64 protein-coding genes (1 of these 64 running past the window's edge) are annotated in these 85,303 nt (G+C 41.2%); 28 read left to right on the top strand and 36 right to left on the bottom strand.

The annotated features are described in order from the left end of the window. Window positions 1–474 precede the first annotated feature (474 nt). The 3 genes from BEGALDRAFT_RS10325 to BEGALDRAFT_RS10315 all read left to right on the top strand — a co-directional run bounded on the left by BEGALDRAFT_RS10325 (window position 475) and on the right by BEGALDRAFT_RS10315 (window position 6,138). Complete coding sequence (locus BEGALDRAFT_RS10325; RefSeq protein ID WP_002686210.1) at window positions 475–3,609, top strand: efflux RND transporter permease subunit; 3,135 nt, start codon at window positions 475–477, stop codon at window positions 3,607–3,609. A gap of 43 nt (window positions 3,610–3,652) precedes the next feature. Then, window positions 3,653–4,750, top strand: a complete 1,098-nt coding sequence (locus tag BEGALDRAFT_RS10320) for an efflux RND transporter periplasmic adaptor subunit (RefSeq protein WP_002686209.1) — start codon at window positions 3,653–3,655, stop codon at window positions 4,748–4,750. Window positions 4,751–5,010: 260 nt separating this feature from the next. Beyond that, the gene (locus BEGALDRAFT_RS10315) at window positions 5,011–6,138 is read left to right on the top strand and encodes an FIST signal transduction protein (RefSeq protein WP_002686208.1); all 1,128 of its coding nucleotides are present in this window, start codon (window positions 5,011–5,013) and stop codon (window positions 6,136–6,138) included. A gap of 187 nt (window positions 6,139–6,325) precedes the next feature. Here the strand turns inward: BEGALDRAFT_RS10315 and BEGALDRAFT_RS10310 are convergent, their stop codons facing one another. Genes BEGALDRAFT_RS10310 through BEGALDRAFT_RS10295 form a run of 4 tightly spaced genes read right to left on the bottom strand, consistent with a single transcriptional unit; the run spans window position 6,326 to window position 9,841 of the window. Then, window positions 6,326–8,158 (bottom strand): peptidoglycan D,D-transpeptidase FtsI family protein, encoded by a 1,833-nt coding sequence (locus tag BEGALDRAFT_RS10310; protein ID WP_232281982.1) that lies wholly within the window; start codon window positions 8,156–8,158, stop codon window positions 6,326–6,328. A 2-nt stretch (window positions 8,159–8,160) separates the two neighbouring features. Further along, window positions 8,161–8,454 (bottom strand): cell division protein FtsL, encoded by a 294-nt coding sequence (gene ftsL, locus BEGALDRAFT_RS10305; RefSeq protein WP_002686206.1) that lies wholly within the window; start codon window positions 8,452–8,454, stop codon window positions 8,161–8,163. Between the two features lie 33 nt (window positions 8,455–8,487). Further along, window positions 8,488–9,264: an exodeoxyribonuclease III gene (gene xth, locus BEGALDRAFT_RS10300; RefSeq protein ID WP_002686205.1), complete on the bottom strand. Its 777-nt coding sequence runs from the start codon at window positions 9,262–9,264 to the stop codon at window positions 8,488–8,490. A 4-nt stretch (window positions 9,265–9,268) separates the two neighbouring features. Next, window positions 9,269–9,841: a DNA-3-methyladenine glycosylase I gene (locus BEGALDRAFT_RS10295; RefSeq protein ID WP_002686204.1), complete on the bottom strand. Its 573-nt coding sequence runs from the start codon at window positions 9,839–9,841 to the stop codon at window positions 9,269–9,271. A 232-nt stretch (window positions 9,842–10,073) separates the two neighbouring features. Here BEGALDRAFT_RS10295 and BEGALDRAFT_RS10290 point away from each other — a divergent pair, with 232 nt between their 5' ends. From BEGALDRAFT_RS10290 to BEGALDRAFT_RS10280, 3 genes are read left to right on the top strand one after another with little or no spacing between them, the layout of a single operon-like run. Further along, window positions 10,074–10,859 carry an energy transducer TonB gene (locus BEGALDRAFT_RS10290; RefSeq protein WP_002686203.1) on the top strand — a complete coding sequence of 262 codons (786 nt, stop codon included), beginning with the start codon at window positions 10,074–10,076 and terminating at the stop codon, window positions 10,857–10,859. Between the two features lie 5 nt (window positions 10,860–10,864). Further along, entirely contained in the window at window positions 10,865–11,614 is a 750-nt protein-coding gene (locus BEGALDRAFT_RS10285; protein WP_002686202.1) for a MotA/TolQ/ExbB proton channel family protein, read from the top strand. Continuing rightward, complete coding sequence (locus BEGALDRAFT_RS10280) at window positions 11,615–12,058, top strand: ExbD/TolR family protein (protein WP_002686201.1); 444 nt, start codon at window positions 11,615–11,617, stop codon at window positions 12,056–12,058. A gap of 141 nt (window positions 12,059–12,199) precedes the next feature. Here the strand turns inward: BEGALDRAFT_RS10280 and era are convergent, their stop codons facing one another. From era to pgeF, 8 genes are all read right to left on the bottom strand, one after another. Beyond that, window positions 12,200–13,099 carry a GTPase Era gene (gene era, locus BEGALDRAFT_RS10275; RefSeq protein ID WP_002686200.1) on the bottom strand — a complete coding sequence of 300 codons (900 nt, stop codon included), beginning with the start codon at window positions 13,097–13,099 and terminating at the stop codon, window positions 12,200–12,202. Further along, window positions 13,089–13,766, bottom strand: a complete 678-nt coding sequence (gene rnc / locus BEGALDRAFT_RS10270; RefSeq protein WP_002686199.1) for a ribonuclease III — start codon at window positions 13,764–13,766, stop codon at window positions 13,089–13,091. The genes era and rnc overlap by 11 nt, the downstream gene beginning before the upstream one ends. Then, window positions 13,763–14,140, bottom strand: a complete 378-nt coding sequence (locus BEGALDRAFT_RS10265) for a DUF4845 domain-containing protein (RefSeq protein ID WP_002686198.1) — start codon at window positions 14,138–14,140, stop codon at window positions 13,763–13,765. The genes rnc and BEGALDRAFT_RS10265 overlap by 4 nt, the downstream gene beginning before the upstream one ends. Window positions 14,141–14,211: 71 nt before the next feature. Continuing rightward, window positions 14,212–15,084, bottom strand: a complete 873-nt coding sequence (gene lepB, locus BEGALDRAFT_RS10260; RefSeq protein WP_002686197.1) for a signal peptidase I — start codon at window positions 15,082–15,084, stop codon at window positions 14,212–14,214. Continuing rightward, entirely contained in the window at window positions 15,085–16,878 is a 1,794-nt protein-coding gene (gene lepA, locus BEGALDRAFT_RS10255; protein WP_002686196.1) for a translation elongation factor 4, read from the bottom strand. A gap of 237 nt (window positions 16,879–17,115) precedes the next feature. Then, a complete protein-coding gene (locus BEGALDRAFT_RS10250) occupies window positions 17,116–17,370 on the bottom strand; it encodes a glutaredoxin family protein (protein ID WP_002686195.1) in 255 nt (84 codons plus the stop codon). A gap of 309 nt (window positions 17,371–17,679) precedes the next feature. Then, window positions 17,680–18,879, bottom strand: coding sequence for a formate-dependent phosphoribosylglycinamide formyltransferase (gene purT, locus BEGALDRAFT_RS10245; RefSeq protein WP_002686194.1), 1,200 nt, complete (start codon window positions 18,877–18,879; stop codon window positions 17,680–17,682). Window positions 18,880–19,240: 361 nt separating this feature from the next. After that, window positions 19,241–19,978, bottom strand: a complete 738-nt coding sequence (gene pgeF / locus BEGALDRAFT_RS10240) for a peptidoglycan editing factor PgeF (RefSeq protein ID WP_002686193.1) — start codon at window positions 19,976–19,978, stop codon at window positions 19,241–19,243. A 124-nt stretch (window positions 19,979–20,102) separates the two neighbouring features. On the opposite strand from pgeF, the gene dnaE reads away from it, so the two are divergent. The 3 genes from dnaE to BEGALDRAFT_RS10225 all read left to right on the top strand — a co-directional run bounded on the left by dnaE (window position 20,103) and on the right by BEGALDRAFT_RS10225 (window position 26,346). Next, on the top strand, window positions 20,103–24,323 hold the full coding sequence (gene dnaE, locus BEGALDRAFT_RS18245) for a DNA polymerase III subunit alpha (protein WP_002686192.1): 4,221 nt from the start codon (window positions 20,103–20,105) through the stop codon (window positions 24,321–24,323). Between the two features lie 202 nt (window positions 24,324–24,525). Continuing rightward, entirely contained in the window at window positions 24,526–25,233 is a 708-nt protein-coding gene (locus BEGALDRAFT_RS10230; RefSeq protein WP_002686191.1) for a Bax inhibitor-1/YccA family protein, read from the top strand. A 171-nt stretch (window positions 25,234–25,404) separates the two neighbouring features. Next, window positions 25,405–26,346: a tetratricopeptide repeat protein gene (locus BEGALDRAFT_RS10225; RefSeq protein ID WP_002686190.1), complete on the top strand. Its 942-nt coding sequence runs from the start codon at window positions 25,405–25,407 to the stop codon at window positions 26,344–26,346. 137 nt (window positions 26,347–26,483) lie between these two features. Here BEGALDRAFT_RS10225 and BEGALDRAFT_RS10220 read toward each other — a convergent pair whose 3' ends face one another. Then, a complete protein-coding gene (locus tag BEGALDRAFT_RS10220; RefSeq protein WP_002686189.1) occupies window positions 26,484–29,780 on the bottom strand; it encodes a COR domain-containing protein in 3,297 nt (1,098 codons plus the stop codon). 237 nt (window positions 29,781–30,017) lie between these two features. On the opposite strand from BEGALDRAFT_RS10220, the gene trhP reads away from it, so the two are divergent. Beyond that, complete coding sequence (trhP, locus tag BEGALDRAFT_RS10215) at window positions 30,018–31,391, top strand: prephenate-dependent tRNA uridine(34) hydroxylase TrhP (RefSeq protein WP_002686188.1); 1,374 nt, start codon at window positions 30,018–30,020, stop codon at window positions 31,389–31,391. 267 nt (window positions 31,392–31,658) lie between these two features. On the opposite strand, the gene BEGALDRAFT_RS10210 is transcribed toward trhP, so the two are convergent. Together BEGALDRAFT_RS10210 and BEGALDRAFT_RS10205 are read right to left on the bottom strand one after the other, a co-directional pair. After that, a complete protein-coding gene (locus BEGALDRAFT_RS10210) occupies window positions 31,659–33,149 on the bottom strand; it encodes an Ig-like domain-containing protein (protein WP_002686187.1) in 1,491 nt (496 codons plus the stop codon). Window positions 33,150–33,279: 130 nt separating this feature from the next. Then, the gene (locus tag BEGALDRAFT_RS10205; RefSeq protein WP_002686186.1) at window positions 33,280–33,948 is read right to left on the bottom strand and encodes a Crp/Fnr family transcriptional regulator; all 669 of its coding nucleotides are present in this window, start codon (window positions 33,946–33,948) and stop codon (window positions 33,280–33,282) included. 109 nt (window positions 33,949–34,057) lie between these two features. On the opposite strand from BEGALDRAFT_RS10205, the gene hcp reads away from it, so the two are divergent. After that, window positions 34,058–35,704 carry a hydroxylamine reductase gene (hcp, locus tag BEGALDRAFT_RS10200; RefSeq protein ID WP_002686185.1) on the top strand — a complete coding sequence of 549 codons (1,647 nt, stop codon included), beginning with the start codon at window positions 34,058–34,060 and terminating at the stop codon, window positions 35,702–35,704. A gap of 546 nt (window positions 35,705–36,250) precedes the next feature. Here hcp and BEGALDRAFT_RS10195 read toward each other — a convergent pair. The 6 genes from BEGALDRAFT_RS10195 to BEGALDRAFT_RS10170 all read right to left on the bottom strand — a co-directional run bounded on the left by BEGALDRAFT_RS10195 (window position 36,251) and on the right by BEGALDRAFT_RS10170 (window position 47,185). Next, the gene (locus tag BEGALDRAFT_RS10195; RefSeq protein ID WP_002686184.1) at window positions 36,251–41,722 is read right to left on the bottom strand and encodes a beta strand repeat-containing protein; all 5,472 of its coding nucleotides are present in this window, start codon (window positions 41,720–41,722) and stop codon (window positions 36,251–36,253) included. A 129-nt stretch (window positions 41,723–41,851) separates the two neighbouring features. Next, window positions 41,852–43,954 carry a type IV pilus secretin family protein gene (gene pilQ / locus BEGALDRAFT_RS10190; RefSeq protein WP_050978431.1) on the bottom strand — a complete coding sequence of 701 codons (2,103 nt, stop codon included), beginning with the start codon at window positions 43,952–43,954 and terminating at the stop codon, window positions 41,852–41,854. Between the two features lie 92 nt (window positions 43,955–44,046). Continuing rightward, a complete protein-coding gene (locus BEGALDRAFT_RS10185; protein ID WP_002686182.1) occupies window positions 44,047–44,649 on the bottom strand; it encodes a pilus assembly protein PilP in 603 nt (200 codons plus the stop codon). Window positions 44,650–44,746: 97 nt separating this feature from the next. Then, on the bottom strand, window positions 44,747–45,394 hold the full coding sequence (locus tag BEGALDRAFT_RS10180) for a type IV pilus inner membrane component PilO (RefSeq protein WP_002686181.1): 648 nt from the start codon (window positions 45,392–45,394) through the stop codon (window positions 44,747–44,749). A gap of 10 nt (window positions 45,395–45,404) precedes the next feature. After that, a complete protein-coding gene (locus BEGALDRAFT_RS10175) occupies window positions 45,405–46,049 on the bottom strand; it encodes a PilN domain-containing protein (RefSeq protein WP_002686180.1) in 645 nt (214 codons plus the stop codon). Window positions 46,050–46,099: 50 nt separating this feature from the next. Then, a complete protein-coding gene (locus tag BEGALDRAFT_RS10170) occupies window positions 46,100–47,185 on the bottom strand; it encodes a pilus assembly protein PilM (protein WP_002686179.1) in 1,086 nt (361 codons plus the stop codon). A gap of 209 nt (window positions 47,186–47,394) precedes the next feature. On the opposite strand from BEGALDRAFT_RS10170, the gene BEGALDRAFT_RS10165 reads away from it, so the two are divergent. The 4 genes from BEGALDRAFT_RS10165 to BEGALDRAFT_RS10150 are packed head-to-tail and all read left to right on the top strand — an operon-like array spanning window position 47,395 to window position 52,222. Then, window positions 47,395–49,923, top strand: coding sequence for a penicillin-binding protein 1A (locus tag BEGALDRAFT_RS10165; RefSeq protein ID WP_408610372.1), 2,529 nt, complete (start codon window positions 47,395–47,397; stop codon window positions 49,921–49,923). A 1-nt stretch (window position 49,924) separates the two neighbouring features. Continuing rightward, window positions 49,925–50,539: a glycerol-3-phosphate 1-O-acyltransferase PlsY gene (gene plsY / locus BEGALDRAFT_RS10160; RefSeq protein ID WP_002686177.1), complete on the top strand. Its 615-nt coding sequence runs from the start codon at window positions 49,925–49,927 to the stop codon at window positions 50,537–50,539. Then, window positions 50,505–51,365 (top strand): hypothetical protein, encoded by an 861-nt coding sequence (locus BEGALDRAFT_RS10155; protein ID WP_198284634.1) that lies wholly within the window; start codon window positions 50,505–50,507, stop codon window positions 51,363–51,365. Before plsY ends, BEGALDRAFT_RS10155 begins: the two co-directional genes overlap by 35 nt. Before the next feature lie 29 nt (window positions 51,366–51,394). Then, window positions 51,395–52,222, top strand: a complete 828-nt coding sequence (locus tag BEGALDRAFT_RS10150) for a hypothetical protein (protein ID WP_002686176.1) — start codon at window positions 51,395–51,397, stop codon at window positions 52,220–52,222. 80 nt (window positions 52,223–52,302) lie between these two features. Here the strand turns inward: BEGALDRAFT_RS10150 and BEGALDRAFT_RS18240 are convergent, their stop codons facing one another. Next, window positions 52,303–52,890, bottom strand: coding sequence for a FlgO family outer membrane protein (locus tag BEGALDRAFT_RS18240; RefSeq protein ID WP_002686175.1), 588 nt, complete (start codon window positions 52,888–52,890; stop codon window positions 52,303–52,305). Between the two features lie 133 nt (window positions 52,891–53,023). Here BEGALDRAFT_RS18240 and BEGALDRAFT_RS10140 point away from each other — a divergent pair, with 133 nt between their 5' ends. Continuing rightward, window positions 53,024–54,133, top strand: coding sequence for a CobW family GTP-binding protein (locus tag BEGALDRAFT_RS10140; protein ID WP_002686174.1), 1,110 nt, complete (start codon window positions 53,024–53,026; stop codon window positions 54,131–54,133). Window positions 54,134–54,143: 10 nt separating this feature from the next. Here BEGALDRAFT_RS10140 and BEGALDRAFT_RS10135 read toward each other — a convergent pair whose 3' ends face one another. Continuing rightward, a complete protein-coding gene (locus tag BEGALDRAFT_RS10135) occupies window positions 54,144–54,719 on the bottom strand; it encodes an SCO family protein (RefSeq protein ID WP_081484167.1) in 576 nt (191 codons plus the stop codon). Window positions 54,720–54,746: 27 nt separating this feature from the next. Beyond that, entirely contained in the window at window positions 54,747–56,204 is a 1,458-nt protein-coding gene (locus BEGALDRAFT_RS10130) for a saccharopine dehydrogenase C-terminal domain-containing protein (protein WP_002686172.1), read from the bottom strand. A gap of 318 nt (window positions 56,205–56,522) precedes the next feature. Here BEGALDRAFT_RS10130 and BEGALDRAFT_RS10125 point away from each other — a divergent pair, with 318 nt between their 5' ends. Continuing rightward, the gene (locus BEGALDRAFT_RS10125) at window positions 56,523–57,233 is read left to right on the top strand and encodes an SDR family oxidoreductase (RefSeq protein WP_002686171.1); all 711 of its coding nucleotides are present in this window, start codon (window positions 56,523–56,525) and stop codon (window positions 57,231–57,233) included. 309 nt (window positions 57,234–57,542) lie between these two features. After that, a complete protein-coding gene (locus BEGALDRAFT_RS10120) occupies window positions 57,543–58,316 on the top strand; it encodes a TetR/AcrR family transcriptional regulator (protein WP_002686170.1) in 774 nt (257 codons plus the stop codon). 316 nt (window positions 58,317–58,632) lie between these two features. On the opposite strand, the gene BEGALDRAFT_RS18235 is transcribed toward BEGALDRAFT_RS10120, so the two are convergent. The 4 genes from BEGALDRAFT_RS18235 to BEGALDRAFT_RS10100 all read right to left on the bottom strand — a co-directional run bounded on the left by BEGALDRAFT_RS18235 (window position 58,633) and on the right by BEGALDRAFT_RS10100 (window position 63,290). Further along, window positions 58,633–60,873: a methyl-accepting chemotaxis protein gene (locus BEGALDRAFT_RS18235; protein WP_002686169.1), complete on the bottom strand. Its 2,241-nt coding sequence runs from the start codon at window positions 60,871–60,873 to the stop codon at window positions 58,633–58,635. Between the two features lie 101 nt (window positions 60,874–60,974). After that, window positions 60,975–61,745, bottom strand: a complete 771-nt coding sequence (locus BEGALDRAFT_RS10110; RefSeq protein WP_002686168.1) for a phosphate ABC transporter substrate-binding protein — start codon at window positions 61,743–61,745, stop codon at window positions 60,975–60,977. A 19-nt stretch (window positions 61,746–61,764) separates the two neighbouring features. Beyond that, the gene (locus BEGALDRAFT_RS10105) at window positions 61,765–62,751 is read right to left on the bottom strand and encodes a glycosyltransferase family 2 protein (protein ID WP_002686167.1); all 987 of its coding nucleotides are present in this window, start codon (window positions 62,749–62,751) and stop codon (window positions 61,765–61,767) included. Window positions 62,752–62,798: 47 nt separating this feature from the next. Then, entirely contained in the window at window positions 62,799–63,290 is a 492-nt protein-coding gene (locus BEGALDRAFT_RS10100) for a GNAT family N-acetyltransferase (protein ID WP_002686166.1), read from the bottom strand. Window positions 63,291–63,345: 55 nt separating this feature from the next. On the opposite strand from BEGALDRAFT_RS10100, the gene BEGALDRAFT_RS10095 reads away from it, so the two are divergent. The 5 genes from BEGALDRAFT_RS10095 (at window position 63,346) to BEGALDRAFT_RS10075 (ending at window position 67,821) form a co-directional block, all read left to right on the top strand. After that, complete coding sequence (locus tag BEGALDRAFT_RS10095) at window positions 63,346–64,182, top strand: ferritin-like domain-containing protein (RefSeq protein WP_232281980.1); 837 nt, start codon at window positions 63,346–63,348, stop codon at window positions 64,180–64,182. A gap of 247 nt (window positions 64,183–64,429) precedes the next feature. Next, on the top strand, window positions 64,430–65,362 hold the full coding sequence (locus BEGALDRAFT_RS10090) for a DHH family phosphoesterase (protein WP_002686164.1): 933 nt from the start codon (window positions 64,430–64,432) through the stop codon (window positions 65,360–65,362). Between the two features lie 83 nt (window positions 65,363–65,445). After that, on the top strand, window positions 65,446–66,267 hold the full coding sequence (locus BEGALDRAFT_RS10085) for a lipase family alpha/beta hydrolase (RefSeq protein ID WP_002686163.1): 822 nt from the start codon (window positions 65,446–65,448) through the stop codon (window positions 66,265–66,267). Window positions 66,268–66,508: 241 nt separating this feature from the next. Next, the gene (locus BEGALDRAFT_RS10080) at window positions 66,509–67,099 is read left to right on the top strand and encodes a hypothetical protein (RefSeq protein WP_002686162.1); all 591 of its coding nucleotides are present in this window, start codon (window positions 66,509–66,511) and stop codon (window positions 67,097–67,099) included. A gap of 50 nt (window positions 67,100–67,149) precedes the next feature. Beyond that, window positions 67,150–67,821 (top strand): hypothetical protein, encoded by a 672-nt coding sequence (locus BEGALDRAFT_RS10075; protein WP_002686161.1) that lies wholly within the window; start codon window positions 67,150–67,152, stop codon window positions 67,819–67,821. A gap of 377 nt (window positions 67,822–68,198) precedes the next feature. On the opposite strand, the gene BEGALDRAFT_RS18230 is transcribed toward BEGALDRAFT_RS10075, so the two are convergent. Beyond that, a complete protein-coding gene (locus BEGALDRAFT_RS18230) occupies window positions 68,199–72,077 on the bottom strand; it encodes a PAS domain S-box protein (protein WP_002686160.1) in 3,879 nt (1,292 codons plus the stop codon). Window positions 72,078–72,530: 453 nt separating this feature from the next. Beyond that, window positions 72,531–73,859: an SWIM zinc finger family protein gene (locus BEGALDRAFT_RS10065; protein ID WP_002686159.1), complete on the bottom strand. Its 1,329-nt coding sequence runs from the start codon at window positions 73,857–73,859 to the stop codon at window positions 72,531–72,533. Between the two features lie 220 nt (window positions 73,860–74,079). On the opposite strand from BEGALDRAFT_RS10065, the gene BEGALDRAFT_RS10060 reads away from it, so the two are divergent. Genes BEGALDRAFT_RS10060 through BEGALDRAFT_RS10045 form a run of 4 tightly spaced genes read left to right on the top strand, consistent with a single transcriptional unit; the run spans window position 74,080 to window position 76,542 of the window. Next, on the top strand, window positions 74,080–74,709 hold the full coding sequence (locus BEGALDRAFT_RS10060) for an EF-hand domain-containing protein (RefSeq protein WP_002686158.1): 630 nt from the start codon (window positions 74,080–74,082) through the stop codon (window positions 74,707–74,709). Between the two features lie 37 nt (window positions 74,710–74,746). Next, window positions 74,747–75,286 (top strand): sigma-70 family RNA polymerase sigma factor, encoded by a 540-nt coding sequence (locus tag BEGALDRAFT_RS10055; protein ID WP_002686157.1) that lies wholly within the window; start codon window positions 74,747–74,749, stop codon window positions 75,284–75,286. A 12-nt stretch (window positions 75,287–75,298) separates the two neighbouring features. After that, the gene (locus BEGALDRAFT_RS10050) at window positions 75,299–75,868 is read left to right on the top strand and encodes a hypothetical protein (protein ID WP_002686156.1); all 570 of its coding nucleotides are present in this window, start codon (window positions 75,299–75,301) and stop codon (window positions 75,866–75,868) included. After that, complete coding sequence (locus BEGALDRAFT_RS10045; protein ID WP_002686155.1) at window positions 75,859–76,542, top strand: periplasmic heavy metal sensor; 684 nt, start codon at window positions 75,859–75,861, stop codon at window positions 76,540–76,542. Before BEGALDRAFT_RS10050 ends, BEGALDRAFT_RS10045 begins: the two co-directional genes overlap by 10 nt. Before the next feature lie 257 nt (window positions 76,543–76,799). Here BEGALDRAFT_RS10045 and BEGALDRAFT_RS10040 read toward each other — a convergent pair whose 3' ends face one another. The 3 genes from BEGALDRAFT_RS10040 to BEGALDRAFT_RS10030 form a co-directional block, all read right to left on the bottom strand. After that, window positions 76,800–78,926, bottom strand: a complete 2,127-nt coding sequence (locus BEGALDRAFT_RS10040) for a putative bifunctional diguanylate cyclase/phosphodiesterase (RefSeq protein ID WP_002686154.1) — start codon at window positions 78,924–78,926, stop codon at window positions 76,800–76,802. Window positions 78,927–79,156: 230 nt separating this feature from the next. Next, window positions 79,157–79,801, bottom strand: coding sequence for a methylamine utilization protein (locus tag BEGALDRAFT_RS10035; RefSeq protein ID WP_002686153.1), 645 nt, complete (start codon window positions 79,799–79,801; stop codon window positions 79,157–79,159). 18 nt (window positions 79,802–79,819) lie between these two features. Further along, window positions 79,820–80,719: a hypothetical protein gene (locus BEGALDRAFT_RS10030; protein ID WP_002686152.1), complete on the bottom strand. Its 900-nt coding sequence runs from the start codon at window positions 80,717–80,719 to the stop codon at window positions 79,820–79,822. A 212-nt stretch (window positions 80,720–80,931) separates the two neighbouring features. Here BEGALDRAFT_RS10030 and BEGALDRAFT_RS10025 point away from each other — a divergent pair, with 212 nt between their 5' ends. Beyond that, window positions 80,932–81,396: an EVE domain-containing protein gene (locus BEGALDRAFT_RS10025; protein WP_002686151.1), complete on the top strand. Its 465-nt coding sequence runs from the start codon at window positions 80,932–80,934 to the stop codon at window positions 81,394–81,396. An 11-nt stretch (window positions 81,397–81,407) separates the two neighbouring features. On the opposite strand, the gene BEGALDRAFT_RS18225 is transcribed toward BEGALDRAFT_RS10025, so the two are convergent. The 3 genes from BEGALDRAFT_RS18225 to BEGALDRAFT_RS10010 all read right to left on the bottom strand — a co-directional run. Further along, window positions 81,408–82,847 carry a hybrid sensor histidine kinase/response regulator gene (locus tag BEGALDRAFT_RS18225; RefSeq protein WP_002686150.1) on the bottom strand — a complete coding sequence of 480 codons (1,440 nt, stop codon included), beginning with the start codon at window positions 82,845–82,847 and terminating at the stop codon, window positions 81,408–81,410. A 33-nt stretch (window positions 82,848–82,880) separates the two neighbouring features. After that, entirely contained in the window at window positions 82,881–83,762 is an 882-nt protein-coding gene (locus BEGALDRAFT_RS10015; RefSeq protein WP_002686149.1) for an AEC family transporter, read from the bottom strand. Window positions 83,763–83,907: 145 nt separating this feature from the next. Then, on the bottom strand, window positions 83,908–85,303 hold the 3' portion of the coding sequence (locus BEGALDRAFT_RS10010; protein WP_002686148.1) for an ATP-binding protein. Its footprint extends 1,058 nt past the window's final position; 1,396 of the gene's 2,454 nt are visible here — the last part of the coding sequence; its start codon lies off the right edge, out of view; its stop codon occupies window positions 83,908–83,910.

Below are 85,303 nucleotides of genomic sequence, written 5' to 3'. Positions count from 1 at the left end.
CAATGTTTTAATTTTGTCTGGTGAATCCTAATGAAAAACAAGAGAATAATCTCTGCCAGTCCGTCAAACCTTTTCGCGTGTTCCGACAGACCTGCTAGGTTTTTAACCCCTAGCAGGTCTTTTTTTGTCTGAATCAGAATTCACAGAATTTTCAGAATTTTCAGAATTTTCAGAATTAGCAGAATTAAAAAGCGTGATTCACCTTAATTTTTTGGTTTTAGGGTTTTAAATTCTGTTAATTCTGAAAATTCTGATTCAGACAAGCTATTGTCTTTTTTAACAGAAATTCGCTGAACTCAGGGTTACACAGATGGTGTAATTTCTCACACTTGATAAAGGATTGTTGCACTGCCCTACCATCTTTGAATTTTTCTCATATACTTTATGCCAACTTATGACACAACATGAATAACCCATTCAATTAGTTTTAATCAGTGTCATTAAATTTAAAAGTATTGAAAGGACTTTGTCACCATGAATGCACTTATCGACGCGGCAATTTATAACAAGCGCGTTGTTCTTCTATTGTTGGCGTTTATCTTAATTGCAGGAACTTCTGCCTATTCTAATATTCCCAAAGAATCAGACCCCGATGTTGCCATTCCCATTATTTATGTCTCCATATCGCATGAAGGAATTTCGCCAGAAGATGCCGAACGTTTGTTAGTGCGTCCGATGGAAAAAGAATTGCGAACCATTGAAGGCATTAAAGAAATGACTGCTACCGCTGGAGAAGGACATGCGGCTGTCACTTTAGAATTTGATGCGGGATTTAACAGTGAACAGGCTTTGCGAGATGTTCAGCAAAAAGTAGATATTGCTAAGGCTAAATTACCCGCCGAAACAGAAGAACCCACTGTTAATGAAATTAATGTTGCACTCTTTCCGATTCTAGTCGTCACTGTCGCAGGCGATGTGCCTGAACGGACGTTGTTACGTATGGCGCGACAATTAAAAGATGCAGTTGAATCAATTCCTGCTGTGTTAGAAGTAGAAATTACGGGGAATCGTGAGGAAGTTTTAGAGATTATTATTAATCCATTACAGATAGAGAGTTACAACCTCAGTTATGAAGAGGTTTTAACCCTTTTTCAACGGAATAATCAACTGATTGCCGCAGGTGCATTAGATACAGGGCAAGGACGATTTAATGTCAAAATTCCAGGGGTTTTTGAAACTTTACAAGATATTAACAGTTTACCGATTAAAGTAGATGGACAACGGGTTATTACCTTAGGCGATGTTGCCGAAGTTCGTCGGACGTTTAAAGACCCAACTTCTTATGCTCGCGTCAATGGTAAACCCGCGCTTGCTTTAGAAATTAAAAAACGGGTTGGTACTAATATCATTGATACCATTGAACAAGTGCGCACCATTGTCGATGCAGAGAAAAAAGACTTTCCGAAAAATATCCAAATCAGCTTTATTCAGGATAACTCAAAAGATGTACGTACCATCTTAAGTGATTTACAAAACAACGTGTTATCTGCGGTGATATTAGTCGCAATTGTTATCTTAGCGGCTTTGGGATTACGAACCACAACACTGGTGGTTATCTCTATTCCAGGTTCATTCCTGCTGGGAATTCTCATCATTTACTACATGGGTTTGACGATGAATATTGTCGTCTTATTCAGCCTGATATTAGCTTCTGGCATGTTAGTCGATGGGGCTATCGTCGTTACGGAATATGCAGACCGCCGTTTAATGGAAGGGATGAACCGTGCGGAAGCATATGGATTAGCCGCAAAACGCATGGCAATCCCGATTATTACCTCTACATTAACGACCTTAGCTGTCTTCTTCCCGTTGCTCTTTTGGCCCGGTGTTGTTGGTGAATTTATGAAATATTTACCCATCACCGTGATTGTGACCTTAAGTGCTTCCTTAATCGTGGCTCTCTTCTTTATGCCTGCATTAGGCGCGTTGATAGGTAAAGCCAATTCAACCCCGTTACCAGACTATGACAATGTCCCCTTGTACAAGATTCGAGGCATTACAGGTTTGTATGTACGAACGCTCGGCACACTCCTTAAACACCCTTTAAAAATCTTACTGCTTGCACTCACTGCCCTGATTGGAACATATTTTATATATGCTCAATATGGCAAAGGCGTGGAGTTTTTCCCTGAAATTGAGCCAGAACGTGGTGTGATTAATATTCGTGCGCGTGGCGATTTATCCGTGCAAGAGCGCGATAAATTAGTGAAAGAAGTAGAAGCGCGTATTTTAGACATGCATGAATTTGCCAGTATCTATGCTAGCAGTGGCATTCTAAATCGAAATGATGCCCCAGAAGATACAATCGGCGTGATTCAATTAGAGTTAATTGATTGGAAACTGCGCCGTCCTGCCAGCCAAATCTTTGCAGAAATACGGCAACGCACGAAAGATTTAGCAGGAATTGCTATTGAAGTCCGCAAACCGCCTTCAGGGCCGGGAGACAGTAAACCGATACAACTACAAGTAAGTGCGCAAATTCCTGATTTACTGATTCCAGCAACTAAACAAATTGTCGATAAAATGCACAGTGTCGAAGGCTTAGTCGATATTGAAGACAATCGCCCTTTACCTGGAATAGATTGGAAACTGTTAGTTGACCGCGAACAAGCAAGCCGCTTTAACACCGATATTTTAACCATTGGTAGCGGAATTCAACTGGTGACTAACGGCATTAAAGTCGGAGAATATCGCCCAGATGATGCTGACGAAGAACTTGATATCCGTGTCCGCTATCCCGCAGAAAATCGGAGCGTTGATGCCTTAGACCAATTACGGATTAGTACAAATGCAGGCTTAGTTCCCATCAGTCTTTTTGTTGACCGCCAAGCGCAACCACAAGTTGGCACACTGAAACGCAGTGATGAAAAACGGGTTTTAACCATCAAATCCGCTGTTGCTGAAGGCGTATTAGTCAACGACAAGTTGAACGAAATTCGAGCAGGTTTAGCCGCCCTAGATGACCCCAATATTAAAGTCACGTTTAAAGGGGAAGAAGAAGACCAAAAAGAAACGCAAGCCTTTTTAGGCAATGCATTTTTTGTTGCCATTTTCTTAGTTACGCTCATCTTGGTCGCTCAATTTAACAACTTTTATCAAACAGGGCTGATTCTCAGCGCAATTATCTTTTCTACAGTAGGCGTTTTATTAGGTCTGCTGATTACCCAACAACCTTTTGGGATTGTGATGTGCGGGATTGGGATTATTGCGCTTGCAGGTATTGTGGTAAATAACAACATCATATTAATTGATACCTTTAATGACCTACGTCGACAAGGGTTAGAACTACATGAAGCGGTTTTACGCACCTGCGCCCAACGCTTACGCCCTGTTTTTTTAACCACGTTTACAACCATATTAGGACTTATTCCGATGGTATTAGCGGTTAATATCGACTTTATTACTCGCGATATTACTTTTGGCGCGCCCTCTACTCAATGGTGGACACAACTATCAACCGCCATTGCAGGCGGGTTGAGTTTTGCAACCCTACTCACACTCGTTCTAACGCCCTGCCTGCTCGTATTAGGACACAAAAAAGCGCGAACAATCACTATGGAAAAAGCCGAACCCTCAGCCCCCGTCATGCAACCGCTACAATCGACTTGAGGCAGTAAAACTCGTTTTCTTAAATTTTATGAGTATTGTAACAATGCGTATCCTTGCAAAAAAACCTTACTTATTAGCTATTATCTTAAGTGTTTCCCTCGTTGTCTGGCTTGTTTCTGGACAATTTAACAAAGCCTCCGCCTCACGAGAAAACACCGAAAAAACCCCCGCAACCCTGTTGAAAGCAGAACCACTCAACGTGCGGGTGCGTGAACAACAAGCAGAACCAACAACGCGAGAACTTGTGCTATCGGGACGTACTGCCCCGTTGCGCGTGAGTAAACTTCGAGCAGAAATTGAAGCCCGCGTTATTGAACTCCCTGTCGAACGTGGTGAACGAGTCAAACAAGGTGACATCATCGCAAAATTAGCCGTCAATGACCGCCCGCAACGTATCACTCAAGCACAAGCCCTTGTGAAACAATATGAAGCAGACTATGCTGCGAAAAAAGACTTAGCCAATAAAGGCTATCAAGCTCAACTGAACTTAACTGAAGTATTAGCTTCATTAGAATCGGCAAAAGCCCAACTTAAACAAGCGCAAATTGCCTTAGAAAATACGGTGATTCGTGCGCCTTTTGACGGCATGTTAGAAACTCGCCCGATAGAAATTGGTGACTATGTTGGTATTGGTGATGCAATTGCCGAAGTTGTTGACGAAAGTAAATTTCTGATTCTGACCGATGTCACCGAATTAGAAAGAACACAACTTAAAGTTGGCATGAGTGTCAATGTGATGCTGATTACAGGGCAAATCGTTACAGGCAAAATTCGCCTTGCAGCCCTACAAGCAACAACCGCAACACGCACTTTTGCCATAGAAATAGAAATTCCAAACCCTGATAAAAAACTGGTTGCGGGTATGAGTGCGACGCTCAACATCGCCACTGATAACGTGATGGCGCATCAAGTCTCCTCCTCACTTCTTGTGTTAGATGATAGTGGTGTACTCGGCGTAAAAGCTGTCAATGATAAAAACCAAGTCGTTTTTTATCCTGCTAAATTTGCCCGTGCTAATGCAACTGGTATTTGGCTAACCGAACTACCCGAAAAAATCCGCTTTATCACCGTTGGACAAGGCTTTGTACGTGCAGGTGATGAAGTGATACCTGTGCCAGAAGACCAAATTAGCAAACTCTAAGCTCATCAACTCTAGCGGGGAAACAGGATATAACCCTGTTTCCCCGCTAGCACTCACACAGCTCGATTAAATCCCTCGCTTGAGATCATGCCCTGCTAACATTATTTACAGATAAATCAGCGTTAGAAAATATTTCCCTATCGCCTGATAACGGCACAAAACATTTATACTAATAACCCCAATTTTCCCAATCGGCATCAATAAAGATAAATACCCGCTATATTGTCCCCTTTATCATCAATTCTTGGGAGGTTTTCAGCATGGATCGTTTTCAACTGGGTCACGCTGGCACAGCACAATGGCAAGAAGCAATAGACATCTGCCTTGCTCAAATGGATTTAACCAAGCCTGCCAACTTAGGTTTTATCTACCTCACGGATAAACTCGCTGAATATGTCTATGACATTTTGTCACATCTCAAACACAGAACCCATGTTCAGCATTGGGTTGGCACAACAGGTGTCGGCGTTTGTTGCACAGGACAAGAATACTTTAATGTTCCCGCCATGGTTATGATGTTAGGGCATTTTCCCGATAACGCCTTTAGCGTTTTCAGTGCACCCAATGAAACTGTAGTAGAGGGTAGCAACGAATTTATCGATACCCATCAAACATGGCTAGCTAGTAAACAACCGCTTTTTGCTGTTGTACATGGCGACCCACGCAATCAAAAAATTATCCACCAAATCACCCAACTCAGCGAACGCATGGGCGAGGGTTTTCTTGTGGGTGGCTTAACCAGTTCACGCCGTCACTACTTTCAAATTGCAGACAACATTGTAGAAGGCAATCTCTCAGGTGTGATGTTCGATAGCAACGTAACTGTCTCTACCCGCTTAAGCCAAGGTTGTGCTGCGATTGGCACACGCCATCAAATTACTGAAGCCAGCTACAACGTTTTGATAAAACTGGATGACCGTCCTGCACTCGATGTATTTAATGAAGATATTGGCGCAGAACTCGCCAGCGATTTAAACAAAGTTGCAGGTCACATTTTTGCGGCACTGCCCGTGCAAGGCTCAGACACAGGGGATTATCTTGTGCGAAATCTTGTTGGCATTGATAAAGAAAATAAACTGCTTGCCATTGGTGAATTGGTTAATACAGGAGAGTCTATTCTTTTTACTCGACGTGATGCCCAAACCGCCCGCGATGACCTTATCAAAATGTTAGGCAATATTAAAAAAAGTCTGACTACAACGCCCAAAGGTGGGTTGTATTACTCTTGTTTAGGCAGGGGAGCGAGCTTGTTTGGAGAAAATTCAGAAGAGTTAAAAATCATTCAAGCAGAATTAGGCGACATTCCCATCGTTGGTTTTTTCGCCAATGGTGAGATTTCACATCAACGTTTATATGGTTATACAGGGGTATTAACACTGTTTTTATAACTTGTTAAGCCTTTTATCTGAATCAGGATTGACAGGATTTAAATTCCTCAAACAAAAAACTAACCTGAATGACTCTTTTAAGTCCTGCTAACTAATCCTGTTAATCCTGATTCAGACAAATTCAAGTTAATTTCCTTTTTCTCATCGCTACGAATTTTGATGAGCGTAAAGCATTGAACGCGATGATTTATAAGCTTTTAATATCATCTGGTGGAATATTTAATAAGCGTAACGCCCCCGCCATAACTTTACCAAATACAGGGGCTGCCACTTGCCCGCCATAATAACCACCTGTACGCGGTTCTTCAATTAAAACAGCCATGACAAGACGCGGGTCGCTAATTGGCGCAATGCCAACAAATAACGCATAGTAATTACCAGAGGCGTAACCGCGCCCAGTCGATTTTAATGCTGTACCCGTTTTTCCACCTACCCGATAACCAGATACTTGGGCTAATGTCCCTGTTCCACCAGGTTTTACTACCAGCTCTAACATATCTAACACTTGGCGGGCAACTTTAGGACTAATAATACGCTCTGTGGCATTGATAGGACGATTCATTGCTTCAGGTGTCAGTGGCATAAATGAAACTGATGGCAACACGCCCCCATTACCTAATGCCGTATAAGCACGAGCAAGTTGTAATAAGGTGGTGTTCAAGCTATAACCGTAGGAAATACTAGCACGTTGTACAGGTTTCCATGTTTTATAATTGGCTAATCGTCCTGATACTTCCCCTGGAAAACCACTCGCGCTGCTACCACCAAAACCTAATTGGGTTAATAAACGCCAATGTTCTTCTGCTGGAATCGTTAAGGCAATTTTACTCGCACCAACGTTACTGGATTTCTGGATAATTCGTGCAAGGCTTAATGTGCCGTAATTATGGGTATCACGAATCCGATATTTACCAAAACGCATACTACCCGGTGAAGTATTCACTAAGGAATCAGGGGTATATTTGCCTGTTTGCAAAGCGGCGGCAATCGTAAAGGGTTTTATAGTTGAACCCGGCTCAAATAAATCGACAACCGCACGATTACGATAATCATCGGCTTTTAAATCGCTACGGTCATTCGGGTTATAAGTTGGTTGGCTAACCATTGCTAACACTTCGCCCGTATGCACATCTAAAATAACGACCGCGCCTGCTACTGCATTGTGTCGTCGAACCGCGCTTTTTAATTCTCGATAGGCTAAATATTGTAAGCGACGGTCAATACTTAAACGGATATCCTGTCCATTTTGTGGCAAGCTAATATTTTCAACATCTGCAATAATTTGCCCGCGACTATCCTGCATTACTTGTTTCGCACCCTCTGTGCCGCGTAGCGATGTATTAAACGCAAGCTCCATTCCTTCTTGACCATTGTCATCGACGTTTGTAAATCCCAATAAGTGTGCAGTCACTTCACCAGAAGGATAAAAACGACGATATTCACGTTGAAGATAAACACCATTTAAATTAAGTGCTTTTACTTGCTGAGTCATTTCTGGCGTAATATGCCGTTTTAAATAGACAAAGCCCCGACTCATGCGAGTTGTTAAAATATCATCAATTTCCCGACGACCAATGTTTAAAATACTGGCTAATTTATTCCAATTAGCCTCTTCTGTTTTAAATTGGCTGGGATTAACCCACACGGAATCAACAGGGCTACTAATGGCTAAGGGTTCGCCATTACGGTCAAATAATGTTCCACGATGTGCTGTCATGGTAACAGTACGAATATGTCTTGCATCTCCCTGATTTTGCAAAAATTCCTTATCCATGACTTGCAAATAAATCGCACGACAAATGAGTACGCCCGCTAATAAACTGAATAATGCGAGCATCCATTGTCGACGTCGCCAAAAAACTTCTATTTTTGCTTTACGGCGGGCAAAACGAGCCGCAGCACGCGCAGAAAAACGATTGATATAACTCTTTCTTGGGCGTGAGGAACGGCGGTTTGATTGGGTAAGCAGTAACATGGTCATGTGTAACAGCAGTGCGTAGTACGGATTAAGTTCAGACAAAACTATGGGTTAACCACAGGCGATGAGGTAACTATCACAATATCTTTTCCCATTGGCGCAAACATGCGAAGTTTTTCACGGGCTAATGACTCAATACGCTCATGTTGTTCATAAGTCGTTTGTTCAATCTGTAATCGTCCCCAATGAATATTTAACTCATCCCGTTGTTTTTCTAAGCGTTGTAGTTCAGCAAATAACATACGGGTTTGATGACGTACAACAATAAGCTGAATAGAGGCAGCAAATAGCCATGTAAATAGTAGGACGAATAAGAATTTTGTGAACCAAGTGGACATAAACTCAGGCAAAAAACGTTCTCAATAAAAAAACTAGATGTCAAAAGTTGCGACAACAGGCGTGTGATCAGAAGGGCGTTCTAATTGACGCGGTGCTTTGTCTATATAACAAGTATGACAGTTTTTTGCGAGTGCAGCATTGCTTAATATCAAATCGATACGTAATCCTTGATTACGTGGAAACCCACCGCCACGATAATCCCACCAACTAAAACTTGCAGGCGGTTGTTCAAATTGGCGAAAAGTATCAACCAAGCCTAAATTAAACAGATTTTGTAAGGCATTACGCTCTTCAGGACTGACCAATACTTTACCAACCCACGATTTAGGGTTATGAACATCTTCATCGCGTGGGGCAATATTGAAATCGCCTAATAGGCAAAGATAAGGGGTTTTTTGCTGTTGATCTGCAACATAATCTTGTAATGCTTGCAACCAAGCCAATTTATACTGATATTTTTCTGAGTGAATCGCTTCTCCATTAGGCACATAGAGATTCAGAACACGTAAACCATTTGGGTAGGTTGCTGCAAGAACACGTCGTTGCGGGTCTGGATAGTGTGGAAATTCGGTGACAACATCAGTGATATCAGAAAATTTGCTTAATAAAGCAACGCCATTATAGGTCTTTTGCCCTGCAAAAATAGCATGATAGCCTGCTTGTTGAATGTCAGTGAGTGGGAAATTAGCATCGATGGTTTTAGTTTCTTGCAGTGCCACGATATCAGGTTGTACCCGTGCCAGCCAATCCAATAGCTGGGGTAAACGCACACGTAGTGAATTGACGTTCCATGTAGCAATTGTAAACATTGCATTATCTCATTGATTGAACTTCAGTATAACGAAAACAGTCGACTAAATGATCATTAACCAGACCAATGGCTTGCATATAGGCATAACAAATTGTTGTGCCCACAAATTTAAATCCTCTTTTTTTCAAATCTTTACTGATTTTATCTGATAAAGGCGTGTAAGCAGGTACTTCACTGAGCGATTGCCATTGATTTTGAATAGCTTGCCCATTCACAAATCCCCATAAATAATTAGCAAAACTCCCTTGTTCTGCCTGAACTTGTAAAAATGCACGTGCGTTAATGGGAATTGCTGCAATTTTAGCACGATTACGAATTAGCCCTGCATTACAAAGTAATTCAGCTTGTTGTACTTCCGTTAGGTTGACTAATTCTACAGGATCAAAATTGGCGAGTGCTTGCCGATAATTATCGCGTTTCTGTAAAACAGTGCGCCAACTTAAACCTGCTTGCATCCCTTCTAGCAGTAAAAATTCAAATAAAACCTGATCATCATGTACAGGACATCCCCACTCTTGATCATGGTATAAACACTCTAAAGGGCTTGCGTTTGCCCATGCACAACGATTCTGCATTTTTTATCCTCTCCTAATCTTAATGCTTCAATATACTTCATTTTTATCCCTGAAATAGTATAGTCAAGAGAATAACAAGCACCACATAACTGAGTTTACTTTACAAAATAGATGATAATAATTATCATTAACTCTTAAATTATCAAATAATATAAAAGAATAAAAAATTGTTATTTAAGCTCTATTTTATTAAAAAATACAAATAGTTTAATGTATAACAGAGATTGTAAGCATGAAGTACGTACAAGATGTTACAAAAAGTAGTTTTTTTATTGCAATCGTCATTGGATTGCATGGGCTTGCGATTTGGCAATTACTCAGTCGTGGCGTTGCAGCAACGGTTGTTCCCGACACACTGCCCAAAGTCATACAAGTGAGTTTAAGCCAGCCGAGTCCTAAGCCTGCCGCTGTTATGCCGCAACCTGCGCCCGTTGTTGCATTACCGTTACCTGAACCCATCCCCACCCCCCCGCCTGTTGAAAAAAGCGTTGTAGAAAAGCCACGTCCACAGCCCATAAAAAAAGTGATGGATAAGCCTAAACATGTTAGAAAACATGTAGAAAGACCTAGACATAAACCGATAATGACTGAAAGACCTGTTGTTCAACCTGCGCCTACATTCGTTGCAGCAGCGACACAAACAGTGCCCCTCCCTGTACAACAAGCAGTGAGTTCCCCTAGCCCTCCTGTTCAAACCCGTCCAATGCCCGCACCCACCGCGTCATCAGCACCTGTGAGTCAACCCATTTTCAATGCGGCTTATTTAAACAATCCAGCCCCCAACTATCCATTGTTATCCAAACGGCGCGGAGAACAAGGCAAAGTGAAATTACGGGTTCATGTCAATGCAAATGGACGTGCAGAAAAATTAGAAATTGCCACATCAAGTGGTTATGAACGCTTAGATCAAGCGGCATTAGAAACCGTTAAGCAGTGGCGATTTGTGCCCGCTAAACGTGGCGAGGAGGCTGTTGGAGCTTGGGTTATTGTACCGATTAATTTTCAATTGGAAGGGTAATTGTTATGCAAACACATTTTGGATTAGATGGTTTTCTACTGCACCTGATGGAAAACCCCTTAGCATTAACTATCGGCATTATTTTAGTCGTTATGTCATTGTTATCTTGGTATTTATTACTCAGCAAAACCATGACATTACTGATTATAAAAATACGAACTGCACAATTTCGTCGTCGCTTTGAACACGCAGATTCTTTACAAACACTCAATGCCATTGCACAACAACAAAAAGGCTATGAACCCTTTTCCTACTTAACAGGACACAGCATTCAAGCGGCTATTCATCATGAACGGCTTGCGCCAAATCGTGCGAATATGATTTGCTCACATAGCGAATTTATTACCAGAACAATGCGTCGGATTATTAACAAGGAGACGGAACGCTTAAAAGCAGGCTTAACCATCCTTGCCAGTATAGCCAGTACCGCGCCGTTTATCGGGTTATTAGGAACAGTGTTAGGAATTTATGGCGCGCTGATGCGCATCAGTTCTGCGGGTTCTGCTTCTTTAGAAACCGTTGCAGCACCTGTCGGGGAAGCACTTATTATGACCGCTATCGGTTTAGCCGTTGCGATTCCTGCTGTTTTAGGCTATAACGCCCTTGTACGTAGTTATCAAAGCTACTTTAATGAACTAGATGCCTTTGCGCATGATTTATATGCCTATCTTAATACGGGCGGACGTGTGAACCCATCCTCAAGCACATTACCATCAACTCACGTTGAATCCTTCACTTTACAGGAGGCGGCATAAATGGCATTTGGCAGTTTTGATGAACAAGGCGAAGATAAAACCATGGCGGAAATAAATATTATTCCGCTGGTGGATGTCATGTTAGTGCTACTTATTCTCTTTATTGTAACCGCACCATTACTGACACCACATGCATTTAAGCTGGAATTACCCAAAGCCAGCACAGAACCTGTGAAAGAAGAACCTAAAATGATTGCAATCACCATTGATGCAAAAGGTGAATTGTTTTGGGATAAAGAGCAGATTAGCGTGGCACAATTGCCCGAACGCTTACAAACGGCATCAACTCAAACCCCACAACCTTCTTTACAGTTACAAGCTGATAAAAGTACACCGTATGAAAAAATTGCGAACCTTTTATCAGCGATTCATACCGCAGGTTTAAGCCAAGTTGGTTTTGTAACAGAGCCTGCACAAGCCGCAGAAGCGACAACGGGTAATTAATCCAACTCACTCAGGGCAATCCTTTCTTTTCCTTGATATATATCGCAAAAGACCTGTTAGGTTTTCAAAACCTAACAGGTCTCCGTTTTATTTTAGAAATCTCGCAGAATTGGAGTTAGAGCACGTCACCGATAAATTAAGTTATTCATCGGTATAACCTAATTGTCGCAATGCTCGATCATCATCATGCCAACCTTGTTTTACTTTTACCCAAAGTTGTAAAAAGACTTTTTGTTCAATCATCAACTCAATGTCTTTCCGCGCTTCTTCCCCTACTTTTTTCAACACATGTCCTTGTTTACCAATAACAATAGCTTTTTGCCCTTCTCGCTCTACCCAAATAATGGCACTGATATGAATGTGCTTTTCTTCTTGAGTAAAGTATTCAATTTGCACACTTAAACGATAAGGTAATTCAGCCCCTAAACGACGAATGAGTTTTTCACGAATAATTTCTGCTACAAAAAAACGTTCACTTCGATCAGTGATTTGGTCAGCGGGAAATAATGGTGGACTGAGTGGTAATTCTGCAACGATTTGTTTTTCCAACTCATCCAAATTGATACTGCGTAAAGCAGATAAAGGAAAAACAGCTAAAAAATCCCGTTTTTGTGTAATCGTTTCTAAAAAAGGCAGTAATAACGCTTTATCAGCAATTTTATCCACTTTATTAACGCCTAGAATGACAGGAATATTCATGTTTTCTAATACATTTAAGACATGTGCATCTTCTTCTGTCCATGCTAAGGCTTCCACGAGCCACACAACTAAATCGACACCATCTAAACTACCCAAAGCGGTACGATTTAAATAACGATTCATCGCCGTATGCTTATCTTGGTGTAGTCCAGGTGTATCCACATAAACAATTTGCGCGTGTTCTTCTGTTTTGATGCCCAGTAAGCGATGGCGGGTTGTTTGTGGTTTGCGTGATGTAATGCTGATTTTTTGCGCTAACAAATGATTAAGTAGGGTTGATTTTCCTACATTGGGACGACCAACAATGGCAACGTACCCACAACGATAATTATCAGTTTCCATTTAAAATATTCAATGCCTTATGAGCTGCTGCTTGTTCTGCACGTCGTCGACTGTCGCCTGTTCCGTATGCAGGAACTGTTAAACCTTCTACCTGACATTCCACTTCAAAATGTTGTGTCGGTGGATCACCTTGTACTGTTAACACACGATAAACAGGGAGCGGTCGCTGTTGAGCCTGTAAATACTCTTGCAAACAGGTTTTGGGGTCTTTGGTAATTTTATGTGGCGATAACTTATCTAAACGGGGTTTTAACAAGCGTAAAATAACTTGCTTACAAGTTTGTATATCGCTGTCCAGATAAATTGCACCAAAAACAGCTTCTAGTGCATCAGCCAGAATAGAGGGTCTGCGCCACCCACCGCTTTTTAACTCGCCTCCCCCTAACTGTAAGTAATCACCTAAGTTAAGTTGTTGGGCAATTTCGGCAAGTGTTTCCTCGCGGACAAGGGTCGCGCGTGAACGAGTAAGTTCTCCCTCGCTTGCTGTTGGGAAGCGTTCAAACAGTGCTTCCGCCGCAATGTAGTTGAGCAACGAATCGCCTAGAAACTCTAAGCGTTCGTTGTTGCGACTGCCAGCACTGCGATGTGTCAGTGCCATGGTCAAGTAAGACTCTTGCCTAAACAGGTAATTTAGGACTTTGTATAAAGCTGAATAATCCGTCTTCAAGGTTCAATCGTATGACTATAGTCGTATAAAAAATAAAACTTATCAAAAATGGGTTCACGAACTTGGTAAGGAACAGTAATCCGTGTGCCTTTAGGAACGCGCTCATAAATAATGGCTTCTTGTGCTTCTTTACCTTCTAAGCGTTTGATGCCATCAACATTCATGCGTTGAAACAACTGTTTGGTAAACTCTTGTTTAGTAATATTCGCAAAATCGGGTTGTTTCCGAATATTTTCCAACGTCATGGTGATTTTTTTCCCTTCCAAATAAAGGGGAACAAGTTTCATTCCAACCCAAGCAATTGTCCCTAATACTGCCAGCAAAAATAATAAACTCCACATCCCCATCCCTTTTTGATGCTTGCTCATATTCATGTTTTTGCACTCCTTAATTGTTAGTGATTGGGCTTCATTGGTGGTTTGGATAAAACAATCGGGGGGAATTATTAACTATCCAAATTCGTACCAATTCTACCCCAGTTAATACAACTGGTTGGTGACAACAATTGGCAGTTGGGTAATTTGCTATCCCAACTCATCCAGATAAAAAACGCTTTGCCGATTAAATTTTCTTCAGGCACGATTCCCCAAAAACGGCTATCAAGACTATTATCACGGTTATCACCTAAGACAAAGTATTGTTTTTCACCGATAGTCCAACTGCTGATAGTTTGCGGAATTGGGCTTCTTTTTTCAGGCACAATCAAAATAGAATGCTTTTTGTTAAAAAGATGTTCGGTTAATTCTTCTGCTTTTTGTTGGGTCATGTCTGCACTAGAACCAATGCCAATATACGCCCCTAATGGCACTTGTAGAATTGGCTCACCGTTGACATATAGCATTTTATTGACATGATGATACTCAATTTTATCCCCTGGAATGCCAACAAGCCGTTTAATATAAGGAGTTGCTGGGTTTTCGGGATAACGGAAGACGATAATATCCCCCCGTTGTGGTTGATTAATATCCAATACTTTCCAGTTCAATACAGGTAAACGAATCCCATAAGTATATTTATTGACGAGAATAAAATCGCCAACCAATAAAGTAGGCATCATAGAACCCGAAGGAATTCTAAAAGGCTCTACAAGGAATGAACGCAGTACAAGAACAATAATAAAGACAGGTAATAAAGAACGGGCTAAGTCCACAAAAAAAGGAATCTGTCCAACATGTTGATAATCTGTATTACTTGCATTTTCGGAAAGCCGTGTTAATGCGGCTTTGCGTTTAGGCTCAAGATAAAAAACATCATATAACCAGATTACCGTACTGATGATAATTAAAACTACTAAGTAAGCCGCTAAATCCCAAATCATTTATTTTTTTCCAACGTGTAAAACAGCTAAAAAGGCATCTTGCGGAATCGTAACCGAGCCCACTTGTTTCATGCGTTTTTTCCCTTCTTTCTGTTTCTCTAAAAGTTTTCGTTTACGGCTCACATCGCCCCCGTAACATTTTGCTAAGACGTTCTTACGTAACGCTTTCACTGTTTGACGAGCAATAATTTGTGAACCAATTGCTGCTTGTATGGCGACATCAAACATTTGACGAGGAATAACATCTTTCATTCTTTCGACTAAATCTCGTCCACGTGATGTACTTTGATCTCGATGTACAACAATAGATAAGGCATCTACTTTTTCACCGTTAATTAAAACATCTAACTTAACAAGGTTAGCCATTTGAAAACGGAGAAAATGATAATCTAACGAAGCATAACCACGACTTACTGATTTTAAACGATCAAAAAAGTCTAATACCATTTCACTCATTGGGAGTTCATACCCTAATGAAACTTGTGAGCCTGTATATAACAGCTTGGTTTGTACCCCACGTTTTTCAATACACAAATTAATGACGTTACCCAAATATTCCTGAGGGACTAGCATATTGACTTCAACAATAGGCTCGTGCATTTCAGCAACATAATTTTGCAAGGGTAGTTTTGCAGGATTGTCCACCATGACAATATCACCTTTTGTGGTGACAACTTCATAAATCACGGTGGGCGCGGTCGTAATTAAGTCTAATTCATATTCACGCTCTAACCGCTCCTGCACAATTTCCATGTGCAACATACCTAAAAAACCACAACGGAATCCAAACCCTAAAGCCAGCGAGGTTTCAGGCTCAAAATGCAAAGCCGCATCATTTAATTTTAATTTGGCTAAAGCCTCACGGAAGGCTTCATAATCTGACGCATCAATCGGATACATACCCGCGAAAACACGCGGTTGAATCGGATGAAACCCCGGTAAAGGTTCAATAACGGGTTGATCAGCACTGGTTAAGGTATCACCAACAGGCGCGCCATCAATATCTTTAATACCCGCAACCACAAAACCAACTTCACCCGCACTTAAACGCTCACAGTCTAAAGGCTTAGGCGTGAATACCCCAACTTTTTCCACTTGGCAACGTCGTCCGTTAGACATTGCCATAATTTTTTGACCTTTGGTTAGGCTGCCATCTACGACACGCACCAAAGAGACAACGCCCAGATAATTGTCAAACCATGAATCGATAATTAACGCCTGCAAAGGTGCATCTACACTGCCTTTAGGCGCGGGAATACGGATTAATAATGCTTCTAATAAATCAACAACCCCAAGCCCTGTTTTAGCACTGACTCGAACAGCCTCTTTTGCTTCAATCCCGATGATTTCCTCAATTTGTTGAATCACTCGCTCAGGGTCAGCAGAAGGCAAATCAATTTTATTTAAAACAGGAACGACTTCTAAACCTTGTTCAATAGCGGTATAACAATTTGCAACGCTTTGCGCCTCAACCCCTTGTGCCGCATCGACAACCAGCAATGCCCCTTCACAAGCCGCTAAAGAACGCGAGACTTCATAAGAAAAGTCAACATGTCCAGGTGTATCAATAAAATTTAATTGATAGGTTTGTCCATCACGGGATTTATAGTGAAGTGTGACGCTATGCGCCTTAATAGTAATCCCACGTTCCCGTTCTAAATCCATAGAATCTAAAACTTGCTCTTCCATTTCACGATCAGCAAGACCACCGCATACTTGGATAAAGCGGTCAGCTAACGTAGATTTACCATGGTCGATATGGGCAATAATAGAAAAATTTCGAATGTTTTTCATGTAGAACAACGTGTTGAAGCGGTAACAAACTAGCAAGCTCTCAAGATGTTACGAGATTGATAGCAATCAAGGTAATAACAGTTGTTCATTACACAACTATCATTGATTATTAAATCGTTATATTGGGATAAACTCACCCCATCATTGGCAAAGTACACCCCTATTGAAACGCATGTTATGCGGATTGAGTGAATTTGCAAGTTGCCATATCAAAAAATCGTTGCATTCTAGCGGAATTTACAACGTCCTAAAATATGCCTCTACGCTCTCTGTTTCTAAGAAGTAATAACACAACTCTGTTTCCCCCACCGCTAAAACAGGAACGCGGGTATTATACCGTTGTTTTAGGTCAACATCGTTATCAATGTCGATATATTCCACCGTAAAAGAATAACGTTGCTGTAAAAGACTAAGTTCTTGTTGCATCTCCATGCATAAATGGCAACCTTCACGGGTATAAACCGTTAATAATGGTAAAACAGGCGTATGCATTATTCACAACCTAAGCAGATATAGTAAACGTATCATAAAGTGATTTAAATTTAGGTTAGGACTGCCAGTCCTCGGCATCGTTTTATAATACGTTTGCTATAAAATGAGTTATGCGATTTATTAAATTTCTGACTAGTGCTAAACAAATAAAACCTAATCATCTGAATCAAACTTTTCAGGATTAACTTGATTGACAGGATTAACAAAATTTAAACGCCTAAAACAAAAAAATTGATGCGAATGACCCGTTTAAATCCTGCGAATCCTGATTCAGATAACCACTTTTATCTACAAAACGGAATAATCATTTTACGGCTTCACCGTCCGCACCTTACTTGCCGCTAACTTCGCCCGCTCTCTCGCTTCCTCCACGGTTTTCCCCATGGCTAAGGCAACGCCCATACGACGCTTAATAAAAGCTTCAGGTTTACCAAATAAACGTAAATCCGTATCAGGAATGCGCAAGGCTTCTTCAATTCCCTCATAAATCAAGCCTTCAGGGCTATCATAACCGCCATAAATTACCGCGCTCGCCCCCATATTGCGCAAGGTGGTGGAAACAGGCAAACCCAACAACGCACGTGCATGTAATTCAAACTCATTTTGCTGTTGGGTTATCATCGTCACCATACCCGTATCATGTGGGCGTGGGCTTACTTCGCTAAACCAAACCTTATCGCCTTTTACAAATAACTCCACCCCAAAAATACCGCGTCCGCCTAAATTTTCCGTGACTTTATACGCAATATCCTGTGCCGTTTTTAACGCAGTCGCACTCATCGCTTGCGGTTGCCAACTTTCTACATAATCACCTTGTTTTTGAATATGCCCGATAGGGTCGCAAAAATAAGTTTCAATCTCCCCTTTCGCATTCAATGCACGCACGGTTAATAAAGTGATTTCAAACTCAAAATCGATAAACTCCTCAACAATCACCGTGCCACCACTCACCCGCCCTGCTCGCATGGCATGTTCCCAAGCAGGCTGAATATCAGCGGGATTATGTAACATCGACTGCCCTTTACCAGAGGAAGACATCACTGGTTTAACAAAACAAGGAAAACCAATTCTTTCAATATGTGTGCGTAATTCGGCTTCAGAATGGGCATACGCATAGCGAGAAGTTGGCAATTTCAACACATCAGCGGCTAAATCACGAATGCGTTCCCGATTCATCGTCGTTTGTGCGGCGCGGGCTGTGGGGATAACTTCGGCTAATCCTGCTTTTTCAATTTCCACCAACATATCAGTGGCAATAGCTTCAATTTCAGGCACGATAATATCGGGTTTTTCCGCTTCGACTAACGCCCGTAAGGCTTGCGGATTGGTCATATCGATGACATGAAAACGATGTGCGACCTGATGCGCGGGTGCATTTGGATAACGGTCAACGGCGATGACCTCAACCCCTAAACGTTGTAACGCGATAACAACCTCTTTCCCAAGCTCGCCACTGCCTAAGAGCATGACTTTTAAAGCGGTCGCGCTTAATGGTGTGCCTAATTTCACGATGTTCCCCTTGTTTATCTTTGTGATGAAAATAACGTGTATTTTAACAAAGAATGTGAAAAGCCTGTGTCTGTCGTTTCGAATACAACCTAATAAAGGGCTAACTGTCTCCTAACACCTGTCTGAATCAGAATTCACAGGATTAAAAAGCGTGATTCGCATTAATTTTCTAGTAGGTCTTTTTTTGTCTGAATCAGAATTTTCAGAATTAACATAATTTTTTATTCTTTTAATTTTCTTGTCTTTTTAATTCTAAAAATTCTGTTAATTCTGAAAATTCTGATTCAGACAATCTTTTAATCCTGAAAATCCTGATTCAGACAAGCTGTTGTCTTTTTAAAAGAATCTCGCCGAACTCAGGTTATTTTTCTATCCAAATCAAACTTGCCATTCTGCCTGTCACCGATTCACGACGGTAGGAAAAAAAGCGATGTTGTTGTGTATAAGTGCAAAAATTTCCGCCATTAATGGCAGTAATCCCTATGCGTCGCAAGCGTTGACGAGCGAGTTCATACAAATCTGCTTGCCAATGTTGCGCATCTTTGCCTGCTTGGAATGCTTGCACCGAATCGGGATGATTTTCTACAAACGCACGGCGAACTTCGTAACCCACTTCAAACGCGGCTTGACTAATCCCCGCTCCTAACCAGACAAGTATTTGTTCAGGTGGAACGGCTAAGGCTTGCACCGTATTTTCTAAAACCCCATTGAGTAAGCCCCGCCAACCTGCATGAGCAGCAGCAACCCGTGTGCCTGCACGGTCACAGAAAAGAACAGGTAAACAATCAGCGGTTAAAATGGCGCAAATATAGCCCGCAGTCTTTGCCATTGATGCATCCGCAATGCCATCGCTAGGCGGTTGTTCTGCTTGCGCAACCTGTGTGCCATGTACTTGTTTCAGCCAGAGCGGTTCGCGGGGTAATTGCAGGCTATCACGCAATAAAGCTCGATTACGGTTGACCGTGTCCAAACTATCGCCCACGTGGTCGCCTAAATTAAAACTGTGATAAGGGACAGGGCTGAAACCGCCTTGACGAGTGGTGCAATAGGCTTTGATATTGGCAGGAGCTGACCAGTCGGGGATGATGAAATCTAACATGTTATCCTCTTGTTAAGTCTCTAAGTTTTTTAACTTGCTTGACTAAAAGACTACAGGATTCAGCTTAAAAAGGCTAAACTAACTCGTATCATTCGCCCCTCTTTTGCCCTGTATATCCGCCATCATGTCCTGTTTTATTCATCTCCGTTGTCATACTGAATACTCGCTTGTTGATAGTCTTATCCGTTTGAAAGGACTGGTTAAAGCCGTAGATAAGGCGGGTATGCCTGCTGTTGCGGTGACTGATTTAAATAATTTATTCGGCTTAGTGAAGTTTTTTAAAACCGCGCAATCTGCTGGTATCAAGCCCATTGTCGGCGTTGATGCGTTTATTCAACATCCACAGGGTGAAACCTCCCGTATTTTATTGTTATGCCAAAATAAACAAGGCTATCAAAATTTAACCCGTTTAGTGTCTGATGCCTATCTAAAAGGGCAACAAAAAGGAGTGCCTTATATTCATTGGGAATGGTTAGCCCATGCGACAGAAGGCTTGATTGCCTTATCAGGTGGATTACAAGGCAATATTGGGCAAGCCTTGATTGCAGGTAATCAGAATGCAGCGCGTCAACATTTGCAGGCGTGGCAAGCCTTATTTCCCAATCGGTTTTATATTGAACTCATGCGGACAGGGCGAACAAATGAGGAAAATTATTTACATGCAGCGGTCGATTTAGCCTTAACGACACAAACGCCTGTTGTCGCCACGAATGATGTATGTTTCTTAGCCCGCGATGATTTCGATGCGCATGAAATCCGCGTTTGTATTCATGAAGGGCGGACAATTACCGACCCCAACCGCCCACGCCATTACAGCCCCGAACAGTATTTGCGCACCCCTGAAGAAATGCAGGAATTATTCGCCGATATTCCTGAAGCGATAGAAAATACATGGCACATTGCACAACGTTGCAATATTGAATTATCACTGGGTAAACCCTGCTTGCCGATTTTTCCGATTCCTGAAGGCAAGCACATGGATGAATATTTCCGCGAGCAGGCTTCACGAGGCTTAGAAGAACGCTTATTAAGCCAATTCGATAAAAATTCACCTGAATTCGCGCAACAACGCCAGCCCTATGATGAACGCTTACAAATTGAATTAGAAGTGATTATTAAGATGGGTTTCCCTGGATATTTCTTAATTGTCGCCGATTTTATTCAATGGGCAAAAGATAACAATATCCCCGTCGGGCCGGGGCGGGGTTCAGGGGCAGGCTCTTTAGTCGCTTACGCCTTAAAAATTACAGATTTAGACCCTTTACCCTACGATTTACTTTTTGAACGGTTTTTAAACCCTGAACGGGTATCGATGCCCGACTTTGATATTGACTTTTGCATGGAAGGACGCGATACCGTTATTCGTTATGTTGCTGATAAATATGGACATGACAAAGTATCGCAAATTATCACCTATGGCACGATGGCGGCTAAAGCGGTCGTGCGCGATGTGGGACGAGTGTTAGACCATCCTTATGGTTTTGTAGATAAAATCGCAAAACTGATTCCGTTTGAAATTGGTATTACCTTAGAAAAAGCCTTAGAAGTTGAAGAAACCTTGCGCAGTCGTTACGAGCAAGAAGAGGATGTGCGCGAATTGATAGACATGGCGCGGAAGTTAGAAGGCTTAACGCGCAATGTCGGCAAACACGCGGGGGGCGTGGTTATCGCACCGTCAGTGCTAACCGATTTTTCCCCTTTATATTGTGAAGAAAAAGAAGGCGGACTCGTCACCCAATTCGACAAAGGCGACGTAGAAGAAGCAGGCTTAGTCAAATTCGACTTTTTAGGCTTGCGGACGCTGACCATTATTAAATGGGCGTTGGAAATTATTAATACCTATGCCGAAACGCCGTTAGACATTATGCGGATTCCGTTAGATGATGCCACAACTTACGACTTACTGAAAAAAGCCAATACAACCGCCGTGTTTCAATTGGAATCGCGTGGGATGAAAGAATTAATTAAACGCCTGCAACCTGACTGCTTTGAAGACATCGTTGCGTTGGTCGCGCTTTTCCGTCCCGGCCCGTTACAGTCGGGGATGGTGGACGACTTTATTAACCGTAAACACGGACGGGAAAAAATCGAATATTTACACCCAGAATTAAGTGATAACGTCGGATTAGCTGCGATACTCAAACCTACTTATGGCGTTATTGTCTATCAAGAACAAGTCATGCAAATTGCCCAAGTATTATCAGGCTACACGCTCGGTGGTGCAGACTTATTACGCCGTGCGATGGGGAAGAAAAAGCCAGAGGAAATGGCAAAGCAACGTGCAGGTTTTATCGATGGCGCGGTAGAAAATCAGGTAAAAGCGGATACAGCGGGCTATGTGTTCGATTTAGTCGAAAAATTCGCAGGTTACGGCTTTAATAAATGCCTAGTCGGAGAAACCTTAATAGCAGACCCCGCAACAGGGGAATTACACCCCATCGCGCAACTATATCAAACAGGGTTAAGCCACGTTTTAAGCCTGCAAGCAAATCAAACCATTGCAGACAGTCGCGTCGCTCACGTGATGGAAAACGGCATAAAACCCGTGTTTACCTTAAGCACGAAAGCAGGTAAACGCATTACCGCAACCGCGAATCATCCCTTTTTAACGCATCAAGGTTGGCAAGCCTTAGAAAAACTACAATTAGGACAACTCATTGCAACACCTGCCTATTTACCCATTGCAGGACAAGAAAATGCAGATGAAACACGAATTAAACACTGGCTTGCCGCCACTTCAGACGCATTCCCCACGCCTATTTTTCGCTTAAATAAAACCCATCTTGCCCAATTTTTGCGCCAATACTGCACCCTCTTTGCCTTAAATCAACTTGAATTCAATCTAATTTCTGAAACCATTGCCCGACAATTACAACACTTGCTATTACGCTTTGCCATTCCGACGCAATTGATAACACGAGAAACAGAATTTTGTTTGAAATTACAGGGATTAGAGTCTATTAATGCCCTTATCGAACAATTAAGCACCAACAGCTTGCCACTTTCGAATTATCATCTGGACTGGGATGAAATTATCAGTATTCAGCCTGCGGGCGAAGCGATGACTTATGATTTAGAAGTTGATAACACACATAATTTTATCGCTAACGACATCATCGTACACAACTCCCATTCTGCTGCTTACGCGCTAGTTTCTTATCAAACCGCATGGTTAAAAGCGCATCACCCAGCCGCATTTATGGCGGCGGTGCTCTCCTCCGATATGGATAACACCGATAAAGTCGTGATGTTAATCGACGAATGTCGAGAAATGGGTTTAAAAGTGTTACCGCCCCATGTGAATGAATCTGAATATAAATTTACGGTGACCGACGACCAAAATCGAGCCATACGTTACGGCTTAGGTGCAATTAAAGGTGTCGGTGAAGCCGCACTCGAAGGCATTATTCAGGAACGGCAACAGGGTAAATTTAAAGATTTATTTGAATTTTGTCGCCGTATTGACTTACGCAAAGCCAATCGACGGGTTTTAGAAGCCCTCACTCGTTCAGGCGCGTTAGATAAACTCGCACCCAATCGTGCGGTGATGCTTGCCTCTTTAGATACCGCGATTAAATTGGCAGAAAAACACGTTGCTAACAGTAGCGTAGGACAAGTCGATATTTTCGGCATGGGTGGCAGCACCGTTGCAACGGCTGATGAACCAGAAGCCCCCCCTTTTGTAGATGTTCCCGATTGGTCAGACAGTGAACGCTTAGAAGGGGAAAAAGACAGCTTAGGCTTATATTTAAGCGGACATCCGATTAATCAATATATAGACGAACTTAGCAAACTAATTCCTACCCGTTTATCAGCGATTCGTCCAACGGATAAATATCAAACGACGAAAGTTGCAGGCTTAATTATTGGCGTGCGAACCATTAATAGTCGACGCGGGCGGATGGCTTCTTTAACCTTAGACGATAACACCGCACGTTTAGATGTACTTGTCTATTCAGAAGTTTATAACGCGGTAAAAGATAAATTAGCTAAAGATAGTTTATTAATTGCAGAAGGCGAAATCCGCGACGATGATTTTACGGGCGGTTACAGCATGACCGCGAATAGCGTACAAACCCTTGCAGAAGCCCGTGAAACCAGTGCCCGCAGTTTAAATATGTATATCTACCCTGAACAAGCAAAAAATGCGGGTTTAGTGCAACAACTCATCGAGATTTTAAACCCACACCGACAAGGACAAATCCCTATTTGGATTGAATATATGCGTCATGATGCAAAAGTGGATATTCAACTAGGGCAAGCATGGCGAATTAAGCCAAATGATGCCCTTATCACCCAGTTAAAAACCCTACTAGGTGAAAAAAATATACGTATCATTTACTGACAAAAGTTATGATTCATCCCCATCTATCAACAGATAGATAGATAACCACACAGAAAATATAACCATTTTTTCATCTCGCATGACTTGCAAATCTAAAAATAGCACCCCATAATATGTCCTGAATTGTTTGATAAATTAAGAATGCAGGTTTAGCAAAACCAGTTTTAATCCGCTGACATTCACGGCTTTTTAGGAGGTTACAATGGCTAACAATAATCTGTTTGAACGTGTTTCGACTGCACAAGTTGTCAACTTAGAAGCAGCAACTCAACCCTTATCCACAACCGAAGCGAATAAATTAATTCGCAATACCTACACACTGTTATCAATCACTTTATTATTCAGTGCAATAACAGCTGGGGTTGCAATGTTGCTCAACATGCCCCCGTTACATTGGTTAATTACCCTTGTCGGCTATTTCGGTTTATTCTTCACCGTTTCTGCCCTGCGCAATAGTGCATGGGGGATTGTTGCCGTTTTTGCCTTAACAGGTTTTATGGGCTTTACCTTAGGGCCTATCATCAACCTTTATACCCAAACTTTTGGGAACGGTAGCCAATTAGTCATGATGGCGTTTGGCTCTACCGCTGTGATTTTCTTAGGCTTATCAGGCTACGCTTTAACCTCGAAAAAAGATTTCAGCTTTTTAAGTGGCTTTGTCGTCACAGGGGTTTTAGTTGCTTTCTTAGCGGGTATCGGTGCAATCGTATTCAGCTTACCGGGTTTAAGCCTTGCGGTTTCTGCAATGTTCGTCCTCCTAATGGCGGGGATGATTTTATGGCAAACCAGCGACATGGTGCATGGTTATGAAACCAACTACATCATGGCAACGGTCACACTGTATGTTAGCATTTACAATTTATTCATCAGCTTATTACAAATATTTGGCGTTTTAGGCGGCGAAGAATAAGAACAATAAATTTATCGGTTGTTCATTTCCTTTTAGCTCCATCGGAAAGTACGTATTTGTACTTTCCGACTTTTTTTATCCCGCATCCTATCTGCTTTAACCCCTCTGTTTTTTCCCACAAGTTCACCTACACTGACATTAAAATAAATAATCCGTAACAGCAGGGTAAAAATGTCTATACCATATCAATCTGCTTTAATCATTAGCCTGTTAGGAATCCTCAGCTACTCCACCCCAAGTCTTGCGTGGCAACTCCAATTTCAAAACGCCGACCAACAAGCGCAACAAGCCTTTATTGCAGGAGACTACGCCCGCGCCGCGCAGTTATTTACCGACGATTACAATCGCGGTGTCGCTTTTTATCGAGCGGGAGATTATGACAACGCAATAAAAGCCTTTGCCTCCGTCACGCATACTGAACAAATCGTATCGGCAGAATACAATTTAGGAAATACTTATTTTCAGCGTGGTGAATATGATAAAGCCTTGTTATCCTATCAAAAAGTGCTCGGCGCAGACCCCGATAATGCAGACGCAAAACATAATCTTGCTTTAACCTATCAGCGTTTAGAAAAACCCCAACTCCCACAAGGTAGCGGTGCAGAAAAAGCCGAACAAGCGCAAGAAGAAGGGAAAAAACGTGGCGGAGAATTAAACGAAGGGCAGGAAAGCCAAGAAAATAAAGCCGACAAAGACGCATCAGGCGGGAAGGACAAAGAAGGGCAAGGGCAAAGTGGACAACAAGGTGATTTAAGCAGTCCTCAGGGGCAAAATAATCCCCCGCCAACGGAGGCGACAACGGATAAACAACGAGACGGAGGCGACACGCCATTAACGCAACAGGCAAACGCCCCACAACCAACAGAACCCCCAAAAAACGGCAATTCAGAAGAACCCGAAAAAACAGCGGAACAAGGTCAAGAAACGGATAACCCCACCGAACAAGCAACAGCCTCCTCTTTTGCCAGCCAAGCCAATCAACGCTATGAAGCAGAAATGCTAGCGAATATTTTATTAAATCGGGTGTTGGATAACCCCGCACAATTGTTACAACAGCAATTTCAATTAGATACGAAAAAATCGCAATTGTCTAAACCACAACAGACATGGTGATTTTTTAAAATAATGGCTTAAATTTTGTAGGGTGGAATAGCGCAGCGTATTCCACCTTGAAATTCTGCAAAAATTGAGCAAAAACAGATTATAAATCGTGTGGTGGAATACGCTTTGCTATTCCACCCTACATTTTTTTAGTTGAAAAATTCTAAAAGGTTTTCACCGTGTTCGCCGAGCCATTCGCCGACTGTTTTAGCAACGGGAATGAGTTTATCTTTAACTGCGGTAGTGAGTTTTCCTGTTTTATTGACTAATTTTAGTACACGGTCTAATGCACTACCGATTTCTTCTTTATCGGGTTTTTCTTTCTGTGTTTCTTTTTCTGCGTCTATGAGTAGTTTCTCTACTTTTTCGCGTTGTTCACCTAATTCTAAATTTAAGAATAGTTCTTTTAAGTTTCTTAAATCTGTTTGAATACCTTGATTTAAGGTGTTATTAGTTTGGTTTAAAATAGCATCACGTCCAGCTTGTTGAAAAATTACATTGCCATGAATATCACGGAAATTATTACCTCCAAAACTCGTTTTTCCTTCGTTATCTGTTGTCACGTTTAATATTCCTTCTAATAAGTCACGGGCATCTACCATTTTTTTGCAATCGCGTTTTCTACATTGAATTTTAGCGCGGTCGTTTGCAAAGTCTTTTAATTCTTCAAACTCAAAATAATAAGGCTCTTCACAAGTACAGGGTAACATAACCTCATATTGTAACTGATGATAATTTCCATGAATTTTATTCAATTCATACATCACTTCTGTGAGTAAATCACGGCGATTTTGTCCGACGACACGGATTGTTATCGTTCTCGCGCCATAGTTTTCAATGATTTCAGCTCGGGTATTGTAACGCTCTAATATCACACCATTGCGCCAGACTAAGGTTTGTTTTTCGGCAATGTCTTTGTGTAAAGCAACAATTAACTGGCTTAACATGCCTTTAGGCATAAATTTATAGTTTTCATACAAAACCGTTACCGCGTCTGTTGTCTTAAAGTTATAAGCGGGTTGTTCTACGGGGAGCAGTTGCGGGGCGATGTAAGTATTTTGGCAATCGGTGAGTTGATAGCAGAGTTTGAAATTGAGCATTAATTGCAATAGGTTGCTGTGCATTCCTTGATATTCGGGTTCGTGCCAAATATGTTTTAAATCAGCAGTCGTGAATTTACCAAAATTCGCTTTAACCGCTTTATTATCCAGCACATGATAAACTGCTTGAGTTGCCCACGCGGGTTTTAGAAAGAGGATTTGCTCGAGTTGAATATCTTTCTGAAAATGTAGAATTGTCCCTAAATCATGAAGTGTTTCACTGAGTTGTAATTTATCAGCATCGTTTTTAAAGCCGTGTTGGTCACAAATTGCAAAGTATTCTTTTAAATCAATATAGTTTTTGGTTTCTGCTAATTTTTCTAATTCTGCGCGAACATCTAGCCATTTTTTAGGTTGTGGTGTGCCGATGTGCGGAAGTTGTGGCAAACGGTGACGAATATCTGCCATTAAACACTGATAATCTTTACTTTCCGTTTTTAAATTGGTTGTATAACTCTTTTCAAAGTTTTTAAATCGTCCTCGCAATCCTGATTCATCGATTTCGCGTGAACGCTCCTCTTTTTCATTTTTCACCAATAAAACAGGACTGCCTTCACTCAAGGTATTAACCACGTTTAACCAATAATAAAAATCAGTATCTTCTTTGCGATTATCAGCAACTAAAAGATATAACGCCCGTTTTGTTAAAAAGAATTGATGGGTTGCGTGGTAAATTTCTTGTCCGCCAAAATCCCAGATATTGACTTGAAACTGGCGTTCTTTATACGGAAATTCATAGCGCACAACATCAATGCCTTCTGTACTTTCAATCCGCTCTTCAGGTAATTGATAAGTAGGGTCTGTAATTTTACGCATTAAGCTGGTTTTGCCTGCTTCGCCTTCGCCGACAATTAAGAGTTTTGCTTCATATAAATAATCTTGCCCATCTTCTTTTAGTTGTCTTAAATAATTGCGTACTCTCAATAAATTAACTTCGCCAGAAGTTCCTTCTGGCTCTAGTTGTTCAATAGGTGGATAGGTAATAGTGGTTTCTTTCAACCATAAAGTTTTCAATTTAGGTAAATCAAATAATTCATTGGATAATGTTGCGAGGAATTTATTTTCTGTAAGGGCTAAAACATTTAAATGAATTAAACCTTCTAGCTCTGAAATGCTATTTAACTGATTTCCATGCAAATCTAAAACAGAGAGATTTTTAAGCTGTTCTAGCCCTGAGATACTGTTTAATTGGTTAGAACCTAAATATAAAGAAGAGAGATTCTTAAGCATTTCTAGCCCTGAGACACTGCTTAATTGGTTTTCACGCAAATCTAAAGAAGAGAGATTCACCAGCGTTTCTAGCCCACTGACACGGCTTAATTGGTTTCCACTCAAATCTAAAGAAGAGAGATTCTGAAGCGTTTCTAACCCTGAAATATGACTTAACTGGTTATCACTCAAATCTAAAGAAGAAAGGTTCACCAACATTTCTAACCCTGAAACATGACTTAACTGATTATTCCTTAAATCTAAAGCAGAAAGATTCACCAGCATTTCTAACCCTGACATACTACTCAATTGATTTGAACTCAAACCCAATTCAGAAAGATTCACTAACATACCTAGTTCTAACACATGACTTAATTGGTTTGCTCTCAAATATAAAGAAGAAAGATTTACTAACCTTTCTAGTCCTAATATATTACTTAACTTATTATTTCTTAAGTCTAAACCAGAAAGATTTATCAATGTTTCTAATCCTAATACAGTATCTAATTGATTACTACTTAAATACAAAATAGAAAGATTCACTAAAGTTTCTAGCCCTGAGACGTTGCTTAACAGATTATAACTCAAATATAAAGTAGAGAGATTCACCAGCGTTTCTAGTACACGCAAATCTTGTAATTGATTGTTGCTTAAATCTAGCCCAGTCAATTGGGTTAATCGTGCCAACCAAGTCGGGACTTGGGTTAAACGGTGGTTTGTGATTTCTAAGATGGTTAAATGAGGACAGTCAAAAATCCCTGCGGGGGCTTCGTGAGAAAAGAGGGTGAGTTTTAAGCCCAGAATGTTTTTAGCAGGAATTTTTAAGCGTTGAAAATCGGCATAGTGAACGATTAAGCCTGAAATATCCGCGACTTGATTGAGTGGATTACCGCGTAAATCTAAGCGTTTAAGATTCGATAGTTGTTTAATCTCGTCAGGAATAATTTGAATGGCATTATTTTGTAACTTTAAGACTTCCAATTGTGTGAGGGTGAACACTTCGGGCGGGATAGTGATTAAGCGAACATCCTCGAACGTTGATTGTTGATAACTTAAATCTAAGGTTTTTGCCTGTTTTTCACGACAAACTGCTATTTTTTTTAAAATATGCGCAGGGGTTTTGGGGATTGGGGGCATGATTGAAATCTTTAAGAAAATTTAAACTATTTTAGAGGGTTATAAAGCATTCAACAAGTCATTAATGCGCTGAATGCCCGTTAATTTATTTTAAAACGCAACATAAAGTCGGTTACGGTGCGAAAATATATACCTAACACAGCCGATACCTGTTATAAAGCCAGTGCATTATCAGTCGCAGGATTAAAATTCAATAATTGCGATAGTTATTAAAGATTTCATAAAGGTTTCATGGTAATGAAAAAAACCGAGTTATTATCCCCAGCGGGAAATTTAAAAAATTTACGTTACGCCTTCAGTTATGGCGCAGATGCGGTTTATGCAGGACAACCCCGCTACAGTTTACGTGTTCGCAATAATGATTTTAACGATGTGAATAATTTAGCAATTGGTATTAATGAAGCCCACGCATTAGGGAAACAATTTTATCTCGCGGTTAATTTATTCCCGCACAATAGCAAGTTAAAAACGTTTCTGGCTGATATGGAAGAGGTGATTTCATTAAAACCCGACGCATTGATTATGGCGGACGTGGGCTTAATCATGATGGTGCGCGAAAAATGGTCAGAAATGCCGATACATTTGTCTGTACAAGCCAACACCATGAATTATGCAGCGGTGAAATTTTGGCAAAGTGCGGGTATTTCACGCATTATTCTGTCGCGCGAATTATCTTTAGATGAAATTGCTGAAATTCGCCAGCAATGCCCTGATATGGAACTAGAAGTTTTTGTACACGGTGCGTTATGTATTGCTTATTCTGGACGTTGTTTGCTCTCAGGCTATATCAATCACCGCGATGCAAATCAAGGCACATGCACAAATTCTTGTCGTTGGGAGTATAAAGTGCATCCTGCCCAAGAAACCGCTGGCGGAGATATACAAAAAATTGCCCCGCAAAATCCGCAAATCCATCAAGAAACCACAACGCAATGGCGACCCCTGCCCGATTTAGGCGAAGGCGAACCCACCGACGGTCTTTATTTAATTGAAGAAATGGGACGACCCAATGAATTAATGCCCATTTTTGAAGATGAACATGGTACTTATATCATGAATTCTAAAGATTTACGCGCTATTCAACATGTGCAACGCTTAACAGAAATGGGCATTAATTCCTTAAAAATCGAAGGGCGCACCAAATCATATTATTATGTCGCTCGCACTGCGCAAGTCTATCGCCAAGCCATTGATGATGCCGTTGCGGGCAGACCGTTTGATAAAAAGTTGATGGATGAATTAGAAAATCTCGCCAGCCGAGGTTATACCGAAGGTTTTTATCGCCGTCATGTTCATGATGAATATCAAAATTATCAGAATGGGAGTTCTGTTGGCGAATTACAGCAATTCGTGGGCGAGGTGTTAGCGCGCGAGGGTAATTGGTTAAAAGTGGATGTAAAAAACCATTTTAGAGTGGGTGATACGTTAGAATTATTGTCACCGACGGGGAATCGTTCTTTTATATTAACGCAATTGCATAATTTAAAACGTGAAAATATCAATGCCGCTTTAGGGTCTGGATATGTTGTTTATGTTTTTGTGCCGAATGCCGCTGAATTGGAAAATGTGGAAAAATGTTTACTGATTCGTTATTTGGTTAAACAGCCATAAGCTGAGTTTTATAGTAACCGTACCATAAAGTGATTTAAATCTAACCTGAGTTCGGCGAGTTTCTTTTAAAAAGACAACAGTTTGTCTGAATCAGAGTTTTCAGAATTAAAAAGACAAGAAAATTAAAAGAATAAAAAATTATGTTTTTAATTGTTTTTAATTGTTTTTAATTCTGCTAATTCTGAAAATTCTGTGAATTCTGATTCAGACAAAAAAAGACCTGCGAGGTTTTAAAAACCTAGCAGGTCTTTTTTTAACAAATGGTTATTAAGGATTAATTAAAATCCGTATGGGCATTTCACCATTAAAAACCACTGTGCCATCGGTTAAGCGGTAGCCAAAAAAGACTTGTAATAACCCCGTCCCAACAAATGCGCCTGTGTACATTTTCACTTCTTGTGCTGAGGCTAAACTGACATCATTGATAAACGGTTCTAAGGTTGCAGGGCTTAAACTCCAGCTCACAATCGCCCCTCCCGTTTTTAACATAAAGAAATACGTCGCACTGCTTTCTATGGGTAATGGAGTATAAGCGGCTACAACAACAATATCGGCTGTCGCGCCAATATGTTCCTCTTGAACAAGAATAGAGCCTTCAATCACAACGGTATCACTTAAAACTTGTTCAACTTGTTGTGTGTAAGCACCGCCATTCACGGCAATGCCTCCGCTAAATGTCGCGCTTGTACTTAATAATGTTCCATCCGCTTTTAGGGTTGTAGAAAAACCTAAGCTGGGTAAGGCTAATAATGGGGAAACGACATTGACCATAACGCTACCGCTAATTGTTGAATTTGCTAATGTTGCAATTAAGCGGTAAGCCCCTTGTGTTTCTGGTGCAGTAAAGCGGGTTCTTGCCTCACCGTTTTCGTTTGTCACGGCATTAGCGGGTGATACGTTGGTTGTGATGAGCTGACCTGTTGGGGTTTGTACGGAAAAGTTTAAGTTGCGATTTGTCACGGCATTGCCATAGGCATCAGTCAATTTAAAAACGACATTGCCTGAACTTTGTCCTGCTGGTAGGCGAAAGTCGGAGGTTAAGGACGAAATTAAGGCAGGTTCACCCGCTAAAAATTTAACCCCTGCACTGCCTGTTTTACTGGGATTATTGGCAAGGCTTGCAACAATGTAGTAAGTGCCTAGTTTTTGATTAGCAATCGCTTGTGTGCGAACTAAACCTTGTGCATCACTGATTGCGGAGCTGACTGTAACGCCGTTACTGATGGTAATCCCGACGGAATTTACGAGGGTAAAATTAACCGTGACATTGCTGGCAAGTTGGTTGTTTGCATTGACAACACGGAAAACGATAGGGTTGGAATTTTGACCAGAACCAACCGTTTGACAAACACCATCAATGGCGAAAACGGTATCGATACCACTGACGGTAATGCCTGTACCTGCGATTTGGCTTGGGTCATCTGCCATTGTGGCGGTTAATGTGTAACGACCAGCGGTATTATTTGCCCGCAAGGCTGTAATGGCTTGTCCTTGTGCATCGGTTAAAGCGGTGAAAACTTGTAGATTGCTATTCATTTGATTACATGAGGCATCTATCAAGGTGAAATTGACCACCGCACCACTAAGCGGGTTGCCTGCGGTATCTAAGGCACGGAAAACAATGACTTCAGAAGGTGAACCAGCTGGAATGGTTTGATTACCGCCATCAACTAAAACCAGTGCGGCAGTTGCCACTTGCGCCCATAGCCAGCTACTGAGAATCACTAGCCAATACGCACTTTTTCTATAACGACGCATTGTTAAAACCTCTTAGTTAAAGTGTTTTTTAAAGAAAATGGCTTAAATAGTTGCTACAACTGTTTTTCATGTTTCATAGTGTAACCATTTCTTATCAAAATGTCGGTATTCTCTTTATCAGCCCATTTATTCAATGCGTTCCGTTTAAAACTTGGCGCAAGCCTTGTACGTCTAATACGTATAAACCGCCATTTGTTTCACTGATAACCCCTTGTTCCTTTAGCTTTCCTAACACGCGCGAAAAAGTTTCAGGCGTTAAACCTAAACGCGATGCAATCGTCGCCTTAGGAATTGATAATGTTGCTAATTCTTGTTCTGGCATGGCTAATAAAAACCCTGCAACTCGTTGTTGTGCATTTTCCAAACTTAAGGCATGAATATCATTTAAAAATTGATGTAAGCGTCGACTTAAATTGGCTAATAGTTTGAGTGATAGAGCAGGTTTACTTTGGATTTCTTGCAATAGAATTTGACTAGGAATGGCTAATACATCAATCGTTTCTAACGCTTGTGCATAAACAGGATAAGGTTTTTTTAAAAAAACGACAGCCTCCGCAAAAGTATCGCCTGCTCGTATCAACTCGATAACTTTTTCTTTTCCGTCTGGTGTTAATCGGTATAAACGGACTAAGCCATGTATTAATAAATAACAATGGGTTGCAGGTTCTCCCGCCGTAAATAATAAAGTGTGTGCCGCATAATGTTGTAAGTGACTGGCTTGAGCTATGGGCATTAATTCGGCATCGGCTAACTCATGAAATAAAGTAGCCTGTTTCAACAGTAACAGCTTATCTTGCATAACGTATCCTTTTCATAATGGCTTGATCGAAATCAAGGCAATGTCATTTTTTCTCTTGAATAATAGTCACACTGATTAAACTAACCGACTAACGTGAAAGGGGAAAAACATGTTTTGTTATCAATGCGAACAAACTAAACGAAATGATGCAATTGCAGGCTGTGCCAGCCAACAAGGGACTTGTGGTAAAAACGAAATCACTTCCGATTTACAAGATATCCTTGTTTATCTCTTACAAGGTGTTGCCCAATATCACTATCGACTCGCTAAATTAAAAGGCGTTGATAATCAAGCTGCTGAATTTACCCTTTATGGACTGTTTACCACACTAACCAATGTCAATTTTAACGCGACACGCTTCAATGTAATGATTAAAGAAGCAACAACATTGCGTGACCGTTTAAAAGCTGAATATGAGGCGTTAGAACCCAATCATGCCCCGTTAAACCCCGCAGCGTCTTTTATTCCTGCAAATTCGCCTGCTGAACTCCTGCAACAAGCCAGCATCGCTTCTGTCAAAGCGGGTGAAGAAACCGTCGGCGCGGATGTCATTGGTTTACGTGTTTTAATTTTATACGGTTTAAAAGGCGTTGCTGCTTATGCTTATCATGCGTGGGTTTTAGGGTTTAAAGATGACAAAATCAATTTAGAAATGGCACGGTTGCTGGATTATCTTGCAACCAGCCCTACCGACATTGAGGAATTATTACAACAAGCGTTAGCCGTCGGTGAGTTGAATCTACAAGTCATGGCATTGTTAGAAAAAGCCAATACAGACAGCTTTGGGGCGCAAACCGTGACGCAAGTTCGTATTACGCCTGTTGCTGGTAAAGCGATTCTAGTCAGTGGGCACGATTTACACGATTTACATCAAATTTTAGAACAAACCAGCGGGAAAAATATTAATGTTTATACTCACGGCGAAATGTTACCCGCTCATGCTTATGGCAAGTTAAAAGCTTATCCACATTTAGTCGGTAATTACGGCGGTGCATGGCAAAATCAACAGCAGGAATTTGCTGATTTTCCCGGTGCGATTATTGTGACTTCCAACTGTTTAGTTGAGCCACAAGTCAGCTATCGGCAACGGATTTTTACCGCTGGGCCTGTCGGCTGGTCAGGTGTTCGTCACATTCAAGATGGTAATTTTGCGCCTGCGATTCAAGCCGCTGCTGCATTAGCAGGGTTTAAAGAAACCGAAGCAGAAAAAACGATTACGGTTGGTTTTGGTCGTCATACCTTATTGGGTGCTGCTGAAACGGTTGTAAATGCGGTTAAACAAGGCGCAATTAAACACTTTTTCTTAATCGGGGGTTGTGATGGTGCAGTCCCTGGGCGGAATTATTACACTGAATTGGCAGAGCAAACCCCAGAAAATACCGTGATTATGACGTTAGGCTGTGGTAAATATCGCTTTAATAAGCAAGACTTTGGCACAATTGGTGGATTACCGCGTTTATTAGACATTGGACAATGCAATGATGCGTATGTCGCCATTGAAATTGCGAAAGCGTTAGCAGGGGCATTTAATTGTGGCGTTAATGATTTACCCTTGTCGTTAATGGTTTCATGGTTTGAACAAAAAGCGACGGCTGTCTTTTTGTCATTGCTTGCGTTAAATGTGAAAAACATTCATTTAGGGCCAAGTTTACCCGCTTATCTCACGCCAAATTTATTGGCTGTTTTACAAGAACGCTTTGCGGTGAAAGCGAATAAAACTGCACAATTGGATTTAGCAGAGGCTTTAGCTGCTTAACCCCAGTTTTGCGAGTTTTATAAAATAAAACAGAGACCTGCTAGGTTTTGAAAATCTAGCAGGTCTTTTTTTGTCTGAATCAGAATTCACAGAATTATAGTAATCGTACCATAAAGTGATTTAAATCTAGGACTGGCAGTCCTGTGAGGACTGCCAGTCCTCCATGTCGTTTTATAATACGTTTGCTATAGCAGAATTAAACACTGTCTGAATCAGAATTCACAGAATTCACAGAATTAGCAGAATTAGCAGAATTAAAAACAATTAAAAACAATTAAAAACATAATTTTTTATTCTTTTAATTTTCTTGTCTTTTTAATCCTGAAAATCCTGATTCAGACAAACTGTTGTCTTTTTAAAAGAAACTCGCCGAACTCAGGTTATAGTAAACGTATCATAAAGTGATTTAAATTTAGGACTGGCAGTCCTCACAGGACTGCCAGTCCTTCGCATCGTTTTATAGTGCGTTTACTATAACAGGCAAAAAAATACCCCCTGTTTTTGAGACAGGGGGTATTTGGTTAGTTTAGGTGTTTAGCTTAAAGGCTAGGGACAACCTAAGGGTTTAGGATAGGCGAATTGCGTTTCAACCGTTGGTGTTGCTGGATTATCGCCTAATGAATCTAATGAGAAGATAACCTCTACAGGTATCGGTGTCGGATTTGGATTAGTATCCTTGTCATAAAGGGTTGTTGCATTACTGCCTAACTGGCTGTTATTGGCATTAACGTAGGCAACCACTTTGACCGTTCCAGGACATACTGACTGAATCTCTGTTGAGAATGATCCGTTAGTGAGTGTTGTACCTGTTGCACTAGAGAATGTCACCGAATTCATAATATTGTCAGGTGTTACACTCTCCAATGTGAAGCGAATGGGAATACCACTTAAACCAACGAATTGTCCTGTTGTTGTATCACGTTTTTGTGCAATGACATCAACCCGAGCGAGGTTTATTGCGTCTAACGTTCCTTGATTAATAGGTGTGGTTTGATTCACAGAAGTGGTTGCAGGCGGTGTAATCACTAACTGTAAACGTTCAGGAATATTGTTATCCGCTAAGGTGACACCTGTTACAGGCGTATCATCTGCCACGCAGTTACTACCAACGCTGTTGTTGACAAAGAAAGCACTGTTATTTGCCGCAATGGCTGCATTGACTGCATCAATTGAGGGAGCTGGATTAGAAATATAGAGGAATGGAGGTTGTACAGGGCAAATATCATTATCAGCATCGTCTTTTAAGCAAGGCGCGGAAATAATGATGGTTGCAGAGCCTTCGCTACCTGATACTGTTGCTCTTGCGGTTAACTCAATACCCGATAAATAAGTTGCATATTGAATAGGATAGATAACATTAAAGTCGACATATCCAGAGGGGGTATCGTCACTGGTTGAGGTAGGCCCTGATATTGCTGTCGCTTTATCAACCGTGATAACGCCACCAGGGTCTAAACGACCATTTTTTGTAATATCTGAACTACTCCCAATAAAGCGACTGTCTTCCGCACTGTCTAATAAACCATTGCGATTTACGTCTTCATTATTACAAGTATAAGTGGCTGTGATGAAGGTTGTTCCGCTAATGACTTCTAACTTCTGACCTGAATATTGTTTCGGATAGATGCTAATTGTCACGCTTGCACCATTGACAGGTGCGCCATTAGCATCAGTCACTAAGGCAGTAAAGGGCACAATATAACGCAGACCATCAGTAGATTTAGTCATTACGTTACCTGTTCCTAAGGAGACGAAAAGCGCGCCTTGAGAAATAGTCAGATTAACAGTATCAGTCCGTTGAATATTGGTTGCATTGGGTGTGGTATCAGGGCTAATTAGATTAGCGGTGACAACAACGCCATTTTGCGCACTTTGAGAACTTCCTGCGATATAAGTCACTGTTGCTTTACCAAATGCATCGGTTACTGCGGATGATTTGGTTAAACGTCCCCCAGTTACATCGGCTAATACGAAGTTGACAACCGCCCCTTCTACAAGGTTGTCATTGGTATCTCTGACGGTTGCAGTGAGTTCTGCTTGAGAGGTTTCGTTTCCAGAGGTATTTGCAGCTAAAACAGAGTTATTTGTTTGTAAATCAATACGGTCAGCAGTAACCGCACGGAAGTTTACTGTAAACTCTAAAGAAGTCGTACTGCTTACACCAGTAACTTTTACAATGGCACTGCCTACATTATTAGCAGACAAGGTAAAACAATTGCTTATAAACGGTGTTGTCTTACAAGTTGATGTCCCATCAACGGTCAGCGTTGCGGGTGATACTGCACCACGGCTAGTATTAACAGTAACTTCACCCGCTGTTGGTACGCCTTGTCGATTCCAAACAACACTAAATTGTTGGTTAGTATTCAAAGGAATGACACAACTATCTAAGCTTGTGCAAAGCGTATTTGTACCTGTTACAGGGACGATTTGGATAATATCGCCAGAAATTTGAATCGTTTTTGTAACGGTTGTAATGCCTGACGCGCCTGGTTTAGTGACAGTTAAAATTTCTGCCCCTGCTAAACCTGCCGCTAAAGAAATATCAGCACGTCCATTAGAATTTGTGATGACTTCTATGGTTGTGCCTGTCCGTACAGTACCTTGTGTTGTGGTAAAGCTTAAGGTATTCCCTAATGTTGAACTGACAGAAAGCACTTGCCCAGATAATGCTGTTCCCGCAGAGTTGCGTACAGAAACAGAATAAGTGCTTGTGCTACCTGTAATGAGTGCAGACTCTCCTGTAATGTTCAGGGTTGTGCCAACGACTTGAACAGGAACGGCTTTCTTAAGAGAAGTTCCATCCGCTCTGTTGATAGTTGCAACAACCGTAATATAACGATTATCAACATTACTTTGTGTTGTTAAACGGGCTTGTGCGCGTCCTGAACTGTTGGTAATCCCTGGGTCAGAGCTTGTATCTCCACTAATTGCAATCGCTTGTAATTCCCCTGCAGCCCCAGTATTAGCTTGTCCCGTCGTGGTATTAATGCTTTCACAATTTTGCTGAGTAAAGCCTGCGGGCACAATGGATAATAAGTCTGAAGGAATACCGCAAACGGATGAGAAATTAACCGTAACGTCACTCACCAAATTATTGTTTGAATCCTTCACAATCGCAGTTATAACCACGCCATCAGGATTGCCCTCAGACCCTAGGGTAGGACTTGCTGTTAATAACTCTAAACTTGCGACATCGGCGGTCGAGCCTGAAGCAGGTTTGAAGGTCAATTCAACAGAGTTACTGGTCAACGTGACATTTTCTGCATTTAGTCTTGCTTGAATCGTTACTGTCCCTGCTTGACTGCTGGTCACAGTGGTTGTAAATGCCCCTGTATTTGTCGCTGTTTTTCCAGAGAAATTATCAAATACAGTAGAGCCAGCTACATTGCCTGTTGCGGTCAAGACAAGCGGAACATCGCCTAAAGGCACATTATTTTTTCTTGCTAAAACAGTAATGTTTATGTTGCTTCCTGTATCCGCACTCGGTTGTGAAACCGTCAGGACTAAGCTATCAGGAGTTTGTTCAGGAGGTAACGTTGTACCACTGGTGAATGTAATGGTAATCGGTGTACCTATCGCATCAGAACGGACACCACCAGCCACTGCAACCACAGCAATATTAGATTCTGCGACTGTGCTGGTCACTGTTGTGCGGAATTCTCCTAAAGAATTTGTTGTGCCGCTTGCAGATGTCAGTGTTGTATTGAGAGAGTCCACAAAAACTTCTACAGATGTACCTGTGATGGGTGTATTTGTTGAATCTCGTGGTGTGACAACAATTGTAATTTTAGAAGCACCATCCGCAGGTTGTGGCGAATTTAAGGCTTCCACATCAATCGTTGCTGGGGCTGAACCAGAAGTTGCTTCAAAATTAATTCTGACGTTTTTCGCAAGGCTAGAAGAACCCCCTGTAGAAACACCATCAACCGTAACGGTGAAGTCTGCAGGACCGACATCGGTAGAGGTTACGCTAGAAGAGAAATAACCATTGCTGTTAGTTTTTCCTGATGCAGGATTAGCAACGGAAGCTCCCCCTGTTCCTAAAATAATAATTGGTGCATTTTCAACAGGCTTACCCGTTGAATCACGTGCAATAACATTAATGGTTGCTTGATCAGTACCATTCGCTTTTAAGCCTGTGCCACAAGTGACTGTTGTACCTGTACTTGTTCCAACAGGGGTACAACTGACATCTAATTGTGCGACTTGAGTAGCGGGGTTTGTAAATATCACTATTTCACTATCAGTGACTGTTGCACCACTGGGCACGCCTGCGCTTGTCAATGCAACAGCGGTAACGGTGATTGTTGTACTGCCTGCAATGGTATTGCTCAGTTTAAAGACAGCCGTTCCTGATGAGCCTGTTTCTAAAACACCTTCATCAAATAAAGCGGTGCTTGCATTAGACCCAGAAGCAGCAATACTGACTTGAATGCCCGACATAGGGGTATTTGCAGAATCACGCACAATAGCTGTTAGTGTTGTCTGGGCTGTCCCGTCCGCAATTAATGTGCTTGGGCTGGCAATTAGGGTAACACTTGAGGGAGGAGTTGGGGCTGTGTCTGGATTGGAAGAAGTACGAGAATTAAACGTAATCGTAACTGTACTACTAGAGATACCCGCAACAACTGCACGCAATGTGTAGCTTTCTACCGTTGTACTGGTAAGTGAAATACGGAAAAAGCCTGCGCTGTCTGTGGTTGCATTCGGAATAGATAAGCCATTGCTCGTTAAGAAGCTAACTGCTGTACTAGCAACAGGTTTACCCGCATCATCTAAAACACGCCCAATAATATTGATGGTATCTGTCCCATTAGCAGTTGCAGGTGATGGCGTGGATACAGGAGAGTCCAGCACAACCGAGGCAATTTGAGCACCAGTTGTGGTTGTCGGATTCTTAAAGGTTACTTGAATATCACCACTGATGACTTCTGTTGTTTGATCTGAAGTAGTAATACGTGCTGATGCTGTTAAATTGATTGTTTCTTCTACTGTGTTTTTAATGTAAACCGTGAAATTACCTGAAGAGCCCGTATTTCCATTGATGTAAATGGGTTGGTAATTACTGTTGTTTACGCTGAGTTGTGCTGTTCCAGAATCAATGGCAACCGTAACAGGGACATTGGGAACAGGTACACCTGCATCATCTTGTGCTACAACGAGCACACGGGCGGCATCTGTTCCATTAGCTGGGACATTGTTGGCACTAACAAGTAGGCGAATACTAGAGGGATTTGTATAAACTGCTGATGCACCAAAACGCATAGATAATGCAGGTTTTACTGTGTATCCACCAACAATGGGGGTAACAGATGTATCTTGTGCAATTGTATTCGTAATTGTGGTCGTAAATTGCCCTTGAGCATTGGTTGAACCACTGGCTTCTGCCGCTGTTGCAAATGAGCCTTGTGCAAAAGAGAGTTGAACATCTTGCCCAGCGATAGGTACACCTGCAGCATTGCGTGCTTGAACGGTTAACGTAGCACTATCAGAGCCACCCGCTGAAATGACTGTTGGATAGATTGGACTAACACTCGCGACGACACTCGCACCAAAATAGATTTGAAAACTAAAACTACCCTCATAGTTTTCTCTTCCTGCAATACTCACTGTGACTGTTTCAGCCGTGTTGTCCACAACATTAAATGTTGTTTGCCCTTGACTATTAGTGGTTACATCTAGTGTTGTTGTAGAACCATCACTAAAACGGGCAGAACCTGTTACTGTCAAACGCATAGGTACACTGGCAACAACAGCAGGATTGGTCGTTGTTGTTCCATCTAAACTGGTCAGTGTGATGGTTGCTGTATTATCACCAGCAATAACAATAGTCTCTCCAGCAACAGCAACACCAATTGTGGTCGGGTCTGTAGTGTCACCACCAGTATCACCACCATCATCGGTGCCTTTATCATCCAGTAAATTGCTTGGCTCATCACCGCCCCCACCACAAGCACTGAGTGACCCCAGTACTAAGGCATAGAGTAGCCATCTGAGTAAAACACGTATAAACATTTAGATACATCCTCTATTCAATTTAAATTCACAGACTATCTGTTTTCTGAAATACCTAAATCTTAGACACAATCAGTTGCATCTAAGAGTAGATAAATTCGTTTTACAAAGCGATTAACCCACTATTCATTAAGAATTCCCCTTCACAATTCTAGGTGTTACAAAAATCAGTAACTCTGACTTATTTTCCGTACTCGTGCGTGTTTTAAAGAGATTGCCCACAAGAGGAAGGTCACTGAAAAATGGAACACGTTCAACCGTGTTTTCAGTTTTTTGCTCGTAAACTCCCCCTAAAACAACCGTTTCACCATTATCAACAAGTACTTGTGTTTCAACTTCACGGCGGTCAATTGAACCTGATGTAGAGGGGTCATCTTTTTTAACATTTAAGTCCATGATAACGCGGTCATCAGGCGTAATTTGAGGAGTCACATCTAATTGTAATAACGCTTCTTTAAAGGTTGGGGCTGCTGATGCGCCGACCCCAGCTGTCCCTGCAACGGGGAATTCAACCCCTTGCAAAACAGTTGCCTTTTTTTGATTAGAAGTAATGACACGCGGACTAGAAATGACTTCTCCGCGCCCTTCTACTTGTAACGCAGATAGCTCTAATTGCAGTAAATAACTACCAATTTTACCGATGGCAAGTCCAACTGTTCCTGTTTGTGCCGTTGCACTCGCACCGATTGCACTCGCAACTGCGGGCAACGAAACCATTAAACCTTCTCCTGAGCCGACTTGGAACGCTGTTCCAGAACTAAACTCTGTATCGCCCGTAGTTTTTCCACCAACAACAACACCATAACCACTGCCTAAGTCTTGGTCTGCACCATAACCAAATTTCACCCCTAAACTTTTGCCAAAGCTTTCCTCAGCAATGACAACACGCCCTTCAATGAGAACTTGACGAACGGGTGTATCAATCGCGGCAATTAAAGCAGCGATTTCGTCTAATTTAGTCGCGGTATCTTGAATAATTAGTTTATTCGTGCGTGCGTCTTGGGTGACACTTCCCCGATCAGATAGAAAGGAATGGCTTTTCTCCGCAGAACGTTCACGTAGCAACGTCACTAAATCACTGGCTTTTGCATAGTTAATTTGAAATTGTCGAGTCACAACAGGTTCTAACTCTTTAATTGCTTTTTGTGCTTCTAACTCTTTACGCTCCCGTTCATCTAAATTAGCTTTTAAATCAACGGTCATCACATTGCCAATTTGTTTTTTACCTAATCCTTGTGATTGGAGAATAATTTCTAGTGCTTGATCCCAAGGTACATTTTTTAGGCGCAAGCTAATTGGGGGAAGTTGGCTAACGGCGGGGCTGGTGATAATGTTTAAATTAACACCAGGGAGTTCTGTGAGAAGCATTAAAGCACTGCTAACAGGGATATTTTGGATATTAAATGAAACCCGTTGCCCTGCATAAACAGGGTCAGTTTTCTTCAAGTCTTCTTTTTCTTCGGGAGTGAGTGGTTTAACTTCAATAATGTATTTGTTATCAGATTGATAAGCGAGATGGTCAAATTCGTTATTTTTGGGTGTGATAACCATACGAACATTATTTCCCTGTTGTTTTGTATCAATAAAGCTCACAGGGGTTGCAAAATCAGTCACGTCTAATTTACGGTCTAAGTTTTCTTGTAAGGCAACATCTTCAACATCAACAATAATATCGTTTACCTCTCGTTGGATATTCACAATAGACTCTGGGTCTGAGAGCGTAATAATAATTTGAGCAGAATCTTGGCGAGTCCGTTTGAAATCAATATTGTCAATCCGTGGTCCTTTAGGGAGAGTCGCTGCTTGTGCTGATAATGTAGCGGCTTTTTGGCTCACTGCCAAAATGGGCGAGTTACTCGGGGGAGCTATTTGATTGCCTATGTTGGCTACTTCTACATAGACACGGTTACCTTGTGATTGAATAGTAAAGGGAACAAGGCGTACTAAGTTTAATACAACCCGTGTTCTGTCATTTGTTTCTACAACGCTAGCACCTTGTACAGCACCAATTCCAATCACTTGTGAGCGATTATCTACCCGCATAGCGGTATTGGGGAAATCTAAGACGATTCTGGCAGGATTTTCTGTTGAAAAACTAATGGGAGTCTGTGCATTGCCAGCAAAATCTAGATTAATCTGTACTCTGTTGCCGGGTAGGGTGGAAAAACCAACTTTATTGAGTTGGTTAACCGTAGCATGGGCGGTTGCCATATAGCTGAAACAGATAATCATAAAAAAACATCTGATTAAACGTGGCTGTTGGCATAGCCTTTTCTTTAAGAGAGTAAAAAAGAGTGTGCGCATATTCATGAGCAGAACCTCACTTATTGTTCCTCTGGCATTGCCAGTTTTGTTTGTTGTTCTTTCCAACATCCAGGACGAACAGGGTCTGGATGTAGTTCTAAGAGCTCTATTTCTCTGTCAGAGATACTGAGGATAACACCGCTGTCTTGCCCCATATAATCACCCGTTTGTACCCGTGAGATTAGACCATCAGGCGACATGATTAACCCCCATATTGTCCCAGCTTCATCTTCTAGGACACCTACCAATTTGAGTGCATCCAAAGGAACTGACTCTAATCCAACCCGTACACGGAAGGGATCAGGTTTGTAGCAGTCAGGTGCTACAGCTTCAGCATTATTGTGGCTTGACTCATCTTGCTCATTATCTGCCCATCGTTCAAAGGGAGAACGTTTACTTTCCACTTCATAAAAGTGGCTTGGTACTAATTTAAATTCGGGAATTGGGTCAACTTGTGGATTTTCCCGCGCTTTAATACGACCTATTTCTGTTTCTAAGTCCGCCATTCCTCTGTCACTACATGCTGAGAGCATGAGTACAATGAATAAACAACTTATTGTGTAAGTTAATAAACGCATGTCTAACTCTCCGTAACTGGATAAGCGTTTGAATTGACTATCCATTATTTTATTCTGCTTACACACTGTTAGATTAAGTGTGGTAGAACTTGGTAAGCAAGTTGAGCCACCTTGTTTTTTATATTTATCATTGTGTTATGCATTATTTTTTAGCAGGGACTGCGGGGGCTTTTCCTTTCGCGCCAGTAGCAGGAGCTTCTACACTGTTTGGATCAGGAAAAAAGTAAATCCTCGCTACCAGTTCCATGGTTAATGGACCTTTTGCCGATAGGTTTTTAATGACAATATCGTGTTGTGTCACAATGCGGGGCATAGATGCAACTTGGCTAATAAACTTACCGAATGAGTGATAATCACCGCTTAAGCGTAAGTTAATGGGCAAGATGTAGTAGTTGTTTTCTTGTAATTGCGTGCCTGGCTTAAAGAGTTCTGACTTTAACCCTGTTGCAATTGCTGCTTGTGAAATATCTTGAATGAGTCCAGCAACTTCTGCTTGATTCGGTAAACGCCGTTGTAAGTCTGCAAGCGATTTTTCAATGGTGACTAATTGTTCTTTTAGTTTGGGAAGTGTTGCCGCTTGCCATTGTTTATCTGTGAATTCTTTAATGAGTTCACCTTCTTGGCGTTGTACCGCTTCTAAACGTGCAATTTGATCTTGTGTATCAAAGTAGTAACCTGCCCCTAAGGCGAGAGCACATAAAAATAGAATAGCAACGCCTTTAACAGGAATGGGCCAATTGCCCACGTTTTTAGCGTCTAAATTACGAAAATCATCAGCACTAAATTTCATGGCTTAGTCCTCATCGGGCAGACGGAGCAGCAGGTTTATCCGACGAACCCGCCAGCGGGTCTTCTTCCTTAGGCACTTCTTGTTTTAAATTGAGTTTAAAGGTGCTGACTGTCCGTTTTGCTGTTGTCTTTGGTGCTTTATCAGGCTGTATGCCAGTCACTGTTCTTTCATCTTTATTCTCAATAAATTCAACAGTTGGATTTGTTAAGTAGGGAGAGCTATCTAATTGACGCATCAGAGAAGAGACCCGTGCATCAGATTGTGCAACGCCTTCAATGGTGATGATGTCTTGTTTTTGCGTCATTGTCGTGAAATAAATCCCTTCGGGCACACGTAACACCATTTCATCCATTAAGCGTACAGACAATGGGCGACTGGCTTCTAATTGTTGAATCACGTTCATCCGTTCAATTAAGGCTGCTTTCTTTATTTCCAGTTCTTTAATTTCATCAATTTGTTTCTTTACAATATTGATTTCTGACTGAATATAGTCATTACGACTCTGTTGGTAAGCGATTTCACCTTCCATAAACAGGTGCACGCTCAATACGATAATCCCTGCGATGGCGAGCGCGATACCCGTGATAATCAAAAAACGGATTTCACGTTCACGCTTTAGCGTCTCACGCCAAGGGAGAAGGTTGATATTTGCCATCGTGTTAATGCCTCATGCCTGTCCTGATTGCATCTTCAGGAAATACGTCATTAATAATTGAATTTATCAAATGTGCGTAAAGCAAGCCCACACGCAATCATCAAGGCTGGTGCATCACGCATTAAATCTTTTTTGGGGACTTTAGCGGATAACGACATGGAGGCAAAAGGATTTGCAATTGTGACATGTCCACCCACTTTATTACTGACGTGTTCAACGATGTTAGGGATAGATGCACATCCGCCCGCAATTAAAATATGAGAAAGTTGACCATATTTGGGAGATACATCTGAGGAATAGTAATACTGTACCATCCGACTGATTTGTTGCGCCATTTCCGCTTTAAAGGGTTCTAGGACTTCTAATTCATAGTCATCTGGTAAACCGCCATTACGTTTAGCAAGATTTGCCTCTTCGTAGCTAATCCCATAACGATGCTGAATGTTTTCGGTAAGTCGTTTACCACCAAAGAGTTCTTCACGAGAATAAATAATGCGACTTTCCCCAAGCACGTTAATTGTTGTTGTCGTTGCACCAACATCGATGAGCGCGATGGTCTCATCTAGATTAATTTCAGGGTCACTTTCTGCTAATAGACGAAACGCATTTTCGAGTGCATACTTCTCTATGTCCACGACACGAACCCTTAACCCGCCTAATTCTGCACTGGCAACACGTACTTCGACGTTTTCACTCCGTGAGGCAGCCAGTAAAATATCGACGCGATTGTCAGGGTCTTTCTCATTTGGACCAATCACTTCAAAGTCGAAACTAATCTCGTTTAACGGATAAGGAATGTATTGTTCAGCATCAGCTTCAATCAACGCACGTCGTTCATCATCAGACATGCCTCTATCCATCTCGATAAGTTTAGTGATGACAGCAGGACCTGAAACAGCAACCGCAGAAAATTGGGCTTTCGGTTTTGCACGGCGTACAACACGGTTAATGGCTTCGCCCACAATTTCTAATTCAACGACGTTTTTATCCTCAACCGCTTTTTCTGGCAGAGGTTCTATCGCGTAGCTCTCAACCTTGTAGTTATTACCTGCTCGGCTGAGTTCTAATAGTTTAACGGCTGTAGAGCTTATATCTATGCCCACCAGCGGCTCAGGTTTTAAACTAAAGATTCCCACTGAATTTTCCTTTAAAACAGATATGTTATACAGGATAGTTGTTAATATACATTAAACTCTAAAGCTAACTATAGGTCAATACTTATTAAAAAGTATTGAATAGAGTCTTTACTCACAACACTTTATAATAAAAATTATAAATGTCATTTCGCTGCTTATTTATGATTATCAGTCAATTTTTTTATAAGATTTTTCGTGCACTGCTTGTGGTGGGACTATTGTTAGCTACTATTGCAGTTGGGATAGGTATCTATTTGCAATGGTATATTATTGATACGCTCCCTGCTACTGAACACTTAAAGGATGTGCAATTGCAAATACCTTTAAGAGTTTATACCAACGACGGCAAACTGATTGCTGAATTTGGTGAGCAACGGCGTATTCCAGTCAGTAAAGATAATTTACCACCGATGATGGTAAAAGCTATGTTGGCTGCGGAAGATTCTCGTTATTTTGAACATTCTGGCGTTGATATTAAAGGCTTATTGCGTGCGGCTTGGGTTTACCTTAAAACGGGAGAAAAATCGCAAGGGGGAAGTACAATTACGATGCAGGTTGCACGTAACTTTTTATTATCCCCAGAAAAAAGCTGGACACGCAAATTAAAAGAAATTTTTTTAGCGTTACAAATAGAAAGAGAACTCAGTAAAGAAGAGATTCTTACGCTATATCTGAATGTTATTTTTATGGGAAACCGTGCTTATGGGGCTGGGGCAGCGGCTCAAATTTATTATGGACGTAATCTGAAAGATTTAACTGTTGCAGAATTTGCCATGTTAGCAGGAATCCCAAAAGCCCCTTCTGCAAATAATCCCATTAGTAATCCAGACCGTGCCATGCAACGGCGTAACTATATTATAAATCGCATGTTAGAGTTTAGTTACATCACCGCAGACCAGCATAAAGAAGCAATGAGTGCCCCAAATACGGCAAAAATTTATGCCACAACATTAGAAGCAGATGCCCCATATATTGCTGAAATGGCAAGGGCTTTTGTACAAAGTAAATATGGTGATGATGCCGATACTAAAGGTTATCGCGTTATCACAACCATCAATTCTTACTTACAGAGTAAAGCACAAACAGCATTGCGCAATGCATTGTTTGATTATGATGAACGCCATGGTTATCGGGGGGCTATTGGGCGCGAACACTTGCCAACTAATCCAACCCCTGAAGATTTAAATAATTTATTGAGTAAATACGCTGTTCAAGGTGGGATGTTTCCTAGCATTGTTTTAGCGATTAAAGAAAAATCATTACATATTTACAATAATCGCATTGGGGAATTTGATATTGCATGGGAAAACCTTGCATGGGCAGGGCGTTATATAGATGATAATCGGCGCGGTGCTAATCCTAAAAGTCCTAAAGATATCGCTAATAAAGGCGATGTGATTATGGTGCGCCCGATTAAACAGCTAGTAAATCCTGAAAATACAACGATGGATGAAGATGGTAATGAAGAGGTTCAAGCACCAACCAGTGATGATTTATCGACACTGAATGACCCCTCGGTTAAATGGCGTTTATCCTCAGTCCCACAAATTGAAGGGGCATTAATTTCTATTAAGCCGAATAATGGCGCAATTATTGCCTTAGCGGGCGGGTTTGACTTTAATCAAAGTAAATTTAATCGGGTTACACAAGCATTACGTCAACCTGGTTCTAATTTTAAACCCTTTATTTATTCTGCTGCTTTAGATAAAGGTTTTTCTGCTGCCAGTATCATTAATGATGCACCTAAAACCTATCAAACAGGGACAACCACATGGCGACCTGAAAACTATAGCCATAAATTCTATGGACCTACCAGCCTACGCACTGCATTAACACATTCTCGTAATATGGTTTCTATTCGCTTATTAGAAGAAATAGGCGTTGGCTATGCTATTGACTACGTTTCAAAATTTGGCTTTAAAAAAGAGCGCATTCCGTACAATCTCACGACTGCATTAGGAACAGGCGAAGTAACCCCGCTTGAATTAGTCACAGGCTATGCCATTTTAGCCAATGGCGGATATAAAATAGAGCCGCATTTCATCGCAAGAATAGAAGATAGTGCAGGCAATATTATATTTGAAGCTAATCCCGCAACTGTTTGCTACGATTGCGACATGAGTAAACCTATAGAACCAACAAAAGTATTCACAAATTTACCCACCGCCTTGCCCGCAGAAACCACTGTAACGGCATTAGTCCCAACAGCAACAAACCAGCCTAAAACGCCATTGTCTGCTGAATTAGTGTTGCGCCCACAAAATGCGTGGATTATGACCTCTATGTTAAAAGATGTTGTCCGATACGGTACTGCAAAACGCGCATTAAAGCTGAATCGTAATGATATTGCAGGTAAAACAGGTACAACAAATGGTCCTAACGATGCATGGTTTTCAGGATATACGCCTGATGTCGCTACAACGACTTGGGTTGGATTTGACCAACCGCGCTCTTTAGGTAGTAAGGAAACTGGCGGACGTGCAGCATTGCCGATGTGGATGGAATTTATGGAAGAAGCATTAAAACAATATAAAGAACGAACCTTGCCGAAACCTGATGGTTTAATTACCGTCCGCATTGACCCTAACACAGGATTACGTGCAACAGGCGATAATCCTAATGGTAAAATGGAAGAGTTTTCCTCCGAATCTGTGCCAACACGATACGCACCGACGTATAAGGAAACGACAGATACGTCTCAAGGACAAAGTGGTAACCCTTTAGAACCTCTCTTTTAATATGTTGACTGATATTTTTCTTATCCTGATTGCTTATCTACTAGGTTCTCTCAATGCAGCGGTGATACTAAGCCGTGTAATGGGATTTACTGACCCTCGCACGCAAGGCTCTGGAAACCCTGGCGCGACCAACGTGTTACGGCTAGGCGGTAAAAAAGCTGCGATTATTACGCTTTTACTCGACGTGCTGAAAGGTGTGCTTGCTGTGCTTCTCGCAAATTTAGCGGGGCTAGGAGCGATGAGTACGGCACTGGTTGGATTTGCCGCCTTTTTGGGGCATCTTTTCCCCATTTTCCTGCATTTTCGGGGGGGAAAAGGGGTTGCAACAGCATTCGGTGTTATCCTTGTTTTCAATGGCTGGGCAGGACTTGCAACACTGCTTACATGGTTGATAGTCGCTTTTATCAGTCGTTACTCTTCACTCTCCGCGCTGACTGCCAGTCTGCTCGCTCCCCTCTATCTTTACCTTAGCGGTGCTCCCGCCCCTTATTGGGGAATTACATTATTAATCAGTGCATTATTAATCTGGCGACATCGTGCTAATATTCAAAAATTATGCAATGGACAAGAAAGTAAAATCGGTGCAAAAAAATCCCCTGATACAACATTATCTTAAGCGGTCATTTTTACAGTTGATAATGCTCAGTGTGTGTGGGTTATGCTTAAGTGCTTGTAGCCAAAGCAGCCGTTATGCATGGCAACCTGTTAGCCAAGATACTCAAATCGTTTGGGCGGATGATGATTCTGAATTATTAATAGGTACGTTGCGTTTTGAACAGCGTCAAAGCCTAGACCCCTTGATGGGGACGACCAACAAACAAAATTTTTCTCACCAACTTTCTACTATCAATCCTGATGGTTCAAATCGACGGATTATTACCGTCGCTCGCCCTTATCAATTAGGCAAACTTTACTATATGAAAAGAGCAGGTTATATCCTAGCTGAATCCATATTAGACAATGGGCTACGCCAGTTTCATAGAATTACAGAACAAGGTAAATCTGCGTTACTCGTTGAAATCTATCCCACGACAAAAGATGCCTGCCCAAATCATGAAATCATGTTAGAACCGACTGTTATTCCATCGCCAGACGGTCAATATATCGCCTATGCCTCTCTCAGCCATTGCCAACAAATCAGTGTCCTGTTTTATACCAGCACACGCGACCGTTTTGCAGATCAACAAACGCTAGTAGTGCCGACAGGTGTTTATAGCGTGACATGGCGCAAAGATGGTGCATTCATCATTGCCAATACAAATACCCAAACTGCATGGCAATTGCTACCACAGACACCTGTTGTGAATACGAATATCCCCCGCTGTTTAACCCCAGTGACGACGAGTAGTCATATTGCCATAGATGGACGAGAAGCCAGTTTTATAGAAACAGGCATTCATATCAGCGCAGTTGGCACACGCACTGCTTTTGGATGTCAATAAACTATCGTTTTTAACCAGAGGACTTTGTAATGCGCTATTACATCTCAATGATTGGGATAGGATTAACGGCTTTACTGATAAATGGCTGTAGCACAACAAGCACAGAAGTAAAACCTGATGAATGGCATACCGTTGAACGTGTTGATAAAGCTGTGTGGGCTGATGATAGTTCAGATATTGCACTGGTTAATCAGACTTATGAACAGCAAGGCGAGAATAAACGTAACGTGTTGCATAAAATTTATATTCAAAATGCAGACGGTAGCAATAAGCATGAAATTACGCCACAAGCCCGTGAGAATCTCACTGGAGAACTGTATTATATGAAGCAGGCAGGGTATTTAGTGGTCGAATCCCTGTTAGATAATGGGGGGCGTCAATTCAATAAATTATTACTAGATGGGCGCGAAATTCTCATTATTGAAACCCCTGATAAAGATAAACAACCCTGTGGCACAGATGCACAAGGTGTACAAGTATTTCACACCGTTATCCCCTCTCCAGATGGACAAATCCTCGCTAATATTTACAGCCCAGAATGTGGCGCGGTCAGCGTCGATTTTCTCTTTGCAAACAATCTAAATATTACTGCTGCGCAATATATGGCGATTACAGAACCATTAATTGCAACATGGCATAAAGAGGGATATATTATTTTAACGAATTCAGCAAAAACAAAAGCATGGCGAGTTTCCATGCAAGAAAGCCAACCCACGCCGATTCCCCCACCTGCCTGTACATCGCCCGTGACGACCAGCAGTCAAACGGCAACAGATGGGCGTAAAATTACCATCAGTGAAACAGGCGAGATAAAAATTGAAAACGTAGGCGTACAAAATGCCTTTGGTTGTCAATAAAATTCAATGTGATTGAAAATTTTTAGGGCTGATTATCTATAACGGATGAGCAGCCCTTTTATTTATCCGCGTGATGATGCTTACCACCAACTAGTTTTAGGTTCTTGTAATAAATAAGTAGTGTTATCACCTAAGGGTAAACTATACGCATGAGCGGCTAAAATCCGATTATTACTCATACTCAATAATTTTAAAGTAATAAACACCGCATTATCCCCTACTGCATATGTACCCGCGACGATATTGGCTTGTCCATTGGTACAAATGGTTTGCACTTCCCGAGCAAGTGCGAATTCACCTTCACGTGCAATGAGACTTAAGGGATTTTGCAATTTCACTTCACGCACAACATAGCCCCGTTGCGTTAAACGCACGGATAATTGTTCACCTAACAAACGTCCTAAAGGCGTACTATCCTGTAACTCATTAATATCCGCGACACTGGTTACTAATACACAGGCATTGCTAGAAATAGTTTCCGAACTATGTGCTAATAAATCATCAGCGGCGGCGTAAGTGGTGGCAATAATATCCGCATCGTGTTGACCCTTAGCGGTTTTGACACATTCACTGGTTTGTACTCGATAAGCGCAATCTCCATAAGCAATATTATTTGTGCACCCTGTCAGCACAATGAAGCCTATCAGTAATAAGATATTGACCCGCATTATTTTTCCTTTACGCTACGATTATTAAACTGCCCACTTTGAACATTAAAACCCCCTGTGTTTTCTCAATAGCCTCTTTAAAACTCGTTATAATAAACAACAATATTACTCATTGAGATGGCAATACAATACTATGCCACAATTACCATTAGAGACTGCCTTAAACCGCTTACCCACCGCCATCATCACAGGTTTTTTAGGCAGTGGTAAAACTACTTTATTAAATAAATTACTACGCCATCCTGATTTAAAAAATACAGCGGTTGTGATTAATGAATTTGGTACAGTAAGCCTCGATCATTTATTAGTACAAACGGCGACAGAAGACGTGGTCGTTATTGATGGCGGTTGTGTGTGTTGCACCATTCGCGGGGATTTAATCGAAACATTACAAGGCTTAATACAAAAACGCACCCATGGGGAAGTGCCTCATTTTAACCGCTTAGTCATTGAGACAACAGGACTTGCAGACCCAGCACCGATTATTCATACCGTGATGAATGATGCTGTTTTAAAAAATTTAGTCTATTTAGACAGTGTTATTACTACCATTGATTGTATCTATGGTTTACAGCAATTAGCTGACCATTATGAAACCACCAAGCAAGCAGCTGTTGCTGACCGTTTAGTATTCACAAAGCAGGAATTAGCAAACCCTGAACAAGTTGCCCAGTTAAAACAACGCTTACAACGGATTAATCCCGCCGCGTTACAAGTCGATAGCACAGAAGATGAATTAATTGTGCACCGTTTATTTCATGCCAGTTTATACGACCCGCAAACAAAAACAACGGATGTACAAACATGGTTGCAAGCAGAAAGTTATCATCAAGCAACAGCGATAGAATCCCCTCATGCTCACCATCATGATAGCATTCGTCATGATAAATATATCCAATCATACTGCATTGAATATTATGAGCCTTTATCATGGGTTGTGCTAAATCGCTGGTTTCAACAATTGACCGCGTTACGAGGAAAAGATTTATTAAGAGTAAAAGGCATTGTTTATACGAAAGAAACAGACCTACCTGTTATCGTTCAAGGCGTACAACATATTTTTCAACCGCCAAGCACTTTACCCCAATGGCCGCCTCACGCGATTAAAGCGACTAAAATCGTTTTTATCACCCGTAACATACAAAAACCCGTTGTTGAAAAAATGTTAGCTGTGCTCGTCAACAGCAAAAGTTATGTAGAAGCCTGTCAAGCAGCATTGATTTTATTAGGATGTGAATCTTAATAATGCAGAGTTAAGGTAGATTTGGCTGTGCAAGTAAAGTTTGTATATATTGCACAATAACGGCGGACGGTGTGCCATAAGGAATTAAGCGCACTAATTGCCCTTCAGGATTGATTAGAAACAGTTGGCTAGCATGTTCAACCCGATATTCAGTTACATTATCTGCTAGCGGAACATGACGGAAATCAGTGCCATATTGTTGGCAAACTTGACGAACTTCACCGACTGAACCACGTAAGCCCATAAAATGCGGGTTAAAATGCTGTAAATAGGTTTTTAACTGCTCTGCCGTATCGCGCTCAGGGTCGACCGTAATAAATAAGACTTGCAAACGTTGCTGTTGTTCAACGGATAAAGCGTGTACAACTTGCTTAAGCTCTGCTAATGTCGTTGGACACACATCAGGGCAGGACAAAAATCCAAAATTTAAAATTACAACCTGCCCGCGATAATCACTCAATGCAATTGTCTGTCCTGCCATATTTGTTAGTTTAAAATCTCCGCCTAACGGTGCAGCAAAGCCAGCTTGTATGTGAATAAATACCGTTGATAATAAAATTAAATAAATAGCGTATTTTTTCATCATATCAGTGACACTAAAGTGATATTCTGCTTAATCCCCATCCGCAACTAAAAAATTCTTAAATTGCCAAGGGTCTTCTGTATCCATCTGCGGTGCGTTATAACCTTGAAAAGCACTTTGATACTGCTGGCGCGGTGTCCAATCAACAGGCATAGATAAATTATCGCCTAAATAAGGACGTGCAATATTTAAAATATAAGTATGTGGCAACTCTTCAGGCGTACAAATCCCTTCTTCTGGGTTTTCTATCATCCACATCACTGCTGCTACCACAGCAATGGCAACTTGCGTTGTTGTCGCGCTTTGATGTGGCACTAATTGGCGACTCCGTTCAATCGTTAAACGGCTACCTGTCCACCACCCCTTATAAGCATGACCCATTAAAAACGCGCCAAGAATATCCTCGCCTGCGGTAATTTCATCATTCATAATCCGCTTTTGCGCCTGCAACTGATAATCATGCGCCCGTAACTCCTGCAAAGAAGCGAGCGCGTTATCACAAGGACAATAGGCATAATGCACCGTAGGACGATAAACAACTTCTCCCTGTTCTTCAACGCTTAAATAATCCGACAAAGTGAACGCCTCACCATGACGTATCACCATGCCATGAATAGGATAATTCGGTACCCATGAACGTACCCAGACATTCATCCCCATCCGCGCTAAACAAATCTGATTTTTACGCCCTTGCGCATGTTGATAGGCAAAAGCAGGCAATTCTTTCTCATGCGTCCCCCAGCCTAACTCCGCTGTTGTTGCCCCCTCTTCAAAAAAGCCTTCTATACTCCACGTATTCACGAACTCCCCAACCTGCTTGGGCTTATCACTGATTTGCGTATCACGCTCACTACAATGAATCACTTTAACGCCTAGAGTACGGGCTAATTGGTTAAACGTATTGTTTTTAATAAAAGTTTGCAACTGCTCGGCAGTTTGAGCATCGACCCGTTTTTCTACTAATAAACGCTCACTGATGTCTAATAAAGCCTGTTTTGTCCAATGAGAGACCAAACCAGGGTTTGCACCATGTTCTAAAACGGCGGTTGTCCCCTTGCTTGCCCATGATGCCTGCAATTTCTGCACTGCCAAATGCCTAATATATAAAGTATTATCTACTGGATGCTTACTCATCGCATCAGTATAAGGGTCCCACACCTCAACAGAAGTATTGATATACAACACCCCATGAGTATGACACCACTGTAAAATTTCTACTGCATCAATATTCCAACCCAAATCAATCAACACATCGCCCGTACAAACCTGTTGAGCAAGAATAGCCCCTAAATTTTCTGGTGTAATACGTGCTTGTACAAAGCGTACCCCCTGCTCAAGCCAATCGCCCAAAATATCCCGCTGGTCTTCAAAGTCTAAAACAGTAATACGTGTTGGTGGGATATTAATGTGTTTTACTAACAGTGGTAGGGTACATTGTGCAACAGACCCAAAACCAATAAATAATACTTTATTAGAAAAATTCAACATAGTTTACCCCTTATTGTTATGTTTTTATTATGCTACTTTTCAACAAATTATGTAAAATATGCTATTTATATGACATAGCCATGACTGTAAAAAATTCGCTAAAATTAAAAGTTTTCTCCAATAAAAGAGAAAAAAGATATTTTATTAAATAACATACTTATTTATAAGCTATAGTTTTTTATAGCTATGCAGAAAAAACGCGGAAAAAAATTTATTAAGTCAGTTTTATTTCACTTAAACAACGCATTTTTTCACTTTCTACAGAGTACATTATAATCTGATTAAATCAGTTCTTTTCTAACACAGAAGGCAGTAAATATGCAAATACAGAAACGTAATGCATTAGTGACTGGGGCTAATCGTGGAATCGGTTTAGAAACCTGTAAACAATTGGCTAAATTAGATATTCATATCATTTTAAGCTGTCGCAATGTCGAACAAGGCGAAACCCTAAGCCATGAACTACAACAAGCAGGTTTAGACATTGTTTTTTACCCCTTAGATGTTGCAAGCGATAGCAGTGTCGAAACCATGCAACGTTTTATCGAAAATCAATACGGACGGCTAGACATTTTAATTAACAACGCGGGTATTTTTCCCGATGCACAAGTAGAAAACGTATTTACTTGTAGCGTAGAACAATTACGAATTGGAATGGAAACAAATACATTCGGCGCATTTCGCTTATGTCAAGCCTTTATCCCCTTGATGCAAAAAAACGACTATGGGCGTGTGGTCAATGTATCCAGTGGAATGGGGCAACTAGCTGATATGGGTGGCGGTTTCGCCAGTTATCGCCTATCAAAAACAGCATTAAACGCAGTTACCCGTATTTTTGCGAATGAAGTCAGCCAAAACAATATATTAGTGAATTCAGTTTGCCCAGGTTGGGTTAGAACAGATATGGGTGGTGTTCACGCAGAACGCGATGTGAGTCAAGGAGCTGAAACAATTGTGTGGTTAGCAACGCTACCAGAAGGCGGTGGAAATGGGCTTTTTTTCCGCGATAAAAAAGTTATTCCTTGGTAAACAAATAGATTAATCAACGCCCATAAAAAAACTGCTAGGTGTTAGCGGCACCTAGCAGTTTATTTGAAAATTTTTATAAAACGCCCCTAATTGCAAGCGAGGAGTGTTATATCGGCTAAAAGTATAGCATTAACTTAATACAAATGTACAAAAAACGCGACAAACCATGCTGGCTTTATCAGTAAAATGCTAAAAAGATATTCATAAAACAAGTACTGCTGAGAAAAGTTTCAATTAAAGGTAGTTTATACTATAATCCCTAGTGTTGACGTTACGTTTTTTTTTGACACAAGGTAAATTTAAAACGATATGACAAAACTCACTCGCAAACAGCGTGAATTGCTCCAACGTGAAGAGCTGATTTTAGAAACAGCAAGCCGTCTCATGCAGACACATGGGTATTTAGGGCTGACAATGGATAAAATAGCGGAAGCGATAGAATATTCAAAAGGAACAATTTATCAGCACTTTACCTGTAAAGAAGAAGTGTTAGCGACCCTTTGCGTACGTACCCACAGCAGTATGTTAGATATGTTTGAACGGGTTGTTAAATATCCTGCGCCAACCCGTGTGCGGATGAGTGGTTTAATGCTTGCCTATACCTTACATGTCTATTTACACCCTTTAGAATTTCATAATTTTCAGGTTATTAAGACAACTTCTTTTAAAGATAAATTGTCCCCTGAAAAAAAACAGGCACTCTTAGAAAGTGAATTAAAAACACTCGACACCGTCTCCAGTGTTCCTAGAGAAGCTATAACAAATGGCGATGTTATTCTTGATCCTCGTTTAACCCCTGAAGAACTGACTTTTTCTTTTTGGGCAATGTCCTACGGCGGATTATTAATTTTATCGAGCGATTTTCCTTTTGATCACATGAAAATACGCCCACATTTTGTCCTACAAAATACATTTTTAATGTATTTAGACAATATGAACTGGAAACCCCTCTCATCGGAGTGGGACTATGCGAAAAGTCAGCGGGAAATTTTAGAGAATTTATTCACAGAAGAACTTAAATGCTTAACGCCCGAACAATATAAGCGGCTACTAGCGTTTACGACGTGTAAAGAAGAAAAATAACGGTAGTGCTAAACAAACCTGAGTTCGGCGAGTTTCTTTTAAAAAGACAAGCGTTTGTCTGAATCAGAATTCACAGAATTTTCAGAATTAAAAAGCATGATTCGCATTAATTTTTTGGTTTGAAGGTTTAAATCCTGCTAATCCTGAAAATCCTGATTCAGATAATGTTTTAATCTTGTCTGGTGAATCCTTTTCGCATGTTCCGACAGACCTGCTAGGTTTTGAAAACCTAGCAGGTCTCTGTTTTATAACTCAGATTATAGTAATCGTACCAGAAAGTGATTTAAATTTAGGACTGGCAGTCCTTCATGTCGTTTTATAATACGTTTGCTATATCGTTAATTTCTTGTTTCGTTTCAATATTAAAAAATGCAATTTGCTGTTGTAGATGTTGGGCTTGTCCGCGCATGGCTTGGCTGATGTTGTTAGCTTCTTCTACAAGGCTGGCATTTTGTTGGGTAATCGCTTCCATTTGTGTAATAGCGACACTCACTTGTTGAATACCATCGGCTTGTTCTTGGCTGGCGGTGGTAATCGTGGCAATCAATTCGCTAACGGTTTGTACCGCACTGGCAATGCGTTGTAGGGTAACACCTGAGTTATTAACGATATTTTTCCCTTCTTCGATTTGAGTTACGCTGTTTTTAATCAGTTCTTTGATTTCTTTAGCCGCTGTCGCACTGCGTTGGGCAAGATAACGGACTTCTGCCGCAACTACGCTAAATCCGCGACCTTGTTCACCTGCACGGGCGGCTTCTATTGCAGCATTCAGTGCTAGTAGGTTAGTTTGAAAGGCTATATCGTCGATAACGCTGAGAATTTCAGTAATTTTCTGGCTTTGTTGGCTGATGCGTTGCATGGCAAGAATGGCTTTTTCTAGTACGCTTTTACTTTCGTTTGCTAATTGGCGGGTTTCTAAAACCATTTGGTTTGCCATACGGGCATTTTGGGCATTTTTTTGTACTGACTCAGTCATTTGGGTCATATTGGTTGCTGTTTCTTCTAGGGCAGCAGCTTGTTGTTCTGTTCGTTGGTTTAAAATTTGATTGGATTCGCTAATTTCTCCTGCAACATGATTAACTGCATCTGCAGTTTGTTGGATAACTTGGATAATATTGGTTAGGGTGTTGACAGTGCTGTTTAGGTCTGTTTTGAGTTTAGCGAGTGAGCCTTGATAATCTTTGACAATGGTTTTATTGAGGTTGCCTGTTGCTAATGCATTGAAAACGTCATGTAATTCTTCAATGATTTGTTGGATGTAGCTTAATGTGCGATTTAGGGCAGCACTTTGTACTTTATAAAATCCTGTTTTGCCGACAAGGTCAACACGTTGGCTAAAGTCGCCTGTTTCTGCGGCACGCATGGCATGATTCACTTCTTGTTCAATGGCGATATCGACCGTTTTATCGCGCCATTCGGTAATCCAGCCTAATCGTTCGTCGTCTTTGCTGATGACAGGGGTGATGATGACTTGTAAGTGAATATGTCCGATGACAAATTCTGTTTGGTAGGTGGTTTTAAGGCTTTCTAAATATTCAATTTGATGTGTCGGAAAATGGCTGGTACTGCTATTTAAGAGGTGGCTACTGTTAAAGTTTGGGATATGTTCGCGTAAATGTTGTTCTAGCGTGTTAAATAGGTGTTGGGCGGCTTCGTTTAAATAGATAATAGTGTGGGTATTATCGCTAATTAGGATGTTTACAGCAGCTTTATCTAGTGCTTGGTTAATGCGTTGGGCGGCTTCGTTATTTTGGCGGATACGTTCATAGGTGTTTTGGAGATTTTGGCGCATTGCATTGATGGATTTTGCAATTTTACCGATTTCATCTGTCCCAAAATCGGGGAGACGTTCAGCAAAGTTAATTTTTTCTGTCAGTAATGTGTTGAGTGCATTGAGCATTAAACGGGTTGGCTTGACGATGGTACGTTTTCCAAACCAGATAGCGAGAATTGCGACAAAGAGGGTTAGTATCAGGGCGGAGAGGAGGATTATTTTTAGGTATTGGACTTTGTCTTTAGAGACAGCTTCTAGGGTAAAACTGGCGTGTTGGGTGTTTTCAAAGAGGGGTTGCCAACTTTTATGCAGGACAGCAAGTGCGTCGTAGAAGTTATCGGCAAGTATATCTACTTGAGGGTCAAGTAAAATATCAAGATTTGTTTGCACGATTTTCCATAAATTAGCAACATGTTGTAATTCTTCTAAACTTTTTGTGTCAGCAGGCGGAAGGGTAATCAGTTGGTTGATGTCATTAGCGATTTCTCCCCCTGATTGTAATGCGGTCAGGCTTTGGTCAAATAACTGTCGCATTTGGTTTAATTTCTGTCGGCGTTCTTCAACGGATGAGGCACTTTCTAAAGCGAGGATGAGCGCGTTTGTTTCATTTTCTAGTTGGACAATAAGCACTTGTTGACGGCTGGCGATATTGAGTTGTTCTGCATCTGTGGTTTGGCTGTTTACAACATAAAGTGTGCTAATCACGGTTGTTAAAATAAATAAGACGAAACAGCTAACAACTAGAATGAATTTATTTTGCATACTGTTAGTAACGAAGCGCATTTTTAGGATGCTCCTAGCAGAATAGAGGTGTATGCGAGGGCTTGTAGATGCCTATAGGGTATTTATAAACATCTACAAAAAGTGGTAACTCAATGATGGTGTTAGTGAGCACCAACAAAGCGTTGTTTTACAATTTTTTGCCCTTCATCAGACAGTGCCCAGTCTAAAAAGGCTTTGACTTCGCCTTGTGCTTCTCCTTTTGTTGTGAAGTATAGCGGGCGAGAAATAGGATATTGTGGATTTTCTACGGTTGCAGCTTGTCCGTCTATGGTTAGGGGTTTAACGCCTTTAACGCCAACTAAAAAGCTAAAGCTGAGTTGTCCTATCGCGCCCCGTTCTCTTGCGATAGCAGGAATCATGCGAGCATCTGGGGTAATTACTTCTATATTTTGATATGGGTCGTTATCAAGCACGGCTTTTGCAAATACGGAATAGGTCGCAGAGGCTTCTTTCACGACGTAGGGTTTGATAGGTAGGTCTTCTCCGCCAACTTCTGACCAGTTTTTAATTTTGCCTGTGAAGATGTCTTTTAGTTGTGCTTTGGTAAGGCTTTGTACAGGGTTATCGTTGTGTACAAGGGCGGCAATGGCATCTTTAGCTATCAGGGTGGCAACAACCCCATTTTCTAAAAATCGAGATTCTACTTCACGTGCAACGCCTCCTAAATCGCAGGTGTTACGCATGGCGCATTGTTCGCCGCCTGCACTTTCTGGCACGGTGTTAATTTTGAATGTGCTGGCTTTGTAAACGGTGCTGGCATCTTCTAAAAATTTGCCGATGGTTGATGAGCCTTCATAGTTAATCACGCCAGCATGTGCCGTAAAAGGAAGGCTTATTAGAAGACTATAAATGATATTGCGGTAATTCATCATGTTACTACCCTCGTTGTTGTCATGTATCGTTATGCCACCACTGCCAAAAGTCTCGGTAGGCTCGCCAGAGCGAGGGGAATAAATCAAAATCGCGTCGTTTTAGCAGTAAGATTGATTTTAACGTGAAACGAAGAAGACTCACACAAAGGAGTAAGCGAGGATGAAAGCGGGCGGTGTATTTTAGGGTGCTTAAGTTTTCATAGTATTGCGCATTTTTTAATTTTTGCCGTTGGCTTTTTTGGGTTGCACCAATGGTGGCACTGCCTTTGTGGTATATCCAACTATCAGGACACCACGCGATAGCATAACCTGCTTGTTTTAAGCGTTGGCTGTAGTCTAATTCTTCGTAAAATAAGAAGTAGTCTTCATTTAATAAGCCAACGGTTGAGAGAATTTCAGCACGGAAGAATAGGGACGCGCCGAAAATATAATCTAACGATAAGGCGGGTTTTTCTTGCATTAAGCGCGTAAGTTCATCGCCTGCATGGGCAGGAATTACATGACTGAGCCATGGAATATAACGGCATCCTCCCGCACATTGCACTTGTTGCCGTTGTTCATAGTCTAGGATGGTGCTACCCCATAATGCGATATGTGGATGTTGTGTTGCGCAGTGATGGAGGGCTTGTAATGCATTAGGCGCGATTTGTGTATCGTTGTTGAGTAGCCAAATATAATGGCTTTGTCCTGCACTTAATGCGTAGCGAATGCCAATATTATTGCCTCCCGCAAAACCAAGATTTTTACCCGTTTGAATGAAGGTCATTGCGGGTAATTGAAATGATTCGGTAAATAGAATAGGTGGGGTAGCGTAAAATCGGTATGCGTCTAGGGAATAATGCGCTTGTATCCATTGGCTAAGGTGTAAGACAGAATCATCTTCAGAGGCGTTGTCACAGACAATAAACGACACGCTATGCGATGGCAGTGTATAAAGCGAGTCTAAACAAGCAATTGTGTCTCGCCAATTATTCCAATTAAGTAAGATGATGCTGGTATGAGACATAAAGGGCTTTAAATGTCAGTGAGTGAGTGGCAGGCATTAACGTGCGATTAAGCCGTTGTGATTAAATGGCGTTTCATATATACAGGGTTTTTACCATAACTATGTAACGATTTATCCAGCGGCGCGACTTGAAACCCTAATTTTTGCCAGAAGTGGGTCGCATCTTGAATGGCAACAAGGCTGAAAAATTGCAAGTGGTGGCGATTTGCTTGTTGATGTAAATAGTTAAAAATTAAGCGTCCAATGCCCCGCCCGCGTGCACTGGAATGAATGGCTAAATCGTGAATGAATAAGCCTGCTTGTTGCGGAATATGGGTTAACTCATGAAATAAAGGCGGCGCGCTATTGTCACTCCACGGATGCGCTAGACAATAGGCGAGAATGCGTTGCTGTTCTTCCACGACAACGCAAGTTGATTGCGATAACTTCCATTTACTCTGTAAAACCGTGACAGATTCTGGTTGTATTTCAAAATAGGCATCAGCTTGAATTTGTAAAATTGCTTGCCAATCGTGAATAGTAATTTCTCGAACAATCATTTTTTTCAATCAATCATTTTAGATAAAGGATAAAGCGCGTATTGTAGCGACTTTTATGCAATACCGTTTAATCCGCTTAACCTGCTTGCTTTGTTTTATGAATACTTTATTTTCTACTGCTTATCAGTGCTTACAGCTCAATGACCCCACAGAGAAGGTGCGTGCCGTGCGTCAATTAAGTGCACAATGGCACACCGAGCAATTATCTTTAACCGAAGATAGCTCCGCGCTGATGGTTTCCTTAGCAGGACAGCCAACGTCTTTAAAATTGGTACATCCGCGTGATGTGCCTAAACGTCGTGTACAAACTGCACAAGGACAAATTGCATTATTACATGCCATTGCACACATTGAATTTAATGCTATTAACCTTGCTTTAGATGCGGTTTATCGATTCCGCCAATTACCAAAAGCGTTTTATACCGATTGGATACGGGTTGCAGTTGAGGAAGCCTATCATTATGAATTGCTTGAGACAGAATTAAACAAGCGGTGCTGTCACTATGGCGACTTACCCGCACATCTGGGATTATGGGAAATGGCCGTTGAAACCGCTAACGATGTGTTAGAACGTATGGCATTAGTCCCACGGGTGATGGAAGCACGCGGACTAGATGCCACACCTTACATCATGCAACGCTTACAGCAAGCAGGTAGTGCAGAATTGGTGGCAATTTTGCAAATCATTTTACAAGACGAAATCGGTCATGTTGCAATTGGGACACGTTGGTTTCACTACCTCTGTGCCGAACGTGGTTTAGCACCAACAGAAACCTTTTTAACCCTGTTAAAAAAACACTTTACAGGTAAATTACATCGTCCTTTTAACCTAGAAGCCCGTTTAACGGCAGGGTTTACCGTTGAAGAATTAAATTTATTAGAACAATTGTAACACCCCCTTGATACGCTAACTATTTGACAACCCGCGCAAAGAAAGTGCTTTTTTTCTGCGTCTATCCCTGTTGGATAAGTGACAGAGTTGTCAGCACAGAATTGACATTAAATAACCTCGTCATCATCGTGTTGACAATACAGAAAAGCCATTCTTTACCAAAAGGGGAAAATTACGTTAGTCTGTTAGCATATTTTATTGTCAGCTAAAATGAAGACTTCACTTTAGTCCAGTCTGGAGAATAACGATGTCAGAACAAAAATACCGTCTGGTAACGCGCAGCGATTTTGATGGGCTTATTTGTGCTGTGCTGTTAAAAGAAAAAGCATTAATCGATGAAATAAAATTTGTCCATCCTAAAGACATGCAAGATGGAAAAATCGCAATAACCGATAAAGATATTACAACAAACCTCCCTTATGTTGCTGGCGCACATCTTGTTTTTGACCATCATTTAAGTGAAACCTTACGCAATAAAGACCGCCCCGCTAACTACATCATAGACCCACATGCCCCGTCAGCTGCTCGCGTGGTTTATAACTACTACGGCGGAAAAACGACATTTCCGACTATCAGCGAAGATATGTTAAGCGCGGTCGATAAAGCTGACTCCGCCCAATTTTCTCGTGAAGAAATCCTATTTCCTAAAGACTGGGTTTTATTAAACTACCTCATGGACCCCCGCACAGGCTTAGGACGCTTTAAAGAATTTCGTGTGTCAAACTACGAACTGATGATGAACCTGATTGATTATTGCAAATCACACACTATCAGTGACATCCTTGCCTTGCCCGATGTACAAGAACGGATTGAACTCTATAGAGAACATCAAAAAGCCTCTATGCACCAAATTGAAAAATGCGCCAAAGTTCATAAAAATCTAGTCGTGACTGACTTACGTCATGAAGAAGAAATTTATGCTGCTAATCGCTTCATGGTTTACGCCATGTATCCCGAATGCAATATTTCCATTCACGTACTTTGGGGCTTACAAAAACAAAACACTGTTTTTGCCGTTGGAAAATCCATTCTTGACCGTTCATCAAAAACTAATATCGGCGAACTCATGTTGCAATATGGTGGTGGTGGACATGAAAATGCGGGCACTTGCCAAGTATCTAATGAAAAAGCAGAAGAATTACTCAAAGAAATCATTGCCAAGATTAACGCAGACGGCTAGGACAGGCTAGAATTAAAGAAAGAAAGCGGGAGAACGCTTCTCCCCTTTTCACTCGCTCTTAACTCACTGCTTAAATACACATCATGAAACTACGCGCCCTCCTGCTCAGTTGTTGCCTATTCATTAGCTGTACCGCTCAAGCCATGGCGGGACAAACCACAGGACAAACTCTCGTACTAATTCACGGCTATTTAGGCAACGGCAGTGAATGGCTGAATAGTGGCGTTGTTTCTGTGTTACAACGCGCAGGTTTCAACTACCTTGGACATTTAAGCCCCACAGGTTACTACCCCACCCAACAACTCACTTCCACCAGTCCCCGCTACATCTACACCCTAACACTTCCCTCAGAAGCCCCTTTGCTTGTACAAGCCCAATGGCTTACCCAATACATGCAAGCCCTACAAGCAAGACACCCCAACAACCAACTTATCCTAATTGGACACTCCGCAGGGGGCGTTATCGCACGCCTAAGCATGGTCGAATTCAGACTGCCTGCAAACACCCTTATCACAATTGCTAGCCCCCATTTAGGCACACAAATGGCAGAATGGGGCTTAATGGCAAGCGAAAGTCCACTTGGACTTTTTGCCCCTTTCTTTGGCATGAATACCCTTAACCGCTCTCACGACCTTTACTTAGACCTAGTCCGTGAAGCCCCCAACACCCTACTATACTGGCTCAATCGTCAACCCCATCCACAAGCCAACTACATCAGCATTGTCCGCACTAACCACAACCCCGTTGGCATTACTGACCCACTTGTCCCCAGCTACAGCCAAGACTTAAATAATGTGATTGCTTTACAAGGTCAGGCAACCACCGTGCCCAGCATCGGCACACACCCACTACAACCCACTGACGGCATTTTACTCCTCACCATCCTTGCCCGTTTACCAAACTAGCCAAAAAATCATTAATCAGAATTCATGAATGAATTTCCTATTTTTCGCTACACTTAAGGCTAAACCCAATAAATAAAAGTGGTTAAGGTTTAACAACTGAATTCACTAAGCCCATGCCATATTTCAACAATCACATTTACCAACATACAATAATCGCTATTTAGGTTTTTATTCGATACATAAAACTTATACCTTACCAGACACAAATCACACAAAATTAATTGTAAATTAAGGATTTATTATGAAATGGGTGTATAACAGCGTGCTTGCTTGCCTCATCACAATGCCTGTATGGGCGGCAGATACCCTTTACCTAGAAGGGGTTAGCATATTAGGTAGTAAAAAAAATGCCTACATCTCTTTTAATGGCGGACAAGTCACCGTCAACGAAGGCGACAGCGTAGGGACATGGACAGTTGTTAAAATTGATAGTCGTTTAGTTACCCTTGCAGCAGGCAATGGCGAAGTCAAAGAACTCCCTTTACATGCCCAAATCAGCGTTGATACCCCGCCTGCAGCCGAACAAAAACCCGCAAACACCAATGTTAATGTTCCCTTTATCCCTGATGACAAAGTCCCCGCAGGACACCGCAAAATTAGAACCCCTTTTGGTGATGTGTTAGTCAAAGACGACAACAACACAGGCACTTACATCCCGTCGAAAGCCTTAGACGGCGCATCCCCACCAGAAAATACCATTCCTGCTGTACCAAATGCGACAAACAACGGCAACACAACAGCAAGTCCAGCCGTTGAGGGACAACGCAGTATTACCACGCCATTCGGTCAATTGATTGTAAAAGACCAAAACCCAGAGAAGGCTGGTCAGTAATTTGCTATGCTTACCGTTAATACGGTTATTCAAATTTTTCGAGGATTAACATGAAACGGTTAAGCAAATTTCACTGGCGAAAATGGTTTTTTATCGCCATTTACCTTTTACTTTGGCAACCCCCTGCGACGTTTGCAGCGGGTGGATATGGTGGTTTAGACACTGGTAACATCCCCAGTCTATCCATGACACAACTCAGCGTTCCTGCTTCCCTGATTCGTCCCCCATACCGAAATGGTATTGATAACGAATTACTGAAAGAACTCAACTTACAAGAAGCGGGAACTCTCTACGCCACTGATGCAAGTAATGGCAGAATTGACTTTCTTATCAGTGGTATCCGTAACGACATGGATATGGATGTTTATCTCGCCTACAGCACCCGCCCCAGTAGCGTTGTTGACCTCTGGCCAGCCAGCTTTGCGGGAAAAATGGAACTAGACCCCCTGACTTTAGAAATTATTGCAATTGTGCGTTTACGCCCACTTTCAGCGGCTTACAGCCAAGCAACGCCACTTGGTGTTGCAAACACCACCACACAAGCAACTGTGATTTCTCTCACACTTTCTGACCTACGCTTACCACAACTACAAAGCAACGAACTCTATTTTCAATCTCTCGCCGTGCGGGCAGGCTCTTTAGATTTCACCGACTCACAAGCCTCTGAAGTTGATAAATTCATCATTGACCGCACGCAACAAGCCATACGATTAAAACAATAGTTTTTCGTCTGTGATGATTAAAATAACCTGAGTTTGGCGAGTGAATTTCTAAAATGTAACGGGTTAAGGTCTAGCAGACCTTTTCACATATTCTAAAAGACCTGCTAGGTTTTAAAAAACCTAGCAGGTCTTTTTTTGTCTGAATCAGAATTCACAGAATTTTCAGAATTAGCAGAATTAAAAAGCGTCATTCACCTGACTTTTTGGTTTGAGGGTTTTATAGCAAACGTATTATAAAACGACATGAAGGACTGCCAGTCCTAGATTTAAATCACTTTATGGTACGGTTACTATAAATCCTGAAAATTCTGATTCAGACAAGCTGTTGTCTTTTTAAAAAATTTCGCCGTACTCGCGTTATTTTACCCCTCAAAACCCTAGCGACATCGTTCTACTAACGCTTGTAATTTTTCCATTTCAAAAGCACGGGCTAAATTTTTAACCTGTTGGCAAAATTGGCTATATTCTGGTTTCTCTGCTTCTAAAGCATCAGCAATTTCAATGATTCTGCGAATACTGCCTTTTTTCACATCTTTTAATAAGGTTGTAATCTCCGCACGCTGTGGATAAATCCTAATGGGAATATTTTCTGATTCTAATGCAACCTCTGTGTTATCTGCATAAATCCATTTTAAATCTAAGTGTTTTTGTAGAATATTTAGTAACTTTATTGTTTCTATGGGAGAGCCAATGCAGTCGTGATAACCTACTTTTAGCAGTTGTTCGCGGTCTTGTTGGTTTTCGTTGATAACGTGGGCAATAAAGATAGTTTCTTTTAATTCTGGTTTTGATTTCGCTTGTTTAATAAATTCGTAGCCGTCCAGTATAGGCATTTGCATATCGACTAGAACTATATTGGGTTTATGCGTTGCGAAGGTTAAGGCATTGACGGTGTTTTCTGCTTCTAATATTTGAAAGCCTAATGAGTTGAGATATAAGGCTAGTCCGCGTCTTTCTTCGGGGGCATTTTCTACAATGAGAATGCAGGGGGTTTTATCGCGAATGCCTGTAATGAGTGCATCATTGGTATTTTTGTCGGTACTGATGATGGATTTTAAGGGAATTTCAAACCAGAAATGGCTTCCTTGTCCTAAGGTGCTTTCTACATAAAGTTGTCCTCCCATCATTTCTACAAGGCGTTTACTGATTGATAAGCCTAGTCCTGTTCCTTCTGAGTTGTGATGAAAATCTGCGACTTGTTGGAATGCTGAGAAAATTACTTCTTGGTTTTTTGGTTCTATGCCGATACCTGTGTCTTTGACGGAGAAGATGAATTTATCTGCATGAGGATAGACGGCAAAGATAATTTGTCCTTGTTGGGTAAATTTGATGGCGTTGCTGAGTAAGTTAAGTAGCACTTGTCGTAATCGTCGTTCATCTGCATAAATAATCAGCGGTAATGTGGGCGCGTATTCTGCGATAAATTTAAGATTTTTTTGTAGCGCGCGCATTCTAAATAATTCTATCGTTTCTTTGAGAAAATCAGGTAGATGAAATTCATTGGGGTTTAGTTCTAAACGTTCCGCTTCAATTTTTGATAGGTCTAAAACATCGTTGATAAGGGTGAGTAGGTGCTCGCCGCTATGATGAATAATTTGAATCCCTTCTCTGTATCTATCGGTTAAATGGGTGTCATTTTTAAAGAGTTGGGTATAGCCGAGAATGGCGTTGAGCGGGGTGCGGAGTTCATGGCTCATGTTGGCAAGAAATGCACTTTTTGCACGGTTGGCGTGTTCGGCTTGTTCTTTGGCTTGTTGTAGGGCTATTTCGGCTTGTTTGCGTTCGGTGATGTCCATTAAAACCCAGATAATCCCTCGATTAAAATCTTGTCTGTCTATGGCACGTCCGCTGACTTCGCACCAGAAAACAGAGCCTGTTTTGTGGCGGAAGGAAAATTCTAGGTGGTGGACTTCATTATTCGCAAGTTGGGTGTTATAGAAGTCGGCAAATAGGGCGTAATTTTCTAGGGTGGTGTGAATGAGGCTGATGGATTGGTGAAGCATTTCAGTACGGGTGTAGCCGAACATTTCTAGCATACGGTTGTTTACGTCGGTAATAATGCGTTGTTGGTTGACAACCACAATACCAACGGTGCTGTTATTAAAAATAGCTTCTCGCCAATGTAGGGCCTCTTTTAGATGTTGTTTGCTTTGTTGTAAGGCTTCTTCAAATTCTTTACGGGTGGTAAGGTCGATAATGATGTTGATGACGGCAACAAGTTGGTGTTGTTCGTTATAAATAGGGGATGCCCAAAGCTCTCCCCAGAAAATGCTACCATCTTGGCATATAAAGCGTTTTTCTAAGTGGTAAGCATCGCATTCGCCATTAACGAGTTGGGCAAATTTGAGTTGGGTAATGGTTTGTTCTTCTGGGTGTGTGACTAATATATTGGTTAAATGGCGCATTTCTTCAGGTAGATAGCCTAACATGTTGAGCCATTTGTTATTGCAGTCTAGGTAGCGTCCTTGTGTGTCTAGGGTGGTGATACCAACAGCCGCATTGTTGAAGATGGTTCTAAAGCGTTCTTCGCTGTTGCGTAGGGCTTCTTCTGTTTGTTTGCGACTGGTAATATTTTCTTGAATAGATAGATAGTTAATGGTGACGTTGTGAATATCTTTGATGGGTGAAATGGTTACAAATTCCCAGTAAATTTCGCCTGTTTTCTTCTGGTTGATAATTTCGCCTTGCCAAACATTTCCTGCTTTAATGGTTTTCCACAGGGTTTTATAGATACGGGCATCTTGTTGTTTTGCACAAAAAACGCGCGGATTTTTGCCGAGTACTTCGTTTAAGGTATAGCCTGTTGTTTGTAAAAAGGCAGGGTTCACAAATTCAATTTTGCCTTTTAAGTTGGTGATAAGAATAGAACTGACGTTTTGTTCAACGGCTCTGGTGAGTCGGCGTAGTTGTATTTCTACGTTTCGGCGTTCTTGGAGTTCGTGTTCTATGGTGTCAAACGAGGTACGGAGTTGTTGCGCCATGATGTTGAATGAGTGGGTTAAATCGCCAAGTTCATCATCACGTTTAATTTTTAGCGGTTTTATCCAGTTATGTTTCGCTATTTGATGGGCGGCTTCTTTGAGTCGAATAATGGGGTAGGTAATCCAACGTGCGGTTAATATACCGCCTAAGACGGAGAGGCAGAGAACAAGTATTGAGAAAATCACGGTTGTTTGTGTGTTTTCGTGAATTTGTCCCATGAAATCGGCTTCGGGGATGACAACACCGATAATCCAGTCTAAGCCGTAAACGTCGGAATAGGGTTTGATAGCAAGAAAATTTTTTTCTTTGTTAAATTTAAATTCTTCATTGGTAAATTGGTTGATTCTTTTAAATGAGCCAAATTTAGCCAATAAAAAGCGTGCACTATTGCTGAGTTGGGGCGATGAACTATGGGTAATATTGAGTCGTTCTATTGCTTCGGGATCGTCAGGGGATATTTTAAAAATTTCTTCGTCAATGGAGGAGGCAATGAGGTTGCCTGAGCGGTCAATAATAAACACGGCACCTGTTTTACCAACGCTTAACGTTTTTAGGAAACGGCTGAGGGTTGATAGGCGAAAACTGCTGGTTAACGCGCCTTGTAGTTGTTGTTGTGTGTTATAAACGGGAAGTGTCGCGCTAATAATGAGGCTTTCTGCATCATCTGTGCGGCGAAAAACTTCGCTCCATGCGGCGCGTCCTGCTTTAACAGCTGCTTGATACCAAGGGCGGGGGCGCGGGTCATAGTCTTTGCTAATGCCTAGTAATTCGATAGGTTCACCATCTTCGTTGGTGAGATAACGGTATAAATCGTGACTGTTATGTCCATTGGAGATATTAACGCCTAATGTCGCCCGCTTTTTTTTCATGCCACCGATTGATAAAAACTCGCCTTCCTCGTTACCGATAACCATAAAGCTGATGGTTGGATAAGCCAGTAGTTGCTTCCATAAATAAGGTCGCCAAGAGGCTAAATTATTGACATTTAAAATCCCTAGTTGGATAAGATTGAGATGGGTTTGATTAACTTTATGAGGGGCTTCTAAGAAATGGCTAATATTTTGTTCGACTTCTAGCATGATTTCTGTGCGTAGCAGTCGTGCAACTTCATTAACAGCTTGTTGTCCATTGGTAAATGACAATAATCCTACAGTCCCTACTGCAAATAAGATGAGTATAACGAACGGTAATACGAGAACTGTACGTAGGGAGGATGGGCTGATAAATTTTTTGAGTAGTGCAATTTTTTTGTTATAAATCCGATGAAAATACACTTAAACCAACTCCTTCGCATCATCGTTACCTATATTGTGGAATGATATAACGATGATTTTAAATACATCATTTCTAAATATAAAAGCATGAGGGTCGCCACACATTATTTTTTATAAAATGAATAGTTACTTTAATCTGAGTTCGGCGAGATTTATAAAACAAGACAGAGACCTGCTAGGTTTTCAAAACTTAGCAGGTCTTTTTTTGTCTGAATCAGAATTCACAGAATTTTCAGAATTAGCAAAATTAAAAAGCGTGATTCGTATTAATTTCTTGGTTTAAGGGGTTTAAATCCTGTTAATTCTGAAAATCCTGATTCAGACAAGCTGTTGTCTTTTTTAAAAGAAACTCGCCGAACTCAGGTTACTTTATTTTTTAGTGCGTAAAAAATCCCCCATAAATGGGGGACAGCATATTGTCGTATCATTTATTGCAATTGTTTGTAACGCTATTCACAGGGCATTTAATGGTTGATATCCATATGTTTGCCAAATGCCTAAGGGGAGAAAATGCGTACCGTTATATTCTCCAAAAACGTTGATAGGTGCGCCTGCACTAGCGGCAAGTAATTGCCATATATCTGCAAATTGGGGAGCAATTTCTAAACTGTCTTGGACAGCATCTTGTAGTCCCCAGCGTGATTCTGTGGGATGTTTATACAAGCGCATGTCTTCTAAGATAATTGGTAAACGGTTAAACCAACATTGTTGAGACAGGGCTGATTGATACGTTTGATAAACAGCTTGTATTTGTTTAACCCCCACAGCAATAGTGCTGTCAAGATTGCCAAAACGGTTTTTGACTAATGCCCGTAATGGGTAAGCAGAGGGGTAAAAAATTAATTCTGCATCCGTTGTCGCCCCTGTTAGCCACTGACGGTCTAAGCTCAGTAAATTAGTTGGAATGGCAAAATTGAGTAATAACGCAAATTTTCCTGTTGTTTGCCCATATAGCCAAATCCGTTGCGTAACTAAGTCGGGTTGATTCTCTGTGTATTGACCGCAGACAAACCATTGATCACGCACAGCAGGCAAATCGGCTAATTCTTCTTTACTCTGTGACCAACCTATTAACGCCTTAATATCCTGTTGTAAGGCAGGGTCAAGCTGTTCAATATTTTTATAACTCTCTAATAATAAATGAAGCTTTGCCATTTCCATCAACAGATTAGAAGCCCAATCTATTTCGCCACTGTTCACAATACTTGCGAATGACTGCAAATAACGTGCAACTCCGCTCGCTTTTGCGTCAATCATGCGTTTGGCTTGTTGCTCAAAAAAATGATAGGGACGATTTTTTAAATCATTGAATCCACTACGGACTAAATCCATTAGCCATAAGTTGATGTCTTCTAAGCCTGCTTGTACGCTCGCCTCGCGTTTTGCCTGTGTTTTCGCGCTGACCGCAGGATTTTTTGCAGGCTTGCTCACTTTTGCCTGTTGTTTCTCTGCTCGCCCTGCTAACCAGTCCGCAACCCAATCAGGCGGGTCATCACTTTGCGTTAATACGCTAATGTCTTGCACATAAAGTAAGAATAGTCCAATTGCGTGTTTACAAGGGAACTTACGACTCGGGCAAGTACATTTAAACGCCATATTCTGTAAATCAATACGGGTTTGATACGGGTTTGAGCCACTGCCTTTGCACTCGCCCCAAATCGCTAACTCGTTATATCCCGACGTAACCCAATGTGTTGCTTTTGCCAATCCTTTACCGCTTTTTTTCGAAGCGTCGTCAGGAGCAAGCTGTAAAATTTGTTCAACGGTGTACTGTGTGGACATGATGAAAAATAAGTAAGTTGTGTGAATTAGTACGGAAAAATCATCAAGTCACGGCAATATTTCCCGTTTAGATGACTTAATCCCCCTCGTTTATTTTAACCTTTCATGCACAAACGACGGATTTTTACCAGCGCGAACGTATAAAAGTACGACAAAACCAATAATAAGATAAAAGGTTGTCAATAAGCCTAAATACTTTCACCTACTAGAGAGAATTATCATGAAAACATTAACAACTTTATCCGTTAGCGTATTACTTGCCTTAAATAGTGCCTTTGTATTTGCGGCTGACCGTGCAAACAATCTTTTTGAACGCTACGATAGCAACGGCGACAAAGTCATTACACAAGATGAGGTGCAAGCGGCTAAAACTATCTTCTTTATGGAAGCCGATAGCAATCAAGATGGATTTTTAACCGCCACCGAACTGCAAGCAGGACTGCAAAAACAACAACAGCAATTGCAAAATACCGTTTTTGCCAGTTTTGACACCAACAATGATGGTATGGTTAGCCTCGCTGAATTAGAAGCCTCAGCAACAGGCAAACGTGCGGCTCGTCTGAGCAAGGTTTTTAAATTAGTCGACAGCAATTCCGATAACAACGTCACCCAAGAAGAATGGAAAGCGTTTAAAGCCAAAGCACAAGAAAAACAGGGCGATAAAAAAGAAGAGCGTCAAGAAAAAATGTTTAACAAGATGGATTTAGACAAAGATGGTAAACTGTCTAAAGACGAATTTGTAAAACAACTCCCCTTGTTTGACCGCTTAGATAGTAACGAAGATGGGGTCATCACCCAAGATGAAATCCTGCAACAATTGCAAAAACGCGAAAAAAAGTTGAGAGAATAAAGAGACATCGCGCGTTTTCACGTGACTTAGGCACATAATGGACGAAACGGCAGACGCAGACAGTGCTTTGATGCAACGCATTCAGCAAGGAGACCAACAAGCGTTTAACCAATTGGTCAACCAATATTTGCATCCGCTCTACCGTTTTGCCTATCGCATGTTAAATAATACCGCAGATGCGGAGGAAGTCGCCCAAGACACGCTTGTTAAAGTGTGGCGCAATGCGGCGCAATGGCAAGCAGAAAAAGCAAAATTGACAACATGGATACATAGTATTGCTTACCATCTTTGTTTAGATTTATTGCGCCGCCACTCGCCAACCATGATAGATATTGACGACCCCGACGAAATGGAAATTGCTTCACCCACTGATGATTATCAGCAACTGGAAATTATCGACCAACTGGAAAAAGGTTTACAAACCTTAGTAGAACGGCAACGAGCAGCGATATTACTCTGTTACTATCAAGGCTTAGACAATCAGGAAGCCGCTCATATTTTACAAATTAGTGTAGATGCCTTGGAATCCCTACTCTCCCGAGCACGACGTACACTTAAAAAGCAATTGCTTGCTTAGACGGGGACGATTATGTCAAATCAAGCCATGACTATCGAACGTTTCGCGCAACGCTTAGCTGCTTATGGGGCTAATCTTGAACGCTGGGCAATTACAGAACGCCAAGCAGCACGAGAGCTATTAGAAAATTCGCAACAAGCTAAAGACTTATTAATTGATGCGCAACGCTTAGATAAAGTCTTGGATCAACTCCCCGACTGTCCGTTACCGCCGTTATTGAGTCAACGTATCCTGCAAGAGATTCAGCAAACCCCGCAGGAGAATCTCGCTATTACGCCCAGAGCGATTGTGCATGTTGCAACGCCATCGCGCAAAACGGATTGGAGTAACGTAACAAGTGCGTGGGTAGAAAAATTCCTTTGGGGAAATAGCCCCACTCAGCACTTCTGGCGACCTGCATTTGCCCTTGTGTTACCGCTGGTCGTGGGTATTTGGCTTGGTTCTCAGGTGCAGACTGAACAGCAAATTAATAGCACGAGCAACGAACAGGTTTTAGAACAAATCGTTTATGATGAATGGAATGCCATTTTTGGTAATGATGCAACGACCACGAATGAACAGGAATTCTCCTCATGGTTATAATCAGCCGAAATCCACGTATTTTTGGAATTGCTTTTATCGGATTACTCGTGCTGAATCTCTTTCTGCTTGGTTTGCTCATTGGTATGTATCAACACACGCCGCGCAAACCGCCAGATATAGAATTAGAACTGTTAGCAGATGCGAAATTTCCACCTATCTTGCGGGATATTCCTACCAGCGCGTTTGAGCGTGTACAGCCCATTGTTGAAAAATATAAACCCACAGTACAAGAACAACTCCAGCAATTAGCTAAAGCTCGACGTGGTGTGCATCAACAACTGATTGCAGAAACGATAGACCATGACGCTTTAAATAATGCGTTTAAACAAATGCGAGATGTTGATGAGGCTTTAAAAAAAATATTACATCAAGGGTTTATAGAAATTTTGGATAAACTCACGTTTGAGGAGCGTCAAGTATTGGCGAAGCGACTTGAAAAGCCTGCCCGTCGTTTAGAACGTCTTGAAAAACGAATAGCGGATTATTTACGTGAGCGCGACAGTAATAATGATGGTGATATTACACAAACTGAGTTTATAGAAGGACTTCCACCTAGACGACAAACCATTGCCATTGAACGCTTTAAACGTTTAGATAAAGATAATGACGGAATTTTGAGTCAGTCAGAATTGAATATTTTCTTTTCTTCAGAAGCCAATGAGGAAGGAAAATAAACTGAGTTCGGCGAGATTCTTTTAAAAAGACAATAGTTTGAATGTTGTAGGGTGGAATAGCGAAGCGTATTCCACCTTGAAATTCTGCAAAAACTGAGCAAAAAAAGATTATAAATCGTAGGGTGGAATACGCTTTGCTATTCCACCCTACATTTTTTAGTTGAAAAATTCTAAAAGGTTTTCGCCACTCGCCGAACTAGCGTTAGCAGGTCTATCGGAACACGCGAAAAGGGTTGACCAGACAAGCTGTTGTCTTTTTAAAAGAAACTCGCTGAACTCACGTTAATTAACTGTCCGCTTTCTTGTTGTGCAAGCAACTTAGTTATATCTTTTTCAACCAATGGTTTATAGAAGTAAAAACCCTGCACGTAATCACAGCCATTTGCTCTTAATAAATCGAATTGTTGTTCCGTTTCTACCCCTTCTGCAACAACTTGCATATTAAGCCCATGCGCCATTTTAATAATGGATGTCACGAGGGTTATATCATTTTCTGTACTGATATCAGCGACAAAAGAGCGGTCGATTTTGAGAATATCCAGATTAAATTGTTTAAGGTAACTTAAGGAAGAGTAACCTGTCCCAAAGTCATCAATGGCGAGGTGTATGCCTAACGATTTGAGAATCTTTAACGTCTGTACGGTTTTTGTCGCGCAGTTCATCGCTAAACTTTCGGTGATTTCTAACTTTAACCAGTTGGGCGATAAATCTGTACGTTGTAATACTTTGATAATGCGGTCAATCAAATCGGGTTGATTGAATTGACGCACAGAGAGATTGACCGACATCAGTAACGGGGTAAAGCCTTGTTGTTGCCAGTGATGACTTTGACGGCAGGCAGTTTCTAATACCCATTCGCCAATAGGAATAATTAGCCCACTTTCTTCTGCAAGTGGAATAAATTCAGCGGGGGAAATCATGCCAAAACTGGGATGTTGCCAGCGAATCAGTGCTTCTACCCCCATGATATTTTTTGTATTGGTTTCTAAAAGGGGTTGATAGCATAAAAAAAGCTCTTCGCGTTCTAGGGCGTAGCGTAGCGCATTTTGTAACGTGAGCCGTTTGTGGGCTTCTGCGTTGTCATTTTTGGTAAAAAAGCGATAACTATTACGCCCTTTGTTTTTCGCCTCATACTTAGCGATATCGACATTTTTCAGTAGGGTACTGAGTTCTGTACCATCTTGGGGATAAATAGCAATGCCGATGCTGGTACTCAGGAATATTTCATGTCCTTCAATCGTGACGGCGTGATTGAGATTGCTTAGAATGCGCGTTGCAATTTGGGCAGCAATTTCAATTTCATCTTGTATTCGTTCTAAGTTATCGATAAGAACGGTGAATTCATCCCCCCCTAAGCGGGCAATCATGGGGGTTTCTGGTTCTAAAATATGGGTTAAGTATTTAGCGGTATAGCAGAGAACTTTATCACCAACAGGATGCCCCAGTGCATCGTTAATGTCTTTAAAGCCGTCGATATTAATGAGTAACAGGGCTAATCGATGGTTTTCACGTTGGGCGCGTTTAATCGCTTGGGTTAAGTGCTCTTGGAAGAGTAGGCGATTGGGTAGCCCTGTGAGTGCATCATAATAGGCGAGTTGTTTAATTTTTTCTTCTGAGCGTTTTTGTAGGGAGTTGTCAGTAATAATGCCTACAAAATGAGTGATTTCACCAACTTCATTTTTAACTGCACTGATACTTAACCATGCGGGGTAAACTTCTTTTGATTTGCGTCGATTCCAGATTTCACCACTCCAATGACCCAAGGTTAGGATGGATGCCCACATGCGTTGATAAAAATTGTTACCGTGTTTGCCTGATGTCATAAAGCGCGGATTTTCGCCTAAGCATTCGGCTTCGGTGTAGCCTGTGATGTCAGTATAGGCTTGGTTGATACTGATAATATTGGCATGTGCGTCGGTGATAATAATGCCTTCACGGCTGGCTTGAAAAACACTTGCGGCAAGGTGTAATTGGGCTTCGACTTTTTTACGTTCTTGGATTTCTTTTTGTAACTGTTGATTTTGTAGTTCTAATTTTTGATTACGTTTATTAATTTCAGCTTCTAAGTGATAGCGGTTATTAATCAGTTCTTGTTGAAACAAGTCTGTTGTTTCCGTAATTGTTGCTAAAGAGATTTCTAAATCGGCTTTATCACGGTATAAATTTTGTTTTTCTTGTTCAAAACATTCTAATTGTTGATGAAACTCATGCAATTTATTGAGGAGTTCACGGGTTAGTAGGTCGCCGTGTTCCGTGGTGGCATCTAAGCTGATGACTAAATCTTGTTTGTCTTGTTCGCTTGACGCAAGTTTTATATAGACTTGTTTTAACTCGTCTAAGAGTTGAACACGGAGAGGGTCATAAAAAAATTGGCTTGAGGTCATGATCAATCAAACAGGAAAGCTTAGTAGTAGTAGGGGTATTTTACGCAAACTGTTGGTTCTGGCATAAAGAATTTTGGTAGTGCTAAACAAGTCAGGTTTTAGTTGTTCATTTTAACGCTTTTGTCTGAAACAGGATTCACACGATTAGCTGGATTTAAAAGATTCATTCGCGTTGGTTTTTGTGTGAGGGTTTAATCCCGAAAATCCTGTTTCAGACAATCATGTTTTATTTAATAATCATCACTCCGTGAGTTGGGGGCACGTCTGATGCGAATGGTAGGCTTGATGGTAATTTTAACAGGAAAAATTTGATTATTATCTGTTAAATTCAGCGGATAGCTTTCTGCTTCTTTGGCGTTTTGTGTATTTGGATGCCAAACTTTTAGAGTGTAATTTCCTGCGGGGATATCAGCAAGTGTGGCTGTGCCGTCTGCACTGGTTTGCGTGAATTTATCGCTGGCGGCAACGTAGATATAGCCTAGCATCCAGTCGTGAATATTGCAGCCTAAAGTGATAATACCTGTTTTATCAAAGATAATGGGGTCTGTGGGCGTGCCTTCATAAAGAGGAAGTTCAAAGGGTTTAGCAGTGGAGAAAGAATAAACATGGTGGTGAATATTGTCCTTATTGGGGAATTTTATCGGTGTATTCACAGGGACAACGGTGATATTTGGGACAAACTCTTTATTAATCTGGTCAATAATACTAATAAATATTGGGGGTTTGGGAAAAGCCCCTGTTGGTGAAACGATTTCAATCACAGCCCCTTGTACAGGTTTACCTGTTTGCTCAGTGACTTGTACCGTCAGCGAGGCGGCAAAGGTGAGGGGAGAGAGTACGCCAGCAAGCAGTAAGCTCATTATTTGCTTTAACATGAAATTTTCCTTAATTATTTAAAAAGCAGTGATAATCCCGATATGCAGTAGGTTAGATCGATATTCAATATCATCATGTGCAGTTGTATTTAAGAAGTTATAACCAATTGTTACTGTTGATTTATCTGTCAGCATCCAACTAGCTTCTAGTCTGATGTCATGAGTATGCGTGTTTTCTAGTTTATAAACGACTTTATTATTACCAAATGCAGGATCGCGTAATCTTGCTGCTGATGCATTGAGCAAGCGCGAATTGGGCGCGGTTGCAGTAGAGTCTATATCACCATCATGATAGTTATAACTCAGGCTTAAGCGTGTTCCATTTTGCAGGGTGTAAGCATTGCCGATAAAGAAACTGATACGTTCTTGATCAAAGACATCTGTCGGGGTCGTTATTGTGCTGACGGGTTCATCTTGAGCATGACGGATTTTATAGGCGATTCCTCCATTAATAACCCATTGTTCATCTATGCGTTTGTTCAGTTGTATTTCTGTGTGATAAATCCAACTATCCCGAATATCGCTGCGAAAATCGGCATAATCTGCGGATAATTTGGCAGATAGACGTGGCGCGAATGCACCTAAACCAAATTTATAATTGTATTGTCCTGTAAATCCTAAGGTCGCTTGCGTTAAATCGGTGACATTGGTCGGTTGGTTTAAGGTCACATTGGCTTGTAGGGTAAAACGGCTACCTGTTGCAGGGTGAAAAGCCTTGCCTGCGCTGAGATTGAGTTGCACACTAATTTCTGTTTCTTTATCACTGTTTTGCGTTGCGCGTCCAATATTATCGTCGTAGCGTAAAAAACTACTGGTTTCAACAAATTCATTCGCAACACTTAAGGGGCTTATACTGACGGTTAAGGCAAGCGTAGCAAGCAAGACGGTAAAATGAGCGGTATGATAGCGGGAAAGCATTTTTTTCTCCTTACTGATGTTTCTCTAAGACATAGTGGCGCAAAAATAATGCCTGTTGTAAAAAGACCGTGAGAATTGAGCGTCATCAGCCTGTTAATTGAATTGATACTATTAGGTAAAATAATAGTTTAAAGTTTTTGCAAATGACGGAGCAGGCGTAATAAAGATTTTTTAGGATATCAGCAAGTAGTTTAAGACAGGATGATAATAATATGGCTTATTGGTTAATGAAATCAGAACCAACCGCTTTTAGTATCGATGATTTAGCACGAGATCAGGTGACAGGCTGGGATGGTGTGCGTAATTATCAGGTGCGTAATATGTTGCGCGATCAAATGCAAGTGGGGGATTTAGCCTTTTTTTACCATTCTAATAGCCAGCCGATGGGAATTGCAGGAATTATGCAGATTACGCGGACAGGCTATCCCGATGAGACCGCATGGGATGAGACAAATATCCATTATGATCCTAAAAGCACGCCTGATAATCCGCGATGGTATCAAGTTGATGTGGCTTTTATACGTAAATTTCCACAAGTCTTGGGTTTAGCCAGTTTAAAACAGCAGGCATTTTTACAAGATATGCAGGTATTACGGAGAGGAAACCGTTTATCTATTACCCCTGTTACGGCAGAGGAATGGGCGTTTATTCTGGCGTTAGTGGATAAGTCCGCGTGAAGTCTGATTTTTTATTCTGGCGTTGGGAGTGTTATTACAATTTCTGTTCCAACCTTGCCATCTGAACGCTGTAAAACGCTACAACTGCCACCAATGCCCCAGAGTAATTGCGATATCATCGCCAACCCTAAGCCCATGCCTGCGACTTCTCCCGTAAAATATTTATCACTTTGATAATAAGGCTGTATGACTTTTTTTAATTCTGTTGCAGGAATCGTAATGCCATCGTCGATAAAATGGAGAGCCAATAGATTTTTATCCGTTTCTTTGCTGGCTTTTAAAATAATATGAGGTTGTTTCTTTGGATGAAACTTTTTCGAGTTTGTGAATAATTCCCGCAGAATTAGCTCGATAGCTTGTCCTGAAACTAAAATTTCAGTAGTTAAAACAACCGCGTCGAATTGAATTTCAAAGTCGACATACTCAGCTTCTTCACACAGTTGGCGAAAAATATATTCAACGCCCGCTAATACTTGGGTAAATCCCCCATAGCAAATACTGGTTGAATCTAAATATTGCAAAATGCCTGAGATTTGAGTATTTAAACGTTCAGCACTATCCTGTGCTATTTTCAAATGTTCATAAGCCTGTTCGTTAGTAAAATCATCTGGTTTGAAAATACTAAGGATGCTTAATCCATTTAATGGGGTTAAGAGTTTGTGGGAGACTGAGCTATTAAATGCCCAACGTTGACGTGCTAACACAATCTTTTCTGTCACATCCATCAAGCGTAATAAATAGCCATTCTCAACCCGTGCAGGTAAGGGCAATATATCGACTTGTAGCCAAAACGGCGGACGTTCGCGGCTTTCTGGTAGAACCAAATAGCGGGTTAAATCATTTTTTTGCCAATTTACCCATGCTTCTACAGGTTTAGCTTGATAATTTTGTTGTGCAACAACTTCAAAAAAATCTTGTTGTAGTAATTTATCTTTACTAACGCCTAAAAAGACGCAGGCTTGTGGATTGACATATCTCGCCTGATTATCAGGATTAACAAGAATATAGCCTTCATCCGCATTTTCCACTACCCATGCAAATTTTGCCCGTTCATTCATTAAACGGCGTTGGCGATTTAAGCGGGTAATGGTGCGCACACGGGCGCGTAATTCTAAGCGGTCAAACGGTTTACTGATAAAATCATCCGCACCAACATCAATACCACGTAGCAAAGAATCACGGCTATCTAACGTCGTGACGATAATCACGGGCACTTCTGCTAATAAAGGATTTTGGCGAATCCGTTGACAACATTCATAGCCATCCATGACAGGCATCATAACGTCTAACAGGATTAAATCAGGCATGACTAATTCTGCCTTTTTTAACGCTTCTACACCATTATTTGCAAATTCGAGTTGATATCCTTCCATTAACAGCAGACTTTCAAGGGTATTACGTCCAATTTCCTCATCGTCCACAATTAAAATACAACTTTTAGTGTTATTCATAACGTTATCCTACATAACGGTGTAATCCATCAGTTATGATGCTGGCAAAGCTAAGAGTAATGCTAAGGGCATTGTGACAAAACTCATTAAGTTTCCTAACATAACAATAGAAGCGACTTTTTGTGGTTCTTGTTGATATTGTTCAGCAATCATATAATTCATAACTGCAGGTGGCAACATCGCATAAATCAGCACAAGTCCTGTTTGTTCTGGCGTAAAGGTTAAAAATGGTAATGCTGCGGCTAAAACCAATACACCTGATAAAGGACACCAAATTGCGCCGCGCAACCCAATTTCCCAGTCTGCAAGATTGACGTTAATCAAGCGAACACCCAACGCGAACAGCATTAAAGGCACTGAAATCTGTCCCAACATTTTTAACGGTTCTAACAATAAAGGCGGAACTGATATTTTAAAAAAGCTCAATATGATACCGCTTAACGTCGCTAAAATCATAGGTTTTTTTAGAATGCTCCACCAATTTGTATGATGGTTCATGATGTATGAGCCGACGGTAAAATGTAGCGCGTTACTGACAATAAATAAAACAACCGCAGCGGGCATAATGTCTTGTCCAAACGCGAAATAGGCAACGGGTAAGCCCATATTGCCTGTATTAGCAAACATCATCGATGGAATAAAGGTTTTTGCATTTAATTTTAACCAATAAACAATAGGTAACATTAAAATGCCACTGCCTAATACTAACAGTAATGCAACAATTGCGAGTTGATAATATTCATTCAGATTAAAGGATTTATCGGCAAGAATACTGAACAGTAAACAAGGGGTAAACACTTCTAAATTAATTCGATTGGCAATACTCATGTCAACAGGATGACGACGAGCATAGAAATAGCCAATTGCAATAATCGCAAATACAGGAAATAAAATAGTAAAAACACGGATTAGCATGATAAATATAGAAGTGAATAAGGTGATGCCTGTTTATAGGCAAAGGCAAAGCGCGTTTTAAATCCGTCGACTATAAAATCTATTTTTCAATAGATAACTGTTTAAAATCGTCTTTAATCACAAGAAAGTCAGCAGTATGCAATGTTTAGCTACTTTCTATTTCTAAGCGAATATTTTCCCACGTTTGCATTAACTGCCATTGACCTATAGAAACAATCCGTTGCCGTGCTAATTCTAAATTATCTTTTGCATCAATTTGACGTTTACTATAATGGGCAATCCGTGCATTTAATAGCGATAAATCAGCGATATGCAAGCCATGATTAAAATGATAAATTAAACGTACTGTTCGCTGATACAGTTTTTCAACCTTGTTGGTAATATCTTCTACCCCTGCAACCGCGCGTTTTTTCCGTTGTACATCAAATAAAAGATTAGCTTGTAATAAACGGGCTTTGACTTCATACAAACGCATATTTGTACGCTGAATAATTTCTAATACTTCATTAATATCTTTTTGCGCCCGCGCCACATCGCCTAATTGCCGATATAACACGGCACGTGCTAACAAGGCATCAGGGATAAATAAAAATAATTCACTTTGGCGAAAGCTCTGCAAGGCTTTATTTAAACAAGCAAGCCCTTCTATTGGGTTTTGCATCGTCGTCCAAATACGTCCCATATTTAACTGTGCAAACGCGATACTGTTTACGCCTAACTCCGTTTCGGCTAAGGTTAAAATCGCTTGCCCACGCGCTAAAATGGCGGCGCGTGACCTTTCATCCTGTGACATGTCCAACAACAAACTGCAATACTGCATCCCTGCTAATGAATATAAATAAGAATGCTGTGGTTGGTCAGTCTGTTGTAACTGCTCCGCTTGCACAAATACACTCAAGCTATATTCCAAATCCCCCAACTGATGCAAAACAGCCGCTAACTTTGCATGGCTTTGCATTTGACTCGATAATTTTTTACCTTGTTCAGCCCAATCAATGGCTTGTTGTGCAACAGTTTCGGCTTCATACAATTTACCCAAACTCATGAGTAAATCAACCCGATTAATCACACTCAAAGCAGCATTATGCCAATCGGCTTGCGATTGTTTTAAAGTTGCTGCCGCTTGCAAAGGCTCTAACGCCTCTTCTAATCGCCCTAAAGCCGTGAGCAAAAAAGCGGTTTGTGCTAATAAAAACGCTTGTCCACGCTCAGATAATGCCACATGTGGTGTTGTCCAAGAATTCACCTGACTTTGCTCATCTTGGGCATAAAAATACGATAACAAAGCTAAATCTGCGGAAAAAGAACCAAAGATATTAATGCTGTAATAGGCTTCTTCACGCAAAATTTTATCGGTATAAACCTGCATTGCCGTTTGATATTCGCCTGCCATACAACCATGTGCAACCGCACGATATAACGGCTCTAAGGCACTAAAAGAAGGGGCAGACTCATCCGTCATATTCTGAAAATATTGAAATAACACATGATGCGCTTGCTCCCATAAATCTAAACGTTGGCTACGCAACTGTTCACGGAAA

Source organism: Beggiatoa alba B18LD (assembly GCF_000245015.1).
In the GTDB taxonomy this organism is placed as follows: Bacteria; Pseudomonadota; Gammaproteobacteria; order Beggiatoales; family Beggiatoaceae; genus Beggiatoa; species Beggiatoa alba.
The sequence above is the reverse complement of the archived record's forward strand: the minus strand, read 5'-3'. Positions and strand labels throughout refer to the sequence as shown.

Coding starts and splice junctions, on each gene's coding strand:
- BEGALDRAFT_RS10325 (WP_002686210.1), top strand. CDS start 475: ATGAATGCACTTATCGACGCGGCAATTTATAACAAGCGCGTTGTTCTT.
- BEGALDRAFT_RS10320 (WP_002686209.1), top strand. CDS start 3,653: ATGCGTATCCTTGCAAAAAAACCTTACTTATTAGCTATTATCTTAAGT.
- BEGALDRAFT_RS10315 (WP_002686208.1), top strand. CDS start 5,011: ATGGATCGTTTTCAACTGGGTCACGCTGGCACAGCACAATGGCAAGAA.
- ftsL (WP_002686206.1), bottom strand. CDS start 8,454: ATGTCCACTTGGTTCACAAAATTCTTATTCGTCCTACTATTTACATGG.
- xth (WP_002686205.1), bottom strand. CDS start 9,264: ATGTTTACAATTGCTACATGGAACGTCAATTCACTACGTGTGCGTTTA.
- BEGALDRAFT_RS10295 (WP_002686204.1), bottom strand. CDS start 9,841: ATGCAGAATCGTTGTGCATGGGCAAACGCAAGCCCTTTAGAGTGTTTA.
- BEGALDRAFT_RS10290 (WP_002686203.1), top strand. CDS start 10,074: ATGAAGTACGTACAAGATGTTACAAAAAGTAGTTTTTTTATTGCAATC.
- BEGALDRAFT_RS10285 (WP_002686202.1), top strand. CDS start 10,865: ATGCAAACACATTTTGGATTAGATGGTTTTCTACTGCACCTGATGGAA.
- BEGALDRAFT_RS10280 (WP_002686201.1), top strand. CDS start 11,615: ATGGCATTTGGCAGTTTTGATGAACAAGGCGAAGATAAAACCATGGCG.
- era (WP_002686200.1), bottom strand. CDS start 13,099: ATGGAAACTGATAATTATCGTTGTGGGTACGTTGCCATTGTTGGTCGT.
- BEGALDRAFT_RS10265 (WP_002686198.1), bottom strand. CDS start 14,140: ATGAATATGAGCAAGCATCAAAAAGGGATGGGGATGTGGAGTTTATTA.
- lepB (WP_002686197.1), bottom strand. CDS start 15,084: ATGATTTGGGATTTAGCGGCTTACTTAGTAGTTTTAATTATCATCAGT.
- lepA (WP_002686196.1), bottom strand. CDS start 16,878: ATGAAAAACATTCGAAATTTTTCTATTATTGCCCATATCGACCATGGT.
- BEGALDRAFT_RS10250 (WP_002686195.1), bottom strand. CDS start 17,370: ATGCATACGCCTGTTTTACCATTATTAACGGTTTATACCCGTGAAGGT.
- pgeF (WP_002686193.1), bottom strand. CDS start 19,978: ATGTTAGATTTCATCATCCCCGACTGGTCAGCTCCTGCCAATATCAAA.
- dnaE (WP_002686192.1), top strand. CDS start 20,103: ATGTCCTGTTTTATTCATCTCCGTTGTCATACTGAATACTCGCTTGTT.
- BEGALDRAFT_RS10230 (WP_002686191.1), top strand. CDS start 24,526: ATGGCTAACAATAATCTGTTTGAACGTGTTTCGACTGCACAAGTTGTC.
- BEGALDRAFT_RS10225 (WP_002686190.1), top strand. CDS start 25,405: ATGTCTATACCATATCAATCTGCTTTAATCATTAGCCTGTTAGGAATC.
- BEGALDRAFT_RS10220 (WP_002686189.1), bottom strand. CDS start 29,780: ATGCCCCCAATCCCCAAAACCCCTGCGCATATTTTAAAAAAAATAGCA.
- trhP (WP_002686188.1), top strand. CDS start 30,018: ATGAAAAAAACCGAGTTATTATCCCCAGCGGGAAATTTAAAAAATTTA.
- BEGALDRAFT_RS10210 (WP_002686187.1), bottom strand. CDS start 33,149: ATGCGTCGTTATAGAAAAAGTGCGTATTGGCTAGTGATTCTCAGTAGC.
- BEGALDRAFT_RS10205 (WP_002686186.1), bottom strand. CDS start 33,948: ATGCAAGATAAGCTGTTACTGTTGAAACAGGCTACTTTATTTCATGAG.
- hcp (WP_002686185.1), top strand. CDS start 34,058: ATGTTTTGTTATCAATGCGAACAAACTAAACGAAATGATGCAATTGCA.
- BEGALDRAFT_RS10195 (WP_002686184.1), bottom strand. CDS start 41,722: ATGTTTATACGTGTTTTACTCAGATGGCTACTCTATGCCTTAGTACTG.
- pilQ (WP_050978431.1), bottom strand. CDS start 43,954: ATGATTATCTGTTTCAGCTATATGGCAACCGCCCATGCTACGGTTAAC.
- BEGALDRAFT_RS10185 (WP_002686182.1), bottom strand. CDS start 44,649: ATGGATAGTCAATTCAAACGCTTATCCAGTTACGGAGAGTTAGACATG.
- BEGALDRAFT_RS10180 (WP_002686181.1), bottom strand. CDS start 45,394: ATGAAATTTAGTGCTGATGATTTTCGTAATTTAGACGCTAAAAACGTG.
- BEGALDRAFT_RS10175 (WP_002686180.1), bottom strand. CDS start 46,049: ATGGCAAATATCAACCTTCTCCCTTGGCGTGAGACGCTAAAGCGTGAA.
- plsY (WP_002686177.1), top strand. CDS start 49,925: ATGTTGACTGATATTTTTCTTATCCTGATTGCTTATCTACTAGGTTCT.
- BEGALDRAFT_RS10150 (WP_002686176.1), top strand. CDS start 51,395: ATGCGCTATTACATCTCAATGATTGGGATAGGATTAACGGCTTTACTG.
- BEGALDRAFT_RS18240 (WP_002686175.1), bottom strand. CDS start 52,890: ATGCGGGTCAATATCTTATTACTGATAGGCTTCATTGTGCTGACAGGG.
- BEGALDRAFT_RS10140 (WP_002686174.1), top strand. CDS start 53,024: ATGCCACAATTACCATTAGAGACTGCCTTAAACCGCTTACCCACCGCC.
- BEGALDRAFT_RS10135 (WP_081484167.1), bottom strand. CDS start 54,719: ATGATGAAAAAATACGCTATTTATTTAATTTTATTATCAACGGTATTT.
- BEGALDRAFT_RS10130 (WP_002686172.1), bottom strand. CDS start 56,204: ATGTTGAATTTTTCTAATAAAGTATTATTTATTGGTTTTGGGTCTGTT.
- BEGALDRAFT_RS10125 (WP_002686171.1), top strand. CDS start 56,523: ATGCAAATACAGAAACGTAATGCATTAGTGACTGGGGCTAATCGTGGA.
- BEGALDRAFT_RS10120 (WP_002686170.1), top strand. CDS start 57,543: ATGACAAAACTCACTCGCAAACAGCGTGAATTGCTCCAACGTGAAGAG.
- BEGALDRAFT_RS18235 (WP_002686169.1), bottom strand. CDS start 60,873: ATGCGCTTCGTTACTAACAGTATGCAAAATAAATTCATTCTAGTTGTT.
- BEGALDRAFT_RS10110 (WP_002686168.1), bottom strand. CDS start 61,745: ATGATGAATTACCGCAATATCATTTATAGTCTTCTAATAAGCCTTCCT.
- BEGALDRAFT_RS10105 (WP_002686167.1), bottom strand. CDS start 62,751: ATGTCTCATACCAGCATCATCTTACTTAATTGGAATAATTGGCGAGAC.
- BEGALDRAFT_RS10100 (WP_002686166.1), bottom strand. CDS start 63,290: ATGATTGTTCGAGAAATTACTATTCACGATTGGCAAGCAATTTTACAA.
- BEGALDRAFT_RS10095 (WP_232281980.1), top strand. CDS start 63,346: ATGCAATACCGTTTAATCCGCTTAACCTGCTTGCTTTGTTTTATGAAT.
- BEGALDRAFT_RS10090 (WP_002686164.1), top strand. CDS start 64,430: ATGTCAGAACAAAAATACCGTCTGGTAACGCGCAGCGATTTTGATGGG.
- BEGALDRAFT_RS10085 (WP_002686163.1), top strand. CDS start 65,446: ATGAAACTACGCGCCCTCCTGCTCAGTTGTTGCCTATTCATTAGCTGT.
- BEGALDRAFT_RS10080 (WP_002686162.1), top strand. CDS start 66,509: ATGAAATGGGTGTATAACAGCGTGCTTGCTTGCCTCATCACAATGCCT.
- BEGALDRAFT_RS10075 (WP_002686161.1), top strand. CDS start 67,150: ATGAAACGGTTAAGCAAATTTCACTGGCGAAAATGGTTTTTTATCGCC.
- BEGALDRAFT_RS10065 (WP_002686159.1), bottom strand. CDS start 73,859: ATGTCCACACAGTACACCGTTGAACAAATTTTACAGCTTGCTCCTGAC.
- BEGALDRAFT_RS10060 (WP_002686158.1), top strand. CDS start 74,080: ATGAAAACATTAACAACTTTATCCGTTAGCGTATTACTTGCCTTAAAT.
- BEGALDRAFT_RS10055 (WP_002686157.1), top strand. CDS start 74,747: ATGGACGAAACGGCAGACGCAGACAGTGCTTTGATGCAACGCATTCAG.
- BEGALDRAFT_RS10050 (WP_002686156.1), top strand. CDS start 75,299: ATGTCAAATCAAGCCATGACTATCGAACGTTTCGCGCAACGCTTAGCT.
- BEGALDRAFT_RS10045 (WP_002686155.1), top strand. CDS start 75,859: ATGGTTATAATCAGCCGAAATCCACGTATTTTTGGAATTGCTTTTATC.
- BEGALDRAFT_RS10040 (WP_002686154.1), bottom strand. CDS start 78,926: ATGACCTCAAGCCAATTTTTTTATGACCCTCTCCGTGTTCAACTCTTA.
- BEGALDRAFT_RS10035 (WP_002686153.1), bottom strand. CDS start 79,801: ATGTTAAAGCAAATAATGAGCTTACTGCTTGCTGGCGTACTCTCTCCC.
- BEGALDRAFT_RS10030 (WP_002686152.1), bottom strand. CDS start 80,719: ATGCTTTCCCGCTATCATACCGCTCATTTTACCGTCTTGCTTGCTACG.
- BEGALDRAFT_RS10025 (WP_002686151.1), top strand. CDS start 80,932: ATGGCTTATTGGTTAATGAAATCAGAACCAACCGCTTTTAGTATCGAT.
- BEGALDRAFT_RS18225 (WP_002686150.1), bottom strand. CDS start 82,847: ATGAATAACACTAAAAGTTGTATTTTAATTGTGGACGATGAGGAAATT.
- BEGALDRAFT_RS10015 (WP_002686149.1), bottom strand. CDS start 83,762: ATGCTAATCCGTGTTTTTACTATTTTATTTCCTGTATTTGCGATTATT.